Origin of the sequence: Arthrobacter sp. ok362 (assembly GCF_900102785.1) — a bacterium.
Classification (GTDB): Bacteria; Actinomycetota; Actinomycetes; order Actinomycetales; family Micrococcaceae; genus Arthrobacter.
This window is the reverse complement of the sequence record NZ_FNGC01000003.1, coordinates 56452-171794: the sequence shown is the minus strand read 5'-3', so window position 1 is coordinate 171794 and position 115343 is coordinate 56452. Positions and strand designations below refer to the sequence as shown.

Genomic DNA, 115343 nt, shown 5'->3' with positions numbered 1-115343 from the left:
TGTGGGCGACGTCGCCACGGGCACACTCCTCGGCGGCGGCGACACAATGGTCGCCTCGGTGGCGGCCCTGGTCGGCATAATCACCATCATCTGGCGGCGGAGAGGCGGCTGGATTATTGCCTGCGCACTCATTGCCGCTGCCCTCTACGTCGTCGCCGTCGTCATGTATCAGGGTCGCTTCCGGCACTTCACGATCGGCAGCTGGTACCAGGACCCCTACCGGCTCGCGGCCTTGGTGCCGTTGTTCATGATTGTTCTTGCCAGCGTGGGTGCGGACGGTCTGGTGTCCGCGGTCAGGGGATGGCTTCGGCGCATCGCCGCGAAACGCTCCGCCGGCCGGCGGCCCGGCCTTCCTGAGTTCCGGGGATCTGGGACCCTGTACGCCGTCGCAGCAGCCGCGATTCTTGCGCTCGCGCTATCCACCCTGGTGGATAGCGTCCATAGCCCCGGGCTGACCGCAGTGTCCACCAAGATCAAGGACTCTTATTCCTTTGTCCCGGGCTGGGCGGTATCCAGTGATGAGTTCGCCCTGATGTCCCGGCTCGATTCGACCGTTCCGAAGGACGCCGTTATCGGCGTCAACCCGTTCAACGGTGGACCGCTGGCCTACGCCATTTCTGGCCGCCACGTCACCCAGTATCATATTTCGCCCGGGCCCGACGACGATCTTCGCAAGATTGCGATGGACCTAACGACGTCGCAGGCGGGAGCTGAAACCTGTCAGCTCGCGAAGAAAGAGCACGTGCGCTACATACTCGACTTCGGCCGCTTCTACATCCTCAACTTCGTGGAGGCTCAGGCCTACCCTGCGTTCGACAACGTGCTGGCAACCCCGGGCGCAAAGGTCGAACTCGTGGACCACCAAGGCGCGGCCAAACTGTACAAGGTCAACGCCTGCTAACCACCCTGCGCCCGCTCATGAGCGGTGCGCAGGATCACAGCCCGCCGTGGCCGGGTACCGCTATCGCCTAAGCTGGGAGCATGCGTATTCTCAGCGTCGTCGGCGCAAGACCACAGTTTGTAAAGCTCGCACCGATCGCTTCAGCCCTCTCCGGCCGTGCGGAGCATCTGATTGCCCACACCGGCCAGCACTATGACGAACTCATGAGCGATGTCTTCTTCCGTGACCTGGGTATCCCAGCGCCCGATTTCAACCTCGGCGTGGGCTCCGGCAAGCACGGCGCACAGACCGGGGCCATGCTCGGGGGCCTCGAAGAGATCCTGGAAGAGGCCAAACCAGACTGCGTACTGGTGTACGGCGACACCAATTCCACCTTGGCCGCTGCGATAGCCTCGGTCAAGATGCACATACCCCTGGCCCACCTTGAGGCGGGGCTGCGTTCCTTCAATCGGCGCATGCCTGAAGAACACAACCGCGTCCTGACCGACCACGCCGCGGACCTGTTGCTGGCCCCCACCCACGTGGCCGTTGACCACCTGGCCAACGAGGGCCTCGCCGCCAAGACGGTCCTCGTCGGCGACGTCATGACCGACGTCCTGTACCAGGTCCGTGCCCTGCTGGAGAGCCGGCAGGAGCCGCTCCCCCTCGACGTGGCCCCGCAGGGATACTATGTCAGCACGATCCACCGTCCGGACAATACGGACTCACCGTCCCGCCTCAGGTCCATCCTTGCGTCCCTGGCCTCCCTGGACCGTCCTGTCCTCCTGCTGGCCCATCCGCGCCTGGTCAGTTTTGCCGAACGTCACGGACTGACGCTCGAGCAGGGAAGTATCCGGGTGTGCCCGCCGCTGGCCTATCCGCAACTGGTCAACGCCGTCCTCAACAGCGCAGGCGTCATCACCGACTCGGGAGGCCTGCAAAAGGAAGCCTTCCTGCTGCGGGTACCGTGCACGACGATCCGTCCCGAGACGGAGTGGGTTGAGACCCTCGAATCGCGGTGGAACGTCCTGGTGAGCGAAGACCTCTCCATCCTGGCCGACACAGTGAAGCGGCCCGCTCCCGAACCCACGGACGCGGCCCCGTACGGCGACGGACACGCCGCCGAGAAGATCGTGGACGCGCTGCTGAGCTTCAACGCGGAGTCCGGCAGGAAGTAGGTTGCTGAACTCCAACGCGGAGTCCGGCAAGAAGTAGGAGGCGCAGGCCCTTATCCGGGGCGGGAACGGGCGACAAGAAGTCCGTTCCCGCCCCTGCTGCTCCCCCGGGATCCTCAGTGACCAGCGTTTTTCGCAGTCGCGATGACGGCCGCCGCCGCCGCTTGCCCTGCTGCCGCCAGGGAAGCGTGGTCCGCCACCCACTGCGAGCGATGCCCGCGGCCGGTGTCGGCGGTTTCGAGCGCGGCGATCATGGCAGCCGCCACGGCATGGGGGTCGTGGTCCACGGCGTCGCCGAGTCCGTTGTCAGCCACCACTGCTGCCCCCTCGCCGGCCCCGGCAAATATCACCCGGGTCCCGCATCCTGCGGCCGCATAGATTTTGGTCGGCTTGGCGAAGTCATAGCCCTGACCTGGTTTGATGCTGACGAGTGCTGCTGCGGCCCCGCGCAGCCAGGCCGCAGCCTGCCGGGGCGGAACGACTCCGCCGAAAACCACGCTCCCGGGAGCGACCTCGGCCGCCAGCGCCCGGACGGCCGGCTCATCCGTGCCCTGCCCGAAAAAGCGGATCTCCGCGTCCGGATATTTCAGCTGCACGAATGGCAGTGCGCGGACAAAAACATCGGCTCCCTGCCATTCCGAGATGGTTCCGGTGTAGGCGAAATATGGCCGCTCACTGGCCGCGGCCTCGCCTTGGGGGTTGAAGACTGAGGTGTCGACCCCGTTGGCCACCACCCGGAGCCGCTCCGCCGGCACGTCGAACTTCGCGACTTGCTCGGCAACGGCATCAGAAATGGCGATAACGCAGGCAGCACGTCGCAGCACGAAGCCTTCGACGCGCCGCATCATGCCGATGACGACGCCGGGCACGTCAGTTGCGGACAGCGCTTCACTCCACACGTCCGCAGCGTAATACACGAACGGCCGGCGACGCAGCCAGCTGCTGAGGGCCACCACCAGCCCGGTGGTGGGCGGCGGCTCGGAGACGACAACATCCGCGCCCTGAACCAGCAGGCGGAAGAAGGCCGGTATGTCGAAGCTCAGGTACTGGAGATAGCCGCGGACGTTGCCGCCCCGGTCCCGTAACACGGGCCAACGGCTGACTCCGAACGGAACGCTGCCGGCCGAGGCTCCGCCGGGGGCGCGGGTCGTCACGACCTGCACCGCCGCCCCCGCGGCCACCAGCCCGTCTACCAGCGCCTGGAGACGAAAGGCAGCGGCCCCCACTTCGGGCGTGAAAAGCCGGGTAGCGACCGCGACCCTCAATCGGGGACGGGCTGTCACGAGGCGGCGACTTTGACCATCTGCCCGGTGCGCGCGGACTCCAGCACGGCCTCGGCAACCGCGAGCGTGTCCAGGCCTTCGCGCATGGTCACGACGTCGTTGCGCAGCCCCAGGACGGCGTCGCGGAAGGCCTCGTGCTCGGTGCGCAGCGGTTCTGGTTTGGCGATTGCAAGCCGGGTCATGTTGCCCTCGGAGACACCCCGGAAAGCTGCCATGGACTCCCACTCCGTGGCCACGGTGCCGTTTTCGAAGAACGTCAGGTCCGCCGTAACCGTGTCGGCCACGAAAGCGCCCTTTTCGCCGGTGACGATTGTCAGCCGCTCTTTCATGGGGGAGAGCCAGTTCACCAGGTGATTCGTGATGACGCCGCTTTCCAGCTGCCCGGTCGCCGCCACCATGTCTTCATGCGGACGGCCGCTGCGCGTGGTGACATGGGCGAAGATCGACTCGAAGCGGCTCTGGGCGAGCCAGGCGGTCAAGTCGATATCGTGCGTGCCCAGGTCCTTCACGACCCCGACGTCGGCGATGCGCGACGGGAAGGGACCCTGCCGGCGGGTGGCGATCTGGTAGACCTCGCCGAGTTCGCCCGCTTCAATCCGCTTCCGCAGGGACTGCAGCGCGGGATTGAAGCGCTCGATGTGGCCCACGGCCCCCACGAGGTTCCTGGCCTCGAAAGCATCCACGAGGCGTTGGCCTGCCGCGGCGCTTTCGGCAATCGGCTTCTCCACGAGGGTGTGGATGCCGGCTTCGGCCAGTGCCAGGCCGACTTCCTCATGCATCCCCGTCGGGACGGCCGCGACCGCCATGTCCAGGCCCTGGGCAATAAGTTCCTCCACCGAGGACAGCACCGGCAAGCCGCCGGCAACGCCGTGCGGATCGCCATAGACGTCCGCCACAGCCACCAGATCGACGCCGGGCAACTCGCGAAGAACCCGGGCATGGTGCCGGCCCATCATCCCCAGTCCGATCAGGCCTACCCGCAGATTCGCCATCTCAGGCACCGGCCTTGGCCACGGCGTTGACCGCAGCGACGATCCGCTCGAGGTCGTCCTGGCTCAGGGACGGGTGAACCGGCAGGGAGAGCACTTCCTTGGCGGCCGTCTCCGTGTTCGGCAAATCTTCCGTCCGGTTGAAGGACGGAAGCCGGTGGTTCGGGACCGGGTAGTACACGCCGGTTCCGATGTTGTACTCGTCCCGCAGCGCCTTGGCCAGCCCGTCGCGGTCCTCGGAAACCCGGATCGTGTACTGGTGGTAGACGTGGCCTGCCCCCGCCTTGACTGCCGGGGTTCCGACGTTCTCCAGGTTGGCGTCGAGGAATGCCGCGTTCTGCCGCCGCTGCGCGGTCCAGCCGAGCACCTTGGTGAGCTGGACGCGGCCGATGGCGGCGTGCAGGTCAGTCATGCGGGCGTTGAAGCCGACGATCTCGTTCTCGTATTGCTTCTCCATGCCCTGGTTGCGCAGCAGCCGAAGCTTGTGCTCGACGGCGGCGTCCGACGTCGTGACCATGCCACCCTCACCGGAGGTCATGTTCTTCGTCGGGTACAGGCTGAACATGGCGAAGGTGCCGAAGCTGCCCACCAACTTGTCGTTGAAGCTCGCTCCGTGCGCCTGGGCCGCGTCCTCGTAAAGATCGATGCCCCGCTCCGCGGCAAGTTTGCCGAGGCCCTCGACGTCGAAGGGGTGGCCGTACAGGTGGACCGGCATGATGCCCTTGGTCTTCTCCGTGATCAGCGAAGCGACGTGGTCTGTGTCCAGGGTGTAGTGGTCCAGCTCGATGTCAGCGAAGACCGGAGTCGCACCGGTCAGTGCCACGGCGTTGCCGGTCGCGGCAAAGGTGAAGGACGGCACGATAACTTCGTCGCCAGGTCCAACGCCGGCGGCGAGGAGACCAAGGTGGAGTCCGGAGGTGCCGGAGTTCACGGCGACGGCCGCGCGGCCGTCGACGAGCACCGAGGAGAACTCGGTTTCGAACTCCGCTACCTGCTTGCCTTGGGCCAACATTCCGGAGGCGAGTACGGCATCTACGGCCGCCCGCTCTTCATCGCCGATAATCGGCTTTGCTGCGGGGATAAAGTCCAGGCTCATGCGTTGTCCTCTGCCTCTTTCAGGAGATTTTCTTCTTCAACATATTTGGCGCCCGTCTCCGGGCACACCCAGAACCCGTCCGCCTCACGCAGCGGGAAGCCGGCCTTTCCGACCCAACCGAGCCGTTTGGCCGGCACCCCGGCCATCAAGGCGAAGGCGGGCACATCCTTCGTGACGACAGCGCCCGCGGCGATGGTCGCCCAGCGTCCGATCGTCACCGGTGCCACGCAGACGGCTCGAGCGCCGATGGACGCTCCATCCTCGATTGTGACGCCCACCGGGGTCCAGTCGTGCGCGCTCTTCAACGATCCATCAGGACTGACAGAGCGGGGGTAGGTGTCGTTCGTGAGGACCACTGCGGGCCCGATGAAGACGCCCTTTCCCAGCTTGGCGGGCTCGTAAACCAGGGCGTAGTTCTGGATCTTGGTGTTGTCGCCGATCTGGACACCGGTGCCTACGTAGGCGCCGCGGCCGACGATGCAGTTCTCTCCCAGGGTGGCGTCCTCGCGCACCTGGGCCAGGTGCCAGATCTTGGTACCGGCGCCCAGCACGGCGCGGTCCGAAACATCAGCGCTCGGGGCAATGTTATTCATCGTGAATCTCCTGTCAAAGGGAAGAAGCGATCGGCGAATCTACCGCGGTCATGCCTTGCCGATGACGCGGTACTGGACCCCGTCCCACGCCTCGGGGCTGCTTATCCTGCGGCCGTCGATGAGCACCCGGACACCCGGGAGGTCCTGCGGCCCCAGCGTGCGGTACTCGGCGTGGTCTGCCTGGACTACGGCCGCGTCCGCCGGCTCCCCCAGGTGGTAGGGCTGGAAGCCCAGCTTCTGGAGTTCCTCGTCGGTGTACAGCGGGTCATGGACGAGCGCGGTGGCGCCGCGCAGTTCGAGTGCCTTGACGGCGTCGAAGACTCCGGAAAACGCCGTCTCCTTGACGCCGCCGCGGTATGCAGCGCCGAGGACCACCACACGGGCGTCTGTCAGGTCGCCATAGGCTCCCTCGAGCAGCCCGATGGTGTAGGCCGGCATGTCGGCGTTGGCCGCGCGGGCTGCGCGCACCACCGTGGCCTCCGGATCGTTCCAGAGGTACAGCCGCGGATACACGGGGATGCAATGTCCGCCGACGGCGATTCCGGGTGTGTGGATGTGGCTGTAGGGCTGGGAGTTGGCGGCCTCGATGACCTGGTAGATGTCGATGCCTGCCGTGGCGGCATAGCGGGCAAACTGGTTGGCGAGTCCAATGTTCACGTCGCGGTAGGTGGTTTCCGCCAGTTTCGCCATCTCCGACGCCTCGGCGGACCCCAGGTCCCAGACGCCATTCGGCCGGGCCAGATCCGTCCGCTCGTCGAAGTCCAGCACGGCCTGATAAAACTCGACGGCTTTGGCTGCGCCTTCTTCCGACAGGCCGCCCACCAGCTTGGGGTACTTGCGCAGGTCCTCGAACACCCGGCCGGTCAGCACGCGCTCCGGCGAGAACACAAGGTGGAAGTCCTGCCCCTCGATCAGGCCCGAGGCCGATTCCAGGGCCGGTTTCCACCGGGTCCGGGTGGTGCCGACGGGAAGGGTGGTTTCGTAGGACACCAGGGTGCCAGGGGTCAGGTGCTTCGCCAGTTCGGCGGTCGCCGCGTCCATCCAACCGAAATCAGGATTTGCGTCCGCGTCGACAAACAGCGGCACGACGAGAACTACAACGTCCGCTTCGGGGACCGCGTCCGCGTAATCGGTCGTGGCCCGGAGCTTGCCTGCCGGCACCAGCTCGGCCAGTTTTTCCTGCAACCGGGCTTCGCCAGGAAATGGCTCTGTTCCGGCGTTGATGAGGTCGACAACCTGCCGGTTAACGTCGACGCCGACGACCTCATGACCCTTGGATGCAAACTGGACGGCCAAGGGCAGGCCGATCTTACCCAACGCAATTACAGCAATCTTCACGATTCTTGTGCCTTTTCTCTCATGCCTTATGGCAGGGCCGAAGGACCTGTCTCCACACTAGCGGCTGCCGCGCCGCGACGGCGGCAGCGGGCTCTGCCGACTAGTTGCGGAGCCGGGTTACCGCCTCGCTGATCGGCCCATCAAACATTACATTTCCGTGCTCAAGCAGGACACCTCGGGCACAGATCCGGGACACCAGGTCCAGGTCGTGGCTGACGACGACGAGGGTCTTGCCCTTTTCTGCCAGTTCCTGAATCTTGGCTATGCACTTGCGCTGGAACGGTTCATCTCCGACGGCGAGGATTTCGTCGATCAGGAAGACCTCGGGGTCGGTGTGAACGGCCACGGAAAAAGCCAGGCGCAGGTACATGCCGGATGAATAAAACTTGACCTCCGTGTCGATGAATTCGCCAATCTCGGAGAATTCCACGATCGCGTCGAATCGCTCGTTGATCTGCTTCTCCGTCATCCCCAGGATCGCTCCATTGAGGTACACGTTGTCGCGGCCGGACAGGTCAGGATGAAAGCCCGCTCCGACCTCGATCAGGCCAGCCACCCGCCCGCGCGTGTACACACTGCCGGAGTCCGGGAGCATGACGCCGGAGATGTGCTTCAACAGGGTGGATTTGCCGGAGCCGTTGAGGCCCAGCAGGGCCACGGTCTCCCCCGTTTCCACCATGAGGGAGACGTCCTTCAGGGCGTGGAACTTCTTGGAAAGATCACCCTTGCGGCCCTTCACGAGCCACACAACCGCCTCCTTGATGGAACGGGTGTGGCGGAGCACGAACTCCTTGCTGACATTGGAAACTTCGATCGCGCTTGCCATTTACAGCTCCTGAGCGAAGCGGCCCTCAAGCCGCCGGAAAGTTAGCTGTCCCAAAACCAGGACCACCAGCGAAATGACGAGGCCGATCGGCAGCCACAGGCTGAACAGGTTCGGCGGCATCGCGGCAGAACCGTCAGTGGTGGGGTACCAGAAAGCATAATGGAACAGCTCGACGCCCACCGTGATGGGGTTTGCCTGGTAGATGGCGAAGAAAACGGGGCCCAGCTTTGCCTGCACCATTGTCCAGGAGTACATGACGGGCGACGCCCAGGTCGCCACCATCAGGAGCATGTCAACGAGGTTTTCCGAATCACGGAAATACACGTTGGCGGCACCGAAAAGCAGGCCAAGCCCGGTGGCAAGGAAGCCCACAATGGCGAATCCGCCAACCGCGGCCAGCAGCTGGAACATGTCCGGATGCCACCCCGCAAAGAGGCATCCGATCACGAGGACAACGAGCTGGGGGAAGAAATGCACAGCCGACACCCAGACCGATGCCACCGGAAACAGCTCCCGGGGAAGATAGATCTTCTTGATGAGGTTGCCGTTGTTCACGATCGATCGTGCGGAGTTCCCGAGGGCTTCAGAGAAGAAGTTGATCAGCACGATTCCGGAGAAGAGATACACGGCATAGTTCGAGAGGCCGTCCGGGTTGCGTGCACTGCGCTCGAGGCCCATGAAGACGCCCAAGGCCACGTAGAACACGACAAACTGCACACCGGGCTTCACATAGGACCAGAGGAGGCCCAGGACGGAGCCGCGGTAGCGGACCTTCAGTTCCTTGCGGACCAGCAGTTTCAGCAGAAAACTGGACTGGCGAAGATCCCGAAATCCACCGCCGAGACCCGGGCGGGTCAATTCCCCGGAAATCGTGGTTGTCACGCTATTTCACTTCGCTCTGGGTGTGCTCTGTGAAGATTTTCTTCCAGGAATCCAGGGACGTGAGCTCCGGCATCGCGGCCTTGTACTGCTTGCTCAGCGACCGCCAGTCCTTGAGCAGCGCGGCATGCAGGCGGCTGCTCTCGGTGAGCATTTCCCTCACGCGCTTGGGGTCCCGCTTATACCAGGAGGCACCTGTTCCTTCCGCGTTGGAGACGACGGCGCTGTCGAACTGCGCGATCCGCCACCAACGGTTGTCCTGATGCGCAATGCTGGTTTGCGGACGTTCCGCGCTCGTGCTGCCCACGGGACGGAAAAGCTGCCGTGCGACAGTCTTAGCCGCCCAGGGCAGAAGAGTGATCTTGGACGGCTGGGACACACCGTGCCCGTGGCGCGGCGGCTTGTCCATCTTGGGCGTCGGGAACTCGTCCGGATCCGCGCGGAAAATCGAGTCGGAGTAGCCGGCCATCATCTTCCGGATTTCGGGCAGCTTCGAGGGAAGCAGTTCCGGCAGGCCGGACGGCCCCTTGAGCACATCTTCGAGCGCCCAGCCGCGGCCGTGCGCGGTCGCGTACTGCATTGACACGAGGTGCTTGATGTCCGCGTACTGTGACTCGCGCACAACGCGGCCGCCGTGTTCGTAGGGGCTGTGGAGCAGGGCCGCCACGATCCGGTTGCGTGCGTGGAAGTAAGCCTGCCAGCCGACGAGGTCATCCTTGTCGATCCAGGACACATGCCACACGGCCGAACCGGGCAGGGAGACTGTCGGGAAGCCGTGGGCCTTGGCGCGCAGTCCGTACTCCGAATCGTCCCACTTAATGAAGAGGGGCAGCGAGAGGCCGATTTCCCGGATGACCGAGGTCGGGATCAGGCACATCCACCAGCCGTTGTAGTCCACGTCGCAGCGGCGGTGCAGCCAGGAGGTCTGGCGCAGGTTCGAGGACAGGAAATCGTGTCCAAGGACCATGTCCTCGCTCGGCAATGACGGCTGGAAGCGGTAAGGGTTGACCACCTCGCCGAAAGTGTGGAGAACCGTGCGATTGTAGAGGTCGAACATGTGGCCGCCGACAATCGTGGGCGTCTTGCAGCGGTCCGCAAAGGTAAGCAGGCGGATGATGCTTTCAGGCTCAACCACGATGTCGTCGTCCATGAGCAGGACGTAGTCACTGCCGTTTTCGACTCCCTCGAACATTCCCCGGGCAAAGCCGCCCGAGCCGCCGAGGTTCGACTGGTTGATGATCCGCAGCTTGCCGCCAAGCGAATCCCGAACGTCGGCGAAACCGTCTGCGTCCTGGACCTTCTGGGTGCCCTGGTCAACCAGCAGGATCTCCTGGACATGTTTCAGGGCATCGGGGTTCTCGGCCAGCAGCCGGAGATTGTTGAGGCAGAAGTCCGTCTTGTTCAGTGTCGTGATCTGCAGGGTGACCGAACCGGGCGTGCTGTCAACAGCGGCGCCCTGCCATTCGGCGTCGACCATCACCAGCGGTTCGGAGCCGGCCACAAGGTCGAACCAGTACCAGCCGCCGTCGCCGAAGGGCGCCAGGGACAGCTCGAAGGTGTTCTCCGCCGCGCCTTCGACGCGCCGTGTGTCGACACGCTGCAGGGATCCGCGGGCGTTGGACTTGTAGACGATGACCGATCCGACACCCTGGGTGCGTACCTGAAGCCGGACCTTGTCCACTGTCGTCCAGCGCCGCCAGTAGCTCGCCGGAAAAGCGTTGAAGTAGCTGCCGAACGACACCCGCTCCCCCGACCTGACCTTGGTGGAGCTGCGGGACAGGAAGTCTTCAACGTGGGCTTCCTTGGTGGAGCTGCTGTAGGTCTGTGGCTTAGTCTTTTTTCCGCCGCGGTCACCGACCGTGGGAAGCTGGATGCCGGTCGCGGTGCCCATGTCCATGTACAGAGGAACCGTGTCCATCTGGCTGGCGTTGGGCAGGATGACCCGCTGCAGGGTGTCCCACTGCTGGGCGGACTCTACCTGGGTGTCGGTTGCGGCGCTCATGCGTCCACTCCCCCGCTTTCAATCTTGGCGCCGCCTTCGAAGTGCGGGCGGATCTTGTTGTCGAACATGGTCAGGGCCGAGCCGATCGCCATGTGCATGTCCAGGTACTTGTAGGTACCGAGACGGCCGCCGAAGAGGACATCCCGCTCGGCCGCGGCCAGATCGCGGTATTTGAGCAGACGATCGCGGTCCGTGGGCGTGTTGATCGGGTAGTAGGGTTCGTCGCCCTTCTCCGCGGCACGGGAGAACTCGCGCATGATGACGGTCTTCTCCGTCTGGTAGTCGCGCTCCGGGTGGAAGTGGCGCGGCTCGATAATGCGGGTGTACGCGACGTCTTCGTCGTTGTAGTTCACCACCGACGTGCCCTGGAAGTCCCCGACGTCGAGCACTTCTTCCTCGAAGTCGATGGTGCGCCAGGACAGATCGCCTTCGGCGTAGTCAAAGTAGCGGTCGACGGGTCCGGTGTAGACGACCGGGACGTTGCCGACTACGTTGCCCTTGCTGTACTCATGTGATTCATCGAAGAAGTCCGTGTTGAGCCGGACCTCGATGTTGGGGTGCTCGGCCATCTTTTCGATCCACGCGGTGTAGCCGTTGGTCGGAAGACCCTCGTACTTGTCGTTGAAGTACCGGTTGTCGTAGTTGTAGCGCACCGGAAGGCGGGAGATGATGCTCGCGGGCAGGTCCTTCGGATCCGTCTGCCACTGCTTGCCGGTGTAGTGCTTGATGAACGCCTCGTAGAGCGGGCGGCCGATCAGCTGGATGCCCTTGTCGTTCAGGTTCTGCGGATCAGTGCCGGCCAGCTCGCCGGCCTGTTCCTGGATCAGGTCCTGAGCCTGCCCGGGGGTGAGGTTGGCCCGGAAGAATTGGTTGATCGTGGCCAGGTTGATGGGCAGGGAGTAGACCTCGCCCTTGTGGACGCCGTAGACCTTGTGGACGTAGTTCGTGAACGTCGTGAAGCGGTTCACGTACTCCCACACGCGGTCGTTTGACGTGTGGAAGAGATGGGCGCCGTAGCGGTGCACCTCAATGCCGGTCTGCTCTTCCTTTTCGCTGTAGGCGTTGCCGCCGATGTGGTGCCGGCGGTCGATGACGACTACCTTCAAGCCCAGCTCAGTGGCGGCCTGTTCTGCGATTGTCAGGCCGAAAAAGCCCGACCCTACGATGACGAGGTCAGCGGTCACAAACTCTCCTGGTTCGAATGCGGGCAGCGCAATGTTGTGCATTGTCTGCTGGTCTAGCCTACCCGAGACGCGGCTGGTATCGGCGAATCGCGGGTCGCCCCACGGTCCGACGCCACCCCCAGCACCGGCCCTGGAGCCACGAATGGCGGGGGTTGCCGCGTCGCTCCGAAGCGTTTTCCACATGGCTCAATTTCCGGGCGCAGCCGGGCCGATGCGTCCCTAACGTGGAACCCGGGCCGCCACGCAGGAAAGGATGCCCCGGATGATTTTCCACTGCACTCTCGCACCCCGCACTCTCGCACCCAGCACTCTCGTACCCAGCACCCTCATGCAGAGCACCCCCACATCCGGTTCGACGCCGGACGTGCAGCTCATTGAGCTGTCCGTCGAGGTCCCCGAACCGTGCCCGGGCGCGGACTTAGAGTCCGCCATCGCCCGGCGCTACGGGACCGGTGGGCTGTCCGTCCGGGGAGTCCCGCTCGCCGCCATGATTGTTGGCGAGCCTCCCCTGGTCCCCGGTGCAGTCCTGGTTGAAAATGCCGTGCTGGTCGAAAGTGCTGTGCTGGCTGAAGGTGCTGTGCTGGCTAATACGTCGGGAGCAGCATCCCGGCCCGGGCCCGGCCGGCCGGAAACTGCCACGTTGCTGCTCGCCGTGGACAGCGGTCCCGGCGCAGGCACGCTTGTCGCGCTGCGGAGGGGGCAGTTCCGGATCGGACGCAGCGGTACCGGGATCGTGATCCCGGATGCCGCACTTTCCCGGGAGCACGCGCGCCTGGACGTCTCGGACTCCGACGTCACGATCGTGGACCTCGGCAGTGCGAACGGAACCAGCGTCGACGGCCGGAAGGTGCGAATGGTCCCGGTGACCACGGCGTCCTCGATCCGCTGCGGCGACTCCACCATCTCGCTCCGGCTCGGGCCTCTTGTGGTGCCCAACGCTGCCACGGACTCCGTCACGGCGCTTGCAGGCTCCAGTGTTGGCGCGCCGCTGGTCATCCGCGGCACCGCCGCCTCAAGCCACCGGGTCGCCACAGCGCTGGCCGCGGTGCTGCCGCTTCTGGCCGGCGTGGGCCTTGCGCTTCTCACCGGCATGTGGATGTTCCTGGCCTTCACCGCAGTCTCTGGCGTGTCCGTCCTCGTCCCGTTCCTTTCGGGCCGTCGGCAGCGCCGCGAGCTCAACGCCGCTGTGGCGGAGGCCGCCCTGCAGGACAGGGAACGACGCCGGCAGGCCGCTCCTTCCGCGGCGGACCTGGCCATCGGTTGCGCGGCCGGGGCATCCCCGGCGGCCCGTGTACCCCACGGAGAGCCACGGCACATCTGCCTGCGGCTCGGCCTGGCGGATCAGAGGGCGAACATCCGGCTGGAACCACCCGACTCCGGCTTCCGGCCACCGCCGCTCGGCCAGGTCCCCCTGACCCTGGACCCGGCGCCGGCGGTGGTGACCATCCACGGCCCGGCGCCCGCCGTGGCCGGGCTGGTGCGCTCATTCATCCTGCAACTGGCTTCCTATCCCCTCGGCGGCCGGACCCGCCTGCTGCTTCACGGCCCGGCGGACACTGTCCCGTTCTCAGCGCGCTTCCTGCCCGGGGTCACAATGTCCGCAAATGACGCCACAACCGCGGCCCTGTTGGCTGCCGGTCCCGGCGGGTTGACTCGCGGTCCGGGCGAGGCGGGGGGTCCGGGCGAGGCGGCTGGTCCGGGCGACGGATTCGACCGCGGAGTCCTCATCTTTTGGAGCACTCCCGGGCAGTCAGGGGCCGCGCCCGGGCCGGACATCGCCGGTGCAGGGCCGGCGTTCCGGACTTTGGCCACGGCACACGGGTGGAGGGTGATCGAGTGCTCGCCGGAGCAGGGTCCCGCAGAACACCCCGGCATTGTCCTCGGCCGGCGCAGCACGCTCATCGCCGGCGGAGCCCCGCCCATGGACTTCGTCCCGGATCTGGTCCCGGCAGTGGTCTTCGACCGCTTTTGCCGGGGCTTCAATGCCACACACGCTGCGGTGACTCTCCCGCCGGCCATCCCGCAGCACTGCAGCCTGGCCGACGTTCTTCCCCTCGCGGCGCCGGACATCTCCCGGCGCTGGTCCCGGGCCGGCGCGGAGGCCGGGCTGGGTGCGCCAGTGGGCGCGGGGAGCCTGGGGACCCTGCGGATCGATCTGAAGGCGGACGGCCCGCACTTCCTGGTCGCAGGAACCACCGGTTCCGGGAAATCGGAGTTCTTGCGGACTCTTGCCGCCGGCCTCGCGGCCAGCCATCCGCCGGACCGGGTCAACCTGCTCTTCATTGACTTCAAGGGCGGCTCGGGCCTGGGCCCGCTGACCGGGCTCCCGCACTGCGTCGGCATGCTGACGGATCTGGCCGCTGCGCAGGTGGAGCGCACGCTCGTTTCCTTGCGGGCCGAAGTCCGGCGAAGGGAGGAACTGCTCGCCCGTGTGGATGCCCCTGATCTCGCGGCCTATGAGTCGTCGCCGGCGGCGGGACCGCCGGTCCCCTATCTGGTCATTGTCGTTGACGAGTTCAGGATCCTGGTGGACGAAGTGCCAGGCGCACTGTCCGAGCTCATGAGGATTGCCGCCATCGGCCGGTCACTGGGGATCCATCTCATCATGGCCACGCAGCGCCCGCAGGGAGCCCTGAACGCCGATATCAGGGCCAACGTGACCACCTGCACCGCCCTCCGGGTCCAGTCCGGCCCCGAATCCTTCGACATCATGGGCTCCGGGCTCGCGGCCGCCATCCCCATCACACGCCCGGGGCGGGCGTTCCTGATCCGCGGCGCACAGGCCCCGGAAGAGTTCCAGACGGCCACCCTGACGCCCCGGACCGCCGCACGGACAGATGGAGCGGTCTCGGTGCGCACGGTCACGGAATTTCTGACGCGGGCGCCGGCAGTACCCGGTGTCCGGGCCGACGCCGGCGCCCGTGAAGCTCACGACGGCGGCGCCGCCCTGACTCCGACACAGGGGGCGGCCCTGCTCATCGACACTACTGTGGGCCTGTGGCAGGACCGCGGCGGCCGGCCGCCCCGCCGGCCGGTGGCAGATCCGCTGCCGGCTCTGCTGCCCCATCCGGGTCCCGGGCCCGCGGACGGGGACACGGTCCGGCTGGGGCGCGTGGATTTGCCGGAACTCCAACGCGTCGCGGAGTTGGGCTGGAGTCCTGCCGGGCACGGGCATCTGGGCCTCGTCGGCGCTGAGGCCGGCGCCGGCGATACCGCCTTGGCCCTGGCTGTCGATCAGCTCCTGACCGCCAAGGTGGAGTCGCATCTGTACGTACTCGACGCCGCCGGTGTGTTCAGCGCCGCCGCGGCCGCGCCCCGGGTCGGCACGGTGGTCGGCCTGCATGAAGTGCGCCGGGCCGCGAGGGTGCTGCGGCGGATCGCCCAAGAAACCACGTCGCGGCTTAGTGGGCACACGGCCGGCCCGCGGCCCCGGCTGGTCCTGGTGCTCAGCGGCTGGGGCGCCTGGGTTTCGGCATTCCGTTCCGGGCCGCTGGCGTGGGCTGAAGACCTCGTTCATGACATTGTGCGGGACGGTTCCCGGGCAGGGATTACGGTCATCGTCTCTGGCGAGCGTGAGCTCGTGACCGCGCGGTTTTTCGCCGGGCTGCCCAACCGGATCTTCTTTCCAGCAGGGTCTACCGACGAGGGCCGGCTTGCGTGGCCGCGACTTCCGGCGTTGGAGCCGGTCGCCGGCCGCGTGGCCGTGTTCGGCGCCTTTGTGCCAGCTCGTTTGGCGACCGGGCACGCGGCCCAACTCTTCGAACCAATGGTCGTGGGCGGGCGGCACTCCGCAGGTGGAGCCGTCACGACGAGGCCCTTCCGGGTGGACGCGCTGCCTGTATTGGTGACCGTGGACGAGGTGCTGGCCCAATGCGGCAACCCGGGGCCGGGGCAAAGGATCCCGCCGCCCGCCCGATTGCCCGCAGCCATCCCGGCCGCCGCGCACCTCCCGGTCCCGGCGGCCGCACTCCTTCTCGGGGTCGGCGGAGACGAACTCCGGCCGCACGGGATTCGGTTGCCGGCCGGCGGCGTCCTCGCGGTCCTCGGCGGCCCCGGCGCCGGAAAAAGCACGCTGCTGGCCGCGCTCCCGGGAATGAACCCGACCTGTGCCTGGCTCGCGCCGCAGCCGGGAACCGATCCCGGCCAGTACTGGTCCGGGCTCCACGCCAGCGCCCTCGCGGGCACCCTGGACCGGACAGCGATTGCGCTCGCAGACGACGCTGACCTGCTCGCACGCGAAGCCAACAGCGCCCTGGCGGCCCTAAACAGCCTTGGCTGGAGGGTGATCCTCACCGCGGGATTTGGCCCGGCCTTTGGGCAGCGGGTGGATCTGGCTGCCATCGCGCGCAGCCAGGGACAGGCGGTCCTGATTCGCCCGCGGGGGCTCATGGACGGCGAGCCGTTCGGGGTCCGGTTCGAAACGGAGCACGGTCCTCCGCCGGGACGCGCAGTCGTCATTTCCGAAGGCCGTGCGACGCCAGTCCAGCTGGCGGCGCCTGGCCCTGCCGCCCAGCTCGTTCCGGTCCCGCCTGCCGGCGGGCAGGTCCGGATCTCCGCTGCGCAGCACGCCGCTCGGGACGGCCCTTTAAAGGGCGGGCGGGGCTCCGGCAGCCCGTGAGGCGAACGCTATGACCCGCTTGTCGAACAGGAGCACGATCGTTGTCACGGCGGGGATCAGCATGGCCAGTCCGGCCAGCGGATAGCCACCGGTCAGGGTCGGGAAGCCAATGGTCAGCACGAAGAACTGGGCCACCAGGGCACCGGCCCGCGGCCAACGGAACCCTCGCAGCAGGAAGCGTGCCACGGCAAAGAGCCATGCGGAGAACGCCAGCAGCAGGAAAAGCGTGAAGACGGCGCCCCAGAAGGAGAGCACCGGCGCTCCGGTCAGGAGCTGGGTCCCGTACCAGCCGCCGGCCACGAGCAGCGCAGTGGCCTCCAGCGCGACGACGACGGCGATGACAACTATTCCCCTTGGCCGCACAGGGTTTCCGGCGGCGGCTCCGGGAGCGGTTGCGTCCGGATTCCGGAGCGAATCTTCGCCGGGGTGCTCGCCGTCATTCCCGCGGGGATTTTCACCGGGGCCTTCGCGGGGATTTTCACCGGGGTTTTCACGGGGGTCTTCAGGGTTCACAGGGGGCCTTGACACACTGGCACACTACCGGACATAGTCGTCTAGATGTGAGGACGCCGCCACTGAATGTGATGCATCGCTCACGGTCTCTAGGCATCTCGCCCTCTATTACCCCTTGTTTACACAGCGTTAACATGACACGCTTAATCCAGATGACCGAGGGGGCCCCCATGGGCCCTTTTCTTATGAAGCCTCTAGTGAATAAATTCACAAAGGCATTTAACGCGTTCCCAGGAATGGAGTGACTGATCAGCATGGATTGGCGTAACCGCGCAGCCTGCCTTGACAAGGACCCGGAGCTGTTCTTCCCCGTTGGAAACACGGGCCCTGCCCTCCTGCAGATCGAGGAAGCGAAAAGTGTTTGCCGCCGCTGCCCCGTTGTGGACACCTGCCTGCAATGGGCTTTGGAATCCGGCCAAGACGCCGGAGTGTGGGGCGGCATGAGCGAGGACGAGCGTCGCGCCCTGAAGCGCCGCGCTGCACGGGCACGGCGCGCTTCCTGATTCTGCTGCCCAAGCACTGGCAGCTACAGTGCCGGCAGCCACCGCACGACCCTGCAGCAATGGCCGCGGACCCCCAGGTCCGCGGCCATTGCCCGTTTAAGCCGCCGGGCGCATCAGCCGCCCGGCCCGCCTAGCCGCCCGAGTCGCGGGCGCATCAGGCGGTGATACTTGGCCGGGCAATCCGAGGCATCTCACTGCGAGCAACCTCAGCGCGTCGAGAGGCTCAGGACAATCTGGACTGCGGTTCCCCCGCCGTCCCTGGCCTGCCAGTGGATGGTCCCGCCAAGTTCACTCGTGACCAGCGTGCGGACAATTTGCAGGCCAAGGCCCTCGACATACGGCGTGGCCGGCAACCCGACGCCGTCGTCCTCCACCGTCACGGTGAGAAGTTCATCCCCGTCCTCGGTCTCCGAGCGATCGGCGACCAGCCAGACTGTACCGGTCCTCCCCTCCAGCCCGTGCTCGACGGCGTTCGTGACCAGCTCGTTGATGACGAGGGCCAACGGGGTGGCGAAGTCGCTCGGCAGTTCCCCGAAGAGGCCCGAACGCTGGGTCTTGACCTGCTGCGAGGGCGAGGCAACCTCGGCCGAGAGGCGGAACTGGCGGCCGATGAGTTCGTCGAAATCAACGCTCTGGGTCAGGCCCTGCGAGAGCGTCTCATGCACCAGGGCAATGGTCGCCACCCGCCGCATGGCCTGCTCGAGCCCCTGCTTGGCCTCGTCGCTGACCATGCGCCGTGACTGCATCCGCAAAAGGGCCGCGACGGTCTGCAGGTTGTTCTTCACGCGGTGATGGATCTCGCGGATGGTGGCGTCCTTCGTGACCAGTTCCATCTCCCGGCGACGCAGCTCCGAGACGTCCCGGCACAGGACCAAGGCACCGAACCGCTGCTGCTCGTCGCGCAGCGGGATCGCGCGCAGCGAAAGACTAACGCCCCGTGACTCGACTTCACTGCGCCACGGCATGCGGCCCGTGACGACGAGCGGCAGTGTTTCATCGACCAAGCGCCGGTCCCGCAAAAGCCCCGCCGTCACCTCGGCGAGGGACCGGCCTTCGAGGGACTCGCCGTCGCCGAGGCGGCGGAATGCAGAGACCCCGTTGGGGCTGGCGTACTGGACGATCCCCTCGGCGTCGAGCCTGATCAGGCCGTCGCCCACACGCGGAGCGCCGCGCCGCGAGCCTGTGGGCGATGCGAAGTCCGGCCACAGCCCCAGGGTTCCCATGCGCAGCAGATCGTAGGCGCACTGCCGGTAGGTGAGCTCGAGCCGGGAGGGCATCCGTGAACTGGAGAGGTCCATGTGGGAGGTGACGACCGCCAGGGTGCGGCCGTTGCGGACCATCGGGACCGCCTCGACCCGCAGGGCCATATCGCTGCTCCAGTTGGTCTCGTTGGAGCGCTCGATCGCACGGCTCTCCCACGCCTTGTCGACCAGCGGCCGCAGGTCCGACCTGATCCCCTCCCCCACGAAGTCGGCATGGAACACCGTGTGCGTGGTGGAGGGGCGGACGTGGGCGAGTGCCACGTAGCCGAACTCAGGATGCGGAAACCACAGGGCGAGGTCGGCGAACGCGAGGTCAGCGACCATCTGCCAGTCGCCGACCAGGAGGTGTAGCCATTCGGCGTCCCCCGGGCCAAAATCAGCATGTTCCCTGATTGGGTCCGTAAAGATTGCCACAGCACCTCCATTTGCGACACCAGGGACGGCAGCCCCTAGCGTCGGACGATTGACCTCAAGAGCCTCAATGCTACCGACAGTGAGGCCATGTCATCGGCCTCGAGGGCATTGACCTCGTCAAACATGGACTCCGCCCGGCCCAGCTGCTCCGCGTTCTGGCCCTCCCAGGCCACCAGCCGCTCTTCAGCCGGAGTCCCGGCCGGAGTGCTCTCCAGCACCGCCGTCGTCATGTCCGAGACGGTGGAGTAGAGGTCATCGCGCAGGGCTGCACGGGCCAGTGCCTGCCAGCGGTCCGCCCTCGGCAGCTTGGTGATGCGTTCGAGGAGGGAATCTGCATGGAAGCGGTTGAAGACCGTGTAGTAAACGTGGGCAATATCGGCCGCGGATTCCTTGCTGACATGGACGATCCTGGCGATATCGAGGAGCACGAAGCTCTCGAACAGTTCCGCCCAGCGGTGTGCCAGGTCTTCCGGAAGGTCCCAGCTGCGCGCTTTCTCCAGCCATTCGGCCACGCGGGCGCGGTCGTCGCCCCGGAGGTAGTCCAGCAACCGGGCCCGCATGGGATCCATGAGCGGCTTGAATTCGGCGACGATCTCGGCGATGGGACGGGACGCAGTGCCCTGGCTGAGGAGCCACCGGACGGCGCGGTCCAGCAGCCGTCGGATGTCCAGGTGGACGGTGCTCCAGTGTTCGGTCGGGAACGACGCCGGCAGTTCGTTGAGTTCCTTGACCATGATGTCCAGCTCGTAGACCTCGCGGAGTGCCACGAACGCCTTGGCGACGGCCGATTCCGTGGCCGAGGTTTCCTCAATGGCGCGGAACGCGAAGGTGATGCCGCCGAGGTTGATCATGTCGTTGGCAACCACGGTCGCGATGATTTCGCGGCGCAGCGGGTGGGTGTCCAGTTCGGCGTCGAACCTCTCCCGCAGTTGCTCCGGGAAGTAGGTCCGCAGCGTCGTGCGGAACCACGGGTCATCGGCGAGGTCGCTGTCGCGCAGCGCGCTGGCAAGTTCGATCTTGGCGTAGGCGGCCAGGACCGAAAGCTCCGGGGAGGTCAACCCCTGGCCCTGTTCCAGGCGCTCGCGCAGCGTGGCCGTGGTGGGCAACGCCTCAAGGTCCCGCTTGAGGTCCGCCGACTTTTCCAGCCAGTCCATGAGCCGTTCGTAGCTGGGGCTCCATTCGGAGACCCGCATCCGGTCGTTGAGGAGCAGAATGTTCTGGTCGATGTTGTCCTCGAGCACCAGCCGGCCGACCTCGTCGGTCATCGAGGCTAGGAAGTCCGCACGCTCAGCGGGCTCAAGCTTGCCTGCGGCCACCATCCGGTCCACGAAGATCTTGATGTTGACCTCGTGGTCCGAGCAGTCCACACCGGCCGAGTTGTCGATCGCATCCGTGTTGAGGATGACGCCCTGCAGCGCCGCCTCGATGCGTCCGCGCTGGGTCATCCCCAGGTTTCCGCCTTCACCGACCACCTTGACCCGCAGGTCGCGGCCGTCCACGCGGATGGCGTCGTTTGCTTTGTCGCCAACCTCGGCATTCGTTTCGGTGCTGGCCTTGACGTAGGTGCCGATCCCGCCGTTGTAGAGCAGGTCCGCCGGGGCGAGGAGGATGGCGCGCAGGAGGTCCGGCGGGCTCAGCTCCGTGGTGCCCTCCGGGAGGCCGAGGGCGGCGCGGACCTGCGCGGACACGGGGATCGATTTGGCCTGCCGGGCAAAGACGCCACCGCCTTCGCTGATGAGTGACTTGTTGTAGTCATCCCACGAGGACCGGGGCAGTTCGAAGAGCCGCTGGCGCTCCGCGTAGGACGTTGCCTCGTCCGGAGTGGGGTCCAGGAAGATGTGCCGGTGATCGAAGGCGGCCAGCAGGCGGATGTGCTTGGAGAGCAGCATGCCGTTGCCGAACACGTCACCGGACATGTCGCCGACGCCCACTACGGTGAAGGGCTCCGCCTGGGTGTCGAGGTCCAGCTCGCTGAAGTGGCGCTTGACCGATTCCCAGGCGCCGCGGGCGGTGATGCCCATGGCCTTGTGGTCATAGCCGACGGAGCCGCCGGAGGCGAAGGCATCGCCGAGCCAGAAGCCGTATTCGCCGGCCAGCCCGTTAGCGATGTCGGAGAAGGACGCCGTGCCCTTGTCGGCCGCGACCACGAGGTAGGAGTCGTCGTCGTCATGGCGCACGACGTCGGCCGGGGGCCTGACGGTTTCGCCCTCGGCCGTCACGATCAGGTTGTCCGTAATGTCCAGCAGTCCGCGGATGAACGTCTTGTAGCTCTCGACGCCCTCGGCCATCCAGGCGCTGCGGTCGGCCGCGGGGTCCGGGAGTTGCTTGGCGTAGAAGCCGCCCTTGGCGCCCGTCGGGACAATGACGGCGTTCTTGACGGTCTGCGCCTTCACCAGGCCGAGGATTTCGGTGCGGAAGTCCTCGCGCCGGTCCGACCAGCGCAGGCCGCCGCGGGCAACCTTGCCGAAGCGCAGGTGCACGCCCTCGACACGCGGCGAGTAGACCCAGATCTCGAACATGGGCCGCGGGAACGGCAGGCCCGCGATGCTGGACGGATCCAGTTTGAAGCTCAGGTGGGCCTTGTTCTGGTAGTAGTTCGTCCGGAGCGTGGCCTGGATCAGGTTCTTGAACGTGCGCAGCAACCGGTCGGCGTCGAGGGTCGCGACCTGCTCGATCGCTGCATCCAGTCCGGCGAGGACCTCGACCTCCCTGAGCACGCGATCGGTGTCGCTGAGTGCCGGGTCAAAGCGTGCCGCGAACAGGGCGCTGAGTCCCCGCGTGACATCCGCGTTCGCCAGCAGGGTGTCCGCCAGGAATCCGAAGGAGTTGGTGTTGCCCATTTGCCGCATGTATTTGGCGTAAGCGCGCAGTACGACCACCTGGCGCCAGTGCATGCCCTCCCGCAGCACCAGCCGGTCGAAGCTGTCGGACTCCACGGCGCCGGTCACGGCAGCGCCGAAGGACTCGCCCAGCAGCTGGCCGGTGGCCTGTGGATCCACGCCGGCGGGGTACTTGAGGCCGAGGTCGTAGAGGAAAAAGTCCCGCTGATCCGCGGTCTCGATCTCGAACGGACGCTCGTCCAGGACCTCGAGGCCAAGGTTATGGAAGTACGGCAGGATCTGGCTCAGGCTCTTCGGCTCCAGCATGTAGAGCTTGACGCGGGCGTCCTCTTCCAGCGTGGCTCCGGCGCCTTCGGGCAGGTAGACGTGGACGCCGGGCTGCTCCTTGACGCCTTCGCCGGCCCGTTCGGCCGCGGCACCGTACTTTTCGAAGCGGTCGATGTCCTGCAGCGCGTCTTCGATCTCGTAGTCCACGCGGTAGCTGGCCGGGAACGCTTCCGCCCAGACGGCTGCCAGTTCCTTGGCGCCGTCCTCCCTGAGGCCCGCGCCCCCGCCGTCGCCGCGGGCGCGCAGAACTTCGGAAATGCCTTCGCCCCAGGAGCGGGCGGCCCGGACCAGGCGCTTCTCCAGTTCGTCGCTGTTGACGTTGCTGACATCGGCGTCCTTGGGCAGCCGGATCCGGAAGAAGAGGCGGGCCAGGGCGGACTCCGTCATGCGCGCCTCGTAGTCGATGGACACGGCGTTGAAGGTTTCCCGCAGTTCCTGCTCAATGCGCAGGCGGACGTTGGTGGTGTAGCGGTCGCGCGGCAGGTAGACGACGGCGGACATGAACCGGCCGTAGATGTCGGGGCGGAGGAAGAGCCGCGTCCGGCGGCGTTCCTGCAGCCGCTGGATGCCGGTGGCGATGGCGGCGAGGTCGGGGATCTCAATCTGGAAGAGCTCATCGCGCGGGTAGGTCTCGAGGATGCCCAAGAGGTCCTTGCCCGAGTGCGAGTCCGGCGGGAAACCGGCGTCGTGGAGGACAGCAGCCACTTTTTCCCGGACCACGGGGATATCGCGGACGGAACCGGCGTAGGCGGTCGTGGCGAAGAGGCCGATGAAGCGGCGTTCCCCGTTGACGTTACCGGCGGCGTCGAAGCTCTTGACGCCGATGTAATCCAGGTACGCCGAGCGGTGCACGGTGGAGCGCGAGTTCGCCTTCGTGATCACGAGGGCGCGCTTCTCGCGTGCCTTCTTCCTGCCGGCCTCGGTGAGGTGCTGGACCTGGCGGCTGTCCGCGCCGGCGCGGAGCAGGCCGAGGCCGCTTTCCTCGCGCAGTTCCAGCACATCCTCGCCGGATACGTTCACGAGATCGTATTCGCGGTAGCCCAGGAAAGTGAAGTTCCCGTCATCGAGCCAGCGGAGCAGAGCCTGGGCCTGCCGCAGCTCCGCAATCTGGGCCCGGTTGGCCACCCTGTCCAAATCCGCGGAGATCTCAAGGGCCTTCGTGCGCATCTTCGGCCAGTCTTCGACGGCGGCGCGGACGTCGCCGAGCACCCGGGAAATCCCCTTGACCAGCTCCGCGCGCTTGTCCTCGCCCACGAGGTCGATTTCGACGGCGATCCAGGATTCCATGTGCGAGGCGTTGTCACCCTCGGCGATCAGGTGGGAGAGGTTCGGCATGGCTGCCGTGTCGCCGCTGGAGATGCCCAGGTGGGAGGGTACGCGCGCCACCTTGGCCAGCTGGCCGGTCTCGCGGTTGCGGGTCACCACGAAAAGCGGGTGCAGTACGAGGTGGATGGGCGCTTTCTGGCGGACCAGTTCGGCGTTGACTGAGTCCACGAGGAAGGGCATGTCATCGGTGACGATGTACAGGACACTGCAATCGGCCTCGTCACGGAGGACAATGTTCGCGATGCCTGGCAGCCGCGTCGCCGCGATTTGGCGGTGGGTGTCGGCCCTGGCCGTCAGGACTTCCTGGGGATAGGCCCGGAAATCCTCCTCCGCGAGGTGCTCGTAGTAATCCCCGAGGTAGCCTTCGCTACTCCCGATCGAAACGGGCTGATCCTCCACACTGGACCCAGACGACATCGAAACGCCTCCATAAAAGAAGTTCACAGCCGCCTCTTTGCGGCCCATATGTTGACCCTAACCCTTTGCCCGGCGCTCTGCTGTGGAAGAAAAGACAAAGGATTTCTTGTTTCGCTGGGCAGGTGCACAAACCAGTGCGGCGATCGAACGCCGCAGCTCCGATTCGGGTGCGGATTCGAGCAATAGTGCCCCGGATAGCAGGGCTGCGTCGCTCGCCGCGGGATCGGACGGCAGGAACGCCGTCAACGGCGCCGAGGGGCCGTACCGCTCCCACGCAGCCCGGAGTTGGCGCTCGGGCGACCGCCCAACGGCGGAGGTCCTGACTTTGTTCATGACCACTTGGGGCGCTGCCTGCGGGACGGCCGTCCGGAGCTCGGCCAGGCCGCGGACCAGCCTCGGCACGCCGATGGAGTCGGCCGCCCCGACGGCAAAGACTGTGTCGGCCAGCTCCAGGCTCCTCAAGGTCGCGGCGTTGCGGCGCGGCGCGCCGCTGTCAAAGCCAAGCTCGTCATCGGCTTCAAGGCAGAAGCCGGTGTCCACCACAGTGACATCTGCGATCTCCCGGGCCCGCTCCAACACCAGCGTGAGCGCTGCGGCGCGCAGTTCCGTCCAGCGGTCCGCGCGCGTGATCCCGGTGAGCACATGAAACGTCCCGGCCTTGGTCGCCACCGTCGTGGCGATCCTGAGCAGGGCATCGGCGTCGAGCAGTCCCTGGTCTGCCAGCCGGCAGGCCTGGGCCAGCCCGGCAGCCTCGTCGAGCAGACCCAGGAGGGCGGCCACGCTGGCCCCGTAACTGTCGGCGTCGACCAGCAGCACCGATTGCCCTTCCGCGGCCAGCTCCCCCGCGATGTTGGCGGCCACCAGGGTCCGGCCCGGCGCGCCCGCCGGGCCCCAGACCGCAATGATCCGGCCCTTCGCGGCTGTTCCTGCGGTGGCTGGGTTTGCCCCGGAAGACCGCGGCACCTGACCAACGGCCGGTGCGGCAAGGGAGGAAGCATCGTCGGACCCAGCGCGCCCCGGCCGGTGCCCGGTGCCACTGAGCTGTGCCACCGCGGCGGAAATCCGCGCCGCAAGGGCAGCGGCCTCAACAGCGCGGGATTCCGCTGCCACGCCAATGGTCCGCAGGCGGGCCGTTTCTTCCGGGCTATCAGTCAGGGCGATGACGACGACGCCGACGGCGGACAGCCGGTCCACCAGCGAGGCCGTCAGCTCTTCGCCGCCTGCCGCGACGACAGCTGCGCGGGCCAGCCCGCTCTGGCAGGCGGCCAGCAGTTCCGCCAGCTCGCTGCACCGCCGTACAACGGACACAGGTCCGTGCAGACGCTCGAGGCCGCCCACCAGGTCATCACGGGAGTCCCCCACCGTCACCACCGGAATGCTCATCGCGCGGTACCGGCCGGGTTCCACACGACCGCAATCTTTGCCTTGTTGGCCTGGGCTCCCAACAGCTTCGGCATCTGGGCGTCCGGGACGAGCACCATGACCACCGTCGACCGGGAGGACCCCAGGGCAGTGCTGCCCGGGGTGATCTGGGCAATTTCGGCGCCGGAGAGGAGCAGCGTGGGCTCGCTGAAGCCGTTGCGGGTATCCGGCAGCGCCACCCACACGTCCACGCGGGAGCCCGCGACGGCCTGCGCGGGAAGGTTTTCCTCGACGGTGACGGCGACGGGCTTGCGGTCCAGCCCATCGAGCTGGCCGACACTCTCGCGCGGCAGCAGCTGGTCCTTGCCGATCCTCTGCACGGCCACGAGGCCGGCGTCCAGGCCGGATTCCGGGGTCAGGTAGTGCTGTTCCACCTCGCCGAGCCGTACCTTGACCCGGTGCAGCTTGTCGACGGTCAGCGTCTCGCCGACGGCGATCGGCTCCCGTGCCGCGTACGCTTCGGTGGTCTGGTCCGCGGCACCGACGAGTGAGACCACGCCCACCACGGATGCAAGGACCAGCAGGATTCCGACGAGGAGCCGGGGGTCTTTCCAGGACGGCTTTTTCAAACGCGCCCCTTCGGCTGCCGCGCTTGCACTCATGCGTCCGCTCCCCTGTCGTCGCCGTTCTTTCCCGGGATGCCGGGCACCCCTATTGTTGCGCCCGGACCGCCCGGGTGGAAGATCCAGGGCCAAACAGGCGCAAACTGTGGATAACCGCACCAGTAGGCATCAACGGTGGCAAAATGGACTCATGCCTCGATTCCTGACCCTCGCTGACGTTGCCGAGCAGCTCCAGATCAACTCTCCGGCCGCCTACGCGCTCGTTCGCAGCGGCGAGCTCAAGGCGATCCAGGTGGGCGGGCGCGGCCAGTGGCGTGTCGAGGAGAAGATGCTCGAGCAGTACATTCAGGAACGCTACGCCGAGGCCAGCCGCATGATCGAAGAGGCCAAGTCGAAGTCTGCCGGAAGTTGAACTGGGCGTTCTGACTAGCCGCCCGCGGCACCGACGGATCTGATGCCCGCCAGGGCGCCAAAAGGAATAGCCACCACCTGCCGCTTGTCCGCCGGACGCCGGTCCTCGCCCTCCGGCGTCACGGCCAGATCCAGGAAATCCCGGCCGACCGTGTCAATGACGCCGTGGAGCGCGGACTCGGCCCTCCCGTGCGAGAGACATATCGCCACCCGCGCCCGGTTCCTGGCGAGTCCCCGGAGAGCGCTGCCCAAACCCAGCCGCCGGCGGACGGTTGACGGTTCGGCGACCGCCACCCGCGAAAGACCCACATACTGCGCGGCCGCGGCATAGGGAATCAACACCTGGTGTTGGGGCTCATCAAGGACCAGGGCCTCGCTGCCCGCGTGGCTCAGCACCCCCTCGAACGCCTGCCCCGAGGACAGCTGCACGCGGATGCTGAGCCCGAGCGACCCGCGGAGCCGGTCCGCGAGTTTCACGCCCGCGGAATCCACCAGTGCACGCTCCGCTATTTCTGCCTCAAAATCCAGCCGCTGGCGCGCCGCCAGCTGCGCCTCCATATCGTCAAAGAGGGCGTCCCACCGCATGGCGCCAGCGTAGGCGCGCCTCCCGCACCGGTCAATCCACAGGCACCGGCAATCCACAGGGATAGAACTGCCCCTAGACAAACTGATTCTTACAGGCCCACACTTCGTTCAACAGCCTTAAACATTATCAAACGACATCAAACGACATTAAACAGGACCGAAACCGAATGGAGGAAGCAGCCATGGACCGGACAGCAGCACCGCAACCCCGCACCCACCCGTCGCCCTTGCCCTCGCCCAGGCAGGCGGTTCGGGCCGACGCGGCCATGGCCACCGTCATCCTGCTGCTGGGAATCTTCCTCGTGGCTACCGGAGGCTTCCTCGTCCATCGCTGGCAGTCAGGCTCGGCACGCCGGCAGTCACTTTCCTTCGAGGACCAGCTGGGGATCGTGGCAAATACCGCCGGACTAATCGTCATCACCTGGTGGGTGATGTCCCTCGCCATCGCCGTCGCGGCAGCCCTGCTTGACCGTCTTGGCAGGACCCGCGCGGCGGCCGCCACGGGCCGGTTCAGTCCGGCGTTCATGCGACGGCTGGTTCTCGCCGCCGTCGGCCTGCAGCTGCTGACAGCGCCGCTGGCCACCGCGGCGACTACGCCCGACGGGCCCGGTCCGGGCCGGCCTGGCCACGCAGCGGTGTCGGCATCGTGGACACCGCCACCCGGGCAGGCCCCGGCGCCGGGCCCGCAAGATCCGGCCGCCGGTTCCGCGGTAGATCCGCGCTGGAAGCCAGTGAGTCCGGTCGTGGACGCCGGCCCCCTGGCCGCACGCCATGCACGCGCGCAGGACACACCCGGCGGCGGCAGAGAGGTCACGGTCCGGTCCGGTGATTCGCTGTGGAGCATTGCGGCGGCGACGCTGGGGCCCTTCGCGTCCGACGCCGACATCGCCAGAGAGTGGCCCCGGCTGTATGCGGGGAACCGCGACACCATCGGAGCTAACCCGCACTTCCTGCGGCCCGGACAAGTCCTCGTCCTCCCGCCGCCAAACTCGGGACCCGCCGCACCACGGTCTGGGCCAGGGCCCCGGCCATGACCACAACCAGGGCCAGCGGAAGTTCATCCAGCACCAGCCCCGCCCTCTCCCCCGCAAGCACCACGACCCCACAAGCACCAGCCATCAGCCATCTGCAAAGGAACCGTCATGAATGCAGTAACCGGGATCCGCTCAGCTGCGGCGCCCCCAGCCCCGCACGCCCCCACCCTCCGGGTTGTGTCCGGCACGGCAACACCGGCCGTGCACGCGGCAGCGGCCCCGCCGCCCCTGCGCGTCGTTGACGAGGCCCGCGAGATTTGTGCGATTTCCCGCAGCACCGTGCAGGCGGCCATCGAAGTGCTGGCCGGAACACGGCCCGCACAGCAGCTCTCCCGCCGCCTGGACCCGCGCTGCCTGGCGGCCCTGCAGCACCGTGCCGCACTGACCCGCCGGGTTGCCTCCGGCAGCTCGCCAACGGCGGGCCGCCTGCACCGCAACCCGTCCGTCCGGTCCGTCCGGGCCTGCCGCGTATCGGATGACGTTTACGAGGCCAGCGCGGTGGTGGTCGAGGAATCGCGGGTCCGCGCGGTCGCGCTGCGGCTGGAGCGCGGCACAGCGGCCTGGCGCGTCACCGTGCTGGAGATCGGCTGAACGGCGGGGCCGCAGGCAGAAACGAGCAGAAGCAGGCAGGAACAGGCAGGAACCTGCAGGAACCGGGGCCGGCCTGTCAGGGAAAGGAGGCGCAAAACACGGGAGGACCGGAGCGATTGCTCCGGTCCTCCGCTACGTTCTCGTCGTGCCTAGCGCCGCTTCTTCTTCGCAGTGCGGCGGCCGATGTCCTGCGCCGCGGCCTTGGCCGGGTTTCCTGAGCGTCCGCTGCCCTTCGCCTCGATCCGGGTCTGGGCGGCACCGTCTTCGCCAGGGGCGGTGTACTGCAGCTGCGCGGGCTTCTCGGGGGCCTGGAGTCCGGCGGCACGGATCTGCGGCTCGTGGTGTTCGGTGTGCTGGCCCTCGGCGTCCGCCACCACAACGTCCTCGGCGGGTGTCACTTCGACGTCGAGGTTGAACAGGAAGCCGACGCTCTCCTCGCGGATGGCCTCCATCATGGCCTGGAACATGATGAAGCCTTCGCGCTGGTATTCCACCAGGGGGTCGCGCTGGGCCATGGCGCGCAGCCCGATGCCCTCCTTGAGGTAGTCCATCTCGTAGAGGTGTTCCTGCCACTTCCGCCCGATGACGGACAGGACCACGCGGCGCTCCAGTTCGCGCATACTCTCGGAGCCGATCGCCTGCTCCCTGGCCTGGTAGACCAGACGGGCATCGGAGAGGATCTCTTCCCGGAGGAAGTCGACTGTGATCCGGGACTTGCCGCCGGCCTCGTCAATGACGTCGCGCGGGGTGAAGCTCACGGGGTACAGGGTCTTGAGATTGGACCACAGGAGGTTGAAGTCCCAGTCATCCCCGGTGCCCTCGGCCGTGGCCTCGTCGATGAAAGCGTTGATGGTGTCTTCCAGGAAGTACTGGACCTTCTCGTGGAGGTCATCGCCTTCGAGGATGCGGCGCCGGTCACCGTAGATTGCCTCACGCTGGCGGTTCAGAACGTCGTCGTACTTCAGCACGTTTTTGCGCTGTTCGGCGTTGCGGCCCTCCACCTGGCCCTGGGCCGAGGCGATGGCGCGGGAGACGAGCTTGGATTCGAGGGCGACGTCGTCCGGCACCGAGCTATTCATGAGCCGTTCGGCCGCGCCGGAGTTGAACAGGCGCATCAGGTCATCGGTCAGCGAGAGGTAGAACCGGGATTCGCCGGGGTCGCCCTGGCGTCCGGAACGGCCGCGGAGCTGGTTGTCGATGCGGCGGGACTCATGCCGTTCCGTGCCGAGCACATAGAGTCCGCCCAGGTCCAGGACTTCCTCGTGCTCGTCCTTGACGGCCTGCTTGGCAGACTCGAACGCTTCGGGCCATGCGGCCTCGTACTCCTCGGAGTTTTCCTCCGGGTCCAGGCCCCGCTTGGCCAGTTCGGCGACGGCGGTGAACTCGGCATTGCCGCCGAGCATGATGTCGGTGCCGCGGCCGGCCATGTTGGTCGCGACGGTGACGGCGCCCTTGCGGCCGGCCTGGGCGACAATGGAGGCTTCCCGGGCATGGTTCTTGGCGTTCAGGACTTCGTGCCGGACGCCTTCCTTGGCCAGCAGCCGGGAGAGGTATTCGCTCTTCTCGACGCTGGTGGTGCCGACGAGGACCGGCTGGCCATTTTGGTGGCGGTCGGCGATGTCCTTGACTACGGCGTCGAACTTGACGGTCTCGTTCTTGTAGACGAGGTCGGCCTGGTCGATCCGGGTCATGTCGCGGTTGGTGGGGATGGCAACGACGCCGAGCTTGTAGGTGCTCATGAACTCGGCGGCCTCGGTCTCGGCCGTGCCGGTCATGCCTGCAAGCTTGTCGTACATGCGGAAGTAGTTCTGCAGCGTGACGGTGGCGAGCGTCTGGTTCTCGGCCTTGATCTCGACGCCTTCCTTGGCTTCGATGGCCTGGTGCATGCCCTCGTTGTAGCGGCGGCCGGCGAGGATGCGGCCGGTGTGCTCATCGACGATCAGCACCTCGCCGTCGAGGATGACGTAGTCCTTGTCGCGCTTGAACAGCTCCTTGGCCTTAATGGCGTTGTTCAGGAAGCCGATCAGGGGCGTGTTGGCGGACTCGTAAAGGTTGTGGATGCCGAGGTAGTCCTCGACTTTTTCAATACCGGCCTCGAGGACACCGACGGTGCGCTTCTTCTCATCGACCTCGTAGTCAGTCTCGGCGTGCAGGCGCGTGACCACCTTGGCGAATTCGCTGTACCAGCGGTTGGTGTCGCCCTGGGCCGGACCGGAGATGATGAGCGGGGTGCGGGCCTCGTCGATGAGGATGGAGTCCACTTCATCGACGACGGCGAAGTGGTGGCCGCGCTGGACGAGTTCCGAGCTATCCCACGCCATGTTGTCGCGCAGATAGTCGAAGCCGAATTCGTTGTTGGTGCCGTACGTAATGTCCGCGGCATACTGCTCGCGGCGCAGCGCAGGGTCCTGGTTGGACAGGATGCAGCCGCTGCTCAGGCCGAGGAAGCGGTAGACGCGGCCCATGAGGTCGGACTGGTATTCGGCAAGGTAGTCATTCACGGTGACAACATGGACGCCCTTGCCGGTGAGGGCATTGAGGTAGGCCGGAGCGGTGGCCACCAGGGTCTTGCCTTCACCGGTCTTCATCTCGGCGATGTTGCCCAGGTGCAGGGCGGCACCGCCCATGAGCTGGACATCGAAGTGGCGCATGCCGAGGGTACGGGAGGAGGCTTCGCGGACGGCCGCGAAGGCTTCGGGCAGCAGATCGTCCAGCTTCTCGCCGTCCCGGTGGCGCTCGCGCAGACGGTCGGTTTCTTCACGGAGCTCGGCATCCGTGAAGGTCTGGAAGGAGCTCTCCAGGGCATTAATGGAGTCGGCATAGTTCCGCAGTTGCCGCAGGGTTTTTTTGTCACCCGTGCGGAGAAGTTTTTCGATAAGTGATGCCACGTGAAGTTGCTCCCAGTCTCAAGCTGCCGAATTCTGGCGTGTTTAGTCTACGGGAGAGACGCAGGGCCGGTGGCGCCTGTTCCCTCACAGCGGATAGTGCGATTACCGGGCAGCCACGGCTTCGGCGAGCGCCGACGCAAGGTTCCCCGTTGGCGAGACAACTACCCCGTCCAGTCCCAGCCACTCTGCCATGAGCTGCAGTTCCGCGGCGAGTTCGACGGCCGTGTCCGCCGGGGCGCCGGCTTCTGCATGGGCAGTCCTTACCAGGAGCCGGCCGCCGGCCCGGTCGGCCTTGAGGTCCACCCGGGCGACGATCGCGTCGCGGAGCAGGAACGGCAGGACGTAGTAGCCGTACCTCCGCTTCGGCTCGGGCGTGTAGATCTCGATCCGGTAGTGGAACCCGAACAGCTCCTCGAGCCGCCGGCGTTCGAACACCAGGGAGTCGAAGGGGCTCAGGAGTGCCCGGCCGGTGGCTGAGCGCGGAAGTTTCGCCTCCGCGTGACGGTACAGGGGCCGGTCCCAGCCGGCCACCGTGACCGGTTCCAGCTGGCCGCTGTCCACGAGGTTCCGGACTGCCACGGCGGCTGCTTTCTGCGGTGTCCGGAAGTAGTCCGCGAAGCACCGCACGGTCCCAATACCGTGGGCCCGTGCCGCGGCGTCGATCAGCCGGTCCATCGCGGCGGCCGCGTCGGGTTCGGGCGCCGCCGCCTCCCCGCCCGGTCCGGGGAGCACCTTGGAGGTGAGCGTGTAGCGCCGTTCGAAGGATTCGGTCCGCGAGGATGCGGAGACAAGACCCTCTTCAAAGAGATGTTCCAGCACCCTTTTGACGGCGTTCCAGTTCCAGCCCCAGTTGTCCCGCTGCTGATCCTCCACGTGGCCGAGCCGGGCTGTCAGTTCGGCGGCGGTCATCGGCCTCCCGGCGGCCAGGGTTTCCAGCACCCTGGCCGCCACCCCGTTGCGCAGTTCGGGGTCCATGCCGTGCGCGCCCACCCATTTGCGGTTCTGCCACTGCACAAGGTCGTAGAAGTGGTCCGGCCGGATGAAGCAGGCTTCGTGGGCCCAGTACTCCATCATCCGGCGCGGGTGGCTCCCCGCCATCCTTTGGAGGATGGCGCGGTCGTAGTTGCCGAGCCGCGAGAAGAACGGCAGGAAGTGGCTGCGGGACACCACATTGACGGAGTCGATCTGAACCAGGTGCAGCCGGGCAAAGGTACGGCCCACCGCCCGTGCGCTCACGGGTCCGGCGGGCCGTTCCTTGTCCAATCCCTGGGCTGCCAACGCGATCCGCCGTGCCTGTGCCAGGCTCAGCGTTGCTTGCACGTTAGTCCCTTCGTCGGAAAAGTCTGCACCAGCTTATGCGCTGGCGGGCTCATCCTCTGAACGGTAGGCCAGGATTTTCTCTTCCAGAGTCGAATGTCCGGGCTCGCACGTCTGGTCAAGGGAGATGACCCCGTAGGTCCAGCCGTCACGGCGATACACGACCGAGGGCGCCTTGGTCTCCTTGTCCACGAAAAGGTAGAAGTCGTGACCCACAAGTTCCATGTTGTCGACGGCGTCATCGAGGGTGAGCTGGGCCGCGGGGAACACCTTCCGGCGGATCAGCACGGGCGAATCGCCGGCCGGAATATCGTTCTCGACATCGTACGGCGACTTCGCTGCCGCCGGCCCCTGGGTCTCCTGCTGCTGCGCCGCCTCCACGTAGAGCGGTTCGCTGGGGCTGGCCGGTTCCAGGGCTGCCGTCGCCTCGGTGACGGACTTCGGGGTGTGCCGGCCGTGGTGGACCTTTCTGCGGTCCCGGGCCCTGCGCAGGCGTTCAAGAAGCTTGTTGTAAGCGAGATCGAACGCAGCGAACTTGTCGGCGGCACTCGCTTCTGCGCGGATTACTGGGCCGCGCCCCAGGACTGTCAACTCAACCGTGAGCGATTCGGCGGTCTGGCGGGCTTTGGTCTCTTTGGTGACCTTAGCGTCTACCCTCTGGACCTTGTCTCCCAACGACGCGATCTTTGAGATCTTGTCGTCGGCATACTCGCGGAACCGGTCTGAGACCGTCAAGTTGCGTCCGCTGATCATGAACTCCATGGTGCCCTCCAAATGACTTCGGTGACACGACGGCGGTACTTCCCGGGGCCGATCTGACTGACAGTCGAGCCCCTTTCCGAGCCGCTATCGACAGGTACATCTGTTCTTGGTACCCATCTTCGACGTTAGTTCATAGACACCTGTTATTCATCCTTTTACGGTTTATTTTTTTGCGTCCCGCCGTTCCCCCGTGCCACCGCGGGACCGGCGGCGTCGACGTCGGAGTTGGCCGGCGGGCGTGTCGCGGCGACCACAACGGCGCCACTGACAACGGCCCCTGCGGCCCGAAGCGCACGGGCCGCCTCCGCCAGGGTGGCACCGGTAGTCAGCACGTCATCGACGATGATGCAGGGACGTCCTTCGACTCGTGCGGGCCACGGGCCGGACCTGGCCCGCATGGACCCGTGTACGCGCCGGGCGCGGGCTCCCCGGCCCAGTCCTTTCTGTCCGCCGGACAGGTAGAGGTCCCCTTTCCGGCCGGCCGGCAACCGGTCCAACAGGGGCAAGGCCGGGGGCATCCGGCGCCGCGCGGGCGGCACGGTTTTCCGGAGCGCGTCCTCGACGGTGCACCCCGGGAGTGCGTTGCCGCGGAGGAGCCGACGGAGCAGGAGATGGACGGGACTGAAACCCCGCTTGCGGAATGCGGCGGCGCTCGTGGGCACGGGGACGAGGACTAGCCCCTGCGCCGGCCCGGCCGCGGCGTGGAGGGCGCGCGCCAGGGCCCGGGCCAGCTCGGCGCCCAGCCGGGCCTGCCCGTGGCTTTTGAAGGACAGCAGGCACTGCGCCAGCTCGGCCCGGTATGCCCCGGCCGCCACCACGGGCAGCAGCACGGACCCGTCCATGTCCATCAGGGCCGGAGCCTGGGCCTCCGCCCGGAACGGCCTCAGCGTCAACAGGCGCAGCTTCCGGGCGCACGCGCCGCAGAGTGCCAGGTCCTCCGCCCCGCAGCAGGCGCAGTCCACCGCAATGGCCAGGGCGAGCACCTCTGCCGCTGCCTCGGCCGTCAGGTCGCACAGTCTCGCCAGGGGCCGCGCGTAGCTGCCGCGGTGTCGCGCCGCAGTCGCTGCGGCCGGGGCAAGGTCCGGATCCGCAGCCGGCCGCGGCCGGCCGGCGTCCTGACCCGTGTGGCTGCCCATTCTCCGATCCTGGACCGAGGGCGCCCTCGGCCCTAGCCCCGCGGGCCGCTATGTGGACAACCCGCCGGCCGGCGCCCTCGGCCCACCGCCTTCGCCCGAGGGCGCGTGGGTCAGCCCGGGAAGGACGGGTCGGTGGGGCCCTTGAGCTGCGGTGACCAGCCGTTGCCCAGCCGCTGGAAGATTCCTTCGGCGGACTGGCCGTAGATCTCGGATGTCCCGTTGCCTGCGCTGAGGGCGGTCAGCCCGGGCCACGGCGGCAGCTGCTGCGGCTGCGCCGAGGCCAGGGACAACAGCTCGGGCGTGACGGCATCGCTGGCGGAAGCCTTCATGACCGCGACCGTGGTGTCATCCACCCAGACCCCTTGGTCCGGATTTCGGGGAGTCAGCAGGGTCAGGGGCGCGGTCAGATCCCTCGGGGTGCCGTCCGCGTTCCGGACGATCCCGGTGATCTGGACCTTGCTCTTGCCTTTCTGCTCGGAAATGACAAGGGCACGCGTGCCGTCCCGGGATATCCGGAACTCCTTGACGGTCCGGTCGGCGAGCCATGCCGGCGACAGGGTTACGGTGGGGACGCGGGCTTTCTCCGCCACACCGACCGGCCGGTAGGCCACCACCTCGGTGGCGCCGGCAGCACCCGGCCCGGCGGTCCAGACCCAGTCGTAGCGGCCGAACGAAGGCCGGGACAGCGTAGCCCGCGTGGTCAGTGCCCTGGCGGGCTGGCCCGGAACGATCGAGTACATCGTGTTGCGGGCGGCATTGAGGAACGCGGCGGCGTGCGACTCGGTCGACTCCGCCGGCGCCCGCGGTGACAGGGCCGCGACGGACCGGATGTCCGGCAGCGGTGAAAGCCTGTTGTTCTCGTACCGGACCAGATCATTGTTGCTAACGGCGATCTGGTAGGCGGGGACGCTTTCGTCCCGGACCGGAGGCAGGACCGTGCCGTTGTCCTCGACGCGCACCAGATCCTGATTGGCCCGGAGCTCGACATTGATGACATCCGGCTGGCTGCGGAACGTCAGGGCCAGCTGCGTCTGCATCCGCAGCCGGTCCTCGTTGGAGGCCTCCACCAGGTCCTTGGCGGTGAGATCCACCTGGGCGGCTCCGGAGACCACGGGCACGGACTCGCGGGCCAGCTTGATGCCCGAGGGGAACGCGCTGACGACGGCGCCCTTGAGGTATGGAGCGGGCCCGCCCAGGAGGGCGCTCGTCATGGCCTTGACGGTCTTCTTCCGGATGAACCACCGGACATCCGGCACGGCGTACGTGAATGTGGGGTCGTAGAAGTAGATCGGGTAGGCGCCGTAGATGACTTTGAAGGTCTCTTCCGGAATGGCCGTGCCGTCCGGAAGATCGGAGATTCGCCACTCGCCGTCCACCTGGGTCACGGTGACGGGGATGTTTTCCGTTGTGCCCTCCGGAAGCTGCGTGGCCACGCCGTCGGCGTCCACCGAATAGGCGACGTCGAGCTGGTAGTTGAAGACGTTTTCGACGCCGGTGGCCACCACTGTGGCCTTCCGGAAGACGAGCGCCCGCTGGTCCGGCTTCCACGTCACCGATGGAGCCTGGGTGAGGTACTGCCGGGCGACGGCGTAGTCGTCCTCGTAGCCGCTGCCGGCGAGGTAGAAGTCTTCGATCACGGCTTTGGGTCCTGCGCCGGGACGCGGCGCGGCCGGGAAGAAAACCGGGGCGTTGGGGTTTCCCGCGCTCTCGTCCGTGCTCTTGCCCACCGGCCCCGAGCGCGGAATCTGGGCGCACGAGGTCAGCAGGAGCAGGACGAGAGCCAGCAGCGCTGCCCCCACGCGGGTGAACTTGCCCGAAATTCCACTCATGCCCTGCCCTCCGTCCCAATTTCCCGGGGGCCGGCCGGGGCGCCGTCCGGGGTTGGCCCGCCCACGGCGCCATTGCCGCCGTCGCCAGTAAAGTCCTCAGTGAAACGGTCAGCCATGGTCTCGCGGGCCACGGCCCCGGGTGTCCTGGCCGGCGCTTCCGCGGCCACTGGCGGGTCCAGCAAGACCACGGTCCGCTGGCTGCCTGCCACCGGGAGCCCGACGTTGACCGGCTCGAGCTGGAGCGGGGATCTGGTGATCGGCTCGTCCCGGCGCAGCGGAAGGGTCAGGCGGAAGTTTGAGCCGTAGTCCTTGCTCCCCCACGCCTGCAGCCAGCCGTCGTGGAGCTTGGTGTCCTCGGCGGCGATGGACAGTCCCAGCCCGCTGCCGCCGGTGGTGCGGGCACGGGCTGGATCGGCGCGCCAGAAGCGGTCGAACACGCGGGCCGCCTCGGCAGGAGTCATGCCGATTCCGTGATCCCGTACGGCCACGGCCACCGCGGTATCGCTGGCGGCCACGGAGACGTTCACCGGCCGGCCCTCGCCGTGTTCGAGGGCGTTCAGGATCAGGTTGCGCAGGATTCGGTCGATCCGGCGGTCGTCCATGTCGACGATGACGCTGCCGGCCGGGGCGTTAAGCGTGACGGCGGACCCGTATTCGGCGGCGACCGGCGCCACTGCCTCAATGACCTGCGCGACGAGCTGCACAATGTCCGTGGGCTCGGCGTCGAGGGTGGCTGCGCCGGCGTCGAACCGGGAGATTTCCAGCAGGTCCGCCAGGAGCGACTGGAAACGTTCCACCTGGTTGTAGAGCAGCTCCGCCGACCGCTTGTTGATCGGATCGAAGTCCTCGCGGGCGTCATAGAGGACTTCCGCGGCCATGCGCACCGTGGTGAGCGGCGTGCGGAGCTCGTGGGACACATCGGAGACGAAGCGCTGCTGCATTTGCGAGAGCGTGGCCAGCTGGGTGATTTGTTCCTGGAGGCTTGCGGCCATGTGGTTGAACGAGGCACCCAGCCGGGCAACCTCGTCCTCGCCTTTGACCACCATGCGCTCCTGCAGTTGGCCGGCCGCGAGCTTCTCCGAAACGACGGCGGCATGGCTGACCGGGCTGACCACGTTGCGGGTGACATACCAGGCGACGCCGCCGATCATGAGCACCAGCAGGGCACCGCCGGCCAGCAGGACATTCTGGATCTCGTCCAGCGTCTTCTGCGCCGTGTTGAGGTCGTAGATGAGGTAGAGCTCGTAGACGGTGCCGTTGAAGGTCACCTTGTTACCGACGGCGATGCCGGGCCGGTCTTCGGTCCCCACGGGGAACTGCGTGGACGCCCAGTACTGGTCTTTGCCCGAGTCCTGCACGGCCTTGCGCAGGTCCGGAGGGATGACGCCGATCGTGAGTTGGTCCGAGGCCCGGGATTCGACCCAACGGTTGCGCGGCTTGGTCTGCTCCGGCATTGCCTCGAAGACGTAGCGCCGCTGGATCACGGATCCGCGGCCTTCGACCGCGTTCAGCGTGTCATAGACCAGGGTGATGACGCTGGACTGGTCCGTGACCTGGGCACCGTCGAACGTGTCCTGGACCTGCTTGACGTTGTAGCGCGACTCCGATTCGGCCTGGGCGAGCCGTTCCTGGAACAGGTTGTTGGCGATCTGGTTGGACAGGTAAGCGCCTACCACCGCGAACGAACCGATGGCCAGCATCAGCGTGGTCAGGACGGTCCGGAACTGCAGCGAACGCCGCCACTTCCGATGCAACTCCCGGAGCAGGTAGCGGATGCCGGGCAAGAGACGTTGCATGCCGGTGCGGACCAGCCGCGCGACCCGGACGCCAACGATCCTCGCGCGTTTTGCCCACAACCGGGTCCGGAAGGCGTATCCGCGCCAAAGTCCCGGCCCGCCGCCAGCAGGCGGCTTTTCGGGCCCGCGCGGTGCGGTTGACTCTGCGGCTGACGCTGTCGTTGACTCTGCCGTTGACGCCGCGGATGGCTCTGCCGGGGTCATGTCCGGCGCCGTGTCCGCTGCCGTGTCCGTGGCTAGGGCCTGCCGGACACCGCGGTCCGCAGGCTCAGGAACCTGCTTTATAGCCGACACCACGGACCGTCAATACAACTTCGGGGGCTTCGGGGTCACGTTCGATCTTGGACCTCAGCCGTTGGACATGAACATTGACCAGCCGTGTGTCGGCGGCGTGCCGGTAGCCCCACACCTGCTCCAGGAGCAATTCACGCGTGAACACCTGCCACGGCTTGCGGGCGAGGGCGACCAGGAGGTCGAACTCCAGCGGCGTCAAGGAGATCCGGTCGTTGCCTCGGCTGACCAGGTGGCCGGCGACGTCGATCGTGACGTCGGCGATCCGCAGGGTTTCCGGGGCCTTCTGGTCACCCGGACGGAGCCGGGCCCGGACCCGGGCGACGAGTTCGGCGGGTTTGAACGGCTTGGGCACATAATCATCGGCCCCGGATTCGAGGCCGCGGACGACGTCCGAGGTATCCGCCTTGGCGGTCAACATCACGATCGGGACGTCAGACTCGGCACGGACCTGGCGGCAGACCTCAATGCCGTCCACTCCCGGAAGCATGAGGTCGAGCAGGACGAGGTCCGGTTTGGAGGCGCGGAACACGTCCAGCGCCTGCCCGCCGTCCGCGCAGAAGACGGGTTCGAATCCGTCATTGCGCAGCACAATACCGATCATCTCGGCGAGCGCCTCGTCATCGTCCACTACCAGAATGCGTGCCTTCATAGTTATATATTCCCCCATGGAATTGGCTTTGTCGTATCGGGCGGCCCACCGGCACGGCGCAGCCGGTCCCGCCGGCGCCCCCGGAACCCGGTCGATGCATGCGACGCTGTGACAATTGTCGCGTTGTCCTGCATGCTGTGGAAAGGCCCAGTGAACCGGCCCGGACCGCAGGAGGAACCCGTGAACACCCCCATTTACGAACGCGCCCTGGGCAGCGACTTTGACCGGCTGCAGCCGGAGCTCCAAGAATACTTCGCCTTGGCGCCGGGTTCCGGCCACTACGGCGTCGGCGAGGGGGTGTTCGACGTCGTCGGTTGCCGGCAGGCGTGGCTGCGTCCCCTGCTCCGGCTCACCACCGGCGAGCAGGCCTTCTTCCCCGAGTACGGCGAGGGCGTCCGCTTCCGGATCGAGAACCACGCCCATCTGGACCCATTCGGCAGGTCAAGCCTGACGGCCCGGCGGGAGATCTTCTTCCCCGGTACCCCCCGGCTGTTCCAGGACACCACCAGTTTTGACGACTCCGGGCGCAGGCAGGGGCTGGTGGACTACGTGGGCCGGTTCCGGCGGCTCGTCACGGACCTCAATCTCAGCGTCACGCCGGAGGGCCGGCTCCGGGGCGTGTCCGAGGCGTCCCGGCTGTTCCTGGGACCTCTCCGGATACCGCTGCCGGCTACCCTCGACGCCAAGGCCTATGCCGAGCAGTGGTGGGAGCCGCAAGACGGCGGGCGGCACCGGATCCAGGTCAAGGTGATCCAGCCCCAGCTCGGCCTGGTGCTGGTGTACGCCGGCCATTTCGACTACCGGCTCGAGCCTTACCCCGACGGCGTTGCGACGCCGGGGTACCTCCCCCCGCACGCCCGTCCGGACGGCTGGGAGAGCAGGGTCTAAGTCGGGACGCCGGCCACCCCGGCAGCCCCGGCAGTCCCAGCGGCTGCGCTAGCCGAGGGCGAGCTGGTTGAGGCCGTCCGCCACCTGGGTCAGCCGGGCCAGGACCGCCGTCGCCGCGGCGGGTGACTGCCGCGCCAGACCCTCCGACGGCGTGACCCGCAGCGCCCCCAGCGTGGACGCCGGAAGACCCAGCTGCCGCCATGGACGCCACACGTTTTCCACCACGTCGCCAACCCTTGGCAGAGTGGCGGCAGGATCGGCCACGTCCAGCGCGCCGGCCCAGAGCCGCTTGCCGGCCTCCACCGCCCCCGCGAGTTGTTCCCACTGGCGCGAGGTCAGGGCCCGAAGCGGTACGGCGATTCCGTCGGCGCCTGCCGCCAGGATCCGTTCGAAGGGCGCCTCGACCTCGGAGACTGCCACGACGGTTTCGACGGCGCCCGCGGCCCGGAGTGCGTCGATTACCAATTGCCAGGACTCGGTGACTTCCCGGCCCGAGACCGAGCGCAGGGTCCGGTAACCACTGGCGGTTGGAATGGTGCCGGCCAGCACCGAAGCAATTTCCGGTTCGTCGACCTGGACCACGATCCGGGCTCCTGGGGCAGCCTCTGCCACCCGCTTGAGGTAGCCTTCCACGCCCGCTGCGAGCGAGGCCGCGATGTCCCGGCGGGCGCCGTAGTCGAGCAGGGCCCGCTCCCCGTTGTGCAGGTGCAGGCCGGCGGCAAGGCTGAGCGGCCCGCGCAGCTGGATCTTGATCTCCTCCGGCTGCGCTTCCTCGGCCCCGATGACGTCCGCCAGGATGTTGATGTCGGTGGACAGGGCCGATTTGGCCCGCTGCAGGTCCTTGCCGGGGCGGTCCACGAGCCGCCATCCATGCGGCTGGACGTCGATGGCGAGTTCCACGAGCAAAGAGGCGGTCCGGCCCACGGCATCGGAGCCGACGCCCCGGTCGGGAAGTTCGGCAAGGAACGGCAGGTGCGGGCTGCCCAGTTCGCCGCGGATGATGCGGGCGGCCTCGGCCGGGTCCTCGCCCGGCCACGAGCCTAGGCCTGTCGCGGTCACTTGGCCCGGTGCGGGCGAGTCTGTTCCGGCCATGGCTAGGCGTCTGCGGCGCGGGCGGCGTCCGCGGAGCCGGAGGCCTGAGCGGCCTGGTGGTCTTCGGCGATGGCCTCGTGGTGGCGGATGACCTCGCCGATGATGAAGTTCAGGAATTTCTCCGCGAACGCCGGGTCCAGGTGGGCTTCCGCGGCGAGGTGCCGCAGCCGGGCGATCTGCGCCATTTCGCGGCCCGGGTCCCCGGCGGGAAGCTTGTGCGCGGCCTTGAGGAAGCCGACCTTCTGGGTGGCCTTGAAGCGTTCGGCGAGAAGGAAGACGAGGGTGGCATCGATGTTGTCGATGCTGGAGCGGATCGACAACAGCTCCGCCATTACCGCGGGATCCACGGAACCGGCCAGGGAGCTTGCCGCCGGGTCGTAGGAATCGGTTTCAGGAAGATTGAGGTTCTGCTCGGTCATTGACCCAGTCTAGGGGCAGGGAGCCTAATGCCTTCCGGTGTTAAGCACCGTTGCAGGCACTCGCCGCAGGCACAAAGGCGGCACACCAAATGGGCATGCCCACCGTTCGTGGCGAACGGTGGGCATGCCCATTTGGCAGTGGCCTGCACGAGCGCCGGGCCGGCGCTGCATCGGCCCGGCGCTCGGTCGTGGCAGTTAGCTGTGCAGCACGGCCTTGAACGCCTCACGGCGTCTGGCCTGTTCGTCGGGATCCGGAACGGGCAGCGAAGCGATGAGTTTCTTCGTGTAGTCGTGCTGCGGGTTGCCCATCACCTGGTTGCCGAGGCCCTGCTCCACCATCTTGCCCTTGTAGAGCACCCCGACCCAGTGGGAGAGCATGTCCACCACTGCGAGGTCGTGGCTGATGAACAGGGCCGCGAAGCCGAACTCCTGCTGGATCTCCTTGAACAGTTCCAGCACCACGGCCTGCACGGACACGTCCAGTGCCGAGGTCGGCTCATCGGCGATGAGCAGCTTCGGGTTCAGGATGAGCGCCCGCGCCAGGGAGGCACGCTGGCGCTGCCCGCCGGAGAGTTCGTGCGGGAACCGGTCAGCGTACGACGCCGGCAGCTGCACGGACTCGAGCAGCTCGCCGACCCGCTTGCGCGCCTCAGCCGCCGTCGGGTTGGAGTGGATGATCAGCGGTTCCGCCACGCAGTCGCCGATGGTCAGCTGCGGGTTGAACGAGGCCGCCGGGTCCTGGAACACGAAGCCGATCTCCTTGCGGAGCGGTTTGAAGGTGCGCTCCTTGAAGTTCAGCATCTCGTAACCCAGCACGTTCAGGCTGCCGCCGGTGGTCCGGTTGAGGCCCGCGATCGCCCGGCCGATGGTGGTTTTGCCGGAACCCGACTCCCCCACGAGACCGAAAACTTCGCCTTCGGACACGGTGAAGCTGACGCCGTCGACGGCCTTGAAGGCCGGACTGCCCAGCCGCCCCGGGTACTCGATGGTCAGGTTCTTGGCCTCAACCAGCACTTTGCCGCCCTGGTGGGCGCGTTCCACCATGCCCTCCGACGCGGAGTTGCGGCCCAGGTGCGGGACAGCGGCGAGGAGCTTCTTGGTGTAGTCCTCCTTGGGCTGGGCGAAGAGCACCCGTGAGGATGCCTCCTCCACAACGTCGCCCTGGTACATGACCACGACGCGGTCGGCGAGGTCGGCGACAACGCCCATATTGTGCGTGATCAGCACGATGGACGTTCCGTAGTTGTCGCGCAGGTCCCGCAGCAGTTCAAGGATCTCGGCCTGCACGGTGACGTCCAGGGCAGTCGTCGGCTCGTCCGCCACGATGAGACCAGGGTTCAGGGCCAGCGCTGCGGCAATCACGACGCGCTGTTTCTGGCCGCCCGAGAACTGGTGCGGGTAGTAGTTGACCCGCGTTTCCGGGTCCGGAATGCCCACTTTGCGGAGGGCTTCAATTGCCCGCGCCTTGGCTTCCTTGGCCGAGACCTTGCTGCGGCCGCCGGTGCCAGCGTGTGCGCGGATTCCTTCGGCGATCTGCCAGCCCACGGTGAAGACCGGGTTAAGGGCGGTGGATGGTTCCTGGAACACCATGGCCACATCACGGCCCCGGATCTCCCGCAGTTTCGCCTCGCTGACGCTGATGACGTTGTTGCCGTTGATCAGCACCGCGCCCTGGCTGATAGCCGTCTCCGGCAAGAGCCCCAGGATGGTCTTGGCCGTCACAGTCTTGCCGGATCCCGATTCGCCAACGATGGCCACGACCTCGCCGGGGTTGACCTGGAGGCTGACGTCTTTGACGGCGTACACATCCCCGGCATCAGTGGCGAACGTGACCTTGAGGCGGTCGATGTCCAGGACCGGGCCTGCGCTCTGGCCGGGCTTGTCGATGTTGATGGTCATAGAACTCTCGATTCTGCTTCGAGTGCAGACTGGGCACCGGCGGTGGAGTCAGGTCCGCCCTTGCCTGCCACAGCCTTCTTGCGGCCCCGCAGGCGGGGATCGTTGAGGTCGTTGATGCTCTCACCGACGAGGGTCAGCCCAAGCACGGTCAGGACGATCGCTGTACCGGGGTAGACACCGGTCCACCAGATGCCCGAGGAGGCGTCTGCTATGGCCTTGTTCAGGTCGTAGCCCCACTCAGCGGCGGAGGTCGGTTCGATGCCGAAGCCCAGGAAGCCGAGGCCCGCCAAGGTCAGGATGGCCTCGGACGCATTCAGCGTGAAAATCAATGGCAGCGTGCGGGTTGCGTTCTTGAAGATGTGCCGACCCATGATGCGAATGCTTGAGGCACCCACCACCTTGGCCGACTCGACGTACGGCTCCGCCTTTAGCCGGATGGTCTCGGCACGGATGACGCGGAAGTACTGCGGGACGAACACCACCGAGATGGAGATGGAGCAGGCAACAATGCCTCCCCAGAAACTGGACTGGCCGTGGCTGATGACGATTGACATCACGATGGCCAGCAGCAGGGACGGGAAAGCGTAGATCGCATCGGCGATCACCACGAGCAACCGGTCGAGCCAGCCGCCGAAGTACCCGCTGACGAGGCCTAGGGCTACGCCGAGGAAGATCGACATGGCCACGGCGACGATGATAACCACCGCGGCCGTCTGGGCACCCCAGAGCACTCGGGAATAGACGTCATAGCCGCCCACCGTGGTGCCCCAGATGTGGGCCGGGCTGGGGGGCTGCTGAGTCGGGAACGGACCCGCAGCGTCGCTGAGCTGGGCAAACCCGTAGGGCGCGATCCACGGCGCAAACACGGCGACGAGCAGGAAGACGGCGGCCAGCACCATGCCCGTGACGAGCATGCCGCGCTGAAGCCCGACGCTCGAGCGGAAATGCGAGATCACCGGCAGCCGGTAGAAGAGGGGCTGCTTGCGCCCGCTTACTTTGGTTGCATTCATTGCTAGTACCTCACTCGCGGGTCGATCAGGGCTGCGACGACGTCCACGATGAAGTTCGTGACGGCAACGATGACCGCCAGCATTACGACGATTCCCTGGACGGCGACGAAGTCGCGGGCGTTCAGGTATTGCACCAGCTGGTAGCCGAGGCCCTTCCACTCGAAGGTGGACTCCGTGAGGACGGCGCCGCCGAGCAGGAGGGCAATCTGGAGCCCCATGACCGTGATGATCGGGATGAGGGCCGGTTTGTAGGCATGCTTGGTCACGAGGCGATAATTACTAACGCCACGGGACCTGCCGGCCTCGACGTAGTCCTTGCCGAGTGTGCCGATGACGTTGGTGCGGACCAGCCGCAGGAAGACCCCTGCCGTCAGCAGCCCCAGGGTGAGTGCGGGGAGGACTGAATGGGCCGCGACGTCGCCGTACGCGGCCATGTTGCCGCTGCGCAAGGCATCCAGCCAGTAGATCCCGGTCGGTGCGGCCAGGCTTCCCATGGCCAGTTCGGTCCTGGTGGAGGCCCGTCCTGCGACGGGCAGCCAGCCGAGCCAGACGGAGAAGGCCAGCTTCATCAGCAGGCCGGCGAAGAATACCGGGGTGGCGTAGCAGAGGATGGCGAAGAACCGCAGGACGGCGTCGGGCGCCTTATCGCGCTTGTAGGCGGAGATGAGCCCGAGCGGGATGCCGACCAAGAGCGCCACGATGAGGGCATTGATGGCCAGTTCCAGGGTTGCCGTGCCAAAGGTGATGATCATTTCGACAACGGGCCGGCGGTCGGTGATGGTGGTGCCGAAATTGCCGGTCGCCACCTGGCCAACGTATTCGAGGTACTGCACGAGGATCGGGCGGTCGTAGCCGGCGTCGTGGATGCGCTGCGCGAGCGCCTCCGGGGGAAGCCTGCCGCCCTGGGCTGCGGTGATGGGGTCGCCGATGACCCGCATCAGGAAGAAGACCAAAGTCACCAAAATGAAAATGGTCGGAATGATCAGGAAGAACCGGACCAGGATGTAGGTCCCCAAGCCCCCACCCGAGGATTTTTTCTTGGACGGAAGTAGTCCGTCGGCGTCGTTTAGCGGCGCCTCAGTCAATGTTGTCATTGGTACCTAAGATTGTGCTGTCGCGGCCTTGGGCGGGCCGGCGTGGACTGCAGGATGCGGCAATGACCAGCAAAGGCGGGGCGCCTCGAGGGCGCCCCGCCTCGCAGGCTGGTCAGGACAGCAGGGCTGCAGCCTTACTTGGAAATAGTTCCCAAACGGAACTTGAAGGAGGCATCGAGGGTGGAATCGACACCCTTGACACCGCTGCCGGAAATGGCAACCTGCGCGCCCTGGAGCAACGGAAGCGTGGAGATGTCCTTGGCGAGGGCATTCTGCGCATCCTTGATCGTGGACTCGCGTTTAGCCTTATCAACGGTGGTGAGCTGCTTGCTGATCAGGTCGTTGACGGTCGGGTTGTTGTAGTGGTTCTTCAGGAAGCCGCCCTCCGGGAAGAACGGGGTCAGGTAGTTGTCGGCGTCGCTGAAGTCCGGGAACCAGCCAAACTGGAACAGGGGGTATTCATCGGCGCGGCTGGCCTTGCTGTAGGTGACCCATTCCGTGGACTGCAGGTTGACCTTGAACAAGCCGGACTTCTCCAGCTGGTCCTTGATCATGGCGTACTCGTCGCCGGAGGACTTGCCGTAATGGTCCGGGTTGTACTGCAGGTTCATCGAGACGGGGGTCGTCACACCGGCGTCGGCCAGGACTTTCTTGGCTTTGTCCAGGCTCGGCTTGCCGGCGTCGCCGTATGCGTCCTTGAACGATTCGTTGGCACCGAGGAAGCCACTGGGAACGTTGGAGTACAGCGGCAGGTAGGTGCCCTTGTAGACCTGGTCCGCGATGGACTGGCGGTCAACGAGGTTCGCGATGGCCTGGCGGACGGCGAGCGCCTTGGCCGGATCTGCATCCGGAGCCTTCGCGCCGAACGGCATGGTGTTGTAGTTGAACGTGATGTAGCGGATTTCGCCGCCGGGGCCAACGTTGACCTTGACCTTGGAATCCTTCTTCAGGTCATCGACGTCGGTGGCGCTCAGGCTGCGGTTCGCGACGTCAATGTTGCCCTGCTGGATGTCCAGCTTCATGTTGGTGGGATCGGCGTAGTACTTGATCGTGGCGGCGTCATTGGCCGGCTTGCCGAGGACTCCCTGGTAGTCAGGGAAGGCCTTGAAGCTGATCAGCTCGTTCTTCTTGTACGTGTCGATCGTGTACTGGCCGTAGAAGGCCTTGGCCTTAACGATCGAGTCGTCATCGAGCAGCTTGTCGGCCGGGAAGACTTCATCGTCTACGATCGGCGCGGCGGGGCTGCTGAGGATCTGAGCGAAGGTCTGGTCGTTCGCCTGCTTCAGCTTGAAGACCACGGTGTTGGCATCGGGAGCGGTGATGCTTTCGATGTTGGTCAGCAGGCTTGCGGGACCGGCGGGATCGTTGATCTTGGTCTGCCGGTCGAAGGAGAACTTGACGTCCTTGGAGTCGAGCGTGTGACCGTTGGCCCACTTGAGGCCCGGCTTGAGCTTGACCGTGTACTCGTTCGGCGAGGTGAAGGACGCGGACTCGGCCAGGTCGGGCACGGGATCTGCGCTGCCGGGCTTCGAGTTGAGGAGGAAGGAGTAGATCTGGTTCATCACCATGAACGAACCGTTGTCGTACGCGCCCGCCGGATCCAAGGCTGTGACCTTGTCCGTGGTGCCGTAGGCGATCGGACCGCTTGCTGCGGCTGATGACCCGCCAGCGCCGCCGGTCGGCCCGGTGCAGGCCGTCAGTGCAAAGGCGGAAACCCCGGCCAGCGCGATGACGCTCTGCCAGGCCTTTTTGTTCATTGCCATCTGTGAACTTTCTGTTCGATGCGTTCTAGCGCAGCCCAAAGTGAAACGAAGGACTCGTCGGGCGGCACGCTTTGCTGATCCCTAGATTCAACCAGACAATCATTCGGTGAAACGTTGCATTTTGTGAGTTGAGACACAAAATTTACACGATTCGAAGGTTTCTCTCATTTTCTTCATGATTCCGCCCGGATCTTCGGCAGGGTCCTGCGCATCCGGGCGTCTGGACGCCCGGGTACTCGGACGACGACGGAGGGTACAGACGACGAAGGGCCCCGCCGCATGGCGGGACCCTTCGTCGGATTCGGTGTGGCGGGCGCCTAGAGCGCGGCCCGCTGCAGCGAGCGCGCGGCATCGATTGTGGCCTGGCCCAGCACGCGGCTGCCCTGGTAGAGCACCACCGTCTGGCCGGGGGCCACGCCACGCAGCGGCTCGGTGAGGGTGACCACAAGCTCGTCTCCCGCCATGTGCGCGCGGGCCGGTACGGGGTCGCCGTGGGCACGAACCTGCGCGTGGCAGTCGAACTCCTCGCAGGTCGCCACTTCGGCGATGGGAAGCCCCGCCCAGGAGACCTTGATGCCGCGGATTTCGTCGATGGCGAGCAGCGCCTCCGGGCCCACCACCACCTTGTTTTCCTTGGGCCGGATCTCCAGCACAAACCGCGGCTTGCCGTCCGCGGCCGGGGTGCCCAGCTTCAGGCCCCGGCGCTGTCCCACGGTGAACGCGTTGGCGCCCGGGTGCTCGCCGACCTTCGCGCCGGACTCGTCCACGATGTCACCGGTGGTCATTTCGATCTTCTCGGCGAGCCAGCCGGCGGTGTCGCCGTCGGGGATGAAGCAGATGTCGTGGCTGTCGGGCTTGTTTGCCACGGAGAGGCCGCGGCGCTCGGCCTCCGCGCGGACCTCGGCCTTGGACGGGGTCTCCGCGAGCGGGAACATCGAGCGCTTGAGCTGTTCGTGGGTCAGCACGCCCAGCACATAACTCTGGTCCTTGGCCCAGTCCGCAGCGCGGTGAAGCTCGGGGTTGCCGTCGGCGTCGGTAATGACCTTGGCGTAGTGGCCGGTGCAGACGGCATCGAAGCCCAGGGCGATGGCCTTCTCCAGCAGGGCGGCGAACTTGATGCGCTCGTTGCAGCGCATGCACGGATTGGGGGTGCGGCCGGCGGCGTATTCATCGATGAAATCCTGGACCACATCTTCCTTGAACCGCTCGGAAAAGTCCCAGACGTAGTACGGGATCCCGAGAATGTCGCAGGCACGCCAGGCGTCACGGGAGTCCTCGATCGTGCAGCAGCCGCGGCTGCCGGTTCGCAGGGTGCCCGGCATCCGGGACAGCGCGAGGTGGACGCCGACGACGTCGTGCCCCGCCTCGACGGCGCGGGCGGCGGCAACGGCGGAATCAACGCCGCCGCTCATGGCTGCAAGAACTCGCATGCTGGCTTTCTTTAGGGTTCAGGGTGTCGCAGGCACCGGGACTGCGGCTCACGGCTGTGTTGGTTCACTGCGCCGCGGAAATAGCACAATGCCTGCCACGCCATTCTATCGCCACGCCGAAGCCTCCCCAAAAAGCCTTGACGGGGCCGCTTCCCGCTTCTAACGTCAGGAGAAGCGGTTTTAGAATCGGAAGCGCGCAGGCATGGGAATTGAGCAGACGCGGGAATCGAGCGGACATGGCTGTTGAGAACATCGTGATCGTGGGCGGCGGACTGGCCGGTGCTACCGCAGCCAAAACATTGCGGGCGGAGGGATTCAGCGGCCCCGTGGTGCTGGCGGCCGCCGAATCCCACCAGCCGTACCTGCGCCCGCCGCTGTCCAAGGAGTACCTGCTGGGCAAGGCCGGCGACGACGCCCTGCCGGTGGTGCCCGGGGACTGGTACGACGCGAACGACGTCGACCTCCGGCTCGGTGTCCAGGTCACGGATCTGGACCCGGCTGCCCGGGCCGTGGTTCTGGACGGCGGCGGGCGGCTGGAGTACGCCTCCCTGCTGCTCGCCACGGGAGCACGGCCCAGGACCATCCCCCTGCCCGGCAGCGGGTTCGACGGCGTCAGCACCTTCAGGACGGTGGAGGACAGCCGGCGCCTGCACGCCCGCCTCGCCGACGGTGGCCTCAACGTGGTCATGGTCGGGTCCGGCTGGATCGGGATGGAACTGGCTGCCGCCGCCAGCACCTTCGGAAATACTGTCACCTTGCTGGGGCTGGAGGAGGTGCCGCTGGGCGCGGCGATCGGCCCGGACCTGGGTGGCTTCTTCCGCGAGCTGCACGAGGCCCACGGGGTACGGTTCAGGCTTCCGGCGTCCGCTGCCGGGATTCAGGGGCGGTCGGGACGGGCGACGGCTGTGGTCACCGATGCCGGCGAAGTCCTGCCCGCCGACCTGGTGGTCATCGCCGTCGGGGTCGTACCGGAGGTCGGTTTGGCCGAGGCGGCCGGCATCAGGATCCGCAACGGCATCCTCACCGACGCGTCGCTGCGGACCTCGGCGCCCGGGATCTTCGCTGCCGGCGACGTCGCGAATGCCCTGCACCCGTTCACCGGCGAGCACCACCGCAGCGAGCACTGGTCCAACGCCCTCAATGGCGGCAAGGTGGCCGCCAAGGCAATGCTCGGCCTCGATGCCGCACTGGATACCATCCCGTACTTCTACACGGACCAGTACGACGTCAGCATGGAATATTCGGGCTTCCCGACGCTGGTTGCCGGGCCGCCGGTCATCCGCGGCTCGCTTGCGGACAAGGAGTTCATTGCCTTCTGGCAGCGGGGCGGCCACGTGATCGCCGGGATGAACGTCAACTGGCCCCGCGCCGCCAAGCCGCAGAAGGCGATCAAGGCGCTCATCAGCGCACGTAGCGCCGTGAGCCCGGACCTGCTTGCCGATTCCTCGGCACCGCTGGACCAGCTTCTGGATCAGCTCCCGAATTAGCTCCCTGCGGAGGCCTGACGCGCAGACTCACGGGCGACCGTTCCCGCGGTCTGGATGCTGGACTCATGCGCGGCCATGCCGGCCTGGCGGGCCCGCGCGCAGGCGCCCGGCAGCGCGGCGAGCAGGGCATCGACGTCGGCGACGGTCGAGGAATGCCCGAGCGTAAACCGCTGCGCCCCCCTCGCCGTGCCCTCATCCAGGCCCATGGCCAGCAGCACATGGGAGGGCCGCGGAACGCCTGCAGTGCAGGCGGAGCCCGTGGAGGATTCGACGCCGGCGAGGTCCAGCAGGAACAGCAGCGAGTCTCCTTCGCAGCCGGGGAACGTGAAATGCGCATTGCCAGGCAACCGGCCGGGGCCCGGGGCGCCCCGAAGGACGGCCTCGGGAACGGCCTCGTGGACGCCCTCAATCAACCGGTCCCGAAGGGCCGCGATCCTGGCGGCCTCCCCGGGGAGCTTCGCGGCGACGGCCCCGGCGGCCGCGGCAAAAGCGGCGATCGACGCGGTGTCCAGGGTCCCGGAGCGGACGTCGCGTTCCTGCCCGCCGCCATGCTGGACCGGGGTCAGCTTCACCGCCCGGCCCAGGATGAGCGCGCCGACGCCGACGGGTCCGCCGATCTTGTGCCCGGAGACGGACATGGCGTCCAGGCCCGTCCCGCGGAAGTCAACGGGTATGGAGCCGAAGGCCTGGACGGCGTCGGAATGGACGGGCACGCCGGCGGCGTGTGCCAGCTCCACAACCCGGGCGACGGGCTGGATGGTGCCGACCTCGTTGTTGGCCCACATGACAGTCACCAGGGCGATCGACGCCGGATCCCGGGACAGCTCGGCCTCAAGCACCGCCAGATCCACGAGGCCCGCGGCATCCACCGGGAGCCAGCAGACCTCGGCCCCCTCATGCCGTTCGAGCCATTCAACGGTGTCCAGCACCGCGTGGTGTTCGACGGCGGAACACAGGATGCGGGTACGGGCAGGGTCCTCGGCACGGCGGGCCCAGTACAGGCCCTTGACCGCCAGGTTGTCCGCCTCGGTCCCGCCGGAAGTAAAGATGACCTCTGAGGGATGGGCACCGGCGGCCGCCGCGAGCACTTCCCTCGCGTCCTCCACGGAGCGCCGGGCACGACGGCCCGATCCGTGCAGCGAGGAAGGGTTGCCCGTCCGGGCCAGTTCGCGCGTCAGGGCAGCCAGCGCCTCCGGGGCGAGGGTGGTTGTGGCGGCATGGTCGAGGTATACAGGCACAGCCCAATTCTACCTGCGGCCGCGGCTCCCCAGCTGCGGCGGCGATGGGCGCAGGCACCGGGAACGGCACTCGGCTGGTGTAGATTCGGGCGGTGAAAGCCTCCCTCTACCTTGTGCTGGCCACCTTGTTCTGGTCCGGCAATTACGTCGTCGGACAGGCCGCCGTCGCCTCAATGACCCCGCTGGAGCTGACCTTCTGGCGCTGGAGCCTGGCCGCCGTGCCGCTGCTGCTCCTGGCCTATTTCGTTGAGAAGCCGGACTGGCGCGCGGTGCTGCGCCGCTGGCCCGTCCTCCTCCTGCTGAGCGTCCTGGGCATGAGCGGCTACACGCTGCTGCTCTACAGCGCGCTCGGATACACGTCCGCGATGAACGCCTCCCTCATCACGGCCGCCAACCCGGCCCTGATTGTGGTCATGGCGATCGTCCTGATCGGCGAGAAGACCACCCGAGTGGGCTGGCTCGGCATCTGCCTGGGCCTGCTGGGGGTGCTGCTCGTCCTGAGCCGGGGTGAGCTGGCACGCGTATTCAGCCTTCCCATCAACACCGGCGAACTCATGATGGTCGGTGCGATCATCATCTGGGGCTTTTATACGATCATTGCCCGCCGGCTGAAGCTGCCGGCCATCTCGGCCACGGCCGTGCAGGTGGTGATGGCGACCGTGACGCTGGCGCCGTTCGCGCTCGCCATGAACGTGCGATTTCCGGACACCGCGGCCGAAGGCTGGTCGCTGGCGTACATCGCCGTGTTCCCCTCCCTTGGTTCGTACCTCTTCTGGAACCTGGCGCTGAAGACCACCCCGCCCGGGACCGCGGGAAACTATCTCAACCTGATGGTGGTCTTTACGGCCATCATTACCGTACTGCTGGGAACGCCGCTCACTCCCGTGCAGATCGTCGGCGGCCTCATGGTGGTCGCCGGCGTCCTGCTGACCGGAACCAAGGGCCAGCCGCGCAGGCTCGCAGCGCCGGCCACCTCTTCGGCCGGGGGGCGGGGCCGGTAGCCGGAAGCCCTGTCACGCAGGCAGGATGCGGGCACAGCACTGCCCGGGCTGCGCGCTCCCCTGCTCCCTGAGATCCTCGATGGCGAGCGCTTCGATCCGTCCCGGGTCGATCCCCAGGGCCGCCGAGGCTCCGCTCAGGAAGGCCCCGTTCATGGCACAGACCACGTCTGCGTGCCCCGCGGCGAGGCGATGGAACGGGCAGTTCATCAGCACCAGTCCCCCGCCGCCGTCGTCCGCCGGGCAGTAGCCCTGCCCGGTCAGGAAGTCCGCGAACGGGCCGGCACCATCGGGACCGCCGGCCGTTTCCGCATCCCCCGCCCCGGTGGCACCCGCCGGCTCGCGCCCGGATGCACGGGCTGCGGATTCGCCCGCCGAGTGCCCCTTGGCGCGGGCGGCCCGGAGCAGGGCCTCCCGCGGCGATCCGCCGTCGCTGGTCGCAGCTTCGACCGCGGAAACCAGCAACTCGGCGGCGAGATCATAGTTGCGGTCGGGGACGGAGGCCGCCACCTCGTCCACGGCGGCCCGGTACAGCTTGGCGGGCCGGCCGGAACCGGGGCCCTCCCGGCCTCCGAGCTTGCGGAACTCCACGGCCAGCAGCCCGTCTTTCACGAGCCGGTCCAGATGGAACGAGGCTGTGCTCCGCGCCAGGCCCAAAGCCTGGGCGGCGTCGTCCCGGCCGACGGCGTCTGCCGCTGAGGCGACGTAGTCAAACAGCATCCTGCGGTTCTCGTCGCCCAGGGACGCGACCGCCGCAAGCCTGCGATTCCAGGGGAGTTTGGTCATGAAACAAGAATATCTCTAAAAACAAGAATCATTGCTTAATCCTCAGGTGCCGTTCTAAAATCGAGTTATCCATTTTTAGAAGGAGCATGCCATGAAAGTTTCCCCAGCCCGCGCCACTGAAGCACAGCAGCTCGCGGCGGACCCGCACCGCCAGGCCTTCCTCTTGTTGCGGACCGTCTTTACGGTTGCGCCGATCCTGTTCGGCCTGGACAAGTTCACGAATCTGCTGACCCACTGGACCATGTACCTGGCCCCCGTGGTGGCCTCGGTAGTCCCGCTGCCGGCCCAGACCATCATGTACATCGTTGGCGTGGTGGAAATCATCGCCGGCGTAATGGTGGCGCTGCGCCCGCGCTTCGGATCGGCGCTCGTGGCCGCCTGGCTGCTGGGCATCATCATCAACCTGATCGTCCTCGGCGGCTTCTACGACGTCGCACTGCGTGACTTCGGGCTGCTCGTGGGCGCCCTGGCACTGAACAGGCTGTCCCCGCGCAAGGCCGCGCAGGCCGCTACGCCAAGCCGCTAAGCCGCTAAGCCGCTAAGCCGCTTTGACAACCGGCTACTAATGAACAGGTCCAGGAGGCCGTCATCAAGGACGGCCTCCTGGACGATCCTCATTCCACCGCCGATCGACTGGCCGTTGCCGCCCACCACGACCAGCGCATCCACGCCGGATTCCAGCGCGTCATCAACAGCCTCCGCGAGCCCGGCCAAAGGATGCGCGCGGGTTGAGGGCGACGGCGATCATCATGCGCGCAATTGTGCCAGCCGCCGGGAACCATCCCGGTACGCGCAGTCGTTGTTCCTCCAGCCGGTTAAACTGGGCCTGCCGGACGCCCACGCACGGTCCGGCATTCTCAATGCCGGCACCATCGATGAAAAGGATCTCTGTTTGACGCAGGGCAGCAGCTCGCATTACCAGGTCCTCGGGATCCCCGTGACTGCGACGGAGAAGGACATCAAAGTGGCGTACCGCAAGGCCGCCCGGCTCGCCCACCCGGATCACGGCGGCGATCCTGCAGCGTTCCGGCGTGTCACCCTCGCCTACGAGATACTCATCGACGCAAAGCGCCGCGCGGACTATGACCGTTCGTACGGCAGCGCATATTCCTCTCCCGCCGGCGACGAGGGCGCCCACTTCGACGCCCCGGCCGCGGGCAGCCGGGCCTCAGCCAACGTGCGCCGCCCGAACACGCCGCGGAATACGGCGGCCGACCCACCCGTCTATGTTCCCCCGTTCGAGCAGTTTGGCGGCGGGACAGCGGTGCCGCTGATCCCTGCCGGCGTGGCCCGGCAGCAGGTCCACGGCATGCCCCGCAAGCGCGGGATCTTCGGGGCCGAGGCCCGGATCCAACGCGAGATGCGCACCGTGCAGCTCATCAGCAGGCAGATCCTGACCACCATTCCGGCGGCGCGCCTCGTCAACGGGCTGCAGTCCCCGGCGGACAACAGCCACATCGACCACGCCGTCCTTGCGGGTTACCGGCTGGCAATCATCGGGTCCATGCTGCTGCCGCCGGGCGCCTATGCGTGGAACGGCAGCACGTTGACACACGGCGGACGCTCCGTCGCCCCGCCCCAACTGGCCCACGTCGTGCGCCGGATGCAGGACATTTTTCCCGAGCTCAATGTCACCGGCTGGATTGTTGTCCACAGCACGGACGGCAATCTGCATCAACCGGTCATCGACCGGCACCGCCGCGCACCCGGCGGCCAAGGTAGCGGGCACGGGGAAGGTTCGGGGCTTGTCGAAGTGGTCAACGCCGCGGGCCTGGCCCGCGGCCTCAAGCTGTTCCTCGGCTCGGGTCCGGCCCCCAATACCGTCAACGTGCCCGTGCTGGCCCGCCTGCTGCGCGGGATGCACTAGATTCCGCCCAGCGCCTTCCCCCGCGGATCTCACAGGGCGGAGGGGACGCGGCGCGCCCGACGCCGGCGGCTCGCTAGGATGGAAAGGTGTTCCGCATCCTCTTCCACACCCCCGAAATCCCCGGCAATACGGGAAACGCCATCAGGCTGGCTGCCATCACGGGCGCCGAGCTGCATCTGGTGGAGCCCCTGGGCTTTGATTTTTCCGACGCCAAGCTCCGGCGGGCAGGCTTGGACTACCACGACCTCGCCGTCGTGACCGTCCACCCGGACATCGACGCAGCCTGGGCGGCGCTGGAGCCGGAACGGGTATTTGCCTTCACCTCCGACGGCGAAACCACCTACACAGACATCCAATACCGCGCCGGCGATGTCCTGCTGTTTGGTCCTGAATCCGTGGGTTTGCCCGAGGAAGTCAAGCACAGTCCCCGGGTGACGTCCCGCGTCCGCCTGCCGATGCTGCCCTCCCTCCGGTCGCTGAACCTGGCCAACGCGGCGTCCATCGCCGTCTATGAGGCGTGGCGCCAGAACGGGTTCGCCGGGGCCAAGCTGTAGCGGGTCCGCCGTGTACCGCCGGCAGGACCGGCGGCTGCCCCATGGGGAGCCCGCGGGAAAGAATCCCGCAGACGGCGCCCATCCGTGTTCCGGGCTGCTCCGAATCACTTCTGAAGGCGGCACACGAAACCGTCGACTCAGCATCATGTCTACTCAGCATTGTGGGGAGAAACGGAAGGGAGCGAGGAGCGGCGGGTGAGAACAGTGCATCTGGTTAGATCCCCTGCCCGTGAGGCAAGGGCCGGCCCCTCGCCGCATGCCGCACCTGGTGACCCGCCTTCGCCTGTAGGCGCCTTATGCTTGGGGGTGATGGATACTCCGAATGCCCCGAACCCCGGCGCCGCCGCTCCTGCGGGTACCTCAGCCGACATCAACGGCCGGCTCGGCAGCCTGCTGGAACTGATTGCCCAGGGCGACCAGGCGGCGTTCGCGGAATTTTACAGCCTCACCTCCAGGCGCGTCTTCGGCATGGCACGCCGGGTCCTGATCGATGCCGAACTCAGCGAGGACGCCACGCAGGAAGTGTTCCTGCAGGTCTGGCAGAACGCGGCCAAGTTCGATCCCGCGGCCGGCAGCCCGCTCGCCTGGCTCATGACCATCTCGCACCGCCGCGCCGTGGACAAGGTCCGGTCCTCGCAGTCCGCCACTGACCGCGAAGCCAAATACGGGGCCAGCAGCCAGGAGATCGATCACGATTCCGTCTCGGACGAGGTCGGCAGCCGGCTTGAGGCCGAGGCCGTGGTCCGGTGCTTGGAGACGCTGACCGATACGCAGCAGGAGTCCGTGCGGCTGGCATACTACGGCGGCCTCACCTACCGGGAAGTGGCCGAGCGGCTCAATGCCGCGGTTCCAACCATCAAGTCCCGCATCCGCGATGGACTGATCCGACTGAAGACCTGCTTGGGGGTGAGCTGAATTGACCGACATGAACGCACATGAGAACGACAACCGCCTCCCCGGCGGCTTCACTGCCGAGATCGCCACCGACCTGGCTTCCGGCCGCGTCGTGGACCTTGCCGAGGTCTACGCCCTCAACGCCGTGGACGACGCCGAACGCGCCGCGATCGAGCAGTTCCTCGCCTCCGCACCGGCAGCAGACCGGGATGCCTTCAATGAGCGCGTCCGACAGGCCCGGGAGACCCTGGCCACCAGTTTCACCGCAGAGGAAGAGCCTCCGCCCGCGCTGCTGGACCGGATCATGTCATCCCTGCCGGCGCAGGCGGCACAGCCTTCCCCCGCCGCAGTCCCCCTCCCCGGCACGGGTCCGCAAACGACGCCTGTGATACCTCTCCCAGTACGCGACAGCTCCGGAATGGCCGCCACCGACGAGCTCGGTGCGGCCCGCAAGCGCAGGGAAGAACGCCGCCGCCCGCAGGGCATGCGGAACTGGCTTGTCGGCGTCGCCGCTGCAGCCGTGATCGCCCTGGGCGGCGTCGGCGTGGGCGCGTATGTGGCAAACCAGAACGATCCGCTGAATCAGGTAATGCAGGCCAGCGACGTCCGCCAGGCCACCGTCGACGTCAACGGCGGCGGCACGGCCACCGTGTCGATTTCCCCGTCCAGGGACGCAGCCGTCATCAAAATGAACGGTGTCCCGGCCCCGCCCGCGGGCAAGGTCTACCAGATGTGGCTGATCCCCAAGGACGGCTCAGCGCCGGTCTCGCAGGGCCTCATGGACGCTGAAGCCCTGTCCAAGCCCGCGGTGGTCAAGGGCATCGGCTCCGCCGCCGCCCTGGGCATCACCGTGGAACCCGCAGGCGGATCCGCGACACCAACCCTGCCGACCGTCGCCGCTGCACCGCTGGACGCCTAAACACCCGCGGTACACGCAGTCACCCCGCGGTACACACAGGCCGCCCGGAAACAGAAAGCCGCCCGGGCCTTGGCTCCTTCCGTAGAAGGACTCAAGGTCCGGGCGGCTTTCTGCGCTGTGCCCGGCTAAATGACCAGCGAGAGCAGCATGATCAAACTGAAGCTCACCACGGAGATCAGCGTCTCCATGACGGACCAGGTCTTGAACGTCTGGCCCACGGTCAGTCCGAACAACTCCTTGACGAGCCAGAAACCGGCGTCGTTCACGTGTGAGAGGAACAGCGAGCCGGCACCGATGGCGAGGGCCAGCAGCGCGGCGTGCGTCGGCGACAGCGAACTGGCGAGCGGTGCCACGATGCCGGCGGCCGTCACGGTGGCGACAGTGGCCGAGCCGGTCGCCAGGCGCAGGGCGACGGCCACGAGGAAGCCGAGAACCAGGACGGACATGTTGGTCCCTTCGGCCCAGGTCTTCACCGCGTCCCCCACGCCGGCACCAATGAGCGTCTGCTTGAAACCGCCGCCCGCGCCGACGATCAGCACGATCCCGGCGATGGGGCCGAGGCTGGCACTGATCCTGCTCGTGATCCTGGCGCCGTTGAGCCCCACAGCGTAGCCAAACGTCACCGTGGCCAGCAGGACGGCCAGGGTCATTGCGACGAGCGGCTCCCCGACAAAGTCGAAGAAAGTCCGGATGGCCGGGGCTGTTTTGGGGTCGGGCCAGATGATGTCCATGACAGCCTTGAGCAGCATGACGATCACCGGGAAGATAATGGTCAACAGCGTGACGAGGAAGCTCGGAGGGCGCTTCACGCCCTCCATGTCCGCGCCGTGCACGGTGTCGATGCCGCCGGCAACGGCGGGGGCGCCGACAGGAACCCACCGTGCTGCGAGGCGCGAGAAGAGCGGGCCGCAAATGATGACCGTGGGGATGGCTACGAGGATGCCGAGGGCCAGCGTGGTGCCCAGTTCAGCCTTGACGGCGCTGATCGCGATCAGCGGTCCCGGGTGCGGGGGCACCAGCCCGTGCAGCACGGACAGCCCGGCCAGCGCCGGGATGGCGATGCGCATGAGCGGCATCTTGGAGCGCTGGGTGACCAGGACGATCACCGGCAGCAGCAGCACGAGACCGATCTCGAAGAACATCGGCAGGCCGATGATCACCGCGACGAGCGTGATGGACCAGACCAGCTTGTTTCCCGTGGCCTTGGACAGGAGTGTGTCGACCACCCGGTTGGCGCCACCGGAGTCGGCGAGCAGTTTGCCGAGCATCGCGCCGAGGGCGATCAGCAGCCCGACTTCCTTCAGGACGCCGCCCACACCGTCCTCGAAGTTAGCAATCACCTTGGCCGGTTCCACGCCGGAGGCGAGGCCGACGAAGCCGGACCCCAGCACGAGGGCCAGGAACGGGTGGACCTTGAACTTGGCGATCAGCACCACGATCAGCGCGATGCCAAGGCCCGCGACGATCAGTAGTTGGGTGTCGATGCCGGTCCCGGCCTCGACGGCAGCACGAAGCTGCGTTGATATCAGAGATTTCACAAAAATTCCTTGGTCGGCTGCGGAACGCGGAAGGTTCAGGGCCTGGCGTCGGCAGCGGCGAGATTAAGTCGGGTGATGATTTCCTGTGCTTCTTCCGCCGGCGATGCGGAAACGGACAGGGCAATGTAGTTTTCGTCCGCGGTGGGCGCCTCGAGCGCCTCGAATTGGGACTCCAGCAAGGCCGGGGGCATGAAATGCCCGTGGCGGGAGGCCAGCCGGTCGGAGATCTTCTCGTGTGTCCCCTCCAGGAACACGAACACCACCCCTTCCCCGCGCAGAATGTCCCGGTAGCGCTTCTTCAGCGCCGAACACGTCACGACGCCGGGATTCCCGGCTTCGGTGTGGGACCGGATCCAGTCGGCAATGCTTTCGAGCCAGGGCCACCGATCCTCGTCGGTCAGCGGCTGTCCTGCGTGCATCTTTGCCACGTTTGATTCGGGGTGGAGGTCGTCGCCCTCGGCAAGATCCCAGCCCAGCCTGCCGGCCAGAAGTCCCGCGACAGTTGATTTGCCGGATCCAGAGACGCCCATGATCACAAGAACGGGGTGTTGCGCAGTCTTCGCCATCAAAGTCTGCCTTCCATCAAATAAATATGATTTAAACAGAGGCCAGCATATGGCAGAGGTGGTGCTGCGGCAACACTAGAAACCTGCGATGGTCCCCTGGCCGTTGACTGTTACGACATGGAAGGCCTCCGCACTGCGTCCGCCGGGAAGTCCGGCGCGGGCCCCGGTGCCGAGCATGAGGTCGCGGACCGTGCGCTCCATGGCGTCGACGTCGGGGTGCTGGCTGGCGTGGATGTGGATGGCGGCCAGCTTGCTCTCCACGTGCCCCGTGACGTCCACGAAGTGGTTTTCGCGTTCTTCCGGCCCGGCGAAGAGCCACAGCCAGGGCAGTTTGTAGGCCTCCAGCCCGGACTCGGCCAGTTCCGGGTACGCGAAAGGGTTTTCCAGCGCGGGATAGACGGCACGGGTCACCGCCTCCCCCACGGCCAGGTGATCCGGATGGCTCTTCTGGATCCGGTTCCAGTTCCGTTCCGGATGCATGGAGACCACGACGTCGGGCCGGAGCTGCCGGATCAGGCGCACCACCTCGCGCATCACCTCATGCGAGGGCTCCAGGTAGCCGTCAGGCTGGTGCAGGTAATGGATGTCCGTGACGCCGACCAGGGCTGCGGCGCGCTGCTGCTCCGCAAGGCGCAGCCGCACGATTTCCTCGCGCTGCGCGGGATCAAAGCCGCCGGCGTCGCCGTCGGTCATGATGCAGTAGCTGACCTGGACTCCTGCGGCGGTCCATGCGGCAACTGTGCCGGCGGCGCCGAAGTCGATGTCGTCGGGGTGGGCCGTGAAACAAAGCACCCGTTCGATCCGGGAGGTCTCCGGGTCGAACGGGCTTTGTGCCGGAACGGCGTTGGTGCCCACGCAGTCAGCCCCTGCGCTTCTTGATTTCCGCGGTTGCCTGCGGCAGAACCTGGAAGAGGTCGCCCACAACGCCGAAGTCCGCGATCTCGAAAATCGGCGATTCGGCGTCCTTGTTCACGGCCACGATCACCTTGGCGGTCTGCATGCCGGACTTCTGCTGGATGGCTCCGGAAATGCCCGCGGAGATGTAGAGCTGCGGCGAGACGGTCTTGCCGGTCTGGCCGACCTGCGCGTCGTGGCCGATCCAGCCGGCGTCCGTGGCGGCCCGCGAGGCGCCGATGGCCGCGCCCAGGGCGTCGGCAAGTTCCTCCAGCGGACCGAAGTTGCCGTCCACGCCACGGCCGCCGGCTACGACGATCCGCGCCTCGGTCAGGTCCGGGCGCCCGCTTGCGGGCTTTTCGGTGCGTGCCGTGACCCGCGCGGAGGCGGCGGTGGCCGTCTCCGGGACCTCAATCGTGACGGCCTCCGGTGCCGTGCCGGTGACGGCAGGCTCGGGCGTGATGCTGTTGGACTTGACGGTGAGAACGGCCACGGGCGTCGTGGCCTTCGCCGTTGTGATGTATGAACCAGCCAGCACGGACTTGTGGGCCGTTCCGTCGGGATCCACGGCCACGACGTCGGTGATGACACCGGCGCCGAGCTTGATGCTGAGCCGGGCGGCGATTTCTTTGCCCTCGGCCGAGTTCTCGGTCAGGACCACGGTGGCACCGGAAGTCTGGACCGCGGCGGCCAGGTAGGACGCCTTCGGGCCCACAAGATAGTCGTCGAGGTCGGCCGCGGACGGGCGGTAGAGTGCCTGGACGCCGTACGCAGCAAGGGCCGCGGCGGCGTCATCGTGCAGTTCGCCATTGAAGGCAACGGCCGGTTCGCCAAGGGAGCGGGCGATCGTGAGCAGTTCCAGGCTCGACTTCTTCAGCCCCTGGCCGGGGTTGTCGATGAAAACAAGTACTTTTGCCATGTTCGGATAATCCCCTTTAGAGCAGCTTCTGGGCGGCCAGGAACTCAACCAGCTGGATGCCGGCGTCGCCTTCGTCGGTGATGATGGTGCCGGCCGTGCGCGGCGGGCGGGCCTCTGCGGTCTCGACGGCGGTCCAGGAACCGGACTTACCCACCTGGGCCGCATCGACGCCGATGTCGGCAAGGCTCAACGTGGTGATGGTTTTCTTCTTCGCCGCCATGATGCCCTTGAAGTTCGGGTACCGGGGATCATTGATCTGGTCGGTGACGGAAACGACGGCCGGCAGTTCGGCCTCAATGGTGTCCGCGTGGGTGTCGCCATCGCGGCGGGCGGTGAGCTTGCCGGCGTCGAGCTCCAGCGACGCGGCAAAAGTTATCTGCGGGAGCCCCAGCCGCTCAGCGAGCTGTGCCGGGACCAGCGAGGTCTCGCCGTCCGTGGAGGCCATGCCGGTGAGGACGAGGTCCGCGGGGGCGTCCGCGCCCAAGTGGCGGATTGCGGCGGCCAGCGCCAACGAGGTGGCCGCGGCATCCGAACCGGCAAGGGCCTCGTCGCTGAGGTGCACGCCTTCGGTGGCGCCGATCTGGAGGGATTTCTTCACCGCGTTGACGGCCCCGGCCGGCCCCATGCTCAGGGCGATGACCTTGTTGCCGGCCGCTTCTCCGCCGCGGGCCTCGCTCAGCTGCAGCGCCGCCTCCAGGGCGTATTCGTCCAGTTCGGACAGGATGCTCTCGGAGCGGTCCACCGTGCTGGCCTCACCGGTGAGGTGGCGGTCGAACTGCGCATCCGGCACGTGCTTGACCAGCACAATGATTTTCAGAGTTTCTTCCACTGTGTCTACAGCAGCCTTCCATGCGGGTGGATAGCCGCCCCTGCGGGGTCATGGCCACGGAACACCCGGAACCCGGGCTGTTCCTAGCTAACCACATAGCTGCCGGGCAGCGCGGCCACGGTTAACGCCTGTGTCAGCTCCCGCCCCGCCGACCGGCCCTCGTCAGCAGGGTCCCCCTTCAGCAGGGCCAGGCACGGAAACGCGGGGCACAGAAAGGCCGGGCCGCACCGTTCGGTGCGCCCGGCCTTCCTAACTTCTGCCTTGCCTTGCCCTGCGCTTCTACTGCTCGGCCGCAGTCCCGAGGGTCACGTCGAGGTCCTTTAGCTGGCCCCCGCGCAGGACCGTCACCTTGACCGTGGCCCCGGCGGGCTGTTCCCGCACTGCTGCGGTCAGCTGGTTGGGATCGCTGATGGTCAGGTTCTGGAACTTCGTTACGACGTCGCCGACCTTGATGCCGGCCTTGTCAGCGGCCGATCCGGACTCGACAGTCGCGACCTCCGCGCCCACCGAGAAGCCGGAGGAGGACGAACCGGCGGCCTTGGGCTTCACGCTCACGCCGAACTGCGCGTGCGTGGCTTTGCCGGAGCTGATGATCTCCTGGGCCACGCGTTTGGCGTTGTTGATGGGGATGCTGAAGCCCACACCGATGTTGCCGCTGCTGCTTCCGCTGGCTGCGTCGCCACCGGCAGAGGCGATCGCGACGTTCACGCCGATGACTTCGCCCTTGGTGTTCACCAGCGCGCCACCGGAGTTGCCCGGGTTGATGGCCGCGTCCGTCTGGATGACGTTGATCGAGATGGACCCCTGATCCGCGGTGCTCTGGGTCTCGCCACCGCCTGGGGGCGCGAACTGGAAGCCCTGGTCCCCGCCCTGGGAGTTGTCCGCACCGTTCTTCGGCGCAGCCGAGGATGCCACACTGATGGTCCGGTTCAGGGTCGAGACGATGCCGTCCGTGACTGTGCCGGTGAGTCCCAGCGGCGATCCGATGGCGACGGCGGTGTCCCCGACGTTCAGCTTGCCCGAGTCACCCAGCGTTGCCGGGACCAGTCCCGAGGGATTGTCGATCTTGATCACGGCGAGGTCGGACAGCGGGTCGGTACCGACGATCTTCGCGGAGTAGACCTTGCCGTCGCTCGTCCGGACCTCCATCGTGGCGTTCGCGGTTTTGCCGTCGAGAGTGACCACGTGGGTGTTGGTCAGCACGTGGCCCTCGGCGTCGAGGATGATCCCGCTGCCGGTGCCGCCGTCGCTGCCGCTGGTTGCCTTGATGGTCACCACGCTGGGGGATGCCTTGAGCGCGGCGGCGGTGATGGCGTTGACGTCTTCCCTGTTGTTGACGATCACCGGACCGGCCTGGGTCGTGTCGCTCGTGGCGGCGGCCGGGGAACGGTCCAACAGCAGCGCATTGCTGCCTGCCACCACGCCGCCGCCGATCAGGCCGGCAGCCACGATGCTGGCCACGAGGGTCGGGACACCGAACGCCGCCTTGCGCTTAGGGGCGTGCGCCGGGTTGTTCGCAAAGCCCGCGCCGGAAGGATAGGACGGACCCGACGGCGGCTGGCCGCCGGAGTTGGCACCGGAGGGGCCTCCGTACTGGGACTGGCCGTAGTGGGACTGGCCATAGGGCGGGTGGGAGGGCTGGGCGGGTTGGCCCTGACCCTGGCCGGCCTGGGAGAACCCGCCGTACTGGCCGGTGTGTTGGGCGGGAGCGCCGAACTGCCGGGTGTCCGCGGCGGAGGGCTGCTGCTGGTAGACCGGACGTGGTGCTCCGTCCTCGGCGCGGTCCAACCGGAGGGTCGGATTCTCGGGCGCCGGGCTTTCGGGGGCCGGGCTTCCGGATGCCGTTTCAGGCGCGCTCACAGCATGCGTCTGCTCCGGCGAGCCCGCCTGCTGCCCAGCGGATCCCCGGTTCTGTTGTGTCGGCTCCGGTGACGCACCCGGCACTGGGTTCTCAGTCATGAGACTTCCTTTCATCCTCGTCTGCCTATCACTATGGACGCTCAGGCTGACACTAGAGCGGACATTTGCTGGGAGGTTCCTGAACGGATAGTTTGCGGCCTGCGGGCCTGTTTTTCCCAGTTTAGGCGCGTTTCGCTGGTGGCATATTCCCCTAAGTGGACTGCCATTTGGGTGCACCATAGAATCAAATGGAAATGCCACAGCGACCTGCGGCTTTACATCTGCGTGGGGGCGCTGCTGCTTTCTGTGACGGCTGGTTCGACCGAACCGGTCCCAGAAGTGCTGAAGGGTTGCACATGCGGTCTAAGTTGAATCGTTTCCTCGCCGTCCTTGGCGTCGCTGGATTGCTGGCGCTCCCCGCCGCTCCAGCCTTGGCCGAAGATCCGGTGACCATTCCGTCCGGGCAGAACATTGTGGACAGCGCGAACGTGCTCGGCGGCCGCAAGGCCGAAGTCCAGGACGCCATCCAGAAGCTCCTGAAGGACCACAAGTACAACCTCTATGTCATCACGGCAAAGACGTTCGAGAATCCGGCCGATCCCAAGGAGTGGGCCCGCGCCGTCGCGACCAACAAGGGCATGGGCAAGGCCGACGTCATCCTGACCATGTCCGATGACGGCCACTACTACTTCTCCCCCAACTCGGCCAGCGCCATCTACTCCAAGACGTCCAACATCACCCAGAACGCCATCGTTCCGAACCTGGCCGGCGGAAAGCGCGATTTCGCGCAGGCGGCCATTGATACCGCAGCTGCGGTGGGCGACGCCGCGTCCGGCGGCAGCGGCACGGTGCCATCCGGCGCCGGAGCCGGCAGCGCCGTGCTGGTGGGCGTCGGCGTCGTGGCCGCGGCAGGTGGCGGCGCCTATCTGTACTTCCGCAACCGCCGGAAAAAGGCCGGCCAGGGTGCCGGGGCCTCCTACGGGCCACAGGGTGCGGAGGCGGATCCGCTGGCGGGCCTCAGCGTGGCCGAGCTGCGCCGGAAGAGCGATTCGCTGCTGATCGAGGCCGATGACGCGATCAAGTCCAGCGAGCAGGAACTGGGATTCGCCCAGGCCCAATACGGTGACTCCGCGGTGGGTAATTTCACTAAGGCGCTGCAGGAGGCCAAGGGCCACATGACGGAGTCGTTCAAGCTGCAGCAGCAGCTCGACGACCACATCCCCGACACCGAGGAGCAGCAACGGAGCTGGCTCGGCGAAATTATCCGCCGCTCCGAGGCCGCCCTGGCCTCCCTGCAGGAGCAGAAGGCGGACTTCGATTCCCTCCGGGAGCTGGAAAAGAACGCCCCGCAGGCCCTCGCCGCCGTCGGCGCCGGAGCCGCGGATGCGGAGGCAAAGATTGCCAGCGCCGAACAGTCGCTGACGGATCTGCGCGCCAAATACGCCGAGAGCGCCCTGGTCCAGGTTGCGGACAACATCAACCAGGCCAAGGAACGCCTCGAATTCGTGCAGAACGCCTCGACTGCGGCGAAGGAAAAGCTCGCCGCGGGCGAGAACAGCCTTGCCGCGGTGGCCGTGCGCGCGGCCGAGGAAAGCCTGCACCAGACGAACGTGCTGATCGGGGCCATCACCAAGGTGGCCGGCAGCCTCGACGAGGCGCGCAACGGCCTGGAAACCGCCGTCGTCGACACCGCCCAGGACCTGGCGCAGGCGAAGGCGATGCTCCAGTCCGGCGCCCATCCTGAGCTCTCCGGCCCGGTGGCCGCCGTGGAAGCGGCGCTCGCCCAAGTCAAGGCGGAAATTCAAGGCGGCAAGATCGACCCCATCGCCACCCTGGAACGGGTCGAAACGGCGCACCAGACACTGGACCAGTCCCTGGGCGGAATCCGCGACCAGCAGGAACAGGCGCGCCGCGCCCAGGCCTCGCTGCAGCAGAGCATCATGTCGGCCCAGGCCCAGATCAGCGCGACGTCGGACTACATCACCGCCCGCCGCGGAGGCGTTGGCACCGATGCCCGCACACGCCTGGCGGAAGCCCAGCGGAACCTGGACTATGCGCTCTCCATCTCCCGCACCGACCCTGTCACCGCGCTGCAGTATGCGCAGCAGGCCTACGCGCTGGCGGCGCAGGCCGCGCAGCTGGCCCAGTCCGATGTTGACCAGTTCGGCGGCTATGCCAACCAGGGCTACGGCCGTGGCGGGATGTTCGGCGGCAGCGGTGGAGGCGGCCTCGGCGGCGCGATCCTCGGCGGAATCCTCATCAACTCGATCCTCCACGGCGGAGGCGGCGGAGGCTGGGGCGGCGGCGGAGGCAGCTGGGGCGGCGACGATTCCGGCGGAGGCTGGGGTGGCGGCGGCGACTTTGGCGGCGGCGGAGACTTCGGCGGCGGCGACTCGGGCAGTTTCTAGCCTGCAGCCGGCCCCCGGACGGGAAACAGCGACGGGAAACAGTGACGGGAACGGTACAGACCACGCGCCGGCCGCAACGGACCGGACAGCGGATAGATGCGAAACACCATCGATCACTGGAACCAGTGAGACAACGGAGCAGGACGAAAGGTAACACCATGGTTAAGCAGTCCATTTTCGGCCGCATGGCGCAGCTGGCGAAGGCAAACATCAACTCGTTGCTGGACCAGGCCGAGGATCCGCAGAAAATGCTGGACCAGATGGTCCGCGACTACACGAACAACATCGCGGAGGCCGAGTCCGCCGTGGCCCAAACCATCGGCAACCTGCGCATGCTCCAGGACGACTACAACGAGGACGTCCGCAATGCCCAGGACTGGGGCAAAAAGGCCCTCGCCGCGTCGCGCAAAGCCGACGAATACCGCGCCAAGGGCGACGTGGGCGACGCGGAGAAGTTCGACAACCTGGCAAAGGTTGCGCTGCAGCGCCAAATGGGCTCGGAGAACGAGGCCAGGGCCGCCGAGCCTAGCATCGCGTCCCAGACCGAGGTGGTGGACAAGCTCAAGCAGGGCCTTGACCAGATGAAGGGCAAGCTCAATGAGCTGACCAGCAAGCGCAATGAGCTGGTGGCCCGGTCCAAGACCGTGGCAGCCCAGAGCCAGGTCCATGACGCCCTCAAGAGCATCAACATCATGGACCCCACGTCCGAGGTGGGACGCTTCGAACAGAAGATCCGCCGCGAAGAAGCCAAGGTCCGTGGCCAGCAGGAACTCGCTGCCTCCAGTCTGGACGCCCAGTTCAACTCGCTGGAAGATCTGGGCGAGCAGACCGAGATCGAAGCCCGGCTGGCAGCGTTGAAGTCCGGCGGCTCCCCCGCCGCCATCGGCACCGGCGACAAGAGCGCTGAGTCCGAATCCACGGTAGACGAGGCCGATTTCGACAAGCTCTGACCAACCTGCCCGGCAGCTTCCGCTGGTCCGGGCGCAAACTTCGGACGCACGGTCCATACCCAGGGGCCGGGCTCTGGCGGGTGAGCCTGACACAGGTTCGCCCGCCGGATCCCGGCCCTTCCTGTGCCCTTTATTGCACCGTATATTGCACCGTGCAGGGGGCCGTGCCGGCGGCCGCCCGTGTACCGTGGATCCATGTCTGCGACCCTTGTCTGGCTCCGCGACGACCTCCGGCTGGATGACAATCCGGCACTGGCGGAGGCCGCCGCCCTGCACACACCCCTGACCGTCGTCTATGTCCTGGATGAGGAGTCGCCCGGCATCCGGCCACTGGGCGGAGCGGTGAAGTGGTGGCTCCACCATTCCTTGGCCGGGCTCGCCGTCGCGCTGGAGGCCACCGGCTCGCGGCTGGTGCTCCGCCGCGGCCCGGCCGCCCGGATCATCCAGGACCTCGCGCTGGAAACGTCGGCCGACACGCTCCTGTGGAACCGCCGCTACGGCGGGCCCGAACGCACGGTCGACGCCGGCCTGAAGAGCTGGGCCACCGAGGAAGGCATCAGCGCCACGAGCTTCCAGGCAAACCTCATGTTCGAGCCGTGGACCGTGCGGACCGGCGGCGGGGGTCCTTATAAGGTCTTCACGCCGTTCTGGAAGGCCTGCCTGGCCGGTACCGAGCCCCGGCAGCCGCTGGATGCCCCGGACCAGCTGCCGGCCCCGGCACGCACGCGCAGCGGCAGCCTGCCGGCGAGCGAAACCCTCGAAGGCTGGGGCCTGCTCCCCCGTGATCCCGACTGGAGCTCCGGTCTGGCCGGCACCTGGACGCCGGGAGAAGCCGGCGCCTACAGCCGGCTCATGGATTTCGTGGACGGACCGGCGGCAGAATATGGCACCGGCCGCGACGTCCCCGGCGTCGAAGGTACCAGCCGGCTCTCCCCGCATCTGCGATTTGGCGAAATCAGTCCCTTCCGGATCTGGCACACGCTGCGTGACAGCTTTGCGCCAGGGGCGCCGGCCGACGTCGGGATCTTCCGTTCCGAACTTGGCTGGCGGGAATTCTGTTGGCAGCTGCTCTACGAGAATCCGGACCTGGCGACGCGGAACTACCGGCCGGAGTTCGACCGCTTCGAGTGGCAGCCGGCATCGGGCGCCGAGCTGGGAGCCTGGCAGCAGGGCCGCACCGGCTACCCGATGGTGGATGCGGGCATGCGCCAGCTCTGGCAGACGGGCTGGATGCACAACCGCGTGCGGATGGCGGCCGCGTCCTTCCTGGTGAAGAACCTGCTGGCCGACTGGCGGCTGGGCGAGGCTTGGTTCTGGGACACGCTGGTGGATGCCGACGCCGCGAGCAACCCGGCCAACTGGCAGTGGGTCGCGGGCTCGGGGGCCGACGCCTCGCCGTATTTCCGGATCTTCAACCCGGTCACGCAGAGCAAGAAGTTCGACGCCGCCGGACGATACCTGCGCGGGTACATTCCCGAGCTCGCCGCGCTGGACGACAAAGCCGTCCACGAGCCCTGGAAGGCCACCGGCGCGGCCACCGGCTACCCCGCACCCATCGTGGACCTTGCCGAGTCCCGGGCGCGTGCACTGGCGACCTATCAGCGGCTCAAGGATGGCTGACGGCCGGCCGGGGGCCGGCAGGGCCGGGCCCGGATTGCGCCGCCCCCGGGGTAGGCGTCAGCAGCGGCAACAGGAAAGGCCCGGATCATCAGGCGGGTTCTAGCGGTCGTTGCAACACCCAGAATTTTTGGGAGTTGCAACGACCGTGTCGTTTTTAACCGAGGAAACATCAGGCCGGAGGAAATACACGCCGGAGCAGAAGGACCAGTTCTTCTCGGTGCTGGACCGGTGTGGGAGTGTCAGCGCAGCCGCGGCGGAGCTCGGCTTCAATCAGATGACGTGCTACCAATGGGTCCATAAATCTCGGCTCCCTGAGCGGGTCCCACGGAATCGGGAAGCGGACCAGAGGAAATACACGCCTGCACAGAAGGCTGAGTTCTTCGTCGTGTTCGACCGCGTCAAGAGCACGTCGCAGGCCGCACGGGAGTTGGGATTGAATCCCGCAACGTGTGCCGGTTGGGTCCGTAAGGCCGGGCTGAAAAGCCATGGCAAAACGGGGACGGGTCCTCACCCAGGGCGGGAGGAGTACATCCGGCTGCGCAAGACCGGCGTGAGTCGGCGGAAAGCTGCCGCAGCGGTCGGGATACATCTCCGGACCGCCGAAGAGTGGGACCAAGGAATCCGTAAGTCCGGCGGCCGACGCATTTACCCGGATGGCCGAATCGTCGGCTACAAACGTGGTGTGACCACCATGGCCCCTCCCGCCGGGACGACCGGAACGACCCTGGCCCCCGTACCGGTATCAGCGTTGGAGAAATATATCGATCCGCGGTTCCTGAGCGTGCAGGAACGGGAGCTGATCCGGGATCTGCACGCCGCTGGCACTTCGATCAGGGCAATCGCCCACACCCTTGGCCGCTCGCCTTCAACGATCAGCCGCGAGCTGGCCAGGAATACCGATCCCCGGATGGGATACCTGCCCCACGGGGCTCATCGGAAGGCTGCCGCCCGGCGGGCGCGGCCCAAGACGGCCAAGCTCGCTGGCGACTCGGACCTGCGCGACTACGTGAAGGACAAGCTGCTCATACGCTGGTCTCCGGAGCAGATCAGCCACACGCTGGTCGAAGAGTTCCCCGACAACCCCGGAGATGCGTGTGAGCCCAGAGACGATCTATCAAGCCCTCTACGTCCAGGCCAGAGGGGGACTCAAACGCGAAATACAGGCCGCGCTGCGCACCGGCCGGACCCGCCGCAAACCCCACCGCACCGGCGAGCAACGCACCCCCAGGTTCGTGGACCCGATGATCATGATTTCCGAGCGCCCGCCCGAGATCGAGGACCGCGCCGTGCCAGGCCATTGGGAAGGGGACCTCATCACCGGCGCCTACAACCAATCAGCGATCGCGACCCTGGTCGAACGCACCACCCGCTACGTGATGCTCGTCCACCTGCCACATGACCACACCGCCGAAACCGTCCGCGACGGACTCGTCAAGACCATGGCCACCCTGCCGGCGCACCTGCGAGGCTCCCTGACCTGGGACCAGGGCGCGGAAATGGCCACCCACCGATCATTGACCCTTGCCACCGACATGCCCGTCTATTTCTGCGACCCCGCCAGCCCCTGGCAACGCGGCTCGAACGAAAACACCAACGGGCTGCTGCGCCAGTACTTCCCCAAGGGCACCGACCTGTCCGTCTACGGCCCTGAAGACCTCGAACACGTCGCGCAGGAGCTCAACGGACGCCCACGCAAAACGCTCGGCTGGAATACTCCAGCCGAGCGTCTGCGTGATTTACTACTAATCACCTAACCAACAGGTGTTGCAACGACCCCTAGAATCCAAGTCAGATCCGGGCCTTTCTGTGTACTGCTGGTGTTCCCTGGTTGCGGGGACAGGATTTGAACCTGTGACCTCTGGGTTATGAGCCCAGCGAGCTACCGAACTGCTCCACCCCGCGTCGCTTGATCAACTCTACCCTAGTTCCCGGGCCGCCCTGACCACGTCCCCCAACCGGGTCCAGTCCCGTCCAGCCCAGTCCATGTCCAGGTCGTGTCCGTCGCGTCCAGGTCACGGGGTCGGGTCGCCCCCCGGCGCTTAAAGCAAAAGGTCCGGAACACTGTTTCCAGTGTTCCGGACCTTTTCTCCAGTTGCGGGGACAGGATTTGAACCTGTGACCTCTGGGTTATGAGCCCAGCGAGCTACCGAACTGCTCCACCCCGCGTCGCAAGATCAACTCTACCTGCCGGTGAACTTGAGGCCAAATCGGGGTGACGTGATGTGCATCTCGCCGCCACGGGCTTCTGCCCGGGTTCACCGGGGCTTCCCGGCCAAAGCCGCGCAGACCGAGGCCGGCCCGTCTACGCCACAAGCCGGGCTTGGCCTCTCTCCGGAGAGGGCAAACCCGGCCTGTCGACCGCGCACAGCCTGTGCTTGGCCCTAGCGCCGCGTTGGACGGCAGCGAAGCGTTAGCTGCCCGCTGTCGCCGACGGAGTGGCCGACGGTGTGGCCGACGGCGAGGCGGTGCCCGCCGGGGAGGCCGGGGTTTCCAGCTTCGCTTCGGCCTCAAGCGCCTTCTGCAAGGCGGCAGACAGTTTCTTCTGCTGCTCACCATAGGTCGCGAAGTCGCCCTTCGCGAGGGCGGCTTGGCCGGCCTTGATCGCGGCGTTGGCCTCGTCCAAAGCGGCCTTCAGTTGTGCCTTCGCGTCGGTGGTGCCAGGCGCTGCCGGAGTGCCCCCGGGGGCGGGTGTGGCCGGCGTTTGTCCCTTGTTCGCCGAGTCCCCCGCCGCGGCCCCCGAATTTCCGCCGAACAGCTGGTTTAGTGCCTCGTCCAGCGTAGGCGCGAACCCGATCTTGTCGCCGAATGCCACGAGGACGCGCTGCAGCGTCGGGTAGGAGGTTTCACCGGTGGACCGCAGATAGACGGGCTGGACGTACGCCATGCCGCCGCCGACCGGCAAGGTCAGGAGGTTGCCGTTGAGCACCGCCGACGCACCCTGGCGCAGCAGGTTGAGGGCCTGCGAAACCGTGGGGTCGGAGTTGAACTTGTTCTGCGCCTGGCCCGGGCCCGGGACCTGGGTCTCCGGCGGAATCTGCAGGAGCCTGAGCTGGCCGTAGCTGTCCGCCTTGACGCCCTTCTTGTTGCCGGCGTCCGAGTCCGCGGCCAGGAAGCCGTAGAGCACGTTGCGGGCGTTGCCGTTGACCACCTGCGGGATGAACGACGACGTCAACTGGAACGCCGGCTTATCCTGGTCGGGCATCTTCAGTGACATGTAGTACGGCGGCTGCTTGACCTCGTCCTTGACGGTGGGGTCGTTGGGAACGGACCAGGCGTCAATGTTGGTGTAGAAGCTGTCCGGGTTGGTCACGTGGTAGCGGCCGAGAAGCTCGCGCTGCACCTTGAACAGGTCCTCCGGGTACCGCACATGGCTCATGAGCGCACCGGACATCTCCGAATAGGGCTTCACCGACGTGGGGAAGACTTTCTGCCAGGCCTTCAGTACCGGGTCCTGGTCATCCCAGGCGTACAGCGTCACAGAGCCGTCATAGGCATCCACGGTGGCCTTGACCGAGTTGCGGATGTAGTTCACCGAACTGTTCGGCAGGGCTACGGTCCGATTCGCGGCGGTCTGTGAGTCGGCCGTCGCCGCGGAGAGCTGCTCCTGCTGCGAGTACGGGAAGTACGGGCTGGTGGTGTACCCGTCCACGATCCACTTCACCCTGCCGTCGACGACGGCGGGATAGGGATTGCCGTCCACGGTCAGGTAGGGCGCTACCTTTTCGACGCGGTCCCGCGGGTTGCGGTCGTAGAGGATCTGGGACTCGGCGTTCACGCCGTCGGAAAGCAGCAGGTCAGAGGACTGGAACTTGACCGCGTAGAGGATCTTGTTGAAGAAGCTGCCGACGTTCGGGCCGCCGTTGCCGGTGAAGGTGTACTGGGTTTCGCCGTCGCCTTCCTTGGCCGCCGGCCGGTCCTGCTCGCGGTGCGGGGCACCGGCAGGGGCGCCCACGATCGAGTAGTCGGGCGAGTCCTGGCCGAAGTAGACGCGGGGCTGATAGGTCGAATCGTTGCCGAGCGCGCCGGTGGACGGGATGCCCGACTGCAGGAAGTCCGGTTTGCCGTCCACGGTGAACTTATTGCCCTTGGCCGCGACGACGCCATAGCCGTGCGTGTAGACCACGTGCCGGTTCAGCCAGGACTGCTGGTTCGTTGCCAGCCCGTCCGGGTTGAGTTCACGGACGGCGATGACGGTGTCCTGGACCTTGCCGTCAATCTGGTAGCGGTCCACATTCAGGGCGCTGGGGAACTGGTAGTAGGGCCGGTACTGTTCCAGCTGCGAGAACGCATCCGAGATCAGGTTCGGATCGAGCAGACGGATGTTGGCGGTGGTCTGCGCATCGGGGGCCAGCGCACCGGAGGCGGCGGTAGTGGTGGCGTTGTACCGCTTTTCCTGGACCTTATCCAGGCCGTAGGCGGCGCGGGTCATTGCGATGTTCCGTTTAATGAATTCGTTCTCCAGCGTCTGCTCCGAGGGCCGGACCTGGAACTGCTGGATGACCCACGGGTAGACGCCACCGGCCAGGATGGCCGTGATGATGAGCATCGCGGTGCCGATCACCGGCAGACGCCACTTGCCGATCACCGCGGCGACGATGAACAGCACGGCAACGATCGCCGCGGCCGCGGCGAGGATGGCCTTGGTCGGTATGACGGCGTTCACGTCCGTGTACAGCGCACCGGCCCAGCGTCCGCCGTTGTTCTGCACGGTGGAATAGCGGTCCAGCCAGAAGTTGACGCCCATCAGCAGCAGGAAGGCAGCACCCGTGACAGCCAGGTGGATCTGGGCGGCGCGGCTGGTGAAGATCCCGCGTTCCATGATCCGGATGCTGCCGTAGAGGTAGTGCGTGAGGATGCCGGCGAGGCCAGCGACCACTGTGACGCTGATGAGGAACCCGGTGACGAAGCCGAGGAACGGAAGGGTCATGAGGTAGAAGCTGATGTCCAGGCCGAACTGCGGATCATTCTGGCCGAAGGGCTCCTGGTTCAGGAACAGGAGCACTTTCTGCCACTGGCTGGCGGCGGCGCTGCCGGCGAACAGGCCAAACAGAATGGGAAGCCCCACCATCACGACGCGCCGGACGGGTTCGAGCTGGGCCTGATAGCGGTTCAGGTTGTCCCGGATTTCCGAGTCGGGGGCATACACCGGCCGCGCATGGTAGGCAATCCGGATGGCGAAGAAGACGGCGGCGAACATGACGGCGAAACCTGTCATGAAGATCCCGATCCTGGCCAGGTTCTCGGTCACGAACACTTCGAAGAAGCCCAGCTGCTGGTACCAGAGGACATCCGTCCAGACATTGGCGAAGAAAATGAATCCGACCACGATCAGGGCCACGATGATCAGCGTCGGCGTCAGGGCGCCGCGTCGTGTCTGGGGTCTTCCGGGCGGGACAGGGCTGGCGGGACGGGACAAACTCGGTACCTCATAGCTGGTCGTCTACTGCTGATTTTTAGTTATTAGTCGCTGCTGTGACTCAGTCGGGCGACTAAGTGCCGGTACTGCAGGGTTGATGCATTCTAACGGCCGCCGCTGCCGTTCCGTCAGGGCCCTGCAGCAGGGTCCCCGAGGGACGGCGGCGGCCGTCACTAATGCCACGAGTGGGGCCGGCGCTTAGTTCCGCGGCCAGTCTAGTTGCTAGTGCATACCGGAAGGCCCGATGTGTCGCCGCCTGACGCGGCCAGTTCAACCGCTTTGCGGGCCTCGGTGAGGTTCTCCACCCGGACCACTTGCAGGCCGTCTGGGATGTGGCCCAGGACGTCGTCGCAGTTGGCTGCCGGGGCCAGGAACAACGTGGCCCCGCCGGACCGCGCCCCCAGCATTTTCTGGGCGATCCCGCCGATGGGTCCCACGGCACCGTCCGGGGTGATGGTTCCGGTCCCCGCGACGTGCTTACCGCCGGTCAGGTCCCCCGGGGTGACGGTGTCAATGATGCCAAGCGCGAACATCATGCCCGCGCTGGGGCCGCCAACTTTGTCGAGCGAGATGGTGACGTTGAACGGGAAGGTGAACTTGTACTGCAGCAAGACGCCGAGGATGTAACGGCCCGCGCTGTTTTTGGCCGGAGTGATGGTGACAGGCACCCGGCCGCCGGCGCGTTCCACGATGACCTTGACGGGTTTGCCGTTGCCGGCGGCCAGTTCCGCCTGAACGACGGCGAGGGCAGTGATGGGCTTGTCATTGATGGAGACCAGAACGTCCCCTGCCTGCAGCAGTCCCTTCGAGGCGGAGTCGTCCGGGAGGCCGGCCACCTGCATCTTCTGCCCAAACGGAATATTCAGTTCCTTCAGTGCGGAGGCGACGGCGTTCTCCTGGGAGGTGGTCATCGCCGTCGCGCTCTCCTGCTGGGACTGCTCCTTGGTGACGCCGGTCGGGAACAGCAGCTCCTGCGGGTAGACGGCCTTGGTCCCGTTGAGCCATGCCGAAAACGCCTCGAAGACGCTGACGGGACCGTTGGGACCGCCGTCGACGTAGACAGTGGTGAGATCCAGGCTGCCTTTGGCAGGGAATGTCTCGTGACCGCTGACGCTGATGACCGGTTTGCCGTTGTCCTGACCGATTGTGTTGAAGGTGGGGCCGGGAGACTCGACCACGTAGGGCACGGGCAGGCTCACTGCAGTGATGCCGAGGGCCACGGCCAGCAGCCCCGAGACCAGCATCGCTGATGACCGGTTGTCACGCTGCCGCTGGCCGCCCCTTCCTGCCAGACGCGCCCTTCGCCCCCGGACCGGGCCGGATGCTGGGTCGCTGGCGGGCTGCTCACCTTGGGTGATTGTCATTGAACGACCTCTCCGTGCCGGCACGAGGGCGGCGGCCCCGACAGGACAAGCCTGCGAGGACACCGCGACCACGCACCAGGGCCGCAGCCTAACCCGAGGCTGCCGCGTGCAAATATTCCAACTTCCAAGCCTACGCGCTTGGCACCCCGGAGCGCTCTTTGCCTACAGCGAACGTGGCGCGGTTTCGGCAGACAGCCACTCTTGCCGAGGGGTACCGTGAAGTTGAGAAGCAGCCACACCGACGATCGGCGGGATCATGACCTCCAACCCACTCAATCCGTCCAATGGCGACGAGGAACCCAAGGATCCCTTGGCCGAAATGCTCAAGAACCTGATGGGCGGCCGAGGCATGGGCAATATCGACCCAACCGAACTCGCCAAGGCCGCCGGCCTCCCGGACGATCCAAACCTCCTGGCCCAGATGTTCTCCCAGGTGCAGGCGATGATGAGCGCCCCCTCGGAAGGGCCCGTGAACTGGCAGCTGGCGCATGAGAATGCCAGGCGGGTGGCCGCCAGCGGCTCCGATCCCTCGGTCACCGCCCACCAGTCGCGGGAGGTCGATGAGGCCCTCCGGCTGGCCGAGCTCTGGCTCGACCAGGTCACCGGGCTTCCGGCCACGGGACTGATCGGCCGGGCGTGGTCCAGGGCCGAGTGGGTCGAGGAAACCCTCGGGACATGGAAGCGGCTGACCGAGCCCGTGGCCAACAGCATTGCCAACGCGCTCTCCACCGCCATGACCGAGCAGATGCCCGAGGAAATGAAGTCCATGATGGGCGGCGCCTCCTCGATGATCCAAAACATGGGCGGGGCGATCTTCGGCATGCAGCTTGGCCAGGCGATCGGCGCACTCTCGGCTGAGGTAGTCAGCTCGACGGACATCGGCGTGCCCCTGGCAGACCTCGAAATGGCGCTCCTGCCGGCCAACGTGGCGAAGTTCGGTGAGGGCCTCAGCCTGCCGGAGAACGACATCCGCCTGTTCCTCGCAGTGCGCGAGGCGGCGCACGCCCGCCTCTTCGTTCAGGTCCCCTGGCTGCGCGGACATCTGCTCGGCGCGATCGAGGCCTACGCCCGCGGTATCCACATCGACACGTCCAAGATCGAAGAACTCGCCCGGGAGATCGATCCCAGCAACCCCGAGGGCATCCAAGAGGCGCTCTCGCAGGGTGTCTTCATGCCGCAGCGCACGCCCGCCCAGGAGCAGGCCCTCGAAAAGCTGGAGACGGCCCTTGCCCTGGTGGAGGGCTGGGTGGACGAACTCACCTGGGGAGCGACCGAGAAGCTGCTGCCCTCCGCCGCTGCGTTGCGTGAAACCGCCCGGCGGCGCCGGGCCACCGGCGGTCCCGCGGAGCACGCGTTCTCCTCCCTCGTGGGCCTCGAACTGCGGCCGCGCCGGCTCCGCGAGGCCGCCACGCTCTGGGCTTCGCTCAAGGCCGAGCGAGGCGTGGACGGCCGCGACGCCGTCTGGCACCACCCCGACCTGCTGCCCACGGCAGAGGACTTGGACGATCCGCAGGGCTTCAGCGAACGCCGGAAACTGGCCGAAGCCAGCGACAGCGAAGTGGATGACGCCCTGCAGAAGCTGCTCAACGGAGGTTTCGACGAGCCCGCCGGCACCGACGCCACGGACGCCGAGGGCCCTGCAAAGTCGGAGGACGCTGCAAAGTCCGACGAGGACGCTGGGGAGTCAACCGCGTCCGGCCAGGAACCGGCGGCCGACGACGACGGTCCGGCCAACGACGAGAACCGCCCGGAAGACGGCGGCAAACCGAAGGCCTAGCCGAACGCTAGGGCGACCCGGCCGGGATTTCGGTTCCGTCCGGGGCTTCGTCGTATCCGGCGCCGGGCGCCAGGCCGCGTGAGGTCGCGAACGAGACCCCATCCAGGAAGGCCTTGGCCCGCTCCGTTTCCGGGTAGGCCGCCAGCAGCCGCCAGAACGCGGCATCGTGGCCGGCCACCAGGAGGTGGGCGAGTTCGTGGAGCAGCACATAGTCGATTACCCACTGCGGCATGGGCTGCAGCTTCGCCGAGAGCCGGATGGTGCCTTCGGACGGTGTCGCCGAACCCCAGCGCGAATTCTGGTTGGTGACCCAGCGGACCGAGGAGGGCACCGCCCTGCCGCCAAGGTACTTCGCCGACAGTTCGGCGGCGTGGGCGGCAAGGTCGGCATCGCTGCGGGGGCGCCGCCGGCTGGAACCCCGCGCGCCCCGGTCCCCTTGGCGCCGGAGTTTTTCAAGCATGCGGTGAACCCATTCCCGTTCCTGGGCCCTGCTGAAGGAGGCGGGGATGGCGACGACGGCGGTGCCGTCTTCCCAGAACGCGGCGACGGTGCGGCGTCGGCGGGCGGACCGGCGCACCAGCACGGGGGCGCCGTCGGCGGTGGTCAGCGGAGTGGCCGCCGGAACGGCACCGGAGCCCCCTGAGCCGACGCGTCCCGAATTGCCGGCGCGGCCGCTGCCTGCGCCGGGCGTCACTGCACCGGACATCACTGCACCGTGCTTTCGGCCAGGACCGTCAGGACGGCCTCGCCGTACTTCTCCAGTTTGGACGGACCCACGCCGGCGAGTTGGGCCAACTGTTCCAGCGACTCGGGCCGAGCCTCGGCGATGGCGGTCAAGGTGGCATCGGTGAACACGACAAAAGCCGGGACGTCCGCCTCGAGGGCCACGTTTTTCCGCCATTGCCTCAGCGCGTCGAAGGTCTGTTCCTCGTAGCTGGGCGGGCACTGGTTGCAGCGCCCCACCTTGCGCTCGGCGCCGCTGGAGAGCATGCTGCCGCAGACCCGGCACGACGCCGGGACGGCTGCCTTCCGGCGCGGCGCCGGCCCCTTGCCCCGGAGCTGGGAGCTGGCCACCGAGTCGGGGCGCAGGCCGTCCAGGAAGCGTGAGGGCTTGCGGTTGGACCGCCCGCCCGGTGTCCGGGCAGTGGACCAGGACAGGAACAGGTGTTCGCGGGCGCGGGTGATGCCCACGTACAGGAGCCGGCGTTCCTCGTCCACCGCTTCCGGAGTGTCCGCGAAGGAGATCGGCACGAGTCCCTCGCTCAGCCCGACCAGGAACACGGCGTCCCATTCCAGACCCTTGGCGGCGTGCAGGGATGCCAGGGTGACGCCCTGGACGGTCGGCGCATGCTGGGCCAGGGACCTTTCCTGGAGCTCGTTGACGAAGTCCGGGAGGGCGAATTGCGGGCCCCTGCTGATCACGAGTTCGTCGGCCAGCGCCACGAGGGCGGCCAGTGATTCCCAGCGCTCCCGGGTCGCGCCCCCGCTGTGCGGCGCCGCATCCGTGTAGCCCAGGGACGCGACGATGTCGCGGACAAGCTGGCCGAGCGGCTCGGGCGTGGCGGTCTCGGCCACTGCGCGGGTGGCGGCCCGGAGCTGCAGGATGGCGTCCCGGACCTCCTTACGCGCGAAGAACCGCTCACCGCCGCGCAGCTGGTAGCCGATCCCTGCCGTGGCCAGCGCTTGTTCGTAGGCTTCAGACTGTCCATTGGTGCGGAAGAGCACGGCGACCTGGCTCGCCGGAGTGCCGGCGTCGAGGAGCTCGCGGATCCGCGCGGCGACCGTGGCGGCCTCCGCCTCGTCATCCGAACATTCGGTGAACCGCGGCACGGGGCCTGCCGGCCGCTGCGCCACGAGCTGCAGCGGCGTGGCCCAGGCGGCGTCCGCGACCGGACCTCCGCTGCGCCGGCCGCCGAGGAGGTCGTTGGCGAGCCTGACAACCTGGGGCGTGGATCGGTAGTCCCGGATCAGCTTGACGACGTGGGCCTCGGGGTACATGGCTTTGAAGCCGAGCAGGTGCTTCGGGGAGGCGCCGGTGAAGGAGTAGATGGTCTGGCTGGCGTCACCCACGACGCAGAGCTCGTCGCGTCCGCCGAGCCACAGCTCCAGGAGCCGCTGCTGCAGCGGCGAGACGTCCTGATACTCGTCGACGACGAAGTGCCGGTACTGTTCCCGGACGGTCGCCGCCACCTTCGGGTCCTCCTGCAGGATGCCTACGGTGATCAGCAGCACGTCCTCGAAGTCGATGACGTTGCGGTCGGTCTTGACGTCCTCATAGGACTGGAAGACCCGCGCAACGGCCGTCAGGTCGAAGCCGCCCGGATTGCCGCGGCCCTGGGCATTTTCCAGATAGTTGGCCGGGGTCAGCATGGATACCTTGGCCCACTCGATTTCGGAGGCGAGGTCGCGGATGGAGGCGCGGTCCGTGCTGAGCCGGAGCCGCCTCGCGGCCTCGGCAATCATCTGTGCCTTGTGGTCCAGCAGGTTGGGCAAGGTGCCGCCGACCGCCTGGGGCCAGAAGAACTGCAACTGGCGCAGCGCCGCGGCGTGAAAGGTGCGGGCCTGGACGTTGCCGACTCCGAGGTCACGGAGCCTGCTGCGCATCTCGGCGGCAGCCCGGGCCGTGAAGGTGACGGCCAGGAGCCGCTGCGGACTGTACACCCCTGAGTGCACCCCGTAGGCGATCCGGTGCGTGATGGCGCGGGTTTTGCCGGTGCCGGCACCGGCCAGCACGCACATGGGCCCCTGGAGGGTGCTGGCGACCTCGCGCTGCTCGGCGTCGAGGCCGCCGAGGATCCGTTCTTCCAGCGATCGGGCGTCTGGTTCGGGGGCATCGCCGGATGGAGCGCCGCCGGAGGCGGCTCCGCCGGACGGCTCCCCGCCGGGGACAGTGCTGAAATTCAATTTCTCTGTGTTCAATTTGCCTGGGGTCAATTTGTCAGGGGTCACTTTTGTTGCTCAGTCAGTAGTCGGTGTCTGCGGATGGGGGCAGGCCGGGTCAGGCGCTGTCCGCGGCGTCCTGAATGACGCCGCCGTACCAGTGTTCAATAAGGGACCGGGCGATGGAGAGCCTGCTGGAAATGACGATTTCGCCGCTAAGGACCGCGTCCTGGAGTTCGCTCCGGCTGAACCAGCGCGCCCTGGTGACCTCGACGCCGTCGGGCCGGGCTTCCGTGTCCGGTGTGGTGGCCGTGAAACCCAGCATCAGTGAGGCGGGGAACGGCCAGGACTGCGATCCGAGGTACTGGGAGGCGGTGACGCGGACCCCGACTTCCTCGCCGATCTCGCGCTGCACTGCCTGTTCAAGCGACTCCCCCGGCTCGACGAAGCCGGCGAGGGTCGAGTAGTTCCGGGCGTCGAGCGGGCCGCCTCCGCCCAGCAGCAGCCTTCCGTCGGGACCCACCACGGTCACGATGATGGCCGGATCCGTCCGGGGAAAGTGCTCGGAGTTATCCGCCGGGCAGCGCCGGACCCAGCCGCCGGCTTCCGGCTGTGTGGGGGTGCCGCAGCGCGGGCAATGCGTATGGGTGGCGTGCCAGTTGGCGATGGCGCTGGCTTCGATGAACAGCGCCGTGTCCGTGGCGTTCAAGCGTGCAGCGACGTCGCGGAAACCCGCCCACTGCGCATCGCTGGGGATGCCGGCCACGTGGTCCTCGAACTCCTCGGCCCGGACCTCGAACTGGAGCGGCAGGACGAACAGGACGAGCTCGGTGCCGGCGTCCAGGTCCGAACCTGCCAGGGCCGAACCGAGGTAGATCACGTGTTCCGGAGCATACGGGGTGTTCGCCAGGTGCCCGGCGAGCTCGGCCGCGTTCAGGAGAACGAGGCTGTTGTCGCTGACGAGGGCCTGCCGGCCGGAGAGCACCACGGCCTGTGCCGAGCCTGAACCGACCAGCTCCGCCAGCATTCCGGGTTTCACCCGGGCCGTGGATCCGCGGTCGATCAGGGCCGGGCGCACGGGAAGGACCGTCTCCGTCAGGTGGTTTGCCGGCAGCAGCTGCACCGGCGGTGCGGCACCTTCGGGTGCCGAGGATTCGGAGGGGGTTTGCTTTGATGCCGGTGACTGTGCCGATGATGGTGCCGGTGACTCCGCAAGACTCATGTACCCACCGTACTGACTCGGGCAGACAATTGACATTTGCCACCCACGCCGCCGCGCGCTCCACGGCGGGTGCGAGATAGGCCGTTTGCCGCAGATTTAGCCCTGTTTTGCCCTCATTTACTCCCGATCTCAAGACTCGCCGGAGTGCATCGCCGTCTTGGGCGCCGCTCAATCTACCGTGGAAGGGTGAGAAGGAAACCTATCGAATTGGCAGCTGTAGCAACAGCGGCGGTCCCCGGCCTGACCCCGACCGCCGTCAGCTCTGCGCCCGACGATCCGGCGGACTTCGACGCAGCCCTCCTGCTGGACTCCGAGGGCAAGCGTTGGCGCGTCCGCTCCCCCCGGCACGCCGAAGCCAGCGCCCGGCTGGAGACCGAATTCCTGGTTCTGCGGGCCTTCGCTCCCGGCATCCGGGCCGAGCTGCCGTTCCTCATGCCCACGGTGGCGGGAACTGTCCGGCAGGGCCAGCTCAGCACGTTCGTCTACTCGCATCTGGCCGGCGCCACCCGCTCCTTGGACGACCTCAGCAGCGGCTCGCCTGCCGTTGCCCGCGAAATCGGGGCGGCGTTGGCTGCGATCCATGACCTCCCGCGGTCAATTGTGAGCAATGCCGATCTGCCCAGCTACACCCCCAACGAATTCCGCCAGCGGCGCCTCAACGAACTGGACCAGGCCGCCACGACCGGAAAAATCCCGCCGCTGCTGCTGCGGCGTTGGGAACACGCCATGGAAGACGTCTCCCTCTGGCGCTTCAATCCGTGCGTCGTTCACGGCGACCTCCACGAGGACAACCTGCTGGTCGACGGCGACCGGGTGACCGCCGTGACGGGCTGGACCGACCTGCGCATCGGCGACCCGGCGGATGACATGGCCTGGCTGGTCGCCTCGAATGAACAGGACTTTGTGAACGCGGTCCTGGATCACTACACCTCCAACCGGCGCGATGTTCCCGATGCCCACCTGTTGCGGCGGGCTGCGCTGTCCGCCGAATTCGCCCTGGCGCAGTATCTGGTCAAGGGCCTGGCCGCCGGCAACCAGGACATGATCGACGAGGCAGAGTCCATGCTCGCCACCCTGGCCGACGACGTCGCGGAGCATGGCGGCCAGCCCATCAGCGTGGAACCTCTGCCGCAGCCAGTCGCGGCACCGGAGCCCGGTGCAGAACAAGCCACTGCCGATGCCGATGCGCCGACGGCGACACCTGCGGTTCCGGCTGCTCCGGCGCTTCCGGCCAGCCCGGCCAACGGGACGGCACCCGCGGTCACCAAGGTCACGCCGCTGCCCATGGAGCCCGTACCCGGTGCCGCTCCGGCTGAGGATGCCGCTGCGGAATTCCGTGCCGTGCCCGCGGTGCACGTCACGCCGATCCCGCGGGAGACGGAGGCTGACGCACCGACGGCTGTCGCGCAGCCTGTCGCAGACATGGGCACAGCCGAGGACACACCTGCGGACGCCGACGCCGAGCCGGACGCCGGATCCACCGCAGACATCCCCGAGGCCTCCGACGCCGCCGAGGCTGGGGAAAACGCTGAGGCTGCGGTTCCCGCCGCCAACGACACGTCGACGCAATCGATCGCCATCACCCAGCCGGATTCTACGGTGCAGCCGGATTCCGCCGCGAAGCCCGGCTCGGGAGAGAACACGTCGACCACCGCCATCACGGTGGTCGACACCACCTCCGGCTAGCTTCCGCTGCTGACCAGTTCCGACCGGCTCATTCCGGCCAGCACACCCCTGCATGACGGGCTCCGGCCGGCAGAATCCACCTAGACGCCCCGCGCCGCCGATGTCCTTCCCAGCGCCGCCGCCACGATTTCCTCGAGCTTTTCCGCTGATCCGAGATCGTGCGGACGGACCACCTGGTTGTCGGCCACGTAGTAGAACGCGGCCCGGACGTCCTCCAACGGGACCCCTTTGAGCCGGGCCCAGGCCAGGCGGTAGACGGCGAGCTGGACTGCCTTCACCTTCAGCTGGGCCGCCGAGGGGCGGCGACCGGTCTTCCAGTCCACAAGGTCCCAGCCGCCGTCGGCGTCGCGGAACACGGCGTCGATCCTGCCCCGGACCACGACGTCGCCAATCCGTGTCTCGACCGGGACCTCGACATGGGCGGGGGCGCGGTGCGCCCACTCGGACTGCCGGAAAGTTTCCACCATGGAGTCCAGTCCGTAGGCCTCGTCGATGTGGTCGTCAGCGCCTTCGGCCTCTCCCAGGTCCAGCATCCCGGCGGCGCCGAAGTATTCCTCCACCCAGGCGTGGAAGGCCGTGCCCTTGCGGGCCGACATCCCCGGTTCGCGCGGGATCGGCCTGCGCAGGCGGGCCACGACGGAGCCTGCGTCATCTTCCAGGTCCACGAGAGTGGACGCCGAGATATGGCCCGGCAGATGCACGTCCTGGACCACCGAACGCCGGGAGCGGCGTTCCAGCAAGGTGGCCGCCTCCCTTGCCCATCCCGCCGCAGGACCGCGCAGGACGGGCCGCCCGACGCTGGCCCCGCCGGCGTGCGCCAGGACCGCAGCCGGGCCTCTGCTCGCGTGGCTGCCCGGGCCGGCGTCCATTGCCTGCAGGACACGGGCCGCGGCGGATTCCATGGCCGCGCGCCGGCCCGGGACAAGCCGCAGCCGTTTGCCCGTCCGTGGATCATGCGGCCCCTCGAGGGGATCGTAGGGCCAGGCGGCGACTTCGAGTTCAGAGGTCAAGGGGCTTTCGGCCGGCAGTGCGTCCTCGCTGACGGACAGCGGGTGGATTTCGGCGGCGCCTTCCGCGGTGAGGCCCTCCAGCCCGGAAAGAAAGGGAGACATCTCGGCCAAACCGGCCCGGGACCCCACCCACGCGGCACTTGAAATCCAGAGCACGTGTTTCGCACGGGTGTACGCCACGTAGGCCAAACGCCGTTCCTCGGCTTCGCCGTGCGCCTGGACGGCAGACTTGAACTCCTTCTCGGCATCCAGCCAGCCTTTCTGGTCCGGCTGGTCCAGGTCCCATTGGGGCAGGTCGACGCGGTCGCCGCGCAACGGCCACGGCAGTGCCGCGCTTCCGCTGCTCCACCGCGAGTCCCTGCTGCTGGGGAACGCCCCGGCATTGAGCCCGGGAACGAACACGACATCCCATTCCAGCCCCTTGGAGGCATGCACGGTCAGAAGCTGGACGGCCTCATGGTTCACTTCCGGCGCTGCGGCATCGAGGCCGTTTTCCTCGGCCGCCGCGGCTTCCAGCCATGCGAGGAACGCCAGGACGTCGACCCGCTGGGAGGTGTGCAGGAACCCGGCCGCGGCGTCCTGGAAGGCGTCCAGGTTGCGGCGGGCCTGATGGATGCTGATCCCGGGCCGCGCCGCAACTTCGATGTCCAGGAGCATCGCCCGTTCAACCTCGCCCAGCAAGGTGGTGAGGTCGTCCCCCATGTAGCTGCGCAACTGCCGGAGCTCGTCCGAGAGCCGCTGCAGCCGGCCGCGGGCCTCCGGGCTCAGCCTGCGGCCGTGCGCCGAAGTCCAGCCGTCGCGGGGCAGCCAGTCCAGGGCCTCGACCAGGCTGGCGGAATCCGTGATGTCGCCTTCAATCACTGCGTCATCGATCGTATCCTCGGCGGCACGCCCGGCGTCGTCCGCGTCCAGGCCACCAGGGCGGCCCCGACGGCGGGCCAGGAAGCTGGACCAGTCCCGCAGGGCCATCAGGTCCGCCGGGCCGATCCGCCACCGTGCGCCGGCCAGCAGGCGCATGAGGGAGTCCGAGCGGCCGGGGTCGGCCAGCACCCGAAGCGTGGCGACAAGATCGATGATTTCCGGCGTGTCCAGCAGCCCGCCGAGTCCGACGATTTCATAGGGAATGCCCCGGACTTCGAATTCGCGGCGAATGCATTCCATCTGTGCCCGTCGCCGGCAGAGGACGGCCATGGCCGGCGGAACCGGGTCGGCGGACTGCGGGGCGTCGAAGTCCGTCACCCGGAATTTCAGCACGTCTGAAGCGATCGCCGCGGCCTCGGCTTCGTCCGTGGCGAACCGTCCCATCACGACCCTGCCCTCCACGGCGGCCGGGCTGGGCTGCAATGGCGGAACCTCGACGGCATCGGCACTTTCCCGGGCCCCGGCGGCCCCGAGGTTCGCCGCCGCCTTGCTCAGCGGCGCCGAAATGAGATTGGCCGTGGCCAGGATGTTGCGCCCGTTGCGCCATGCGGTGGTCAAATACGAGGTCGGCGCCACGGCGAAGCGCCGGGCTGGGCCGGCCGGACCGCTTTCTTGTTCCCCGCCGTTTCCTTCTCCGCCGGGGTCTTCGCCGCTTTCCTGGTCCCCGGCGCTGCGGTGGGCGGCGTCGGTACCGTCGCCGCTGACGAGGATCGGGAATTCGCGGACGAAGTGGAAAAGTTGCCCGGCCGACGCTCCCCGGAATCCGTAGATGGACTGGTTCGGGTCCCCCACCGCCGTGACGGCATGGCCGTCGCCGAAGAGCCGGGAGAACAGCACCAGTTGGGCGTGCGAGGTGTCCTGGAACTCATCGAGCAGCACTACCTTGTAGCGCTGGCGTTCCGTTTGGGCGGCGACCGGAATCTCGTTGGCCACCCGTGCCGCCAGGGCCACGAGGTCGCCGAAGTCCAGGGCGCCGCGGGCGCGCTTCGCCGCGGAATAGCGGCCGACCATGTCCGCGACGCTGGCCCGGGTGCGCAGCATCGCACCGAGCTCGCCCGCCGCCTGGGTGGGGTTCTTCTTGGCCTCTGCGATATAAGGCAGCGACTCGAACGCGGCGACCCGTTCCAGCAGCCAGCCACGGACCTGGGCCGGGTCCTGCAGGTGCTCCGCGCACTCTCCCGCCAGTTGGATCACGGCCTTGACCAGGGTCGATTTGGCGGACCGGAAGTGTTCGTAGTCCCCGTCAAAGGCTTCCACCACCTCGCTGGCGAGCTGGAACGACTGGGCGCCGCCGAGCAACACGACGTCGCGCTCGACGCCAAGGCGGAGGCCATAATCGGACACAATGCCGCTCGCGTACGAGTGGTAAGTGGAGACCTTGGGTTCGAGCGCATCCGTGCTCAGCAGCCCGGCCGGGAAGACGGTGTTCCCGGTGTCGGCCGCCGCGATCCGCGCCAGCGCGGCCAGCTTGGCCCTGATCCGCGAGGCGAGTTCACCGGCGGCCTTACGCGTAAACGTGACCCCGAGGACCTCCTCCGGCCGGACCCAGCCGTTGGCAACGAGCCAGACCACACGGTCCGCCATGGTGGCAGTCTTCCCCGAGCCTGCCCCGGCGATCACGAGCCGCGGCGTGAGGGGCGAGGAAATGATCAGGGACTGTTCGGCAGTGGGGCTGTTCTTCTCCCCCAGCAGTGCGGACAGCTCCTCCGGGCTGAACCGTGGCTCGGGAAGGGGCTCGGGAAGGTGATTCGGTGCCGGCTGCGGCCCGGCCAGGCCGGTCTCCGGCGCCTCGGGGGTCATTCAGTAACCTGCTTTCCGCGCACGCACAGCGGGCACACTTCAGGGAGCCGGCAGCCGTGGCCGCCGTGGCCTCCCTTGGACGGATCGTGCCGGGCCTGGAAGACACTGCCGGACATGACGCGGGCGGCGTCGCCGACCATCTCCAGCGCCCAGTTGTCCTGCGGGTCCAGTGGAGCCTGGGCTTGGATCCCGGGGCTCTTGGTTGTGGTGCCCAGCTGGGCCAGGACGGCCCCGCCAGGCAGCGGCGGCGGCCCGTCATCGGGACCCGCAAAGCCCCCGGCCAGCACGGCGGCCTGATAGGCGCCGAGCTGCGGGTGACGGTCCAGATCCGCCTTGCCTGGCTGGCGTTTGCCGGTCTTGAGGTCGATGATCACCAGCCGGCCCTCGGCGTCGATCTCGAGCCTGTCAACCTGGCCCCGCAGCACGGCGGGCCGCGCCGGCCCGATGCTCCCGCCGTCGCCGGGCTCGGATCCGGGTCCGGCGGTGGTCTCCGCCGGAACGTCCGGCAGCTTTACCTCAAAGTCCTGTTCGACGCCGATCAGGCTCCGGCCCTCGCTGCGCATCACGAGGACATACTGGGCCAGCTTGCGGACCATGGACTCGGCACGCTGGAAGTCCAGTTTGCCTTCCCAGTTGTCCTTCATCCCCAGTGTGGGCCAGCGCCGGACGAGTTCCGCAACATATTCGCTTCCCGAGGCGTCCGGCAGGTCCTGCGCGATGGCGTGGACAAGCGTTCCCAGGCTGCGGGCAAAATCCGTCGCGGCTTCTCCGCCGGCGGCCTGGACGAACCAGTCCAGCGGCGATTTCTGCACGGTTTCGACCTTCGAGGGCGACACAAACACGGTACCGCCCGGGGGAACAACCGGCTCCTCCGTGGACAACTCGGCCAGTCCCCACCAGCTCGCGGGGTGCGCTCCCGGAACCGGCGGCTGAGCCGTGGCCAGGACTCCCAGCACGGCCGCGGCTTCGGCCGATTCGGCAGCCTTGGGGTCCAATTGGGCGTACTGGCGCAGTTCCGCCACCAGCGCCCGGAGGGTCAGCGGACGCTCGACCGGGGTATAGCCCCGACGGTCCTGCCCCGGCCGCAGCGGCGCCACATAGTCCAGGAACGAGGAGGGCTGCTCATCCTCCGAGGACACGGCCGTGCAGATCAGCACCTCCCGGGCGCGGGACACCGCGGTGGAAAAGCTTCGGAGCTCGTCATAGCGGATTTCGCGCAACCGGCTCTGCGGATCCAGTCGCAGGGCATACTCCACTCCGTGTTCGACGGCGTCGGCGAACAAAGTGCTGCCGAGCAGTTCGCCGCGCAGCCGGGTGTTGGGCCACACGCCTTCCTGCAGTCCGGGCACGATCACCACGGGCCACTCCCGGCCGGCGGCGCTGGCAGGGGTCATGAGCTCCACCGCGTCTTCCAGCTGCGCCCTGGCGGCCAGGGTATCCATGGGCAGTTCCTGGCTCAGCAGGTATTCAAGGAACTGCTCCGGACCGGAGCCCGGCAGCTGGTCGACAAAGCGTTCCGCGGTATGGAACAGCGCCATCATGGCATCGAGGTCACGGTCGGCCCGGGCGCCGGCCGACCCTCCGGCGAGGGCGGCCTCGGTCCAGCGGGAGGCCAGGCCGGTGGAATGCCAGAGCGCCCAGAGCACCGTCTCGGCGTTCCCACCGGGGGCCTCGGCGGCGTCCCGCCCCGCCCGGATCATCCGGGCGATCCGGCGGGCCGAGTGCCCCTCGATGCCCAGCGTTGCCAGCGCCCCGGGCTCCAGCAGAGCTTCGACCAGGAGGGCGTCGCTGGTGCGTCCGCCGCCGCCCAGGAGTTCCTCCCGACGCAGCGACTGCCGCAGCCTCCGCAATTCAATCGACGTGGCGCCGCCTATCCGGGACGTCAGCAAGGATACGGCTGACTCGGGGGTGAGCGCGGCGGGGTCCAGGGCCACCGCATAGGCATCCAGCAGTGGACGGACCGCGACCTCATCCCGGACAGCGGATTCGGCGACGGGAATCCGGACCGGAATCCCCTGGCCGGCCAGGTACCGCTGCAGCTGGCTGAGCTGGCCGCCGTTGCGGACGATCACGGCAATGTCCCCGAGTTCCCGGGCGTCGTTCAGCTGGGCTTCGAGGATGCGCTGCGCCACGTACCGCAGTTCGTGGACCGGGGACGGCAGCAGGTGGGCCTCGACCGTCCCAGGGCGGCTGTCGGCGCGGGGCGGCCCGTCCGGCGTCGGGACGGCAGATCCCGGGGCCGGGACCGGCGGCCCGTCCGGCGTCGGGGCAGGATCAGGGCGTTCGAGCCGGCGTGCGGACTGCCCGCCGGACCTGCGGGAGATGCGCCCGGCCACCGACAGCCATGCCTCTGCCACGGCCGGGGCGTGCCTATGCGCAGTCCACAGCGGACGTTCCAGGATTTCTCCGGCAGGGGCCAGCAGGCGGGGAAGCTCCGCCACGAGATCGGGACGTGCCCCGCGGAAGCCCTGAACCACGGTGTCCGGCGAAGCAGTGATGATGGCGTCCTTGCCGGCGGCGATGTCTGCCAGCAATTCAAAGACCGCTGGGTTCGCCTCCTGGATGTCGTCCACGAGAATCAGTTGCAGGCGGTCGCGCTCGGCGGCAAGGAAATCCGGTGAGTCCTGGAAGATCTGGCGTGCGGCGGTGATGATGCCGGCGGGGTCGAAGGCCTCGGGCATGCGCAGGTCCAGGACGTCGCGGTACTCGGAGTACAGGGCGGCCGCCGGGATCCAATCGGGCCGGTTGCACCGGCGGGCCAGCGCCACCAGGTCCTCGGCCGTCCGCCCGGATTCGATGATCCGGTCAAAAAGCTGGCGTACTTCCTGCCGGAATCCGCGGGTCTGCAGGGCGGCGTCCAGGTCCTCCGGCCACGGCAGTTCGAGGCCGGGCAGCGCGTGGCCCTCCAGCAGTTCCTTGATGATCAGGTCCTGTTCCGGACCGGAGAGCAGCTTCGGCTGGCGCGGCAGCGGGAGGAGGCCTTCGGCCTTGGCGCGGCGGATCAAATCGAAGGCATAAGACGCCCAGGTCCGTGCCGGCGTCGTGCTCAGGCTCCGGTCCAAGCGCGCCGTGAAGCGGTCGCGGAGCGTATCCGCGGCGAGCCTTCCGGGCGCCAGGATGAGCATCCGCTCCGGATCAAGGCCGTCCCGCAGGGTGCGGCGGACGGCGGCCTCGACAAGGACCGTCGACTTTCCGGTGCCGGGTGCTCCGGGCACCAGGACGGGGCCGGAGCCGGGCGGGACCTCGACGGCGCCGAGCTGGTCCGGCGACAGCACCGGGACCGCGCTGTGGTGGGTCCGGGGCGGCAACAGGCGCAGCCCTGCGGACTGAAACTCCGAAGACTTAAACTCAACCTGCTCTGACTGTGTCACCTGAAACTCTGCCTGCTCTAAATTCTGGCCGTGGCTGGGGGTACTCACACAGTCATTTCATCATCCGGTACCGACAATTTATGCGACTCCCGCTCGAGCCGCTCAGCGATGGCGTCGATCCGGTCGAAGTCGGCGTCGGTGGGCGCCCACCGGCCGGTGGCCAGGTCAACGCGCCAGCGCCCGTCGCCGGTCCGGAGGAAGTCGTCATAACGGCCCAGCAACGGCGTCCCCTCCTGCAGATAGAGCGCCAAGGCCTCGTGCTCGAGCCCAGGCGGGGCGTCCCCGCTGGACTTCAGGACGCGCCACCAGGGCACGCTGCTGCCATGGTGGCTCATGACCGAACCGACCTGGCGCGGGCCGCCGGAGCCGAGGAGTTCCGCAACGTCGCCATAGGCCACCGCCGTGCCGGCCGGGATCAACGCCACGAGCTCCAGCACCGCCTCCACATACTCCGTCCGCATCGGTCCAGCCTAGCCGTTCAGGGCGCCGGCGCCGTGCCCGGAGGGCACGCGGGCACGGCGGTCAAGAACTGTCGGAGGCAGCAGGTAGCGTTGAAGCATGAGCACTTGGAACAGCCTTCCCCGCGCAGCCTTCGACCTCGAAACAACGGGCCGCAACTCCCGCTCGGCGCGGATCGTCACTGCGTCGGTCACGGTGGTGGACTCCGCCGGCGGCGTGATCAAGGAACACGAGTGGCTCGCCGACCCCGGCGTTGAGATTCCCACCGAGGCCAGCGATATCCACGGCGTCACCACCGAGCAGGCCCGCCGCGAAGGCCGCCCCGCCGCCGAAGTGACGCGCGAACTCGCCGCCGTGCTGCAGGAGCTGTTCGACGCCGGTGTGCCCGTCATCGCATTTAACGCCAGCTACGACTTCACCGTGCTCGCGGCCGAATCGGCCCGCTACGGCGTCCCGCAGTTGAGCCGCTTCCCCGTTCTGGACCCGTACATCATGAACAAGCAGGTGGACCGGTACCGCAAGGGCAAGCGCACGCTTACCGCGCTGTGTGAGGAATACGGCGTCAGCCTGGACAACGCCCACACCTCGGCCGCCGACGCCCTGGCAACATTGCGCATGCTCGATGCCATGGTCGGCAAATTCCCCAAGCTCAGAATGCCGGCGAGCAACCTGCACCAGCTCCAGGTGGAATGGGCCTCGGCCCAGGCCTCGGATTTCCAAAGCTACCTGCGCAAGACGAAGCCGGCCGCCGTGATCGAAGGTGACTGGCCTGTCCTGCCTCCTGAGGATGCCAGCCGCGGCGACTTCTAGGATTTCTGAACGCAGGGACTTCTGAACGCCGGTACTCCTGGACGTCGGGAAGCCGGCGCGGGAGCACTTCCTAAAACGAAACGTTCGCCGAAGGAAACGCTTAACTAGACCCCCGCTGCGCGTAATTCCAGTGATTGCGACGGAGCTCACACTGCCTGGGGCTTCCATCTGCCGGCTGCTCCGACGCCGATGATTCCGCCTCTCCCTGCCGGCACTACCCGGATCACCGCCGATCACCCGGGATCTTGAAGATACTTCGCAGGATGCTCCCTTCTGCTCCGATTCGTTCGGATTGAATGGGCGTCCACGTCGGATGACACAATTATCTTTCGCGGCGTGTCTGCTCCACCCGGCGCCCAAGCCAGCGGCCAGGGACCCGATGAGCCTCCCGCGACCCACTGAATTTCAGACGAAAGTGATTGCGTGATGAAAAGCAAAGCCTTGAAGTGGCTGACAACCGTTCCCGTGGCCATCGCCGTGGCGGTCTCCCTTGCAGCGTGCGGCGGCGGGTCGGGGCAGACAACGGCGTCATCGTCCGATGCCCTCCAGGGCAGCGACCAGAAATCCTTGGACAAATACACGACCAAGGACGTCACTCCCCTGGACAAGATCGACAAGTCCAAGCTCGGCCTCATCAGCGATGGAACGCTCACCGTGGGCACCCTTTCGGACGCCCCGCCGAACATCTACATTGACAAGAACGGCAAATTCACCGGCTACGACAACGAGCTCCTGCGCGCCATCGCGGACAAGCTGGGCCTCAAGGTGGAGTTCAAGGCGACCGGCTTCGCGTCGCTGCTCGCCCAGGTCCAGAACAAGCAGTTCGACCTCGGGTCTTCCTCGATTTCCACCACCGACGCCCGCCGCAAGACCGTGGGCTTCACCAACGGATACGACTTCGGCTACATGGCCGTGGTCGCGAAGAAGGACTCGAACATCAAGGGATTCAAGGACCTGACCAAGGACACCCGCATCGCCGTAGTCCAGGGCACCGTGCAGGATGACTACGTCACGAACACCCTCCAGATCGAGCCCGTCCGCTTCGAGGACTACAACACCGCCTACGCCAACCTGAAGAACGGCCAGGTTGACGCCTGGGTCGCACCGTCCCAGCAGGCCACCGGCCAGGTCAAGGAAGGCGACGGCACGGTCATCGCCGAGTCGGTTGTGAACACCCAGAACTTCACCGCGTACGCCGTGAACAAGGAAAACCAGCCGCTCATTGACGCGCTGAACTCCGGCCTAGACGCCGTGATTGCCGACGGCACCTGGTCCAAGCTGACCAAGGAATGGTACCCGGACCGCGAGACCCCGGCCACGTGGTCCCCGGGCTCCAAGGCTGTCACCGTTCCGAAGTCCTAGTCGATGGATGCACTCGATCAACTCGTAAAGACCTTCTTTGACTGGGAGGCGATGGCAGCCGTCCTACCGAACATGATTAGGTTCGGCCTGCCCAATACCCTGATCCTGGCGGTTTCCGCGGGCGTGCTCGGGTGCATCCTGGGCATGATCCTGGCCATCATGGGCACGTCCCGGATCACTGCGCTGCGTTGGCTCTCCCGGATCTACACGGATGTGTTCCGGGGCGTCCCGGCGATTGTGATCATCCTCCTCATCGGCCTCGGGCTTGGGCCCGTGGTCCGGGTAGCGACCGGATCCACGAACCCGTTCCCGCTCGCCATCTTCGCCCTGACGCTCATGGCAGCGGCGTACATCGGCGAGATCTTCCGCTCGGGCATCCAAAGCGTGGAAAAAGGCCAGTTGGAGGCGTCCCGGGCCCTGGGATTCAGCTATGGCTCCTCCATGCGCCTCGTGGTGATTCCGCAGGGCATCCGCCGGGTGCTCCCGGCCCTGGTCAACCAGTTCATTTCGCTGATCAAGGACTCGTCCCTGATCTACCTGCTGGGCCTGATCGCCAGCCAACGCGAGATCTTCCGGATCGGTAACGACGCCGCGGCCATCACGGGGAACCTGTCGCCGCTGGTTGCCGCGGCGTTCATGTACCTGCTGCTGACCGTTCCGCTCACCCACTTGGTCAACTACATCGACAACCGCCTGCGCACCGGCCGTCCGGAGAAACGGCAGCCGGACGACGCTGCGGCCCTGATCGGGAAGGGAGCACAGCCATGAGCGAATTCGCCTCCGGCTCGCTGACCGGCAAGAACCTGCACCTGTCCTTCGGCTCCAACCATGTCCTCCGCGGCATCGACCTGCACGTCGGGAAGGGCACCACCGCCTCGGTGATCGGCCCCTCCGGTTCGGGCAAGTCCACGCTGCTGCGGGTCATGAACCGCCTGATCGAACCGGATCAAGGCGACATCCTGCTGGATGGCCGCTCGGTCCTGAACGACAACCCGGACGAACTGCGCCAGCGGATCGGCATGGTGTTCCAGCAGTTCAACCTGTTCCCGCACAAGACCGTGGCGGACAACGTCTCGCTCGCCCTGCGGAAGCTGCGCAAGCTGCCGGCCGAGCAGGCCCAGGCCGAAGCGCTCGAGCAGCTCGACCTGGTGGGACTCAAGCACAAGGCCGACGCGCGTCCCGCCAACCTTTCCGGTGGCCAGCAGCAGCGCGTCGCCATTGCGCGCGCCTTGGCCATGAAGCCGGAGGTGATGTTCTTCGACGAGGCCACCTCTGCCCTCGACCCCGAGCTCGTCAAGGGTGTACTGGCCCTGATGGCCGACCTCGCCAAGGGCGGCATGACCATGGTGGTGGTGACCCACGAGATGGGCTTCTCCCGCAATGTCTCGGACACCGTCACGTTCATGGACGGCGGCGTCGTCGTGGAGTCCGGTCCGCCGGAACAGATCTTTACGAGCCCGGAGACCGAACGGCTGCAGGGGTTCCTCGCGGACGTTCTCTAGTCCGCCGGCCGCTGCGGCAGGATTAAAAACTGATGGCACCCGCCGCTGCGGGTGCCATCAGTCGTTTAAGGACCCCAGGAGTTGAGGGGCAGGCTACGGCTTGGCGCGGGCCGCCGCCTTCGCCGCGGCCGGCAGGGCGTCGAAGATCCGGTTCATCGCGGTGTCGTCGTGCGCGGCGGAGAGGAACCATGCTTCGAAGACCGACGGGGGCAGGTAGACCCCTGAGTCAAGCATGGAGTGGAAGAACGGGGCGTAGCGGAACACTTCCTGGCCCTGGGCGTCGTCATAGTTGTGGACACCGCGGGCGCCCGTGCCGAAGGCCACGGAGAACAGGTTGCCCGCGCGCTGGATGGAGTGGTCCACGCCGGCCGCGTCGAGCGCGGAGGACAGCGCCGCGGAGAGTTCGAGCGAGCGGGCGTCCACGAACGAATACACGTCGGGGGTGGCGTGCGTGAGGGTCGCGACCCCGGCGGCCATGGCCACCGGGTTACCGGACAGGGTTCCGGCCTGGTAGACGGGCCCCACGGGCGCAAGGTAGTCCATGACCTCGGCGCGGCCGCCGAGGGCCGCCGTCGGCATGCCGCCGCCAATCACCTTCCCGAACGTCAGCAGGTCCGGGGCCCACGGCTCGGCGGCGTCGGCCGCCCCTCCGGTCAGGCCCCAGTAGCCGGAATAGCCGGTGCGGAAGCCGGTCAGGACCTCGTCGAGGATCAGCAGGGCGCCGTGCTCGCGGGTGATCCGGGAAAGGCCGGCGTTGAAGCCGTCGCCGGGGGTGACCACGCCCATGTTGGCGGGAGCGGCTTCGGTGATGACAGCGGCGATGCTGGCGCCGTGCTTGGCGAAGGCGGCTTCGACGGCGTGGAGGTCGTTGTAGGGCAGCACGAGGGTCTCGGCAGCAGTCGCGGCGGTGACGCCGGCCGAGCCGGGCAGCGCGAGGGTCGCCAGCCCGGAGCCCGCGGCGGCGAGGAGGCCGTCGAGGTGGCCGTGGTAGCAGCCGGCGAACTTGATGATGAGGTTCCGCCCCGTGAAGCCGCGGGCCAGCCGGACGGCGGTCATGGTCGCCTCGGTGCCGGTGGAGACCATCCGGACGCGTTCGGCGGCCGGGACGCGCTCCTTGACGATGGCGGCGAGGTTAGCCTCGTCCGGTGTGGAGGCGCCAAAGGACAGCCCGCGGTCGACGGCGGCGTGCACGGCGGCGAGGACCTCCGGGTGGGCGTGTCCCAGCAGCGCCGGGCCCCAGGAGCAGACGAGGTCGACGTAGTCGGCACCGTCGGCGTCGGTCAGGTAGGCACCCTTTGCGGACACCATGAACCGCGGCGTCCCGCCCACGGAGCCGAAGGCGCGCACGGGTGAGTTCACGCCGCCCGGCATCAGCTGGCGGGCGCGGTCAAAGAGTTCCTCGTTGCGAGGCATGCTGGAAGTCATGGTTCCTATTCTTTCAGTTCGCGGCCAGGTGAATGCGCGGCCAGCAGCGCGGCCACGCGGGGCGCCACTTCGGTGCCGAACAGTTCGATGGAGCGCATCATGGCCGCGTGCGGCAGGGTGCCGTTGCTGTACTTGAGATCAAAGCGGTCCACGCCCAGGTTCTTCTTGAGCAGGGCGACCTTCGCGGCCACGGTTTCCGGGGAGCCAACATAGAGGGCTCCCTCGGGGGTGCACATCGCGTCGAACTCGCCCCGGCTGGCCGGACCCCAGCCGCGTTCGGACCCAATCCTGTTCCGCTGCTCGAGCCAGTGCGGGAAGAACTCCTCGCGGGCTTCCTCATCCGTGGCGGCAACGTGGCCGGGTGAATGCGTCGCCATCTGCTGCATTGGGTGGCCGTACTTGGCCATGGCCTCACGGTAGAGGTTGGCCAGGGGCGCGAAGGACCGCGGCTGGCCGCCGATGATCGCGAAGATGATCGGGTAGCCGTACTCGGCGCAGCGCAGCACAGACTCGGGGGTGCCGCCGACGCCGATCCAAGTCGGCAGAAGGTGGTGTTCCAGCGGCGGATAGACGCTCAAGCCGTTGATGGCCGGCCGGGTGCGTCCCTCCCAGTGGACCGGTCTTTGTGCCCGGACCTTGTCGAAGAGCTCGAGCTTTTCTTCGAAGAGGACCTCGTAGTCGGCCAGGTCGAGGCCGAACAGCGGGAAGGATTCGATGAAGGACCCGCGGCCCAGCATGACCTCTGCCCGGCCGCCGGAGATGGCGTCCACGGTGGCGAAGCGCTGGAAGACCCGGATCGGGTCATCGGAGCTGAGCACTGTCACGGCGGAGCCGAGCCGGATGCTCTTGGTGCGGGCGGCCGCCGCGGCCAGGAAGACCTCCGGGGCGGAGACCGCGAAGTCGCGGCGGTGGTGCTCCCCTACCGCGAAGGCGTGCAGGCCGACCTCGTCCGCGAGTTCGGCCTGTTCCAAGAGCTGCCGCAGAACCTGGGCGTGCGGGACGGGGCGGCCGTCCGGGAAGACGCCGACATCGCCGAAGGTGTTCAGGCCGAGGAGGATGCGGTTGGACCCCACCGGCGCAGTGGGTGGGGAAATGGGCGTGGAGATCCGGGGCTCGGGGGCCGCGTTCACCGGGATTCCTTCAGCCAGCCGGCAAGCTCGCTCGCCCAGTAGGTCAGCACCATGTTGGCGCCGGCGCGCTTGATGCCCAGGACGGACTCGGTGATGGCGGCCCGGCGGTCGATCCAGCCGTTCGCGGCGGCGGCCTCGATCATCGAGTACTCGCCGGAAATCTGGTAGGCGGCCACGGGGACGGGGCTCATGGCGGCGACGTCGGCGAGGATGTCGAGGTAGCTCATGGCAGGCTTGACCATGACCATGTCGGCGCCTTCGGCCAGGTCCAGGTCCACCTCGAGGATCGCCTCCCGGCGGTTGGCGGCGTCCATCTGGTAGGTGCGCCGGTCGCCGGTCAACTGCGAGTCGACGGCCTCGCGGAACGGGCCGTAGAACGCGGAGGCATACTTCGCTGCGTAGGCCACGATGGCGGTGTTGGCGTGCCCGGCGTCCTCGAGGGCCTGCCGGATCACGGCGACCTGGCCGTCCATCATGCCCGAGGGGCCCAGGACGTGGGCGCCGGCCTCCGCCTGCGCGACCGCCATCTGGCCGTAGATCTCCAGGGTGGCGTCGTTGTCGACGTAGCCGTTGGCGTCGAGGACGCCGCAGTGGCCGTGGTCGGTGAATTCGTCGAGGCACACGTCGCTCATGACCACGAGTTCGTCGCCGACCTCGGCCCGGACGTCCCGGATGGCCTTGTTCAACACACCGTCGGAGTCCAGGGAGGCCGTTCCCCGCGCGTCCCGGACCGCGGGGACGCCGAACAGCATGATGCCGCCGACGCCCAGCTGCACGGCCTCGGCGGCGGCGCGCCTGAGCGAATCGGTGGTGTGCTGCTGCACGCCGGGCATCGAGGCGATCGGATTGGGCTCGGTCAGGCCTTCGCGGATGAAGGCCGGCAGGACGAGCTCCGAGGCCGAGAGCCGGTGTTCAGCGGTCAGCCGGCGCATTGCCGGGGTGGTGCGGAGCCGGCGTGGGCGGTGGGTCGGGAAGCTCATATGGTGTCCTTTGCTGTGGGCTCTGCGACTGAGGGATGAGGTGGCGAGTGCTGGTGGTCCAGGGACCGGACGACGGCGGCTACCAGGCCGGACGCCGTCGGCTCCTGGGCGACGGCGGCGACGGTGAGTCCGAGGGAGGCTGCCTCGGCCGCCGTCGAGCGTCCGATGGCGACGAAACGGCAGTTCCCCAGCGGGGCGAGGTCCGCGTGGATGCGGCGGGCGGCGCTGGGCGAGGCGGCGACGACGGCGTGCAGCCGGCCGGCACTGATTTCCGCCTTCGCCTCGGCCACGGTGAGCACGGTGGGCGGCGGTGCGTCCTGCCCTGCGGAACCGGTCTGCGGCGAGGCGGGCAGGGCCCGGCGCGGATCCGCCGGATAGTCGACGGTGTTGTAGGCGGTGACGGCCTGGACGGAGGCACCGCGCGCCTCGAGGCCCTTGCGGAGCCGCGGGTCGGCGATGTCCGCCTGGGGCAGGAGCACGCTGCCTTGGCTCGCGGGCCAGATGCCGAGCAGGCCCGTTCCGGATTGCTGGCCCGTCGGTGCAAGGTCGACGCTGATGCCCCGGGATTCCAGGAAACTGCGGGTCGCCGGGCCGATCGTGGCCACGAGGATGCTGCCGGGCAGCCAGCTGCTGAGGGAGGCGCCGCGTTCGGCCGCTTTCGCCTCAAGAGCCTGGACGGTGGTCACACTGCTGATCACGAGCCACGTGTAGGCCCCGGCGCCGAGGGCGTCGAAGGCGACATCGAGGGAGTGCTGGTCGCTCGCCTGCTCGAAGTCGATCAGTGGCAGGAGCAAGGGCTCGGCACCGACACGGCGGAGGGCCGTGACGAGCTCCCCCGCCCGGTCCGGGCTGCGGGCAACGAGCACGCGGGCGCCGTCCGGCACCTGCATGCCGGGTGGCCCGCCCGTGTGGTTGCGGTCGCTGTGCCGTTCCATGAAGTGGTGGAATCCGCGGTTCAGGAAGCTGTCAGGTCGGCGATGCCGGCGGCGCCGCGGGCCAGCAGGACTTCCGCCAGCTCGATCCCGAGCAGCGTTGCGCCGACCTCGGTGAGGCCATCGGTGGCCTTCTTGTCGCGCACGGTTGCCGTGCCGTCGACAGCGCAGACCACCGCTTCGAGGTACAGCATGCTGCCCTTGCGGTAGGCGTAGGCGCCCACGGGGGCGGCGCATCCGGCCTCCAGACGGGCCAGCAAAGCGCGTTCGGCCGTGACGGCGAGCCGGGTATCCGGGTCTTCGAGGGCCGAGAGGGCCTTCGCCAGCACGCCCTGGGAGCCTTCGGTAGACCCTTCTTTGCGGGGCGCGTCGGCCGTGCGGCATTCGATCGCGAGGGCACCCTGCCCGGCAGCGGGCAGCATGATGTCCGTCTCGAGGTACTCGCTGACAGCGTCGAGCCGGCCGATCCGGTGCAGGCCGGCGGCGGCGAGGACGACTGCGTCGAGATCGCAGGACTTGCCGTCGACGACGGCGTCGGTCGGGTTGCCTGGCAACCCGGGGACCCGTCCGAGCCGGGTGTCGACGTTGCCGCGGATGTCCCGGATGTCCAGGTCGGGCCGGGCGGCGCGCAGCTGGGCAGCGCGCCGTGGCGAGCCGGTGCCAACGGTGGCGCCCGCAGGCAGATCCGCGAGCTTCAGCCCGTCCCGGGCGCAGAGGACGTCGCGGACATCGACGCGTTTGGGCGTCGCGGCGAGGGTCAGCCCGAGGGCTGCTCCGGTGGGCAGGTCCTTGAGCGAATGCACCGCCACATCACATACGTCCCGCAGCAGGGCATCGCGCAGGGCCGCCACGAACACTCCGGTGCCGCCCATCTGGGACAGCGAGCCCTTGAGGACATCGCCCTCGGTCCGGATGTGGACCAGTTCCACGGGGAAGGCGCCGACGGCGGCCAGCTGGTCCGCGGTCTGCTGGGTCTGGGTGAGCGCCAGCGTGCTGGCGCGGGTGCCGATCCGGACGGTCACAGTACTGCCTGACCGGCTGCCGGGGTCGTCATATCCGCGGCGGCGGGTGCTGCGGCCGGGTAGGGATCGTGCCCGGTCCCGACGGTGCTGTCGGCGCCGGCGATGGTGGGCTTTTCGCCGCGGAAGTTGGTGCAGCAGCCGGGCCGGCAGATGTCGTACCAGGGGCCGAGCTTGGTCAGGTGTGGCCGGTCGGCGATGTTGTTTGCCGCGGTCCGCTCGCAGATCAGGTCCACGATCCCGGCCACGAACTTGCCGTGCGTGCCGGGCGTGGGGACGCGGGTGGCCGCCACGCCCAGCTTGGCGCAGGTCTCCAGTGCTTCGGTGTCAAGGTCCCAGACAACTTCCATGTGGTCGCTGACAAAGCCCAGCGGCACGATCACGACGCCCTTGACGCCCTGGCCGGCGAGCTCCTCGATGGCGTCGTTGATGTCGGGTTCGAGCCATGGCACGTGCGGGGCGCCGGACCGGGACTGGTAGACGAGGGACCACGGGGCGCTGAGGCCGGTCTCGGCTTCAACCCGGCGGATGACCTCGGTCCCGGTGGCCAGGTGCTGGGCCACGTAGGCGGAGTCTTCCTCGAAGTGGCGGGACTCGCCCTCGGAGCGGCCGGCGGCTTCGGCGTCGCGGGTCGGGATGGAGTGCGTCGCGAACACGATGTGCACGGGGGCGTCCGGAGTGCCTGCCGCGGCCAGCTGGGCGCGGACGTCGGTCAGGCCGGCGGCGGTGCCTTCGATGAAGGGTTCCACGAATCCGGGGTGGTCAAAGTACTGGCGCACCTTGTCGACCTCGAGCTTGCCGTCGAGTCCGGTTTCCGTCAGCGCCATGCCGATGTCCTCGCGGTACTGGCGGCAGCTGGAGTAGCAGGAGTAGGCGCTCGTGGTGAGCATAAGGACCTTGCGGTGGCCGGCGTCGTAGATCTCCTGCAGGGTCTGCGGGATGTACGGGTCCCAGTTGCGGTTGCCCCAGAACACGGGCAGCCCGATGCCGCGCCCGGCAAGTTCGGCCTCCAGGCCGGCCTTGAGCTCACGGTTCTGCTGGTTGATGGGGCTGATGCCGCCGTTGGCGCGGTAGTGGTGCGAGACCTCTTCGAGGCGTTCGTCCGGGATGCCGCGGCCGCGGGTGACGTTGCGGAGGAACGGGATGACGTCCTCCTGGCCTTCGGGTCCGCCGAAGGAGGCGAGGAGCACGGCGTCGTACTCCTTAGGGGCCATCCGGCCCGTCTCGGTGGCGGGATTCACGGCGGTAACTGAGAAGGCGGATTCCTGGGGGTCCAGCGGACTCATGCAAGGACCTCGGCGATCTCGGCGGCGGTGACGCGGCGGCCGGTGTAGAACGGGACTTCCTCGCGGACGTGATGGCGCGCGTCCGTGGCGCGCAAGTGCCGCATCAGGTCCACGAGGTCCACGAGCTCGGGGGCTTCCAGACCGAGGATCCACTCCCAGTCGCCCAGGGCGAAGGAGGAGACCGTGTTGGAGATGACCTGCGGGAAGTCGCGGCCCAGCATGCCGTGGTCGCGGAGCATGGCGCCGCGCTCGGCGTCCGGGAGGAGGTACCACTCGTAGGAGCGGACGAAGGGGTAGACGCACAGCCACTCGGCCGGTGCGACGCCGCGGGAGTAGGCCGGCGTGTGGTTCTTGGCGAACTCGGCCTCGCGGTGCACGCCCATGGCGGACCAGACGATCTCGGTGCCGGCGAAGAGCTTGCTGCGCCGGATGTCCCGGACCGCCCGCTGCAGGGCCTCGGGCTTCGGCCCGTGCAGCCAGACCATGACGTCGGCGTCCGCGCGCATGGCGGAAACGTCGTAGCTGCCGCGGTGGACCACGCCGTCGCCGGCGAGACGTGCCATGAGGGACTCGAAGTCCTCTGCCGCTGCGGCGTCGCGGAGCACGTCAGCGGACCGCTTGAAAACGGTCCACAAGGTGAAGAACTGCTCGGTTGAATCCTGGGGCGCCGATGCCCCGGCTACTGACTCTCCGGGGGCGGGGATTCCGGTTTTAGTGACAGATTCGGCAGAAGTGTGGCTCATGCATACCAGTCTGCCCCCTCTCTGCGGGTAAGTCGAAAAAAGCACTTCTACAGAGCGTAGAAGTGCTTTATTTCACACCCGGGAGCGGGGCCGCGTCCGGCGGGTCCGCGGCTGCGGGTCCGCTCCCGGCGGGTCCGCGCGAGAACCGTCTGTCAGCTCCGGCGCATCCGGACGACCGCGACGCCGGCGCCGAGTGAGAGCACCACCAGGCAGATGCCCCAGCCGATCAGCGGGGACGGCCCGGCGGGCTCCACCGCCGAAGTTGCCTGCAGGGAGGTGTTGCCGGAGTGGCCCTTGGCCGTGGCCGTGGTCGGTTCGACTCTGTTTGAACCGACTGGGGACGCGTGCGGTGTGGCCGACTTCGAGGGCGTCGCCTGCGTGCTGGTCCCGCTGCCTGCGGCCGGCACTTCGGCTCCGGGCTGGGGTTCGGCCGCCTGGTCGGCGCCGCCGCTGCCCGGTGCCGGCTGGCCGGGAGCCTGCCCGCCGGTCGGCAAAGCAGGAACGGACCCGGCTGATCCGCCTGCGGCGGGAGCTCCCGGCGCCGGGGCGGCGGGCGGCGCGCCGGGGACCCGCGGCCCGGCGGGCGGCGCAGCTTTCGCGGACGGGGTGCTCGGCGGCGGGGTGCTCGACGGCGGGGTGCTGGTGCGCGGGGCCGTGGGTTCGGGATTGCTGGGCTCGGGGTCGTTGGGCTCGGGGTCGCTGGGTTCCGGGCTACTGCCGTGCGACGGTTGCCGCGAAGGGGTGGCCTCGCCCGAGCCGGCGGACGGCGAGGGGCTCGGCGTCGTCGAGGAGCCCAGCAGGTTGTCCAGCACGTCATCGAGGCCGAGGGTCAGCGAGCCCTGCGCTGACGTCGCAGTGGACGCCGCCGCGGACAACCCTGTGGCCGCATGTGAGGCCGGAACCCCTGCGGTGGCAACCAGCACCGCCCCGAGCGCGGCTGCCACCGCGCCGCGGCGAAGGCCCCGATGGCGCCCGGTCTTCGTTGTGGACACCTTGGACCTGAAAATAACCATGGTCATCGACCCTAGCCGGAATCGGCCGGCAGGAAAAACTTGCAAAAACCGCGGAATCTTGGCAGGAAACCCACGGGACCGAAGGATTTCAGGGTGCCCTTGGAGCCGCTGTTATTCCTGTGACTGCGGGTGCTTTTGGGACTCCAAGGAGCGCGTTCAGGGCGGGCGAAATGAGGCAGCCACGGCGAGGGCAGCTGCGTCGAGCGACCGCCTTCAGGACAACAGCGTGCGGACCTGCCGCGGGGTGTCGGCCACGATCGCGGCCAGGCCGTTGCCGGACAGCCAGCCGCCCACCACGGCAAGGGTGCCGTCCGCGGCACAGATGCTCCGGACGGCCGCGACGCGCTGCCTGTGGCCCAGCGACGCAAAGGGCAACGCACCGGCCCAGCGGACCACGTCCCAACCCGCCACATCCGCGGCGCTGACCGAAACGCCAAGCAGGGCCGAGGCGTCAGCCAGCGCTGCGCGGAACAGTTCCTCTTCAGAGCGCGGCGCTGCGGCCGCTCCTCCGCCTCCGGACTCCGGCGTTGCCCCTGGGGCGGCAGCGCGTCCGTAGGAGAGCCGAAGCACATGCCTTCCCGGGCCTGTCCGCTCCGCCAGCCAGGCCCATTTGGCGGTGGCGTGGGTCAGCGCCTTGGCCTGCACGCCCGGGCTCTGCGGCGCCACAAGCACGCCGGTGCCGCGTGGCGCCGTGTCCAGGGCCGGGAGATCCACCACAAGGGTGACCAGGCTGACATCGGGTCCGGCGTCGGAGCGAAGGCCGGCAAGTTCCGGCAAGGTTTCCTCAAGCAGCCCGACGGCGGCGGGACCCTCCACCGCAACCACGAGGCGTCCGGCGTCGAAGGTGGCCTGGTCAGTGGCCACGCGCCAGCCGTCGGCTGTGCGCTGCACCGACCTGGCCGGGGTGCCGTTGAGCAGGGTGACGCCGCGCTGGCGCAGATCGGCGAGCAGGGCGGCGACGAGGGTGTGCATTCCGCCGCGCAGCCCAGCGACGGCGGACCCGGCTTTCTGGAGCCCTGCGGACTGGGCCTTCGCAGGCCCGGCCGGTCCGGCTGTGGCACCCGCCGCTCCCCTGCGCTGGGCCGCGACGGCGGCGGCGAGGGAACCGTGCTGACGGATGCCGGCCCGCAGTCCGGGGGCCACCATGTCGACGTCGAGCACTGAGGGATCGGCCGAGTGGACGCCGCCGACAACCGGCGCCACGAGTCGGTCCAGGACCCGGCTGCCCATCCGCCGGCGGACCAGGGCTGACACGCTCGTTGCCTCGGCACCGGTGCCCAGCGAGGCCGGCAGCACGGCATCGATGGAGGCGCGGAGGGAACCCAGCAGGCCCAGCGACCGGCGGACTTCCGGGTCCCACGGGCTGGCCGGGATGCCCAGCACCCCGGTCTTGGGCAGTTCCCGCGGGCCGTCGGGCAGCTGGACCCAGGCACCGCCGGGGTTCGGAGCGACGATCTCGCCAGCCAACCCGAGCTCCGCGGCGAGATCGGCTACGGCGGCGGTGCGGGTGGCGAAAGACTCCGCCCCGCTGTCCAGGGTCAATCCGGCCACGGCATGGTTGCCGACGCAGCCGCCCCAGGCCTCGCTTGCTTCCAGGACGGTGGTGCGGACGCCGGCCCGGGCGAATTCCCGGGCCGCGAGCAGGCCGGAGATCCCGCCCCCAATCACGACGGCGGTGCCTTCCAAGTCAGTCCCGGCGGGGGCCGCGTCCACGCCCTTACTCCGGAGCGATGGAGTGGATGAGTTCGACCACGCGCGTGAGCACCTCAGGATCCGTCTCCGGCGGCACCCCGTGGCCGAGGTTCACCACGTGCCCGGGCGCCGCGGAGCCGGCCGCGATCACGTCGCGGACGTGCGCTTCGAGGACCTCCCACGGTGCCGAGAGCAGGGCCGGGTCGATGTTGCCCTGCAGCGGAACGGTGCCGCCGAGGCGGCGGTTGGCTTCGTCCAGCGGCAGCCGGTAGTCGACCCCCACGACGTCGACGCCGACGTCGCGCATCGCGACGAGCAGTTCCGAGGTGCCGGTGCCGAAGTGGATCAGCGGTGCGCCGAGGTGGCGGACATGATCCAGTGCACGGGACGACGCCGGCGCCACATAGCGCTGGTAGTCGGCCAAACCCAGCGAACCGGCCCAGGAGTCGAAGAGCTGGCCGGCCGAGGCGCCGGCTTCCAGCTGGGCACGGAGGAACATGCCGGAGGCATCGGCGGCCCAGTTGGCCAGGGCAGTCCAGGTCTCGGGGTCGGCGTGCATCATGGTGCGGGGGCCGAGGTGGTCGCGGGAAGGTTTGCCTTCCACCATGTACGCGGCGAGGGTGAAGGGCGCGCCGGCGAAGCCGATCAGCGGGGTGCTGCCGAGTTCGGCGACCGTGAGCCGGACGGCTTCGCGGATGGGCTCCAGGGCCTCCCAGGTCAGCTGCGGCAGGGCGGCGACGTCGGCGGCCGTGCGGACCGGTTTGTCCAGGACGGGTCCGACGCCGGGCACGATGTCCACACCGACGCCGGCCAGCTTGAGCGGGATGACAATGTCCGAGAAGAAGATGGCGGCATCGACGTCGTGGCGGCGGACCGGCTGCAGGGTGATCTCGGAAGCCAACTCCGGGCGCAGGCACGAGTCCAGCATCGCGACGCCCTCACGGATCTTGAGGTATTCGGGCAGCGAGCGGCCAGCCTGGCGCATGAACCAGACCGGACGGCGGGAGGGCTTGCCGCCGCGGTAGGCGGTGATCAGCGGGGAACCTGCGGTGCGGCCGTCCATCAGCGGGTGGCCGGCATCGAGGCCGCCGGAAGTGCCGTGTTCGGACGTACTGAATTTTGTCGTGCCGGCACGTGCCGCAGCGCTTGGAGTCATGCCTTCGATTGTGCCCAAATTTGTGCCCAAAAGATAACGACAGCCTGTCACGCCGGCCATCCCGGGCTGCGCCGTGGCGGGAATCACACGCCCAGGTGCCGGAGCCCACGCCGGACAGTTGTTCTACGCGGACACGAAAAAGCTATGATGGTCGTGCTGTGGTTCTTTTCTCATTGGTGGCTACACACGCCGACATCGACCTCGAAACCGTTGCTCAGTTGAGCACCGGCGCTTCCGGGCTTGCCACATCCGCCCTCGCCGGATCGCCGGCCGTGGCGGGTGCCGTTGTCCTTGCCACCTGCAACCGCTTTGAAATTTACGGTGAAGCGCCCCATCCTGATGCGGTCGCCGCGGCCCGGGCGGCCCTGATCAGCCAGATCAGCGGAGCCAGCGGACTCAACGACCAGCTCGTCTCCCGCGCCTTCAGCACCCGCACCGGCGCCGAAGTCAGCCAGCACCTCTTCTCGGTTAGTTCCGGACTGGACTCGGCCGTGGTCGGCGAACGCGAAATTGCCGGACAGGTCCGCCGCGCCTTGATCACGGCCCAGCACGAGGGCACAGCCAGCTCCGGCCTGGTCCGGCTGTTCCAGGCCGCGTCCAAGACCGCCAAGGACGTCGGCGCCCAGACGGCGCTGGGTTCGCGCGGCCTTTCCATCGTCTCCGTGGCGCTGGATCTCGCAACGGACCTGTCGGAAGACCCGGACTGGTCCGCCAAGAAAGCAGTCGTGTTTGGGACCGGCGCCTACGCCGGAGCCACCATGTCGCTGCTGCGCGAACGCGGCTGCACCGACGTCTGTGTCTATTCCTCCTCCGGCCGCGCCGCCGGCTTCGTCGCCACCCGGGGCGGCACGGCCCTGGACGAGGACACCCTTCCGGCCGCAGTTGCCGCGGCCGACGTCATGATCGGCTGCAGCGGCTCCGACAGCCGGGTCGAAGCGGACGAACTCGCCGGGATCCGGGCGAACTCGCCCCAGCCGCTCATCGCGATCGACCTCGCCCTGACCCATGACTTCGACCCCGCGGTCGGCGATCTCGACGGCGTCGAACTGCTTACGCTCGAATCCGTCCGGCTGGCCGCACCGCAGGAACAGGCTGAGTCGCTCGAGCAGGCCAGCAGCATCGTGTCCGGGGCGGCCAGCGCCTTTGAGCAGGAGCGCGAGGCCCGGTCCGTGGACTCTGCGATTGTCGCCTTGCGCCGTCACACGATGAACGTCCTGGACGCGGAGATGGAAAAGGTCCGGGCCCGGCACGGCTGCACCGCCGCCGCCGAGGAAGTCGAATTCGCCCTGCGCCGGATGGTGAAACAACTGCTGCACGTCCCCACCGTCCGGGCGCGCGAACTGGCCTCCAACGGACAGCAGGACGCCTACGTTGCCGGTCTTGAGGCGCTGTACGGCATCACGGTGGAGCCCTCCCCCGGAGCAGCGGCCTCAGGTGTTGCCGGTTTCCCGGCCGCGTGCCCCGTGGACCACAACGCCGCTGACCACAACCCTGGCGATCCCGGTTCCGCCGCGGGCGACATCCGCGAAACCGCGTAGCTGCCCCGGGACTGATCCAGGACCTACCCGCGGAAAGCGTTGATCCCGGTCATTTCGGCCGACAGCTGCCACAGCCGCGCAGCAGCCTCCCGGTCCACCGCATGGGCATCCACGCCCCTGATCCTCGCTTCAGGCGATCCCGGCACCGTGGCTTCGGCGATGTCGCAGTCCTCGCAGTAGACGCCGCCCATTCCCTCGAGCGCCGGCGCCGTCGCGGCCCAGACCGAGGTGGCGGCGCCCTGCGCCGGTGTTTTGAAGCGCGGGTCGAGCTTGCCGTGCTGGTCCATCCAGCCCGCGGCGATCATCTCCTCCCGCGGCAGGTGCCGCTGCAGTTCCGTCATGATCCCGCCCGGATGCACGGCGAAGGCCCGCACGCCAAAGTCCCGGCCCAGGGCATCGAGCTGGATGGCGAAGAGCGCGTTGGCCGTCTTGGCCTGGCCGTAGGCGCGCCACTTGTCGTAGCCGGCGTCGAAATTGAGGTCATCAAAACGGATCCCCGAGAGCTTGTGGCCGGTGGAGGACAGCGAGACCACCCGGGCTCCCTGCGCCGCGGCAAGCGCCGGCCACAGCAGGTTGGTGAGGGCAAAATGGCCCAGGTGGTTCGTGGCGAACTGCGATTCCCAGCCGGGACCCACCCTGCGCTCCGGACTTGCCATGATGGCGGCGTTGTTGATGAGGATGTCCAGGCTGCGGCTTGTGCCGGGCCCCGCGCCGGCCAGGAAGCCAGCGGCGAAATCCTTCACACTGCCCTGGTCCGCCAGATCCAGCTCGGCAACGCTGACATCGCCGCCTACGGTTGCCGGCGCCAGGCCGGCCGCAGCGAGGACGTCGCGGGCGTGCTCCGGCCGGCGGGCCGGCACCACAACGGCGGCGCCGGCGGAGGCCATTGCCCGCACGGTCTCCAAGCCCAGTCCCGAGTAGCCGCCCGTGACGATCGCTGTCTTCCCGGTCAGGTCGATGCCGGCGATGACCTCGGCCGCCGTCGAATCCCGGCCAAGGCCGGAGCCAATCTTCCGCTGGGACGTCACGGTATATTCCTCGCTCATGACCAGGCCTTTCGTTGGAGGGCGCCGCTTGGCGGAGAGTGTTTTTCCGGGCCGCGACGTGGCTGGCCGGATGACCGACCGGCCTCAGTACACCGGCTTCCCGGGTTCCACGTCCCGGACCCAGGCGAGAATGCCGCCCTCGAGGTGGCTGACGCGCTCGTACCCGGCGGCGCGGGCGGCGGACAGGACCGCGGCGGAACGCGTTCCGCCCTTGCAGTGGAAGACGATTTCGGCGTCCTGGGGCAGTTCCTGCCACGCCTCCCCGGCAAGGATGCGGCCCTGCGGGATCAGCTCCGCCCCGTCAATGCGGACGATCTCGTATTCCCCCTGCTCCCGCACGTCAATGAGGTGGAAGTCCTTGAGGCCGGCCTTGCGCGAGGCCAGCATGGTGGCGAGCTGGGTCGCCGTCACAGTGTGCTCAATACCCGCATCCGCCGTTGGGGTGATCCCGCAGAAGGCCTCGTAATCGGTAAGTTCCGTGATGCGCGCTGCCTCGGGGTCCCGTGCCACCTTGATCTCGCGCCAGGTGCCGCCCAGCGCGTCATAGAGCGCCAGCCGGCCCAGCAGGGACCGGCCGACGCCGGTGATCAGTTTGACGGCCTCGGTCACCATCAGCGCCCCGACGGCGGCGCACAGCATGCCGAACACGCCGCCTTCGCCGCAGGACGGCACGGATCCGGCCGGCGGCGCCTCCGGGTAGAGGTCCCGGTACGTAGGCCCGAACTGCTCCCAAAAGACGCTGACTTGGCCGTCGAAACGGAAGATCGATCCCCAGACGTAGGGCTTGCCGAGGATGGCGGCGGCGTCGTTGACGAGGTAGCGGGTGGCGAAGTTGTCGGCGCCGTCGAGGACGAGGTCATAGCCGGCAAAGAGTTCCAGCGCGTTGGTAGCGTCGAGACGGACGTTGTGGAGCCGGACGTCCACGAGCGGGTTCAGGGCCGCAATGGCATCGCGGGCGGACTCGATTTTGGGCCGGCCCACGTCCGCGACGCCGTGGATGATCTGGCGCTGGAGGTTGCTGAGGTCGACGTCGTCGTCGTCAACGATGCCGAGGGTGCCGACCCCGGCGGCGGCGAGATAGAGAAGGGCCGGGGAGCCGAGGCCGCCAGCCCCGATCACCAGGACTTTCGCGTTCTTGAGGCGCCGCTGGCCTATCGCGCCGATCTCCGGAATGATCAAGTGGCGCGAGTAGCGTTCCACCTCGTCGGGGCTGAGGTCCCCTGCCGGATCAACCAGCGGTCCGGGCCGCGGATCCAGCTGCGTCTGGGGGGTTGTGGGGGCACCGGTGGCGGTGAACTTGGAAGCCATACTTCAATCTATGCCCGAAGATACCGCCAGGTCATATTACCCGCGCGTAAGGTGTAATTGAGTGCAAGGTAGTTCAGTACAACTGCAGTTTGAGTGCCATTGCGCGCAATGGGGTGAAAAGGGAAAGTAGGCCGACAGTGGTTCATCAGGCACCGGTGGAGCGAGACGAGACCGGCAAACCGCCGGCCGGACAGACGCGGGGCGGACAGCGCTCGGCCCGCCTCCCCCGTGACGAACGCCGGGCGCAGCTGCTCGCGGCTGCGCAGGAAGTTTTCGTGGCGAACGGCTACCACGGAGCCGCCATGGATGAGATCGCCGAGACCGCCCACGTCAGCAAGCCGGTGCTGTACCAGCACTTCCCTTCCAAGCGGGACCTCTACCTGGCCCTGCTGGACAGCCATCTCAGCACGCTGATCGATCTGCTGCTGGGCGCCCTGAATTCCACCAAGGACAATGACGAACGCGTCCAGGCGGTCATGCGCGCCTACTTCCGCTTCATCGCCCACGACGACCAGGCGCACCGGCTCGTCTTCGAATCGGACCTGATCAACGATCCCGACGTCAGTGCACGGCTGGAAGCCTTCAACAAGACCTTTGCCGACGCCGTCGCGCGCGTCATCGCCGAGGACACCAAGCTGCCCGAACTGGAAGCCCAGCTACTGGGCCGCGGGCTCGCCGGAATGGCCCAGGTGAGCGCCCGGTACTGGCTGGAAACGGCCGGGAACCTGGATCTCGATGTAGCCAGCGACCTCATCTACCGTTTAGCTTGGCGCGGAATCTCCCGCTTCCCCAAAGAGTCCTAGACTACAAATAGAGATTGACCTTAGACATTTTTTGGACGTTGATTGGCTGGGAGGCCTTGCTGTGGAAGTAAAGATTGGTATTCAGAACATTGGCCGCGAACTTGTCCTTGAATCGGCCCAGGACGCCGACGCCGTCGCCAAGGTAGTCGGCGAGGCGATCGCCAAGGGCGGCGAACTGCGGCTGAAGGATGACAAGGGCCGCCTGGTGATTGTCCCCGCCAATGTCCTGGGCTACGTGGAAATCGGAGCAGAAGAGGCCCGCCGCGTCGGCTTCGGCGCCCTCTAGCCCAGCCGTCCGCGGCCGTCCGCGGCCGCCGTTGGAGCAGCTGCGCGGCTGCATCCCTCGTACCGTTTTCACCAGCGTTTTTTCTTCGCTACCGTTTTCATCACTGTCGTTTTCTTCACTATCGTGAGGTGTCCTGAATGCTTTCCCTGATTGTGGTTGCCCTGGTGACCGTTGCTGCGGGCTTCGTGGTGTGGGCCAACGACAAGCGGCACACGAAATACGGTGTCAGCGTCCCGGCGGGAGTCGCTGCGGGTGTCGGCATGCTGAGCTGGATCATCTTCATTGCGGCCGGACTCGGCTACCAGCCGGGCCTGACCTGGATCCCGTGGATCCTGCCGATGGTCCTGGGCACTGCGGCCTCGATCGCGGCCGTGGTGTATCTCGGCAAGACCCGGACCCGGCAGGACACCGAGCGGCTCACCACCATCCTGAAGCTTTAGCCCGGCGGCGCCTGCTCCGGCAGGTCCGGCCCGTGCCCTTCCTCAGTGCACAGGCACAACCGGTTTCCCTGCGCATCCGTGACCACCACCCAGTTGGGTGCGTGGTCACGGTTCATTAAGGCTCCCGTGGCCGCCGTCTTGTCCAGGACGGCACCGGATTCGGCCTTGCTCCGATGGATGTCGAGGTGAATGCGGTTGTCGTTCGGGGTGGACGTCTCCTGGAACCACAGGCCCGGCCCGCGCCCGTACGGGTCCACGAGATCCCCGAACCTGCCCTTGCGGTAGCCCAGGGCTACGCGCCAGACCTCCGAAATCCCGGCGGGATCGTCCGAATCGATGGCAATGTCCACGGACCGGTACAGTCCAGGTTCTGCGCCGGCGCCTGCCTCCGCGGCCGCCGCGCTGACCGCCGTCGCCGCTTTGACGTCCCTCGGCGTCACCTCGGTGCCGGCGTCATGGGAACTGTAGCGAAGAAAGACCCGGTTGTAGCGCCAGTCGAGGTCCGGGTGGTGGTTCTGCTCTTCGGCGAGGCGCCCGACGGCGGCAATCAGCTCCAGCGCCGCGGCCGCCGTCGGCGCCTTGTACACGGTCACCAGCCCGCCGAGGCGGTACCGCCAGTCCGGCAGGCCCGCCAGGGCGTCGTCGATCTGGGGGCGGGTGAGGATGTCATCCGTGGCTGCCACTGCAGGCTCCTTGGCTCGTTGACCGGCAAGACGGGCGGCCAAGCGAGAGAGGCCGGACTCAGAGGAATTCGGCCCGGCCTTCCATCGCCGAGGACGCCAAGGCGTGCTCTCGGCGCGGGATCCTGCCAGCCTTTTTTGCCAGCCTACCGGCCATGACGGCGTGTTTGAAGGCCTCCCCCATGAGCACCGGGTTCTGCGCCCGGGTCACGGCTGTGGCCAGCAGCACGGCGTCGCAGCCCAGCTCCATGGCCAGGGCCGCGTCCGAGGCCGTGCCGATCCCGGCATCGAGCACCACGGGCACGGACGCCCGCGCGACGATCAGCTCGATGTTGTGCGGGTTCAGGATGCCCAAGCCGGTGCCGATCGGAGCGCCCAGCGGCATCACGGCTGTCGCGCCGAGGTTTTCGAGGCGCAGGGCGAGCACGGGATCGTCGTTGGTGTAGGCGAAGACCTTGAAGCCGCGGGCCACAAGCTGTTCGGTGGCGTCCACAAGTTCGACGGCGTCCGGCAGCAGGGTGTGCTCGTCGGCAATTACTTCGAGCTTGACCCAGTCCGTTTCCAGGGCCTCCCGGGCCAGTTCGGCGGTGAGGACAGCATCCTTGGCGGTGAAGCAGCCGGCCGTGTTGGGCAGCACCCGGATCTGGTGGTCCTCGAGCAGCTGGAACAGCGAGCCCGTCTCCGCCGGCGAATAGCGGCGCATCGCCACCGTGGTCAGCTGCGTTCCGGAGGCCACGAGCGCCGCTCCCAGACCGTCCAGGCTCGGCGCACCGCCGGTTCCCATGATGAGGCGGGAGCCGAGCTTCACGCCGTCGACCACGAACGGGTCGGCCACGGCCCCGGTCACCGGTACGGCCGGTGTTCCTGCCAACGTAGTCTCGTTCATTCTGGTCATCCTCCCTGGACTGCCGTGACAAGTTCGAGGTCGTCGCCGTCGGCGAGCGCGGTGGCGTGCCACTGGCTGCGCGGCACTACTTCGGCATTGCGGGCCACGGCGACACCGAGCTTGCGCCCGTCGGCGGCCCGGCCGTCGGGGCCGATGCTCCGGCCCGTGAGCTGGCTGACGAGTGTGCTGACGGAGGCGCCGTCGGCGACGCTCTGCTCCGTTCCGTTCAGTCTGATGTTCATGCTGCTTCCTTCTTGGGGCTGTCCCCGGGCGTATCCGGGATGCGGGAGAAACGGTCGGGGCGGAACCCGGCCCAGCGCGGGTCCGGCGTCCCGTCCATGAGTTGCCGGCACACGGCGGCAGCCGCGGGGGTCAGCAGGACACCGTGCCGGAAGAAGCCTGTGGCGATGATGAGTCCCGGGACGTCCCCGCCGTCCGGGCGGGCGACCCGTCCCAGCAGCGGAGCGTTGTCCGGTGTGCCGGGGCGCGCCCGGGCCGTGGCTTCCAGCAGCTCCAGCTCGGCGACCGCGGGCACCAGCTGCTGGGCGTCCCGCAGAAGCTGGTAGATGCCGCCGGCAGAAACCGCGTGCGGATCCGACGGTCCGTCCTCGCGCTGGGTGGCTCCGATCACCACGGTGCCGTCCTGGCGGGGGACGATGTACACCGGAACCCCGCGCACCATGCCCCGCACGGTGGCCGTGAGCAGCGGCCTCAGGTGCGGCGGCACGCGAAGCCGGAGGATGTCGCCGTAGACGGGCCGCAGCGGCAGTGCCAGCCCGGGGGGCAGCTCCTCGAGCCCGGAGGCGCCCAGCCCGCTGGCGACGACGGTTTCCGCAGCGCGCACGTCACCGCCGCCCGCCAGCCGTACCCCGGCAACATGTCCGTCCTGCCACAGCAGGCCCGCCGCGCGCCGCCGGACGAAGCTCGCGCCCTCCGCGCCGAGCACGCTTGCGAGCCGGGCGAGCAGCAGCCGGGGGTCCACCTGGTGGTCGGCCGGGATGTCGAAGGCGCACGAGATGCCGGGGCTCAGCAGGGGCTCCCGGCTGCGTGCCTCGCGCACTGTCAGTGGTTCCACGGTGAGGCCGCAGCCCCGCTGGACTTCCCTCAGGTCCGCGAGCGCGCGCCGGTCGGCTGCGTCGGCCCCGACGGCCAGGGTCGGCGTCGTCAGGTAGCCGGTACCGGCCCGGGATTCCGTGCCGTCGGCACCGGCGTCCATCCCGGCACCGGCGTCGATCGCGGCAGCGGCGTCGATCGCGGCAGCGAATCCGGGCCACAGCCGGGAGGACTCAAGCATCAGTTCCAGGAGCTGCTCCTCCTGGTAGTGCAGCTCGCTGACGGGGGCCAGCATGCCGGCCGCGGCCCAGCTGGCTCCGCTGCCGGGAGCATCGTCGATCAAGACCACGGACCGGCCCGCGCGGCTGGCCTCGAAAGCGATGCCATGGCCGATCACCCCGCCGCCGATCACGGCAACGTCGGCGCTGATGTCCTCCGCGGTGAGGTTCCCGGCGGTGATTCGCGCTGCGGTACTGGGCCCGGTGTCACAAACCCAGGCTGCGGCGTCATTTGCGGCTTCGGCTGCGCGGACGGCTCGTGTGCCCATGAAAAATTCCTTCCCTACGCCGGTACTAGCCGGATCAGGTCAAGCGGTCGGCTCTGACGCCCTCTCAGCCGTGCAGCGGCGACATGGCTGCTGCGGG

The 115343-nt window shown here is 67.5% G+C and carries 89 protein-coding genes, 2 tRNA genes, 2 pseudogenes and 1 riboswitch (2 of these 94 only partly in view); of the genes and pseudogenes, 29 read left to right on the top strand and 64 right to left on the bottom strand.

The window, feature by feature from the left end; all coding sequences use genetic code 11:
- Positions 1–901, top strand: the final stretch of a protein-coding gene (locus tag BLQ10_RS05120) for a DUF6541 family protein (RefSeq protein WP_091559179.1). Its footprint begins 1106 nt before the window's first position; 901 of the gene's 2007 nt are visible here — the last part of the coding sequence; the start codon falls outside the window, past its left edge; it ends in the stop codon at positions 899–901.
- A gap of 80 nt (positions 902–981) precedes the next feature.
- Positions 982–2058 (top strand): non-hydrolyzing UDP-N-acetylglucosamine 2-epimerase, encoded by a 1077-nt coding sequence (gene wecB / locus BLQ10_RS05115; RefSeq protein ID WP_091559178.1) that lies wholly within the window; start codon positions 982–984, stop codon positions 2056–2058.
- A gap of 113 nt (positions 2059–2171) precedes the next feature.
- Here the strand turns inward: wecB and BLQ10_RS05110 are convergent, their stop codons facing one another.
- The 9 genes from BLQ10_RS05110 to glf all read right to left on the bottom strand — a co-directional run bounded on the left by BLQ10_RS05110 (position 2172) and on the right by glf (position 12245).
- The gene (locus tag BLQ10_RS05110; RefSeq protein WP_091559175.1) at positions 2172–3338 is read right to left on the bottom strand and encodes a glycosyltransferase; all 1167 of its coding nucleotides are present in this window, start codon (positions 3336–3338) and stop codon (positions 2172–2174) included.
- The gene (locus BLQ10_RS05105) at positions 3335–4330 is read right to left on the bottom strand and encodes a Gfo/Idh/MocA family protein (RefSeq protein ID WP_091559172.1); all 996 of its coding nucleotides are present in this window, start codon (positions 4328–4330) and stop codon (positions 3335–3337) included. Before BLQ10_RS05105 ends, BLQ10_RS05110 begins: the two co-directional genes overlap by 4 nt.
- A gap of 1 nt (position 4331) precedes the next feature.
- Positions 4332–5423 (bottom strand): DegT/DnrJ/EryC1/StrS family aminotransferase, encoded by a 1092-nt coding sequence (locus tag BLQ10_RS05100; RefSeq protein WP_091559171.1) that lies wholly within the window; start codon positions 5421–5423, stop codon positions 4332–4334.
- Positions 5420–6016: an acyltransferase gene (locus BLQ10_RS05095; RefSeq protein ID WP_091559168.1), complete on the bottom strand. Its 597-nt coding sequence runs from the start codon at positions 6014–6016 to the stop codon at positions 5420–5422. The genes BLQ10_RS05100 and BLQ10_RS05095 overlap by 4 nt, the downstream gene beginning before the upstream one ends.
- Positions 6017–6064: 48 nt before the next feature.
- Positions 6065–7354, bottom strand: a complete 1290-nt coding sequence (locus BLQ10_RS05090; protein ID WP_091559166.1) for a nucleotide sugar dehydrogenase — start codon at positions 7352–7354, stop codon at positions 6065–6067.
- A gap of 100 nt (positions 7355–7454) precedes the next feature.
- Entirely contained in the window at positions 7455–8180 is a 726-nt protein-coding gene (locus BLQ10_RS05085; RefSeq protein ID WP_091559163.1) for an ABC transporter ATP-binding protein, read from the bottom strand.
- Complete coding sequence (locus BLQ10_RS05080; protein WP_091559160.1) at positions 8181–9062, bottom strand: ABC transporter permease; 882 nt, start codon at positions 9060–9062, stop codon at positions 8181–8183.
- A gap of 1 nt (position 9063) precedes the next feature.
- The gene (locus BLQ10_RS05075; RefSeq protein WP_091559157.1) at positions 9064–11061 is read right to left on the bottom strand and encodes a glycosyltransferase; all 1998 of its coding nucleotides are present in this window, start codon (positions 11059–11061) and stop codon (positions 9064–9066) included.
- The gene (gene glf, locus BLQ10_RS05070) at positions 11058–12245 is read right to left on the bottom strand and encodes a UDP-galactopyranose mutase (RefSeq protein ID WP_091559154.1); all 1188 of its coding nucleotides are present in this window, start codon (positions 12243–12245) and stop codon (positions 11058–11060) included. Before glf ends, BLQ10_RS05075 begins: the two co-directional genes overlap by 4 nt.
- A gap of 262 nt (positions 12246–12507) precedes the next feature.
- Here glf and BLQ10_RS05065 point away from each other — a divergent pair, with 262 nt between their 5' ends.
- Positions 12508–16863 (top strand): FtsK/SpoIIIE domain-containing protein, encoded by a 4356-nt coding sequence (locus BLQ10_RS05065; protein WP_175558477.1) that lies wholly within the window; start codon positions 12508–12510, stop codon positions 16861–16863.
- Here the strand turns inward: BLQ10_RS05065 and BLQ10_RS05060 are convergent.
- Entirely contained in the window at positions 16831–17226 is a 396-nt protein-coding gene (locus BLQ10_RS05060) for a hypothetical protein (RefSeq protein WP_091559687.1), read from the bottom strand. The genes BLQ10_RS05065 and BLQ10_RS05060 overlap by 33 nt on opposite strands.
- A gap of 404 nt (positions 17227–17630) precedes the next feature.
- On the opposite strand from BLQ10_RS05060, the gene BLQ10_RS05055 reads away from it, so the two are divergent.
- A complete protein-coding gene (locus BLQ10_RS05055) occupies positions 17631–17879 on the top strand; it encodes a WhiB family transcriptional regulator (protein WP_003804966.1) in 249 nt (82 codons plus the stop codon).
- A gap of 206 nt (positions 17880–18085) precedes the next feature.
- Here BLQ10_RS05055 and BLQ10_RS05050 read toward each other — a convergent pair whose 3' ends face one another.
- The 4 genes from BLQ10_RS05050 to BLQ10_RS05035 are packed head-to-tail and all read right to left on the bottom strand — an operon-like array spanning position 18086 to position 26489.
- A complete protein-coding gene (locus BLQ10_RS05050; protein ID WP_091559150.1) occupies positions 18086–19555 on the bottom strand; it encodes a sensor histidine kinase in 1470 nt (489 codons plus the stop codon).
- Positions 19556–19590: 35 nt separating this feature from the next.
- Positions 19591–24465: an NAD-glutamate dehydrogenase gene (locus BLQ10_RS05045; RefSeq protein WP_091559148.1), complete on the bottom strand. Its 4875-nt coding sequence runs from the start codon at positions 24463–24465 to the stop codon at positions 19591–19593.
- 57 nt (positions 24466–24522) lie between these two features.
- Positions 24523–25848 carry a CpaE/TadZ family protein gene (locus tag BLQ10_RS05040; protein WP_091559686.1) on the bottom strand — a complete coding sequence of 442 codons (1326 nt, stop codon included), beginning with the start codon at positions 25846–25848 and terminating at the stop codon, positions 24523–24525.
- Entirely contained in the window at positions 25845–26489 is a 645-nt protein-coding gene (locus tag BLQ10_RS05035; protein ID WP_091559146.1) for a CpaB family protein, read from the bottom strand. The genes BLQ10_RS05040 and BLQ10_RS05035 overlap by 4 nt, the downstream gene beginning before the upstream one ends.
- Before the next feature lie 151 nt (positions 26490–26640).
- On the opposite strand from BLQ10_RS05035, the gene BLQ10_RS05030 reads away from it, so the two are divergent.
- Positions 26641–26862, top strand: a complete 222-nt coding sequence (locus BLQ10_RS05030) for a helix-turn-helix domain-containing protein (protein WP_090583666.1) — start codon at positions 26641–26643, stop codon at positions 26860–26862.
- Positions 26863–26876: 14 nt separating this feature from the next.
- On the opposite strand, the gene BLQ10_RS05025 is transcribed toward BLQ10_RS05030, so the two are convergent.
- Positions 26877–27446, bottom strand: a complete 570-nt coding sequence (locus BLQ10_RS05025) for a hypothetical protein (RefSeq protein WP_091559144.1) — start codon at positions 27444–27446, stop codon at positions 26877–26879.
- 182 nt (positions 27447–27628) lie between these two features.
- On the opposite strand from BLQ10_RS05025, the gene BLQ10_RS05020 reads away from it, so the two are divergent.
- Both BLQ10_RS05020 and BLQ10_RS05015 read left to right on the top strand, forming a co-directional pair.
- Positions 27629–28480, top strand: coding sequence for a LysM peptidoglycan-binding domain-containing protein (locus tag BLQ10_RS05020; RefSeq protein WP_175558476.1), 852 nt, complete (start codon positions 27629–27631; stop codon positions 28478–28480).
- Between the two features lie 108 nt (positions 28481–28588).
- Complete coding sequence (locus BLQ10_RS05015; RefSeq protein ID WP_091559140.1) at positions 28589–29071, top strand: Rv3235 family protein; 483 nt, start codon at positions 28589–28591, stop codon at positions 29069–29071.
- Between the two features lie 149 nt (positions 29072–29220).
- Here BLQ10_RS05015 and secA read toward each other — a convergent pair whose 3' ends face one another.
- The 7 genes from secA to mtrA all read right to left on the bottom strand — a co-directional run bounded on the left by secA (position 29221) and on the right by mtrA (position 39742).
- Positions 29221–31959 carry a preprotein translocase subunit SecA gene (gene secA / locus BLQ10_RS05010; protein ID WP_091559138.1) on the bottom strand — a complete coding sequence of 913 codons (2739 nt, stop codon included), beginning with the start codon at positions 31957–31959 and terminating at the stop codon, positions 29221–29223.
- A 102-nt stretch (positions 31960–32061) separates the two neighbouring features.
- Positions 32062–33279 carry a winged helix-turn-helix domain-containing protein gene (locus BLQ10_RS05005; RefSeq protein WP_091559136.1) on the bottom strand — a complete coding sequence of 406 codons (1218 nt, stop codon included), beginning with the start codon at positions 33277–33279 and terminating at the stop codon, positions 32062–32064.
- Positions 33280–33312: 33 nt separating this feature from the next.
- Positions 33313–34038, bottom strand: coding sequence for a ribosome hibernation-promoting factor, HPF/YfiA family (gene raiA / locus BLQ10_RS05000; RefSeq protein ID WP_091559133.1), 726 nt, complete (start codon positions 34036–34038; stop codon positions 33313–33315).
- 155 nt (positions 34039–34193) lie between these two features.
- The gene (locus BLQ10_RS04995; protein WP_091559130.1) at positions 34194–35174 is read right to left on the bottom strand and encodes a ComF family protein; all 981 of its coding nucleotides are present in this window, start codon (positions 35172–35174) and stop codon (positions 34194–34196) included.
- 110 nt (positions 35175–35284) lie between these two features.
- Positions 35285–37003, bottom strand: a complete 1719-nt coding sequence (locus tag BLQ10_RS04990; RefSeq protein ID WP_091559127.1) for an LpqB family beta-propeller domain-containing protein — start codon at positions 37001–37003, stop codon at positions 35285–35287.
- Positions 37000–38859, bottom strand: coding sequence for an MtrAB system histidine kinase MtrB (gene mtrB, locus BLQ10_RS04985; protein ID WP_254785405.1), 1860 nt, complete (start codon positions 38857–38859; stop codon positions 37000–37002). Before mtrB ends, BLQ10_RS04990 begins: the two co-directional genes overlap by 4 nt.
- Before the next feature lie 208 nt (positions 38860–39067).
- On the bottom strand, positions 39068–39742 hold the full coding sequence (mtrA, locus tag BLQ10_RS04980) for an MtrAB system response regulator MtrA (RefSeq protein ID WP_091559125.1): 675 nt from the start codon (positions 39740–39742) through the stop codon (positions 39068–39070).
- Positions 39743–39922: 180 nt separating this feature from the next.
- On the opposite strand from mtrA, the gene BLQ10_RS04975 reads away from it, so the two are divergent.
- Positions 39923–40630 carry a DUF4166 domain-containing protein gene (locus BLQ10_RS04975; RefSeq protein WP_091559682.1) on the top strand — a complete coding sequence of 236 codons (708 nt, stop codon included), beginning with the start codon at positions 39923–39925 and terminating at the stop codon, positions 40628–40630.
- 48 nt (positions 40631–40678) lie between these two features.
- On the opposite strand, the gene BLQ10_RS04970 is transcribed toward BLQ10_RS04975, so the two are convergent.
- The 7 genes from BLQ10_RS04970 to mnmA all read right to left on the bottom strand — a co-directional run bounded on the left by BLQ10_RS04970 (position 40679) and on the right by mnmA (position 49337).
- Positions 40679–41722, bottom strand: a complete 1044-nt coding sequence (locus BLQ10_RS04970; RefSeq protein WP_091559123.1) for a uroporphyrinogen decarboxylase/cobalamine-independent methonine synthase family protein — start codon at positions 41720–41722, stop codon at positions 40679–40681.
- A gap of 2 nt (positions 41723–41724) precedes the next feature.
- Positions 41725–42141, bottom strand: coding sequence for a chorismate mutase (locus tag BLQ10_RS04965; RefSeq protein WP_091559120.1), 417 nt, complete (start codon positions 42139–42141; stop codon positions 41725–41727).
- A 195-nt stretch (positions 42142–42336) separates the two neighbouring features.
- On the bottom strand, positions 42337–44040 hold the full coding sequence (locus BLQ10_RS04960) for an ABC transporter ATP-binding protein (RefSeq protein ID WP_091559118.1): 1704 nt from the start codon (positions 44038–44040) through the stop codon (positions 42337–42339).
- The gene (locus tag BLQ10_RS04955) at positions 44037–45050 is read right to left on the bottom strand and encodes an ABC transporter permease (protein WP_091559116.1); all 1014 of its coding nucleotides are present in this window, start codon (positions 45048–45050) and stop codon (positions 44037–44039) included. Before BLQ10_RS04955 ends, BLQ10_RS04960 begins: the two co-directional genes overlap by 4 nt.
- A gap of 2 nt (positions 45051–45052) precedes the next feature.
- Entirely contained in the window at positions 45053–46144 is a 1092-nt protein-coding gene (locus BLQ10_RS04950; protein ID WP_091559114.1) for an ABC transporter permease, read from the bottom strand.
- A 134-nt stretch (positions 46145–46278) separates the two neighbouring features.
- Positions 46279–47907: an ABC transporter substrate-binding protein gene (locus tag BLQ10_RS04945; RefSeq protein ID WP_091559112.1), complete on the bottom strand. Its 1629-nt coding sequence runs from the start codon at positions 47905–47907 to the stop codon at positions 46279–46281.
- Between the two features lie 317 nt (positions 47908–48224).
- The gene (gene mnmA / locus BLQ10_RS04940) at positions 48225–49337 is read right to left on the bottom strand and encodes a tRNA 2-thiouridine(34) synthase MnmA (RefSeq protein ID WP_091559110.1); all 1113 of its coding nucleotides are present in this window, start codon (positions 49335–49337) and stop codon (positions 48225–48227) included.
- 236 nt (positions 49338–49573) lie between these two features.
- On the opposite strand from mnmA, the gene BLQ10_RS04935 reads away from it, so the two are divergent.
- Complete coding sequence (locus BLQ10_RS04935) at positions 49574–50824, top strand: NAD(P)/FAD-dependent oxidoreductase (RefSeq protein WP_091559107.1); 1251 nt, start codon at positions 49574–49576, stop codon at positions 50822–50824.
- Here BLQ10_RS04935 and BLQ10_RS04930 read toward each other — a convergent pair.
- Entirely contained in the window at positions 50821–52062 is a 1242-nt protein-coding gene (locus tag BLQ10_RS04930) for a cysteine desulfurase family protein (protein WP_091559105.1), read from the bottom strand. The genes BLQ10_RS04935 and BLQ10_RS04930 overlap by 4 nt on opposite strands.
- Before the next feature lie 92 nt (positions 52063–52154).
- Between BLQ10_RS04930 and BLQ10_RS04925 the strand changes: the two genes are divergently transcribed.
- A complete protein-coding gene (locus tag BLQ10_RS04925; protein ID WP_091559103.1) occupies positions 52155–53063 on the top strand; it encodes a DMT family transporter in 909 nt (302 codons plus the stop codon).
- A 12-nt stretch (positions 53064–53075) separates the two neighbouring features.
- Here BLQ10_RS04925 and BLQ10_RS04920 read toward each other — a convergent pair whose 3' ends face one another.
- The gene (locus BLQ10_RS04920; RefSeq protein WP_091559101.1) at positions 53076–53846 is read right to left on the bottom strand and encodes a helix-turn-helix transcriptional regulator; all 771 of its coding nucleotides are present in this window, start codon (positions 53844–53846) and stop codon (positions 53076–53078) included.
- Between the two features lie 91 nt (positions 53847–53937).
- Between BLQ10_RS04920 and BLQ10_RS04915 the strand changes: the two genes are divergently transcribed.
- A complete protein-coding gene (locus BLQ10_RS04915; protein WP_091559099.1) occupies positions 53938–54372 on the top strand; it encodes a hypothetical protein in 435 nt (144 codons plus the stop codon).
- On the opposite strand, the gene BLQ10_RS22635 is transcribed toward BLQ10_RS04915, so the two are convergent.
- Positions 54369–54464 (bottom strand): hypothetical protein, encoded by a 96-nt coding sequence (locus tag BLQ10_RS22635; protein WP_254785420.1) that lies wholly within the window; start codon positions 54462–54464, stop codon positions 54369–54371. The two genes, BLQ10_RS04915 and BLQ10_RS22635, sit on opposite strands and share 4 nt — an antisense overlap.
- A gap of 274 nt (positions 54465–54738) precedes the next feature.
- On the opposite strand from BLQ10_RS22635, the gene BLQ10_RS04905 reads away from it, so the two are divergent.
- The 4 genes from BLQ10_RS04905 to BLQ10_RS04890 all read left to right on the top strand — a co-directional run bounded on the left by BLQ10_RS04905 (position 54739) and on the right by BLQ10_RS04890 (position 58080).
- Positions 54739–55713 (top strand): J domain-containing protein, encoded by a 975-nt coding sequence (locus BLQ10_RS04905; RefSeq protein WP_091559680.1) that lies wholly within the window; start codon positions 54739–54741, stop codon positions 55711–55713.
- Between the two features lie 86 nt (positions 55714–55799).
- Positions 55800–56267 carry a tRNA (cytidine(34)-2'-O)-methyltransferase gene (locus BLQ10_RS04900; RefSeq protein ID WP_091559093.1) on the top strand — a complete coding sequence of 156 codons (468 nt, stop codon included), beginning with the start codon at positions 55800–55802 and terminating at the stop codon, positions 56265–56267.
- A gap of 309 nt (positions 56268–56576) precedes the next feature.
- A complete protein-coding gene (gene sigK, locus BLQ10_RS04895) occupies positions 56577–57182 on the top strand; it encodes an ECF RNA polymerase sigma factor SigK (protein WP_091559091.1) in 606 nt (201 codons plus the stop codon).
- Positions 57183–57192: 10 nt separating this feature from the next.
- On the top strand, positions 57193–58080 hold the full coding sequence (locus BLQ10_RS04890) for an anti-sigma factor (protein WP_091559679.1): 888 nt from the start codon (positions 57193–57195) through the stop codon (positions 58078–58080).
- Positions 58081–58205: 125 nt separating this feature from the next.
- On the opposite strand, the gene BLQ10_RS04885 is transcribed toward BLQ10_RS04890, so the two are convergent.
- The 6 genes from BLQ10_RS04885 to BLQ10_RS04860 all read right to left on the bottom strand — a co-directional run bounded on the left by BLQ10_RS04885 (position 58206) and on the right by BLQ10_RS04860 (position 64785).
- Positions 58206–59609, bottom strand: a complete 1404-nt coding sequence (locus BLQ10_RS04885) for a GntT/GntP/DsdX family permease (RefSeq protein ID WP_091559677.1) — start codon at positions 59607–59609, stop codon at positions 58206–58208.
- 44 nt (positions 59610–59653) lie between these two features.
- Positions 59654–60184, bottom strand: coding sequence for a gluconokinase (locus BLQ10_RS04880; RefSeq protein WP_091559089.1), 531 nt, complete (start codon positions 60182–60184; stop codon positions 59654–59656).
- Between the two features lie 75 nt (positions 60185–60259).
- On the bottom strand, positions 60260–61039 hold the full coding sequence (locus tag BLQ10_RS04875; RefSeq protein WP_091559086.1) for a PIG-L deacetylase family protein: 780 nt from the start codon (positions 61037–61039) through the stop codon (positions 60260–60262).
- Between the two features lie 4 nt (positions 61040–61043).
- Positions 61044–61997, bottom strand: coding sequence for an electron transfer flavoprotein subunit alpha/FixB family protein (locus tag BLQ10_RS04870; protein WP_091559084.1), 954 nt, complete (start codon positions 61995–61997; stop codon positions 61044–61046).
- Between the two features lie 16 nt (positions 61998–62013).
- The gene (locus BLQ10_RS04865; RefSeq protein WP_091559674.1) at positions 62014–62814 is read right to left on the bottom strand and encodes an electron transfer flavoprotein subunit beta/FixA family protein; all 801 of its coding nucleotides are present in this window, start codon (positions 62812–62814) and stop codon (positions 62014–62016) included.
- Between the two features lie 291 nt (positions 62815–63105).
- Positions 63106–64785 (bottom strand): S1C family serine protease, encoded by a 1680-nt coding sequence (locus tag BLQ10_RS04860; protein ID WP_091559082.1) that lies wholly within the window; start codon positions 64783–64785, stop codon positions 63106–63108.
- 296 nt (positions 64786–65081) lie between these two features.
- Between BLQ10_RS04860 and BLQ10_RS04855 the strand changes: the two genes are divergently transcribed.
- From BLQ10_RS04855 to BLQ10_RS04840, 4 genes and pseudogenes are all read left to right on the top strand, one after another.
- Entirely contained in the window at positions 65082–67133 is a 2052-nt protein-coding gene (locus tag BLQ10_RS04855) for a TPM domain-containing protein (protein ID WP_091559079.1), read from the top strand.
- A 158-nt stretch (positions 67134–67291) separates the two neighbouring features.
- Positions 67292–68083, top strand: coding sequence for a PspA/IM30 family protein (locus tag BLQ10_RS04850; RefSeq protein ID WP_091559078.1), 792 nt, complete (start codon positions 67292–67294; stop codon positions 68081–68083).
- A 195-nt stretch (positions 68084–68278) separates the two neighbouring features.
- On the top strand, positions 68279–69703 hold the full coding sequence (locus tag BLQ10_RS04845; protein ID WP_091559075.1) for a cryptochrome/photolyase family protein: 1425 nt from the start codon (positions 68279–68281) through the stop codon (positions 69701–69703).
- Positions 69704–70253: 550 nt separating this feature from the next.
- Positions 70254–71457, top strand: a pseudogene (locus BLQ10_RS04840) (IS30 family transposase).
- Between the two features lie 71 nt (positions 71458–71528).
- Here the strand turns inward: BLQ10_RS04840 and BLQ10_RS04835 are convergent.
- From BLQ10_RS04835 to BLQ10_RS04820, 4 genes are all read right to left on the bottom strand, one after another.
- A tRNA-Met gene (locus tag BLQ10_RS04835) sits at positions 71529–71605 on the bottom strand.
- Positions 71606–71795: 190 nt separating this feature from the next.
- Positions 71796–71869 (bottom strand) — tRNA-Met (locus BLQ10_RS04830).
- A 244-nt stretch (positions 71870–72113) separates the two neighbouring features.
- Positions 72114–75119, bottom strand: coding sequence for a UPF0182 family membrane protein (locus BLQ10_RS04825; RefSeq protein ID WP_091559073.1), 3006 nt, complete (start codon positions 75117–75119; stop codon positions 72114–72116).
- Between the two features lie 215 nt (positions 75120–75334).
- Positions 75335–76483 (bottom strand): YlbL family protein, encoded by a 1149-nt coding sequence (locus tag BLQ10_RS04820; protein ID WP_091559070.1) that lies wholly within the window; start codon positions 76481–76483, stop codon positions 75335–75337.
- Positions 76484–76739: 256 nt separating this feature from the next.
- Between BLQ10_RS04820 and BLQ10_RS04815 the strand changes: the two genes are divergently transcribed.
- Complete coding sequence (locus tag BLQ10_RS04815; RefSeq protein ID WP_091559068.1) at positions 76740–78260, top strand: zinc-dependent metalloprotease; 1521 nt, start codon at positions 76740–76742, stop codon at positions 78258–78260.
- A gap of 7 nt (positions 78261–78267) precedes the next feature.
- Here the strand turns inward: BLQ10_RS04815 and BLQ10_RS04810 are convergent, their stop codons facing one another.
- The 3 genes from BLQ10_RS04810 to nudC all read right to left on the bottom strand — a co-directional run bounded on the left by BLQ10_RS04810 (position 78268) and on the right by nudC (position 82362).
- Complete coding sequence (locus tag BLQ10_RS04810; protein ID WP_254785404.1) at positions 78268–78966, bottom strand: M48 metallopeptidase family protein; 699 nt, start codon at positions 78964–78966, stop codon at positions 78268–78270.
- The gene (locus tag BLQ10_RS04805; protein WP_091559670.1) at positions 78966–81068 is read right to left on the bottom strand and encodes an ATP-dependent DNA helicase UvrD2; all 2103 of its coding nucleotides are present in this window, start codon (positions 81066–81068) and stop codon (positions 78966–78968) included. Before BLQ10_RS04805 ends, BLQ10_RS04810 begins: the two co-directional genes overlap by 1 nt.
- A 190-nt stretch (positions 81069–81258) precedes the next feature.
- Entirely contained in the window at positions 81259–82362 is a 1104-nt protein-coding gene (gene nudC, locus BLQ10_RS04800) for an NAD(+) diphosphatase (protein ID WP_254785403.1), read from the bottom strand.
- Between the two features lie 186 nt (positions 82363–82548).
- On the opposite strand from nudC, the pseudogene BLQ10_RS22630 reads away from it, so the two are divergent.
- Positions 82549–83493: pseudogene (locus BLQ10_RS22630) on the top strand (macrolide 2'-phosphotransferase); the annotation flags it as partial.
- Positions 83494–84128: 635 nt separating this feature from the next.
- Here the strand turns inward: BLQ10_RS22630 and BLQ10_RS04790 are convergent.
- The 3 genes from BLQ10_RS04790 to BLQ10_RS04780 are packed head-to-tail and all read right to left on the bottom strand — an operon-like array spanning position 84129 to position 91611.
- Positions 84129–87779, bottom strand: a complete 3651-nt coding sequence (locus tag BLQ10_RS04790) for an ATP-dependent helicase (RefSeq protein ID WP_254785402.1) — start codon at positions 87777–87779, stop codon at positions 84129–84131.
- The gene (locus BLQ10_RS04785; protein WP_091559062.1) at positions 87776–91150 is read right to left on the bottom strand and encodes an ATP-dependent helicase; all 3375 of its coding nucleotides are present in this window, start codon (positions 91148–91150) and stop codon (positions 87776–87778) included. The genes BLQ10_RS04790 and BLQ10_RS04785 overlap by 4 nt, the downstream gene beginning before the upstream one ends.
- A 44-nt stretch (positions 91151–91194) precedes the next feature.
- Positions 91195–91611, bottom strand: coding sequence for an MGMT family protein (locus tag BLQ10_RS04780; protein WP_091559060.1), 417 nt, complete (start codon positions 91609–91611; stop codon positions 91195–91197).
- Positions 91612–91708: 97 nt separating this feature from the next.
- On the opposite strand from BLQ10_RS04780, the gene BLQ10_RS04775 reads away from it, so the two are divergent.
- The 4 genes from BLQ10_RS04775 (at position 91709) to BLQ10_RS04760 (ending at position 95283) form a co-directional block, all read left to right on the top strand.
- Positions 91709–92419 carry a 3'-5' exonuclease gene (locus BLQ10_RS04775; protein WP_091559057.1) on the top strand — a complete coding sequence of 237 codons (711 nt, stop codon included), beginning with the start codon at positions 91709–91711 and terminating at the stop codon, positions 92417–92419.
- 426 nt (positions 92420–92845) lie between these two features.
- Complete coding sequence (locus tag BLQ10_RS04770; RefSeq protein ID WP_091559056.1) at positions 92846–93781, top strand: ABC transporter substrate-binding protein; 936 nt, start codon at positions 92846–92848, stop codon at positions 93779–93781.
- Between the two features lie 3 nt (positions 93782–93784).
- Positions 93785–94549 carry an amino acid ABC transporter permease gene (locus BLQ10_RS04765; protein ID WP_091559053.1) on the top strand — a complete coding sequence of 255 codons (765 nt, stop codon included), beginning with the start codon at positions 93785–93787 and terminating at the stop codon, positions 94547–94549.
- Positions 94546–95283 carry an amino acid ABC transporter ATP-binding protein gene (locus tag BLQ10_RS04760; protein WP_091559052.1) on the top strand — a complete coding sequence of 246 codons (738 nt, stop codon included), beginning with the start codon at positions 94546–94548 and terminating at the stop codon, positions 95281–95283. Before BLQ10_RS04765 ends, BLQ10_RS04760 begins: the two co-directional genes overlap by 4 nt.
- Positions 95284–95376: 93 nt before the next feature.
- Here BLQ10_RS04760 and hemL read toward each other — a convergent pair whose 3' ends face one another.
- The 10 genes from hemL to hemE form a co-directional block, all read right to left on the bottom strand.
- Entirely contained in the window at positions 95377–96708 is a 1332-nt protein-coding gene (gene hemL, locus BLQ10_RS04755; RefSeq protein ID WP_091559049.1) for a glutamate-1-semialdehyde 2,1-aminomutase, read from the bottom strand.
- Between the two features lie 5 nt (positions 96709–96713).
- Positions 96714–97814: an LLM class flavin-dependent oxidoreductase gene (locus BLQ10_RS04750; protein WP_091559667.1), complete on the bottom strand. Its 1101-nt coding sequence runs from the start codon at positions 97812–97814 to the stop codon at positions 96714–96716.
- Positions 97815–97834: 20 nt separating this feature from the next.
- Positions 97835–98818 (bottom strand): porphobilinogen synthase, encoded by a 984-nt coding sequence (gene hemB, locus BLQ10_RS04745; RefSeq protein ID WP_091559048.1) that lies wholly within the window; start codon positions 98816–98818, stop codon positions 97835–97837.
- Complete coding sequence (locus tag BLQ10_RS04740; RefSeq protein ID WP_091559045.1) at positions 98815–99753, bottom strand: uroporphyrinogen-III synthase; 939 nt, start codon at positions 99751–99753, stop codon at positions 98815–98817. Before BLQ10_RS04740 ends, hemB begins: the two co-directional genes overlap by 4 nt.
- Positions 99754–99773: 20 nt before the next feature.
- Positions 99774–100772 (bottom strand): hydroxymethylbilane synthase, encoded by a 999-nt coding sequence (gene hemC, locus BLQ10_RS04735; RefSeq protein ID WP_091559042.1) that lies wholly within the window; start codon positions 100770–100772, stop codon positions 99774–99776.
- A complete protein-coding gene (locus tag BLQ10_RS04730; protein ID WP_091559040.1) occupies positions 100769–102055 on the bottom strand; it encodes a ferrochelatase in 1287 nt (428 codons plus the stop codon). The genes hemC and BLQ10_RS04730 overlap by 4 nt, the downstream gene beginning before the upstream one ends.
- Positions 102052–102798 (bottom strand): hydrogen peroxide-dependent heme synthase, encoded by a 747-nt coding sequence (hemQ, locus tag BLQ10_RS04725; protein WP_091559037.1) that lies wholly within the window; start codon positions 102796–102798, stop codon positions 102052–102054. Before hemQ ends, BLQ10_RS04730 begins: the two co-directional genes overlap by 4 nt.
- Positions 102799–102950: 152 nt before the next feature.
- Positions 102951–103811: a hypothetical protein gene (locus BLQ10_RS04720; protein WP_139164173.1), complete on the bottom strand. Its 861-nt coding sequence runs from the start codon at positions 103809–103811 to the stop codon at positions 102951–102953.
- A gap of 213 nt (positions 103812–104024) precedes the next feature.
- Entirely contained in the window at positions 104025–105524 is a 1500-nt protein-coding gene (hemG, locus tag BLQ10_RS04715; RefSeq protein ID WP_091559032.1) for a protoporphyrinogen oxidase, read from the bottom strand.
- A gap of 4 nt (positions 105525–105528) precedes the next feature.
- The gene (gene hemE, locus BLQ10_RS04710; protein WP_091559029.1) at positions 105529–106659 is read right to left on the bottom strand and encodes a uroporphyrinogen decarboxylase; all 1131 of its coding nucleotides are present in this window, start codon (positions 106657–106659) and stop codon (positions 105529–105531) included.
- A gap of 158 nt (positions 106660–106817) precedes the next feature.
- Between hemE and BLQ10_RS04705 the strand changes: the two genes are divergently transcribed.
- Positions 106818–108197, top strand: a complete 1380-nt coding sequence (locus BLQ10_RS04705; RefSeq protein ID WP_091559028.1) for a glutamyl-tRNA reductase — start codon at positions 106818–106820, stop codon at positions 108195–108197.
- Positions 108198–108220: 23 nt separating this feature from the next.
- Here the strand turns inward: BLQ10_RS04705 and BLQ10_RS04700 are convergent, their stop codons facing one another.
- Entirely contained in the window at positions 108221–109243 is a 1023-nt protein-coding gene (locus BLQ10_RS04700) for an SDR family NAD(P)-dependent oxidoreductase (protein WP_091559024.1), read from the bottom strand.
- A gap of 84 nt (positions 109244–109327) precedes the next feature.
- Entirely contained in the window at positions 109328–110551 is a 1224-nt protein-coding gene (gene moeB, locus BLQ10_RS04695; protein WP_217635780.1) for a molybdopterin-synthase adenylyltransferase MoeB, read from the bottom strand.
- 155 nt (positions 110552–110706) lie between these two features.
- Between moeB and BLQ10_RS04690 the strand changes: the two genes are divergently transcribed.
- The 3 genes from BLQ10_RS04690 to BLQ10_RS04680 all read left to right on the top strand — a co-directional run bounded on the left by BLQ10_RS04690 (position 110707) and on the right by BLQ10_RS04680 (position 112080).
- Positions 110707–111354 carry a TetR/AcrR family transcriptional regulator gene (locus BLQ10_RS04690; protein WP_091559021.1) on the top strand — a complete coding sequence of 216 codons (648 nt, stop codon included), beginning with the start codon at positions 110707–110709 and terminating at the stop codon, positions 111352–111354.
- Between the two features lie 61 nt (positions 111355–111415).
- Complete coding sequence (locus BLQ10_RS04685) at positions 111416–111640, top strand: DUF3107 domain-containing protein (protein WP_091559663.1); 225 nt, start codon at positions 111416–111418, stop codon at positions 111638–111640.
- 137 nt (positions 111641–111777) lie between these two features.
- Positions 111778–112080: a hypothetical protein gene (locus BLQ10_RS04680; protein ID WP_091559017.1), complete on the top strand. Its 303-nt coding sequence runs from the start codon at positions 111778–111780 to the stop codon at positions 112078–112080.
- Here the strand turns inward: BLQ10_RS04680 and BLQ10_RS04675 are convergent.
- The 4 genes from BLQ10_RS04675 to thiO form a co-directional block, all read right to left on the bottom strand.
- On the bottom strand, positions 112077–112763 hold the full coding sequence (locus BLQ10_RS04675) for a 4a-hydroxytetrahydrobiopterin dehydratase (RefSeq protein WP_091559015.1): 687 nt from the start codon (positions 112761–112763) through the stop codon (positions 112077–112079). The two genes, BLQ10_RS04680 and BLQ10_RS04675, sit on opposite strands and share 4 nt — an antisense overlap.
- Positions 112764–112821: 58 nt before the next feature.
- Entirely contained in the window at positions 112822–113646 is an 825-nt protein-coding gene (locus BLQ10_RS04670; protein WP_302847285.1) for a thiazole synthase, read from the bottom strand.
- 5 nt (positions 113647–113651) lie between these two features.
- The gene (thiS, locus tag BLQ10_RS04665; RefSeq protein ID WP_091559013.1) at positions 113652–113888 is read right to left on the bottom strand and encodes a sulfur carrier protein ThiS; all 237 of its coding nucleotides are present in this window, start codon (positions 113886–113888) and stop codon (positions 113652–113654) included.
- Complete coding sequence (gene thiO / locus BLQ10_RS04660) at positions 113885–115246, bottom strand: glycine oxidase ThiO (protein WP_254785401.1); 1362 nt, start codon at positions 115244–115246, stop codon at positions 113885–113887. Before thiO ends, thiS begins: the two co-directional genes overlap by 4 nt.
- Positions 115240–115343: riboswitch (TPP riboswitch) on the bottom strand; it runs 17 nt beyond the window's last position. It overlaps the preceding gene by 7 nt.

Bases quoted from the DNA above. Each gene is read 5' to 3' on its own strand.
- hemB (WP_091559048.1), bottom strand. From the start codon at position 98,818: ATGAGCTTCCCGACCCACCGCCCACGCCGGCTCCGCACCACCCCGGCA.
- mtrA (WP_091559125.1), bottom strand. From the start codon at position 39,742: ATGAAGGCACGCATTCTGGTAGTGGACGATGACGAGGCGCTCGCCGAG.
- BLQ10_RS05095 (WP_091559168.1), bottom strand. From the start codon at position 6,016: ATGAATAACATTGCCCCGAGCGCTGATGTTTCGGACCGCGCCGTGCTG.
- hemE (WP_091559029.1), bottom strand. From the start codon at position 106,659: ATGACTCCAAGCGCTGCGGCACGTGCCGGCACGACAAAATTCAGTACG.
- thiS (WP_091559013.1), bottom strand. From the start codon at position 113,888: ATGAACATCAGACTGAACGGAACGGAGCAGAGCGTCGCCGACGGCGCC.
- hemL (WP_091559049.1), bottom strand. From the start codon at position 96,708: ATGACTTCCAGCATGCCTCGCAACGAGGAACTCTTTGACCGCGCCCGC.
- thiO (WP_254785401.1), bottom strand. From the start codon at position 115,246: ATGGGCACACGAGCCGTCCGCGCAGCCGAAGCCGCAAATGACGCCGCA.
- BLQ10_RS04855 (WP_091559079.1), top strand. From the start codon at position 65,082: ATGCGGTCTAAGTTGAATCGTTTCCTCGCCGTCCTTGGCGTCGCTGGA.
- BLQ10_RS04890 (WP_091559679.1), top strand. From the start codon at position 57,193: ATGAACGCACATGAGAACGACAACCGCCTCCCCGGCGGCTTCACTGCC.
- BLQ10_RS04845 (WP_091559075.1), top strand. From the start codon at position 68,279: ATGTCTGCGACCCTTGTCTGGCTCCGCGACGACCTCCGGCTGGATGAC.
- BLQ10_RS05055 (WP_003804966.1), top strand. From the start codon at position 17,631: ATGGATTGGCGTAACCGCGCAGCCTGCCTTGACAAGGACCCGGAGCTG.
- BLQ10_RS05025 (WP_091559144.1), bottom strand. From the start codon at position 27,446: ATGCGGTGGGACGCCCTCTTTGACGATATGGAGGCGCAGCTGGCGGCG.
- BLQ10_RS05035 (WP_091559146.1), bottom strand. From the start codon at position 26,489: ATGAGTGCAAGCGCGGCAGCCGAAGGGGCGCGTTTGAAAAAGCCGTCC.
- BLQ10_RS04670 (WP_302847285.1), bottom strand. From the start codon at position 113,646: ATGAACGAGACTACGTTGGCAGGAACACCGGCCGTACCGGTGACCGGG.
- BLQ10_RS04740 (WP_091559045.1), bottom strand. From the start codon at position 99,753: ATGGAACGGCACAGCGACCGCAACCACACGGGCGGGCCACCCGGCATG.
- BLQ10_RS04700 (WP_091559024.1), bottom strand. From the start codon at position 109,243: ATGAGCGAGGAATATACCGTGACGTCCCAGCGGAAGATTGGCTCCGGC.
- hemQ (WP_091559037.1), bottom strand. From the start codon at position 102,798: ATGAGCCACACTTCTGCCGAATCTGTCACTAAAACCGGAATCCCCGCC.
- BLQ10_RS04935 (WP_091559107.1), top strand. From the start codon at position 49,574: ATGGCTGTTGAGAACATCGTGATCGTGGGCGGCGGACTGGCCGGTGCT.
- BLQ10_RS04965 (WP_091559120.1), bottom strand. From the start codon at position 42,141: ATGACCGAGCAGAACCTCAATCTTCCTGAAACCGATTCCTACGACCCG.
- BLQ10_RS04730 (WP_091559040.1), bottom strand. From the start codon at position 102,055: ATGAGTCCGCTGGACCCCCAGGAATCCGCCTTCTCAGTTACCGCCGTG.
- BLQ10_RS04860 (WP_091559082.1), bottom strand. From the start codon at position 64,785: ATGACTGAGAACCCAGTGCCGGGTGCGTCACCGGAGCCGACACAACAG.
- BLQ10_RS04720 (WP_139164173.1), bottom strand. From the start codon at position 103,811: ATGGTTATTTTCAGGTCCAAGGTGTCCACAACGAAGACCGGGCGCCAT.
- BLQ10_RS05075 (WP_091559157.1), bottom strand. From the start codon at position 11,061: ATGAGCGCCGCAACCGACACCCAGGTAGAGTCCGCCCAGCAGTGGGAC.
- BLQ10_RS04870 (WP_091559084.1), bottom strand. From the start codon at position 61,997: ATGGCAAAAGTACTTGTTTTCATCGACAACCCCGGCCAGGGGCTGAAG.
- BLQ10_RS04990 (WP_091559127.1), bottom strand. From the start codon at position 37,003: ATGAGTGGAATTTCGGGCAAGTTCACCCGCGTGGGGGCAGCGCTGCTG.
- BLQ10_RS04810 (WP_254785404.1), bottom strand. From the start codon at position 78,966: ATGTCCGGTGCAGTGACGCCCGGCGCAGGCAGCGGCCGCGCCGGCAAT.
- raiA (WP_091559133.1), bottom strand. From the start codon at position 34,038: ATGGAGTTCATGATCAGCGGACGCAACTTGACGGTCTCAGACCGGTTC.
- BLQ10_RS05040 (WP_091559686.1), bottom strand. From the start codon at position 25,848: ATGAGCATTCCGGTGGTGACGGTGGGGGACTCCCGTGATGACCTGGTG.
- BLQ10_RS22635 (WP_254785420.1), bottom strand. From the start codon at position 54,464: ATGAGGATCGTCCAGGAGGCCGTCCTTGATGACGGCCTCCTGGACCTG.
- BLQ10_RS05020 (WP_175558476.1), top strand. From the start codon at position 27,629: ATGGACCGGACAGCAGCACCGCAACCCCGCACCCACCCGTCGCCCTTG.
- BLQ10_RS04955 (WP_091559116.1), bottom strand. From the start codon at position 45,050: ATGAATGCAACCAAAGTAAGCGGGCGCAAGCAGCCCCTCTTCTACCGG.
- BLQ10_RS05045 (WP_091559148.1), bottom strand. From the start codon at position 24,465: ATGTCGTCTGGGTCCAGTGTGGAGGATCAGCCCGTTTCGATCGGGAGT.
- BLQ10_RS04765 (WP_091559053.1), top strand. From the start codon at position 93,785: ATGGATGCACTCGATCAACTCGTAAAGACCTTCTTTGACTGGGAGGCG.
- BLQ10_RS04920 (WP_091559101.1), bottom strand. From the start codon at position 53,846: ATGACCAAACTCCCCTGGAATCGCAGGCTTGCGGCGGTCGCGTCCCTG.
- BLQ10_RS04775 (WP_091559057.1), top strand. From the start codon at position 91,709: ATGAGCACTTGGAACAGCCTTCCCCGCGCAGCCTTCGACCTCGAAACA.
- BLQ10_RS04790 (WP_254785402.1), bottom strand. From the start codon at position 87,779: ATGACCCCCGAGGCGCCGGAGACCGGCCTGGCCGGGCCGCAGCCGGCA.
- BLQ10_RS04970 (WP_091559123.1), bottom strand. From the start codon at position 41,722: ATGGCCGGAACAGACTCGCCCGCACCGGGCCAAGTGACCGCGACAGGC.
- BLQ10_RS04770 (WP_091559056.1), top strand. From the start codon at position 92,846: ATGAAAAGCAAAGCCTTGAAGTGGCTGACAACCGTTCCCGTGGCCATC.
- BLQ10_RS04850 (WP_091559078.1), top strand. From the start codon at position 67,292: ATGGTTAAGCAGTCCATTTTCGGCCGCATGGCGCAGCTGGCGAAGGCA.
- BLQ10_RS04915 (WP_091559099.1), top strand. From the start codon at position 53,938: ATGAAAGTTTCCCCAGCCCGCGCCACTGAAGCACAGCAGCTCGCGGCG.
- BLQ10_RS04960 (WP_091559118.1), bottom strand. From the start codon at position 44,040: ATGACCATCAACATCGACAAGCCCGGCCAGAGCGCAGGCCCGGTCCTG.
- BLQ10_RS05065 (WP_175558477.1), top strand. From the start codon at position 12,508: ATGATTTTCCACTGCACTCTCGCACCCCGCACTCTCGCACCCAGCACT.
- moeB (WP_217635780.1), bottom strand. From the start codon at position 110,551: ATGGCTTCCAAGTTCACCGCCACCGGTGCCCCCACAACCCCCCAGACG.
- BLQ10_RS05100 (WP_091559171.1), bottom strand. From the start codon at position 5,423: ATGAGCCTGGACTTTATCCCCGCAGCAAAGCCGATTATCGGCGATGAA.
- BLQ10_RS05030 (WP_090583666.1), top strand. From the start codon at position 26,641: ATGCCTCGATTCCTGACCCTCGCTGACGTTGCCGAGCAGCTCCAGATC.
- BLQ10_RS04780 (WP_091559060.1), bottom strand. From the start codon at position 91,611: ATGCGGACGGAGTATGTGGAGGCGGTGCTGGAGCTCGTGGCGTTGATC.
- BLQ10_RS04995 (WP_091559130.1), bottom strand. From the start codon at position 35,174: ATGGGCAGCCACACGGGTCAGGACGCCGGCCGGCCGCGGCCGGCTGCG.
- BLQ10_RS05085 (WP_091559163.1), bottom strand. From the start codon at position 8,180: ATGGCAAGCGCGATCGAAGTTTCCAATGTCAGCAAGGAGTTCGTGCTC.
- sigK (WP_091559091.1), top strand. From the start codon at position 56,577: ATGGATACTCCGAATGCCCCGAACCCCGGCGCCGCCGCTCCTGCGGGT.
- BLQ10_RS04950 (WP_091559114.1), bottom strand. From the start codon at position 46,144: ATGACAACATTGACTGAGGCGCCGCTAAACGACGCCGACGGACTACTT.
- nudC (WP_254785403.1), bottom strand. From the start codon at position 82,362: ATGAGTCTTGCGGAGTCACCGGCACCATCATCGGCACAGTCACCGGCA.
- wecB (WP_091559178.1), top strand. From the start codon at position 982: ATGCGTATTCTCAGCGTCGTCGGCGCAAGACCACAGTTTGTAAAGCTC.
- BLQ10_RS04760 (WP_091559052.1), top strand. From the start codon at position 94,546: ATGAGCGAATTCGCCTCCGGCTCGCTGACCGGCAAGAACCTGCACCTG.
- BLQ10_RS04945 (WP_091559112.1), bottom strand. From the start codon at position 47,907: ATGGCAATGAACAAAAAGGCCTGGCAGAGCGTCATCGCGCTGGCCGGG.
- BLQ10_RS04815 (WP_091559068.1), top strand. From the start codon at position 76,740: ATGACCTCCAACCCACTCAATCCGTCCAATGGCGACGAGGAACCCAAG.
- BLQ10_RS05015 (WP_091559140.1), top strand. From the start codon at position 28,589: ATGAATGCAGTAACCGGGATCCGCTCAGCTGCGGCGCCCCCAGCCCCG.
- BLQ10_RS04880 (WP_091559089.1), bottom strand. From the start codon at position 60,184: ATGGCGAAGACTGCGCAACACCCCGTTCTTGTGATCATGGGCGTCTCT.
- BLQ10_RS05105 (WP_091559172.1), bottom strand. From the start codon at position 4,330: ATGGCGAATCTGCGGGTAGGCCTGATCGGACTGGGGATGATGGGCCGG.
- BLQ10_RS04820 (WP_091559070.1), bottom strand. From the start codon at position 76,483: ATGACAATCACCCAAGGTGAGCAGCCCGCCAGCGACCCAGCATCCGGC.
- mnmA (WP_091559110.1), bottom strand. From the start codon at position 49,337: ATGCGAGTTCTTGCAGCCATGAGCGGCGGCGTTGATTCCGCCGTTGCC.
- BLQ10_RS04680 (WP_091559017.1), top strand. From the start codon at position 111,778: ATGCTTTCCCTGATTGTGGTTGCCCTGGTGACCGTTGCTGCGGGCTTC.